The sequence below is a fragment of the Flavobacterium daemonense genome (assembly GCF_007341385.1).
GTDB lineage: Bacteria > Bacteroidota > Bacteroidia > Flavobacteriales > Flavobacteriaceae > Flavobacterium > Flavobacterium daemonense.
Genome location: NZ_VJYD01000014.1, coordinates 1 through 115,343 on the forward strand (window position 1 = coordinate 1; position 115,343 = coordinate 115,343).

The following is a 115,343-nucleotide window of genomic DNA, read 5'->3' on the forward strand; positions in this document are numbered from 1 at the left end:
GAGCGAAAGACGAGGCTCGAACTCGCGACAACCAGCTTGGAAGGCTGGAGCTCTACCAACTGAGCTACTTTCGCATTAACAGGGTGCAAATATAAATAATTTTAAACTTCTAAAAAAATAAAAATTAAAAAATATTTATTTTAGAGCGAAAGACGAGGCTCGAACTCGCGACAACCAGCTTGGAAGGCTGGAGCTCTACCAACTGAGCTACTTTCGCATTGGTGGTGCAAATATAAAAAGAAAGTTAAGTTCAAAACAAGCTTTTGGGCAAAAAAAATCAATAAAAATCAACAAAAATTTATAACCCATTTAAAATTAAAAAGTTATAAAATCAATTATTTTTCAAAAATTATGAATACCATTAAAGAAATCCCGTCAAAAGAAACTTATAGTGTTCGTCAGCCAGTACTAAGAGAAGGAAAACCTATAGAAAGCTGCATCTTTGAAGGAGATGATCTAGAAACAACACATCATTTTGGTTTATTTGAAAACGATAATTTAACAGGAATTATTTCATTATTTTCTCAAATCAATCCTATATTTGCCGAAAATAATCAGGCACAGATTCGCGGAATGGCAGTTTTGCAAAACCATCAGAAAAAAGGAATTGGCGAGGCTTTAGTAAAACATTGCGAAACTTTTTGCAATGAAAACAAAGTCGAATTGATTTGGTTTAATGCAAGAACAGCTGCTGTTGGATTTTATCAAAAGATGAATTATCAGGTTTTAGGAGAAGCTTTTGATATTAAAGATGTGGGCGAACATTATTTGATGTATAAAAAATTATAAAATGAAAAAACTTTACTTTTTTTTGGCAATATGCATATTTATCGGCTGTAAAAAAGACGAGCCGAAAATTGTTGTGCCTGTTGTCAAAAAAAAGACACCAGCAATAATTATTACAGACGCCAGATCGGTTGAAATTGACACTGCTATAATAGGAGCATATAAAAGCGAGACGCTTAAACAATTCTACAATTCATCAGAAAACAAAACGGTCTGGGGAAATCTAAAAAAAAGAACTTATGTATTGTCTCAATTGCAAAATGCAGACAAATTAGGCTTAGATCCTGAAGATTACAAAGCTTCTCAGCTTCAAAAATTCGAAAAAAGAATCGGTTCGCTTAGTGATACAGAACTGGTGACTTATGATATTTTACTGACTTATAATTTTGAAAAATATCTAGATCATCTTTTCAAAGGAAAACTAGACCCTAAGAAAATCTATACGGATTGGGATTTAGAAGAAAAGGTTTTAGATGTAAACAATGTTCTTATAAAAGCTTTCAACAAAAACAAATTAGACAGTATCGTTGACAATATTCAACCAAAATCTGAGATTTACAAAGAACTTTTAAAAGCACTTGAAATCATCAACGAATTTCCTGATGAAAATATCGAAAAGATAACAACGGATTCTTTGACAAAAAAAATAAGTTTAAACGAAAGCAATGTTGCATTAATCAACATCAAAAAAAGACTGCTGTTTTGGGGAGACATGACCGGAAAAGACAGCACAAAACTTTCTCAGACTTACGACAATAAAACATTTGAATCTGTCAAAAGATTTCAAGAAAGGCACGGCTTAGCTGCCGACGGCGTTATTGGACAAGGAACAATCAATGCGCTCAATTATTCGAAAGAAAAAAGAAAACAGCAAATTATTGCCAATCTAGAACGCTGGAGATGGTTTACAACTGATTTTGCCGAAAATTATTTCATTATAAACATTCCTGATTACAGTTTGAATGTTGTTGAAGGTCAAGATACAGTTTTATCCCGCAATGTTGTCGTTGGCACAAGCAAAAGAAAAACGCCAATTATAACATCAACATTAAGGACAGTTGTTTTTAACCCGACTTGGACCGTGCCGCCAACGATTTTAAAGGAAGATGTGGTTCCTGCGATGAAAAAAAACAGGAACTATTTAGCGAATAAAAACATTACAATTTATGATACCGCAGGACATGTCGTTGAACCAAATGCATGGAACGAGAACAAACCCAACAATTATCGATACGTACAAAGTCCTGGCTATACAAATTCGCTGGGCGTTATGAAGATTTTATTTCCGAATCATCATAGCGTATACCTACACGACACAAATCATAGAAATTATTTTGGAAGAAATAATCGATCTTTGAGTTCGGGCTGTGTTCGAGTTGAGAATCCGCTTGAAATTGCCGAACATATTTTAGCCGATTCTACTCGATTTTCTAAAGAAAAAATTGATACGATAATTGCTTCTAAAAAAACAATGAGCTTCAAAATCACAAAAAAATACGCTTTGTATCAATGGTATTGGACGGCTTGGAGCAAAAAAAATCAGCTCATTTTTAGAGCTGATATATATGATCTGGATTCGGATTTGTATGCTAAATTAAGAAATTAGCTTTTCTTCCATCGAAAAATCTCTTGATGGATGATAAATATACAAACACGATTTGCCTTTTATTGTTTCAATTATTTCGTCTCTTAATTCAAAAGGAATCGCAGGACAACCTTGGCTTCTGCCTAATCTTTTGTGATCTCTGATAAAAGATTCTGATACATAATCAGCTCCATGCATTACCACGCCTCTTTCACGAGCATTACTGTTGAAACCTCTTTCTAATCCGTCTAAACGTAATGAAGCGCCGTGTTTTCCTTGATAAATTTCGCCTGTAGCATAAAAACCTAAACTGCTTTTATACGACGAGTTACTATTTGAAAAAGAAGAAGCAAACTCTTCACCGGTATTTCTTCCGTGAGCCACTAATGATTGATACAAAATGGTATTTGTAGCCAAATCAATCACCCATAAACGTTTGCTGTTTGAAGACAAACTAAAATCAATAAGCGTTAAAATGTCTTTTTGAACAATTCCCTTTTCTTTAAGGATATAAAAACCCTTTAAAGCTTCAGAAAAAGTTTTAAGTTCTGGCAATTGAAAGTGATTTGAATTTAAAGAACTATAAACACTTTCAATCTTTGCATCAACGGTAAGTTTTTCAACTTTAGCAATGTTTTTTGTTGCCGCAATTTTAGTCTCGGGGGTGTTTTTTGAATCTTTACCAAAAGATAATAAGAAAAACACCAGCAGGGGAAAAGTTTTGTAAATCATTGAATTTCTTTAGGTTAAAAATAAAATTTGGGTAGGGCAAAAATAAAAAAAAATCATAGCGATTGAAACCCAACACACTGAATCAGTGCATTTTTGCTTAAACTTTAACACTATAATAGTAAAAAATTTGCATTTTCGAATAAAAACTGATTATTTTGTAAGAATTTTACTTATTCTAAAAATCTAAACGTTTTTTCCTATTTTCTTAAAGAAAATACAATTAAACATTATTTTTGCCCTTCAAAACTGTAACAATAGAACCAAATTGTAGTCTATTAATGCAGTAATATCATTTTGACCACCCATTTCTTTTAAAATTTCATGAAAAAATTAGTTTTCTTAAGTCTTATTTTATCCACTTTTTGGAGTTACAGCCAGAAGAAAGTCCTTCAGGCTCAATCTACTGTGGAATCCATTACCATTGATGGAAAACTAGATGAAGCGGCTTGGGAAAAGGCACCAATTGCGACTAATTTTATCATATTTGATCCTGATAACGGCAAACCAATTCCTGATGGAAAAAAGACAGAAATCAGGGTTCTTTATAATAATGACGCTATTTATATTGGCGCGATGATGTATGATGATGAACCAAACAAGATTTTAAAAGAAATATCACAGCGCGATAATTTTGGTACAGCTGATATTTTTGGTGTCTTTGTCAATGGTTTTAATGACGGACAGCAAAATTTTGAGTTTTTTGTTTCTGCAGCTGATGTTCAGGGAGATTGTATTATGACAGACGCCATTGGCGAAGATTACTCATGGGACGCTGTATGGATCAGCAAAGCAAGAATTACGGATAAAGGATGGGTTGTGGAAATAAAACTTCCGTATGCTGCACTTCGTTTTTCAGCAGAAAATAAACAAACTTGGGGAATTAACTTTTTTAGAGAAATTAAACGCGAACGCAAAAAATACACTTGGAACTTAATTGATACTAAAATTGGAACTTTTACGCAACAAAATGGCGAATTAGCAGGAATTGAAAACATCAAACCTCCTACTCGACTTTTCTTTTTGCCTTATGCTTCCTATTATTTAAATGCTGCCGACGGCCAAAAAACATATGGCCAAATAAAAGGCGGTATGGATATTAAGTACGGAATTAATGATGCTTTTACTCTGGATGCTATTTTGATTCCGGATTTTGGTCAGACAAAATATGACGATAGAATCCTGAATCTTAGTCCGTTTGAACAACAGTTTAACGAGAATCGTGCATTTTTTACTGAAGGAACTGATTTATTTAAAAAAGGAAACATCTTTTATTCAAGACGAATTGGAGGAAAGCCGTCAATTGATCCCGATTTAAATGATAATGAAAAAATCATTGAGAATGTTCAAAATGTTAGTCTTATAAATGCTCTAAAAGTTTCTGGGCGAACAAAAAACGGATTAGGGATTGGGGTTTTAAATGCCGTTACCGAAAAAACCTATGCAACAATAAAAGATACCATTTCAAACACAACAAGAACTGCAATTGTTGAACCTTTGACTAATTATAATGTTTTGGTTTTGGATCAGCGTTTTCGCAAAAATTCTTCCGTTACATTTATTAATACTAATGTTACCCGAAATGGTCATTACAGAGACGCGAACGTCACAGGACTTGCTTGGGATTTAAACACAAAAGCTAACACATACAGCCTATATGGAAACGCGAAATACAGCCATATCAATATGGAAGAAGATAAAAACGGTGTTTTTACAACCATTGGTTTTGCTGAAACAAGCGGAAAATATCGTTACAGCGTTGGTTCTGATTTTGTGACCAAAGGTTATGATCCAAATGATCTTGGAATCAACTTTTACACTAATTATTACAACTTTTATGGGAATGCCAATTATAGAATTCTAAACCCAACGAAGCTTTTCAACAGCTTTAGAATCAACTATAATATGTATGCCGAATTCAACAAACAATCAGGGCTAATTCAAGACAACAGCATTAATGCGAATGTAAACCTGACGACAGTAAAAAACAATTATTTCGGCATGGGATTTACTGTTTATCCTCTCGAATCTCATGATTATTACGAGCCTCGAGCAGATAACAGATATGTAATTATTCCGAGAAAATTCGAATCTTGGGCAAGTCTTTCTACCAATTACAATCATAAATTTGCATTAGACTTAAATCCGTCGATTTCAATTGCTGATGAACCTGGTAGAATGGCTTATGGCGTTGATGTTGGTCCGAGATATCGTTTTAATGACAAATTATTGTTGACCTATTATTTTAGTTTTTTCAGAAAAAACAACAACAAAGGTTATATTGACAATGTAGATGGCGACGATAATGAAAGTACGCCAGATAATATTGTTTTTGCTAATCGAAATGTAGTTACGTACTCAAACACACTTGGCGGAAAATATGCTTTAAACAGCACGATGACTTTTAATTTGTCAGTTAGACAATATTGGTCGTATGCTGAAAATTTAGATATTTTACAGTTGGAACAAGACGGTACATTAACTCCTTATCCAGAATATACCGATAACAAAAATTCAAGCTTTTATTCTTGGAACGCCGATTTATCGTATTCTTGGTGGTTTGCTCCCGGAAGTCAGGTTTCTGTATTATATCGTAATAACGCTGATAATTTTGAGCGCGTTATCGACAAGCAATTTAAAGACAACGTAACGGCTTTGCTGAATAACGATGCATTAAAACACGTTTTTTCGGTTAGTGTTAAATATTTTATTGACTATAATGCTGTCAAAAATAAGATCAGAAAGCGAGCTTAGCGTGAATTAATTTTAAAAAATAAGTACTTCTTCAATTAAATTATTATTTTTTAATACGCTTCATTTTATTAAATATAAATGTAGCGCGCACTTCTTGCAAAGTATAGAAATGACTTATCTTTGTAGAAAACAAAAAGTAATGAACAAGAAAGTTATCCTTATGATTTTAGATGGTTGGGGAAAATCTCCTGACCCTAAAGTATCTGCAATAGACAATGCAAATGTTCCTTTTATAAACAGTCTTTACAAAAATTACCCAAATGCGCAACTTAGAACTGACGGATTAAATGTTGGTTTGCCTGAAGGTCAAATGGGAAATAGCGAAGTTGGCCACATGAATCTTGGTGCCGGACGAATTGTATATCAGGATTTAGCTAAAATAAATTTGGCTGTAGCAAACAAAACACTTGCTAAAGAACAAGTTTTGATTGATGCTTTTACTTACGCAAAAGAAAACAATAAAAAAGTACACTTTTTAGGATTAGTTTCTGATGGAGGTGTTCACTCTCATACTTCTCACCTTCGCGGATTAATTGATGCTTCGCAAGAATACGGCTTAAATCAAGTTTACGTTCATGCTTTCACAGATGGACGTGACGTTGATCCAAAATCTGGTGCAAAATACATTCACGATTTAGAAGATTACATTAAAGATACTCCGGTAAAAATTGCTTCAATCATTGGGCGCTATTACGCAATGGATCGTGACAAACGTTGGGAACGTGTAAAACAAGCTTACGATTTAGTGGTAAACGGCGTTGGAACGCCATCAAAAAATGCTGTTGCAAGCATTCTTGCTAGTTATGAAAAAGACGTTACTGACGAATTTATCGAGCCTGTTGTTATTGTTGATGAAAGTGAAAAACCATTGGCAACTATAGTTGAAGACGATGTTGTAATTTTCTTCAATTTTAGAACAGATAGAGGTCGTGAACTTACTGAGGCACTTTCGCAGCAAGATTTCCACGAGCAAAATATGCACAAATTAAATTTGTATTATGTAACATTGACAAACTACGACGAAACGTATCAAAACGTAAAAGTGGTTTACAATAAAGATAATATCACTGAAACGCTTGGCGAGGTTTTAGAAAAAGCAGGAAAAAAACAAATCAGAATTGCTGAGACGGAGAAATATCCGCACGTAACTTTCTTCTTCTCAGGTGGAAGAGAAACTCCTTTTGAAGGTGAATCAAGAATTTTAAGAAATTCCCCAAAAGTAGCAACGTACGATTTACAGCCAGAAATGAGTGCTTACGAACTTGCTGATGCTCTTGTTCCTGAATTAAACAAAGGCGAAGTTGATTTCGTGTGTTTAAACTTTGCAAATGGCGACATGGTTGGCCACACCGGAATTATGGAAGCTGCAATTAAAGCTTGTGAAGCTGTTGACGCTTGCGCGAAAAAAGTAATTGACGCCGCTCTTGCAAATGATTATACTACAATCGTAATTGCCGATCACGGAAACTGCGAAACAATGATTAACCCTGATGGATCTCCAAATACAGCACACACAACAAACCCAGTGCCGATTATTTTAGTTGACAAAGAATTGAAAAATATCCAAAATGGAGTTTTAGGCGACATCGCTCCTACTATTTTAGAATTAATGGGAGTGCCTCAGCCAAATGCAATGACCTGTCATTCATTATTATAGAAATCATTTTATTTATAAAAAAAGAGGCTAATTTAAAATTAGACTCTTTTTTGTTTTTACGCTTTTTTTGTCATTTCGACTGAAAGGAGAAATCACACTAGAAATTCTGCAAAGTATGTCGCCAATCTTTGTCGAGTTCCTTGTGTGATTTCTCCTTTCAGTCGAAATGACAAATATTGTGGTTTACATTATAAAATAATGATACAATTGCTCAACTCCATAAATCACAAGCCCAATAATTCCTCCTACCAAAGTTCCGTTGATTCTGATATATTGAAGATCTTTACCTATTTCTAATTCTAATTTTTCAGAAACTTCTTTTCCGTCCCAACTTTTTACGGTTGACGAAATCAAGTCTCCTATTACTTTTTTATTGTTCAAAAGAACAGAAAGCATATCCGTTTTGATGAAATTGTTGATTTTGTCAATCATAATGGAATCCACTTTGATTCCGTTTCCGAATGTCTGAATCAGGCCTGAAATACTGTTTTTAATTGACGAATCATCGCCTTTTTCCAAATCATTTGAAATTGATAATTTTATCTCGTCCCAAATTCCGTTGATATAATCCTGCACTTCTTTTTTTCCTGCAAAACTCAAAATCATATCGTTGATTTTAACTCTCATTTCTTCTGAGTTTTTGACTTTTTCCAAGAAATCAAAAATATATTCGTCAATCTTTAATCGGACTGCGCTTTCTGGTTTCTTAGCTTCATTCAAAAAATCCTGCAATCCATTAAAAACACCTTCTGTAATGCTTTTATCGGCAAGACCAAAACTTAAAAATGGCGTAGAAGCTTTTACTTTTTGTCTGATTAAATCTTTGTTGTTGGTTAATTCACTGCTCATTACTTCGAGTAGATTGGTCAACATTTGATTTTTCAGATTTCCCTTTTGCAAAGGCTCTAAAGCAACAGCAACCCAGTTTCCAAAATTTATTCCTTCCAATTTTTCCTTAAATTGAACTTGAATAAACCTTTTAACATCTTCATCTTTTATTGTTCTTAAAACACCCGGAATAATATTTACAGAAACAACATTTGCAATTTTATTGGCATTTTCCTCATGTGAAAGCCAATCAGAAGCTTTTGTCGCAAAATTGAATTCATCCAATTTTACTTCTAATTTTTCCTTGTCCAGAAATTCCTCAGAAACAAAATTCCCAAGATTTTCTCCAATTTCATTTTTCTTGGTCGGAATAATTGCGGTATGCCAAATTGGGATCCCGAGTGGATGACGAAATAAAGCTACGACCGCAAACCAATCGGCAATTCCGCCCACCATCGCGGCTTCGCTGAAAGCCTGCAACATCGGAATTTTAAAATAAATTGCAATTATAAAAAGAAGCACCGCAAAACCTAAAAGCGACAAAGCTGTGGCTTTCATTTTCTTCAATGCTTTGATTTTGGCTATATCTTGATCAGTTGAAATTTCCATGATTTTGACATTTTACTACTAATTTATGGCTTTTTTCTGAGATATTAAATTAAAAAAGCTTGCCTCGAATTTTACGAATTTACACGAATTACAATTTGATGGAATTATTCACATAATTCAATTAGTATAAATTCGTGAATTCGCGGCGAAAAATTTTAATTAAAAATTGTACTTTTGCAAACTGAAAATCTGAAAAATATGATTATCCAAAAAACTAGGGAAGAAATTGAATTAATGCGCGAAAGTGCTTTGATCGTATCAAAAACATTAGGAATGATTGCTTCTGAAATTAAAGAAGGAGTTACTACATTATATCTTGACAAATTAGCTGAAGAATTTATCCGTGATCATGGTGCGGTTCCAAGCTTTTTAGGATTGTATGATTTTCCGAATTCGCTTTGTATGAGTCCAAATTCTCAGGTTGTTCACGGTATTCCGAATAACGTACCATTAAAAAGTGGTGATGTTATTTCTGTAGATTGTGGCGCTTTTAAAAATGGATATCACGGAGATCATGCTTACAGTTTTGAAATTGGGGAAGTTGCTCCAGAGGTTAAAAAACTTTTGCAAGTAACGAAGGAATCTCTTTATGTAGGAATCAGAGAATTTAAAGCAGGAAATCGTGTGGAAGATGTTGGAAATGCGATTCAAAAATATACTGAAGCTCACGGTTACGGAGTAGTTCGTGAATTAGTTGGACACGGAGTTGGACAAAAAATGCATGAAGAACCTGAAATGCCAAACTATGGAAAACGCGGACGCGGAAAACTTTTTGTGGAAGGAATGGTCGTTGCAATTGAACCTATGATCAATATGGGAACACGCAATATCAAACAACACAAAGACGGCTGGACAATTACCACTGCAGACGGAAAACCAAGTGCGCATTTTGAACATGACGTTGCTTTAATTGATGGAAAACCAGAATTATTGTCGACTTTTCAATACATCTATAAAGCTTTAGGAATTGAAAGCAACGAAGAAGATGAATTCAGAAAAGTGCCACTTATTTTATAACACTAATTTCACGAATTATCACGGATTAGTGTTGTGGTAAAAATTACACTAAAACGAAATAAAAAATAATGAGTGAATTGTATTTAAGAGAAGAATCCTATAAAGTTATTGGAATTTGTATGGAAGTCCATAAAATATTAGGAAAAGGACATAGTGAAAAGGTTTATGGCGATGCTTTAGAGTATGAATTTCAACGAAATGAGATTCCTTACAATCGAGAATTAAGATATAATATCGCTTATAAAGAGACTATATTACCGAGTTACTATTTTGCAGATTTTGTTGTTTTCGATGAAATCATTTTAGAGCTCAAAGCAATTGCAACATTAACAACAAGTGAAATCAAGCAGACATTAAATTATTTAGCTGCCTAAAAAAATAAACTTGGTTTATTAGTCAATTTTGGAGAAGACAGCCTTAAATACAAAAGAATAATACTTTAACCCAAATCAAAAGTTCGTGAAATTTCAGCACAATATTAATCCGTGTCAATTTGTGAAATTCGTGTTCAAATTTATTTAACTGTGAAAAAACTTTTTAAATTAGTACTTAATACCATTCCGCGTCCATTATTAATTCGTTTGAGTTATGTGGCACGACCAATATTAGCTTTGTCTTTAAGAGGAAGCAAATTTACTGATCCTATTGACGGAAAAAGTTTTCGCTCTTTTCTTCCTTATGGATATGGAAAACAACGTAATAATGTGCTTTCTCCAAGTACACTTTCGTTAGAAAGACACCGTTTGCTTTGGTTGTATTTAAACGATCAGACTGATTTTTTTACGGCGCCAAAAAAGGTACTTCATTTTGCTCCAGAACAAGCTTTTTACAAACTTTTCCGCAAGCAGAAAAACCTTGATTACACGACAACCGATTTGTTTTCGCCTTTGGCAGATGTAAAAGCTGATATCTGTAATTTGCCCTTTAAAGACAACGAATACGACGTAATTTTATGTAATCACGTTTTAGAACATATTCCAGACGACACAAAAGCAATGCAGGAATTATTCAGAGTTTTGAAACCGGGCGGAATGGCGATTTTACAAATTCCGCAGGATTTAAACCGCGATGTTACTTTTGCCGATGATTCTATTACAGATCAAAAAGAGCGTGCAAGAATATTTGGCCAATATGATCACGTTCGAATTTACGGACGCGATTATTTCGACAAATTAAGAAGCATCGGTTTTATTGTAATTGAAGAAGACTATACTAATAAAATTGCAACAGAATTGGTTGAAAAATATTGTTTGGCAAAAGGTGAAATTATTCCCCTTTGCTTTAAGCCGCAAAATTAATTTTTCTATCATATAAGTAATATAAGTTCATTTAAAAAGTTTTCAGAATAGCCCAATTTTGAAGACTTTTTAATTTTATAAGCCTAACCAAAATCATACAAACCAAACCTCAAATCTTGGAACCTACAAAACCATTTCAATTTTGTTTTGACATTAGTTTTGACAAAAATCTAAATACTTTTATTCCAACTGCTTATATTGTTGAGAATACTCCCGAAATCAAATATTTAGACAAAAAAGCAACGACCGGCGTACTGGAAAGTTTCGGTCTTGTTTTTGAAAATTTAGATTCGAACGATAAAAGAATTCTGACAGCTTGCGAATCTTTGAAACCTGAATTTATCTTTAAAAAGTTCAGTGCCAAAATCAAATCGGCAAAAACGATTATGGATCTGCAAAAAGATTCTAAGATTGAGTTTGCCATTCGTCAGCATTTAAAATTTCATTTGAGTTCTTTTTACAGCCTGATTGTACAAGAACAATTTCCGCTTTCAATTAACATTGGACCAGAAAAAGATTTTTATCGTTCGAGAGTTGATGTTAGTCCGCTTGACTTTGAACCTCAAATTCAGTTTGACAAACATGCTGAAGGAATCACTTATACCCTTTCATTAAAAGAAAACGAAACTACATTTTCGCCAATGAACAATAAGGTTGATATTCTTTTAGATGAACCAGGCTGGCTGATTATCGATAAAAAATTAGGCCAGCTAACAGCGCTCAATGCTAAAAAACTGATGCCTTTTTTAAAGAAAAAATCAATTGAAATCCCGTCAAAATTAGTTGATGATTATTTCAAAAGTTTTATTCCTGAAATTGCAAAGAAAATCGATATTGAAGCAAATGGTTTTGAAATCGAACTTCGTGATAAAATCATTTCGTGTACGATTCAACCTGTTCATGACTTTTTCAAAAACTGTTATTATCTCAATCTTTATTTTGATTATGACGGATATTCGTTTGATGCTTCTAAAACAAAAAAAACACATTCTTTTGTAGATTTTAGCGTAGCCAATGAGCCTAAAATAATTCAATTTAAGCGAAATGCGGACGAAAATTTATATGTAGATAAATTAAAGGAAATTGGTTTAACAAAAATCAAAAATGAATTATTTGGATTACATTCTGATGCAGAAACTATTGATCCATACATCAACATTCAATTGATTATTGACAATAAAGAAAAACTGCAAAATCTGGGTTTTGATATTCAAAATTTAAAACTCGAAAGCAAAGAAATCATTACAGAAAACCATATTGTTTCAGCATCAAAAGACACAAGTGGAGATTGGTTTGATATTAAAATCATTATTACAATTGGCAATTATAAAATCAATTTCAGCGAAATAATTCCGAATATAAAAAGTAAAGAAAGGCTCTTTCCATTACCTGACGGAAACTACTTTCTAATTCCTTTGGAATGGTTCAGCAAATATGGATCATTGGCAAAATTAACCAAAACAGAAAATGGGAATATGCTTTTGAGAAAAAGCAATTTTACCGCTCTCGATGCCATTCCAGAAATCAAAGACGATGTAACTTATAAAGCCGAATATATTGCTTCTGACTTACTGAAAGCGACTCTAAGACCGTATCAAATTGATGGCGTAAAATGGCTTTTAGGACATTTCAATTCCAACTTAGGAGCTTGTCTTGCTGACGATATGGGACTTGGAAAAACCTTGCAAACTTTAGCTGTTCTAGTTGCCGTTCAGGAACAATTGGGATTTACGACCAAAACCACCAATTTTGATTTGTTTGCCAATGAAACCACTATAGAACGAGAACCATTAAAAGCGTTGATAGTTTTGCCTTCTTCATTGGTTTTTAACTGGTTTAATGAATCTGGGGAATTCACGCCACACTTTTCAAAAATGCAATATGTGGGCAATGACAGAAAACAATTGGCGAGCAGATTAGCAACAACTGATTTGATTTTTACAAGTTACAGCATCGTTCATCGTGATATTTCAATTTTAGAAAAATATGATTTCCGTTATTTGATTTTGGACGAAAGCCAATACATCAAAAACAAAAATTCAAAGATTTTTAAAGCCATTAATAAAATTAGTACCGGTCATAAAATTGCCCTGAGCGGAACGCCAATCGAAAATTCACTTGACGATTTATGGTCGCAAATGCAATTTATTAATCCGGATATTTTAGGAACTTATAATTTTTTCGCAGAAAATTTTAAAATCCCGATTGAGAAAAAACAGAATGAAGAAGTTTTATCTGAATTAAAAAATCTGGTTCAGCCTTATATTTTGAGACGAACAAAAGAACAGGTTTTAAAAGATTTGCCAGAATTGACAGAACAGATCTACTATTGCGATATGGATCCTGAACAGGAAAAATTATACGAAAAAGAGAAATCGAAAGCGCGCAACTTTTTATTAAAAACAGACGGTTCTAGTCCAGAAAAAATCAATATTATCAATACTTTGATGAAATTGAGACAATTGAGCAATCACCCGAAAATGGTTGATGAGGAATCTGAAATTGATTCGGGAAAATATATTGCTGTCACCAATTATCTGGAAAATTTAGTCAAAGCGAAGCAAAAAGTGATTGTTTTCAGTTCATTCGTTACCAACTTGAATTTCTACACCGATTGGTGCAAAGAAAACAAAATACAATACTGCGAAATTACAGGCGAAACGCCTGCCAGCAAGAGAGAACAACAAGTAAAAGTATTTCAGGAAAAAGAAGAACCTTTGTTGTTTTTCATTTCACTTAAAGCGGGAGGTGTTGGACTGAATATCACAAAAGCTTCTTATGTTTTGTTCTTAGATCCGTGGTGGAATCCTTTTGCGGAAAAGCAAGGAGTTGGACGAGCGCATCGAATTGGACAATTGAACAAAGTAAACGTTATCCGATTTATTTCAAAAAATACGGTAGAAGAAAAAATCATAAAACTACAGGAAAATAAAAAACTATTATCTGATTCTCTTTTGGAAGAAAGTTTTATTAATGACGAAATAGAAACCAATTTGGAATACATTTTAGGTTCATAATAAATTATGATTGTCCGCTAAGCGGACTACTAAAAAAAGCACACAGATAACACGGATTAAACGGATTTTCATTGATTTAATTTAAAAATCCGTTTTTATCGGTTTAAATCTGTGTCATCTGCGTGCTATTTTCAAAATTATTACAAGTAACAGATCGTCATATACTAAATTATTTTAATCCAATAAAACAGTGTATTTTTCGTTGTATAAAATTGTTATATTTACAATCTTACAAAGTATCAAATGCCGAAATTTTTATATCTAAGCTTTATTTTTCTTTTTGTTTTCACTTCGGCGAAAGCCCAAGAAGTTCAAACCGAAATTGCTCCTCCATACAATATCAAAACAGTTTCATTTGTTCAAAATGACAACAATGTGGTTCCGATATTTGAATTAGGATCTGTATTTTCATTTCAATTTGATGATTTGTTTGGCAATGAAGCCAATTATTATTTTGAAATTGTTCATTGTGACTACAATTGGGTTGCGACCGATATTCCTAAAACAGAATACCTTCGTGGTTTTGACAATCAAAGAATTACAGATTATACCAATTCCTTTAATACACTTCAAGGTTACTCACATTACAAACTTACTTTTCCAAATCAATTTACCACGCAACTCCGAATTTCAGGAAATTACATGCTGAAAATCCTGAATGAAGATAAAGAGGTTATTTTTTCTCGAAAATTTGTTCTTTATGAAAACCATTCGACTGTTGCTTGTTTAGTAAAACGAAGCAGAAACCTCAGCAATATTGATTTTAAACAGAATCTGGAATTCACAGTACTCTCAAACGACATTGTTTTTCAGACACCGCTGCAAAACGTAAAAGTCCTATTGATGCAAAACGGCGACTTTAATACGTGCATCAAAAATGTTCCTCCGCAATATACTATTGGAAACCAAATGGTTTACAAATATGATAAAGAAACACAATTTTGGGGCGGCAACGAATTTTTGTATTTTGAAAACAAAGACATTCGGGCAGCCAGCAATAATGTTGCAAGAATTGGCAATAATAATGATGTTTACAGCTCTTATTTATATACCAATCATGCGAGAGCCAATCAAATTTATACTTTGTATGAAGATGTGAATGGTAATTTTGTAGTTAAAAACATCAATGGCTCCAACCAAGATATTGAGGCCGATTATGCTTGGGTTTATTTTAGTCTTTCGGCACCTGCTTTTCAGTTGAATAAAGATATTTATGTTGTTGGAATGTTTAATAATTATAGTCTTACACCAGAATATAAATTGGATTATAATGCCGAAAAAGGTTTGTTTGAAAAAGCCATCATGATCAAGCAAGGCTTTACTAATTATCAGTACCGAGTTGCTGATAAAAAAGGTGTAATTGATTATGAAAATACAGTGGATGGAAATTTCTATCAAACTGAAAATGAATATACCATCTTGGTTTATTATAAAGAAAGTTCTGACCGTTACACAAGAGTCATTGGAAAAGGAAACGGAAACTCAATAAACATCGTGAATTAAAACAATGTTAACGTTTTCACTTCAATCATTTTTTTTCGTAGATTTGCAACTATAACGCACACGTATATACTACTTTAGTATGGTTTCTCAGATTACACGAGGCATAAAAATATCGGTTTTAACTAGTTTTGAAGGTACCTACTTCAAGAACTACAAGATCCATTTTGCTTTTAGTTACGTAGTTACGATTGAAAACCACAGTAAAGATTCGGTTCAGTTAACTTCTCGCCACTGGGAAATTTTCGATTCGCTTAACGATTTAGATATTGTTGACGGCGAAGGTGTAATTGGTAAAAAACCAGTTTTAAAACCAGGCGAAAACCACACTTACAGCTCTGGCTGTTTATTATCATCTCCATATGGCGCTATGAAAGGTCATTTCAATATGATCAATTTTACTACAACAAAAACATTCAAAGTAATTGTTCCTACTTTTAGAATGTGCGCTCCTTTTGCTTTAAATTAAGACATCTTTTAGAGTAGTCTTTTTTATAGTTATCTAAATCATAAAATTGTCAATTTTTTAATTTATCCTTTGTACTTTTGTGCCACGTTAGATTATTCGTAACAAAACAAATTATCTAACTTTAAATTATCTAATAATCTAATTTTAAATAACATGCTTAAAGGATTCTTTCATGTACCAAAAGCGGTAAACGAGCCTGTAAAAAGCTACGCACCAAACTCACCAGAAAAAGCAGCTGTTCAAGCAGCTTACACTACAATGTGGAATGCTCAAATTGACGTTCCTTTATATATTGGAAGTGAAGAAATCAGAACAGAAAACACAAGAAACATTACAGCTCCACATGACCACAAACACGTTGTTGGAAAATATCATTTAGCTGAAAAACAACATATTGAAAAAGCAATTGCCAATGCACTTGAAGCAAGAAAAGCATGGGCAAACATGGCATGGGAACAGCGTGCTGCTATTTTCTTAAAAGCTGCCGAACTTATTGCTGGACCATACAGAGCGCGCATCAACGCAGCTACAATGATTGGTCAATCTAAAAATATTCACCAAGCAGAAATCGATTCTTCTTGCGAATTAATCGACTTTTTACGTTACAATGTTGAGTTTATGACTCAAATCTACAACGATCAGCCAAAATCAGATTCTTCTGTTTGGAACCGTGTAGAATACAGACCGCTTGAAGGTTTTGTTTACGCTATTACTCCATTCAACTTTACTGCAATCGCTGCAAACCTTCCTGCAAGTGCTGCAATGATGGGTAACGTTGTGGTTTGGAAACCAAGTGACAGCCAAGTATTTTCTGCAAAAATTATCATTGATGTTTTCAAAGAAGCTGGAGTTCCAGACGGCGTTATCAACGTAGTTTTTGGAGATGCTTTAATGATTACAGATACAGTTTTAGCAAGCAGAGATTTTGCTGGAATTCACTTTACAGGTTCAACTCATGTATTTAAAGATATCTGGGCTAAAATTGGTGCAAACATTCACAATTACAAAACATACCCAAGAATCGTTGGTGAAACAGGTGGTAAAGATTTTATCATTGCTCATCCAAGTGCTAATGTAAAACAAGTTACTACAGGAATCACACGTGGAGCATTTGAATTCCAAGGACAAAAATGTTCTGCAGCATCAAGAGCTTATATCCCTCAAAGTTTATGGCCAGCTGTAAAAGAACAATTAATTGCTGATGTAAAATCGATGAAAATGGGCTCTCCAGAAGATTTTGGAAACTTTATTACAGCAGTAATCCACGAAGGTTCTTTTGACAAATTAGCTAGTTATATCGACCAAGCTAAAAAAGATGCTGATGCTGAAATCATCGTTGGAGGGAACTACGATAAATCGGTTGGATATTTTATTGAGCCAACGGTTATTGTAACTACGAATCCAAAATACACTACAATGGAAACTGAGTTATTTGGACCAGTTATTACAATTTACGTTTACGAAGATGCGAAATGGGAAGAAACTTTAGAATTAGTTGATACTACTTCTGAATACGCTTTGACTGGAGCAGTTTTCAGCCAAGATCGTTATGCTATCGAAGTAGCTACAACTAAATTGCAAAATGCTGCTGGTAACTTCTACATCAATGACAAACCAACTGGAGCAGTTGTTGGAATGCAACCTTTTGGTGGAGCAAGAGCTTCTGGAACTAACGATAAAGCAGGTTCTGCATTGAACTTATTGCGTTGGGCTTCTCCAAGAACTATCAAAGAAACTTTTGTAACTCCAGAAGATTACAGATATCCTTTCTTAGGTTAATTTTTAGTTTCAAATTTCAGGTTTCAAGTTTGGAATCTGTCCATATAAAAAAGCCGAATCTTTATTGAAGATTCGGCTTTTGTTTTTTGATTTTTTCTCCGATTTACAGAAAAATTACTTCTCCAGAATGCAAATCATAATAAACACCAATTATTTTAATTTCACCTTTATCTGCCATTTCTTTCAAAATTGAGCTTTTGGCTTTAATGTTTTCAATAGTTAACAGTACATTATTACAAACAATACAATCTAAAAACATTTGTAATACTTTTCCTTCAATACTGTTTTTCAATAAGATAGACAAACAGAAAGCCTTATTTTATCATTTTTAAAACTTATTTCAGCAATGCAATAGGAGGCATCAATATATTTTTGCCCTGTAGTAAACATCACTGAAAAGAAATTTAAAAAACATAAAAAAAGAGTATGAAAAATTTAAATATACCAGCCGTTATTTTGAAATCAAAATGCATTGGCCACTACATCGACTTTAAATGGAGCCAAAAAAAAAGAAATTACTTTCTAGATTGTTTGGGAAACAACGAAGAGCTTGAAAATAAACTATCTCAAATTAATCACAAAGCCTCAGTGGCATTAACTGCCGCATTATTAGAATGGGTTCTATGTCGTTTTTCAGGATATGGAAAAGCTGCAAATGATATTGAAGAACGCATAGAATCTTTATGGTTCTCTTGTTCAAATTTTGAAAATACAAAACCACAAGATTTCGACCTTGATCTAGACTTTCCTTCTTCAGGAAGCATAAATGGCCCAATATGGATTGCTCTTATGACGGCTAGAATGGTTGATATGCACTATAGAAAAGGTACTTACTTCATTCAAAACGAGCTTTCGGGATTGGTTCTTTTAGTTCGACATATTACTCCAAAAAAGAAAGTTTTTGACAAATGGTTTGACAAAATCATTTTGGAGTTGAGCCAAAATTATCCTTCTGAATACAAATATGATGTAAACAGACCTGAAGAAGATTTTTATGATTCATCAAGCGAACCTGCAATATGCAGAGAATTTTTCTTTGATCCAAAATTTGAATACACTGCATCAGCATCAGAAAAAGCAATAAACAAATTCATTAAAAATTTGGATTACAACTCAAATCCATTTATTTACATTCCAGAAAAAGCATCTTAATTATAATTCATTTTGAAATGCAAAACCCGATAATAAAGCTTTAATTGGCAATTATTATCGGGTTACTTTTTTTTAAAACTTATGGTTTAAATTTCAAAGGGAGATGCACAACTTTCTTTGTTTCAAAAAACTCATCGTCAAAATGATCTGCTAAGTCATACAAAGTGGCATTCGGGAAATCTTTAAGTTCTTCGCTCAAATCACCACCTTTTAAATACAGAATTCCATTTTTTAATTTATGTTTGTGCTGCTTCTTTATTTTATCATGTATCCATGAAACAAAATCTGGCATATTTGTTACGGCACGACTCACAATAAAATCAAAATCTCCTTTGACCAATTCGGCACGTTTTTGCTCTGCTTTCACATTTTTTAATTCCAATGCCTCAGCAACACCTTGTACTACTTTTATTTTTTTGGCAATAACATCAATTAAATAAAAACGCGTTTCAGGAAAAAGAATCGCCAACGGAATTCCAGGAAAACCACCTCCAGTTCCAACATCTAAAACAGTTGTTCCAGGCTCAAACTTCATGATTTTGGCAATCCCCAGCGAATGCAAAATATGTTTTGTATATAAGGAATCAATGTCTTTACGCGAAATAACATTGATTTTTTCATTCCAATCGTGGTACAAAAAGTCTAATTTTTGAAATTGTTTGATTTGAAGTTCGGTCAAATCCGGAAAATATTTCAATATCTCATCCATTGCTCAAATTTTTTAACAAAAGTACTACTTTACGATTGAAATATTTAACTCAATTTTGCAAATTGAGAATTTATAATAATTACCTTTGAAAACTATTTAAAATAATTATGAATAACCCTGCGCCTACATTTGCAAGACAAGACAATCTGAAGTTTTTCAGAACGCTTAACTCTCGAGTAAACAATTACTTCAAAGAAAATAATATCCAAAAAACTGGAAATTGGAAACTGCATTTAAAAGCTGTTATTCTTTTCGCAGTCTTTTTGACTCCTTATTTTTTGATCCTTACTCTTGAGATGCCTTTTTGGGTAATGTTATTATTATCAATCGTTATGGGTATCGGAATGGCCGGCGTTGGTATGAATGTAATGCACGATGGGAACCACGGTTCTTATTCAAACAAAAGTTGGATAAACAAATTAATGGGCGGTACTATTTATGTTCTAGCAGGTAACGTTTACAACTGGCAGGTTCAACATAATGTACTGCATCATACTTATACAAATATTCCTGGGCACGACGAAGATTTAGATGCAGGAAGAATTATCCGTTTTACTAAACATGCTGAATGGCATAGTTTTCACCGTTTTCAGCATTATTACTCTGTTTTTCTTTACGGATTATTGACTTTTAATTGGGCCATTACAACCGATTTCAAGCAAATGCGTAATTACCTAAAAAGAAAATTATCTTACGGAGAACCAAAAAGTCCTAAAATTCTTTGGACAACTTTGATCATCACAAAAATCATTTACGCTTCAATCTGGATTGTTCTGCCAATTGTAATTGGAATCACTTGGTGGAAAGTACTTTTAGGCTTTTTTGTAATGCACTACACTACAGGATTAATCTTGAGTATTGTTTTTCAATTAGCACACGTTGTTGATCATACAACAAATCCAGAACCAAATGAATTAGGCGAAATGGACAACACTTGGGCAATTCATCAATTGTTTACAACGACAAATTTTGCGCCAAAAAATCCAATCGTAAATTGGTACACAGGAGGATTAAATCATCAGATCGAACATCATATTTTTCCAAATATAAGTCACATCCATTATGGCAAAATTGCTAAAATCGTAAAAGAAACAGCAAAGGAATGCAACTTGCCATATTATGAGTACAAAACAATGCGAAGTGCTATCGTAGCGCACTTCAAACATTTGCGTGAACTTGGAATGAAACCAGAATTATCTGTTTAAACTAAAAAAATCTATTAATAATTAACCTTCCTTAATAAGCGCATCAAATTAAGGACATCAAAATTTTTATAATGAATCATATTCTTTCGGACAGAATCAACAATCTTGCTACATCACAGACACTAGCAATGGCTGCTTTAGCACGCGAATTAAAAGCACAAGGAAAAGACATTATCAGTTTAAGTTTAGGCGAGCCAGATTTCAATACGCCAGACTTCATTAAAGAAGCAGTAATAAAAGCAGTAAACGAAAATTATAGCACTTATTCTCCAGTAGAAGGTTACCTTGAATTGAGAGAAGCAATCTGCAGAAAATTCAAAAGAGACAATGATTTAGAGTACAAACCAACTCAAATTGTAGTTTCTACAGGAGCAAAACAATCTTTATACAACATTGCGCAAGTAATGTTAAACGATGGTGACGAGGTAATTTTGCCAGCACCATACTGGGTTTCTTATTTCGAAATCGTAAAACTTTCTGGCGGCGTTCCTGTTGAAGTTCCAACTTCTGTTGAAACTGATTTCAAAATGACTCCAGAGCAATTAGAAGCCGCAATCACACCAAAAACAAAAATGATGTGGTTCTCTTCTCCATGCAATCCATCAGGATCTGTTTACAGCAGAGAAGAATTAACAGCACTTGCAAAAGTTCTAGAAAAACACCCAAATATCTACGTAGTTTCAGATGAAATTTATGAGCACATCAATTTCTCAGGAACTTTCTGCAGTATCGGTTCAATTCCGGGAATGTTAGAAAAAACAATTACTGTAAACGGAGTTGCAAAAGCATTTGCAATGACAGGATACAGAATTGGTTATATTGGAGCGCCAGAATTCATTGCAAAAGCGTGTACAAAAATCCAAGGACAAGTAACATCTGGAGCAAATTCTGTAGCGCAACGTGCTACAATTACAGCTGTAGATGCTGATCCAAGCGTATTAAACGAAATGGTGCAAGCTTTCCACGGACGTAGAGATTTAGTAGTTGGATTATTAAAAGAAATCCCAGGAATCAAAATCAACGTTCCAGAAGGAGCTTTCTACGTATTCCCAGACGTTTCTTCTTTCTTCGGAAAAACATTAAAAGGCCACGAAATCAAAGATGCAAACGATGTTTCAATGTATCTTTTAGCTGAGGCAAACGTTGCAACGGTAACTGGAGACGCATTCGGAAATCCAAATTGTATTCGTTTCTCTTATGCAACAAGCAACGACATTTTAACAGAAGCATTACGCAGAATCAAAGAAGCTTTGACTGCATAACAATATTCTAAGTTTTATTAAAACGGCTTAAGGTTCAAAAGTTTCATCACTTTTATACTTTAAGCTGTTTTTTTTATGAGATTGTTTTGGGCGTGTCCCTCCGGGTCGGGCTATCCGTTACAAGTCCTCGCACTTCCTTCGTCAGGCTCCGGGCTTTCCACTGCTATCCCTCACGCAAACGGTACACGGGATATATCATTTTCAAAAAAACTAAAACAACATTTATTTTGATTGCCTCCTGCTTTAGCTGGAGATTAAAATAAGATTCTATACTGGCTTTAGCCAAATTACGCATTTGGCTAAAGCCCAATCCTGATCCATTTAACATCGTCCAGCTAAAGCTGGAGGTAATTAAATAGGAATAAAACAAATCAACACTTTCAAAATTCCCATTCCACAATATTGTAAAACAGCAACTATAATCCTGTAAAACAGAACGTTTTATAAATCACCAACTTTGTAATGTATTAATTAAAAAACTATTAGTCATGACAAATACAGATGTAAACACAGAAGAAACCGTAAAAACACTAAACGGATTAATTTCAATTCTTGAAGACGGAAAACTAGGATATACAAACGCAGCCGAGCATGTAGAAAATCTAGCCATGAAAGCTGATTTTCTTGATTACGCCCGCGAACGTGCCCTTTTTATTGTAGAACTACAAGACGAAATCAACAAACTAGGAAAATCAACAGACACTTCAGGTGGCGGACCATTAGGAGCTCTACACCGCACTTGGATCGACATTAAATCATCATTTACAGGAGGCGACACGAAAGCCATTATTAACGCTTGTGTTACAGGTGAAGAAGCTGCAATTGAAAAATACAAAGCTGCACTCAATGAAAATCATCTTGAGCACAGTCAAGTTTACATTGTTTCAAAACAATTAAACAGTATTCAAAACACTTTATCACAAATTAAAATGAGAACACTTTAATTTCATTAAAGTTTTTTATTTTAGAAAAACTGCCCAGTTTAAATAATTGGGCAGTTTTTTTGTTTATTTTTAAGACCATTCTCAAAACTGAAACTACAAATATTTTTAATACTGTTAAGCTCAAACCAACCTCGACAATACATGAAACATATTTTTTTTAATTTAATAATTCTTCTTTTATTGACCAGCTGTGAAAAAAAAGAGCACAAAAACATTAATATTAAATTCTCATCTGAAGAAGCTTTTGATTCTGACTATTTAAAAAGAAACGAAAGTCAAACTGCAGAATTAATTACTCATAAAAAAACAGAAAAAGGTATTGAAATCATAGTTGAAAAATATGAAACGGGAGGCCTTATATATTACGGAGATTCAAAAATAATGAATGACACTTTATTTCTTTACTATTGGATAAATACAAATCCAATGGATATATCAGCAGTTTTAATCCCAAAAAGATTTAAATACGAAATTAAAAATGTATCGTACAAACAAATAAAATTTGAATACTTAGGAAATAAATTCAAAAACAACACAGAATAAACTATAAATTCATTCCATATTAAGTTAACAAATTCAAAAAAATCGCTTCATCACTAGCAAACTCGAATAATTTATTAGACCTTTGCACACTTTTTTTCGGGAATACCACAAAAGTCTAAAGTTTTAGAAATGAAGAAGAAAATCGAAATATTAGCTCCTGCTAGAGATTTAATTGGAGGAATCGCAGCCATAAATAGTGGTGCCGATGCAGTATATATTGGTGCGCCACAGTTTGGTGCACGTTCTAACGCCAACAACTCAATCGAAGATGTTGCTGAACTAGTTAAATACGCACACTTATTTAACGCACAGGTTTTTGTGGTTATGAATACCATTTTATACGACAACGAATTAGAAACGTGCCGCGCAATGATCTGGGAGTTATACGATATTGGTGTCGATGCCTTGATTATTCAGGATATGGCGATTATGGAAATGGACTTGCCTCCTATCGTACTTCACGCCAGCACACAAGCCAATAATCGTGATGCCGATAAAATTAAATTCCTTAAAGATGCTGGAATCAAACGTGTGGTTTTGGCACGTGAATTAAACCTGCATCAAATCAAAACAATATACGATCACGCCGATGTTGAATTAGAGTTTTTCGTAACCGGAGCTTTATGTGTTTCTTTCAGCGGAAACTGTTATATGAGTGTGGCAAACGGAGAACGAAGCGCGAACCGTGGTTCTTGCGCACAAAACTGTCGTTTACCTTATAACTTAATCGACGGAAACGGAGATACTTTAATCAGAAACAGTCACTTGCTTTCTATAAAAGATTTAGATGTTTCAGATCAAATTCCGAATTTGATCGAAGCCGGAATCGTTTCTTTTAAAATCGAAGGACGTTTAAAAGATGTCGCTTATGTTAAAAACAACGTATCTTATTTACGTCAAAAATTAGACAGCTATTTAGAAGGAAGCGATAAATACATCAAAGCTTCTTCTGGAAAATGTACTTATACTTTTGATTCTGCATTAAACAGAACTTTCAATCGTGGTTATACGGATTATTTCGTAAACGAAAGACACAGCTCTATTGGTTCTTGGGAAAGCCCAAAATCAAAAGGGCAATACATTGGAAAATTAATTAGAACTGTTGGAAATGCTTACGAAATCGAAAACGGCGAATTATTAAACAACGGTGACGGGCTTTGCTTCATCAACGAAAACAATGAAGCTGACGGAATTTACGTAAACAAAGCCGAGAACGGAAAAGTATATCCAAACGTTCTAAAAGAAATCAAAGACGGAACTTTCATCTATAGAAACAACGACGCTGCTTTCATTAAAATTGTTGAAAGAGAAGACAGTGCAATCCGTAAAATCGGAACTACTTTATTGCTTACAGAAAATGAAAATGGTTTTGAGTTAATCGCAACTGATGAAGATGGAAACGTAAGTACAGTTGTTTTAGAACACGCAAAAGAACAGACAAAAACAGGTGAATCAATTGAAGAAAACATCAAAGTTCAATTAGCTAAAACAGGTTTTACACCTTACAGCGCCGACGAAATCAACATTATGTTTTCTCAAAACTGGTTCCTTCCTATTTCAAAAATCAACGAAATGAGAAGAACCGTTTACGATCAATTGACTGAAATTCGTTTGGCAAATTATGTTCGTGAAGAGCACCAATTGGTAAAAACGTCACACCCGTATCCAGAAACCAAACTGGATTTTATGTACAACGTTTCGAACAAAACAGCTCGTAAATTCTACGAACGCCATGGTGTTACCGAAATCGAAAAAGCATTCGAATTACAATGGGATCCAGGAAAATCTCGTGTAATGACAACCAAATATTGCATCAAATACGAATTAAAAAAATGCCCAATACACCAAAAAGATATAGTTGGTGTAAAGGTAAAAGAGCCATTAGTATTAAAACAAGGCGAGCTTGAATATAAACTAAAATTCAACTGCAAACCTTGCGAAATGGAAATCTGGGAAAAAGATGCCGAATTTGAGATTGAAGAAGATCATTTTCATTAATACTATTTAACCGCAAAGAACGCGAAGAAATACGCAAGGTTCGCAAAGATTTTAAAACAATCTTTGCGAACCTTTTTTTTATATAAAAATACAACCTTGCGTTCTTCGCGTAATTCTTTGCGGGCTTTGCGGTTAAATATCCTGCTATTTCCTCAATCTTGTCATTTCGACGTAAGGAGAAATCTTCGTAAGCAACTCCGTTCCAATAAGCCAATCTTTGCAGAGCTTCTCGTGGAGATTTCTCCTTACGTCGAAATGACAAACTGTGTGGTTACTTAATGTAATAATTATTAAAATCCCGCGAATCTGCAAATCTCCGTGAGAAATTCAAAGCTTATTCTTTAACTTAAAAACAAAAATTTAGCGCTCTTTGCGTAAATCTTTGCGAACTTTGCGGTTAAAAAAAGCTTTTTCCCTACTTTTACTACTCAAACATTACAACACTCCAAAATGAAAATACTACTCCTAGGTTCGGGCGAATTAGGCAAAGAATTTGTCATTGCCGCACAACGAATCGGACAAACCATAATTGCAGTTGACAGTTACGAAAACGCACCAGCCATGCAAGTCGCACACGGTTTTGAAGTCATTAACATGCTCGACGGCGAAGCGCTTGACCGAATCGTAGCCAAGCACCAACCCGATTTTATAGTTCCCGAAATAGAAGCCATCCGTACTGAACGTTTTTACGATTACGAAAAACAAGGAATTACCGTTGTTCCTTCAGCGAAAGCGGCAAACTTCACCATGAATCGTAAAGCCATTCGTGATTTAGCAGCAAAAGAACTCGGATTAAGAACAGCCAAATATCAATATGCAACTTCAGCAGAAGAACTACAAAAAGCCGTTCAGGAAGTTGGACTTCCTTGTGTTGTAAAACCTTTAATGTCTTCGTCAGGAAAAGGACAATCAACTATAAAAACAGAAAGTGATATTGAAAAAGCGTGGCAATATGCCGTTGCTGGTTCGCGTGGTGATGTTATCGAAGTTATTGTAGAAGCTTTCGTCAATTTTGATTCTGAAATTACACTTTTGACGATTACTCAAAATAATAATCCAACTTTGTTTTGCGCTCCAATTGGCCACAGACAAGAAAGAGGCGATTATCAAGAAAGCTGGCAACCTGCTTTGGTTTCAGAAAAAGATTTATACGAAGCGCAAGATATGGCCGAAAAAATTACTGAAGCACTTGGAGGCGCAGGACTTTTTGGTGTTGAATTTTTCTTAACAAAAGAAGGCGTTTATTTCTCTGAACTTTCTCCGCGTCCGCATGATACCGGAATGGTAACTTTAGCAGGAACTCAGAATTTCAACGAATTCGAATTGCATTTACGAGCGATCTTAAGCCTTCCAATTTTTGAAATTACTTTAGAAAAAGCCGGAGCAAGCGCTGTAATTTTAGCATCTGAAGATTCGACAAATCCGACTTTTACTGGAATCGAAAAAGTTGCTGCTTTGCCAAAAACTGATTTTAGAATATTCGGAAAACCAACTTCAAGACCTTACCGAAGAATGGGCGTTGTTTTAACTCATGATTCACTTTCAACTCCGATCAACGAAGTAACCGAACGCTCCAAAGAAACGGCAAAATTAATAACTGTAAATTCGTAGAATTAAATTAAAAATTTTCTTTAACACATAGAAACATAGATTTTAATTCTAATAAAAAAGAGAAAAGAAAAAACAAGTTTTCACACATAGCTATGTGCATTGAAACAAGTGAAACGCCTTTATATACGAAGCAGAACTATGATTCTATGTGTTTACATACACACAACAAATTAACTATAAATTCATAACCATGAAAAATATACTTTTAGCGACTTTCCTTTTTATTGGAATCGCGGTACAAGCGCAAGACAAAAAGAAATTTGATAAACCAACAATTGTTGAAGCTTCTTGCGGAGAATGCCAATTTGGAATGAAAGGAAAAAGCTGTGATTTAGCCGTTCGCATTGACGGAAAATCATATTTTGTTGACGGAACAAAAATTGATCAGCATGGCGACGCACACGCAAAAGATGGATTTTGCAACACGGTTAGAAAAGCTTCTGTTACAGGTTCAATTGTAAAAGATCGTTTTGTGGCAACTTCATTTACTTTAATAGACGATAAAAAATAATGGCATTAATTCTAGAAAATATTGCCAAACACGTTTCTTTGACACAAGAGGAACAAGCTCTTTTTTTATCTAAACTTGAAACGAATACTTATAAAGCCAAAACAGTTTTACTGAATGCCGGTGAAGTTTGCAAGCATTCTTATTTTGTTAATTCAGGGATTTTAAGAAGCTTCAATATCAACGATAATATTGTCGAACACGTTTTATCCTTTGCCTGCGAAGGCTGGTGGATAAGCGACATGTACAGTTATTTTTCCGAAAAACCGGGACAGCTTTTTATCGAAGTTTTGGAAGAAGCCGAAGTGGTTTCTTTATCTAAAGAAAATCAAGAACAATTGTATCTTGAAATTCCAAAATTAGAACGTTTCTTCAGAATTTTGATCGAAAATTCATTAGTAGCGAATCAGCAAAGATTAATGGATAATTTGAGCTTACCCGCCGAAGAACGATTTGAAAAATTCACAAAAAAATACGGAACATTGGTGCACAAAGTTCCTCAAAAACAAATCGCTTCTTTCATTGGCGTAACACCAGAATTTTTCAGCAAAATGAAAGCTCGTCTTTTGAAGAAATAGTTTTTACCACAGATTTCACAGATTAAATTGATTTTTTTTTAGCCACGAATTACACGAATTTCCTCGAATTAAATTGAATAAAAAATTTGTGGAAATTCGTGTAATTCGTGGCAACATTTTTTAATCCTTTTAATCTGTGAAATCTGTGGCAAAAAAAATACGGCTCGTAATCGAACCGTATTTTCTTTTGAATTAAAATTGCTCAACCTCAGTAGAATGTTTCATTGCTGTTATTGAAGACCTTCCTATCATAACTGTATTTTGAACCGCATCAAAATAAGAAGTCCCCACAAATGCCTGATGTTTTACTGCTCTGAATCCGTTTTTCTGTAAAGCAAATTCTCGCTCCTGTAATTCAGAATATCCAGCCATTCCTCGTTCTTTATAAGCTTTAGACAATTCGAACATACTCGTATTCAAAGCATGGAATCCTGCCAAAGTAATGAACTGGAATTTATATCCCATTGCTGCCAAATCTTCTCTAAACGTTTCCATTTCTGCAACTGTTAATTTCGCAGCCCAATTGAAAGAAGGAGAACAATTGTAAGCCAGCATTTTATCTGGAAATTCTTTTTTCATTGCTTTTGCAAATTTTCTCGCATATTCTAAATCTGGATTACTGGTTTCCATCCAAATCAAATCGGCATAAGGCGCGTAGCTTAAACCTCTTGCAATTCCCTGATCGATTCCGTTTTTTACGTAAAAGAAACCTTCAGCAGTTTTTTCTCCAGTTAAGAACTTTCTATCTCTTGGATCGGCATCACTCGTTAATAAATTTGCAGCATCGGCATCAGTTCTGGCAACAATTAAAGTTGGAACACCCATAACATCTGAAGCCAAACGCGCTGCAATTAATTTATTGATCGCTTCTTGTGTCGGAACCAAAACTTTTCCGCCCAAGTGTCCGCACTTTTTAGCCGAACTCAATTGATCTTCAAAATGAACTCCAGATGCTCCGGCCTCAATCATTGATTTCATTAGTTCGAAAGCATTTAGATTTCCCCCGAAACCTGCTTCGGCATCAGCCACAATCGGAACCAAATAATCTTTTTTATCTTCAATTTCATTTACCGTCTGAATCTGGTCGGCACGCAACAAAGCGTTATTGATCTTTTTTACCACCATCGGAACGCTGTTTACAGGATAAAGTGATTGGTCTGGATACATTTCGCCAGCCAAATTCGCATCGGCAGCAACCTGCCATCCGCTTAAATAAATCGCTTCCAATCCCGCATCGACTTCCTGAATTGCCTGATTTCCGGTCAACGCTCCTAAACCAGCCACAAAATCCTGATTTTTTAACTTTCTCCATAATTTTTGCGCTCCCATTTTGGCAATAGAATGCTCAATTTGGTACGATCCCTGAAGTGAAACTACTTCACTCGCAGTATAAGGACGCTCAACCCCCTTCCATCTAGGGTTCGTGATCCAATCGTTAATCAATTCCTGAATTCTGTCTTCTGTTGTTTTCATAAATAGTTTAAGTTAAAGTGGTTAGTAAGTAATAGTGTTCAGTTCACAGTTAAAAGTGTTCAGTTAACTTGACTTATTTTTTTGACGCTTAGAAACATAGCTTTTCTTTGTGGTTAATGGCATTTCATTTGTTTAAACAAATCCCGACGCTTCGGGACTATGTGTGAAAATCTAGATTTTTTAAAAATTCTTTTTATCACATTTAAAATCTATGTTTCTATGTGTTTAAAAAACGCAACGTTATAAATATTTGTAACACGGAATCGTCAAGAAGTCAACAAACTCAGTATTTACAACTAATCTTTCCAACACTTTTTCAGCCAATGGAAATTGTTGTTTTTCGTGATTTTCTTCGCCTAATTGTTCCTTGATTTTTCTAAATTCATCTAAAGCCAATTTATGATAATAAGCCAAATCTAATTTTCGCCCATTATTCAAAATCACTTTATTCTGAAGCCATTGCCACAATTGCGATCTCGAAATTTCGGCCGTTGCAGCATCTTCCATCAAATTATGCAATGCCGCAGCGCCTTGCCCGTTTAGCCATGAAGCCAAATACAAAACCCCAACATTGATATTTTTTCGAACACCATTTTCAGTAATGATTCCAATTGGTGGTTCAATTAAATCAGCTTCTGTAATTTTTCGATGTTCTCTTCTAATATGAATTTGATTCGGAGTCGGCATTCCTTTATCAAAAATTTCTTTAGCCAATGAAACCAAATCAGGATGCGCCACCCAAGTTCCGTCATGACCGTTTCGAACTTCGCGTTCTTTATCGGTTTTCACTTTCGCGAAAGCCACTGCATTTGCTTCTTCATTATTTTTAATCGGAATTTGCGCGGCCATTCCGCCAATCGCATGAATTCCTCTTTTATGACATCTCTGAATTACTAGATTTGAATAAGCATTCATAAAAGGCGAAGTCATCGTTACTTGGTCACGGTCTGGAACAATGAATTTCGGATTCTTTCTGAACTTTTTGATATAGGAGAAAATATAATCCCAACGTCCGCAATTCAAGCCAACAATATGTTCTTTTAATTCGTAAATAATTTCGTCAAGCTGAAAACTTGCTGTTATCGTCTCAATCAAAACCGTTACTTTTATCGTTCCGCGTTTCAGTTTCAAATAATCTTCGGTAAAATCAATTACATTATTCCACCAGCGCGCTTCCAGATAATGTTCTAATTTTGGAATGTAGAAATACGGTCCAGAATTGTTTTCTAAAAGTCGTTTATGATTGTGAAAAACATATAGACCAAAATCTACCAATGAACCTGAAACTTCGTTACCATCAATTAAAACATGCTTTTCTGGCAAATGCAAACCTCTCGGACGTACAATCAGCGTTGCTATTTTTTCATTTAAATGATAGGATTTCTGTTTAACCAAATCAGTAAACGTAATCGTTTTGTTCACTGCATCAATCAAATTCACTTGTCCGTCCATCAGGTTTTGCCAAGTTGGTGACGTACTATCTTCAAAATCGGCCATAAAAGTTTTTGCTCCCGAATTCAAAGCGTTGATAATCATTTTGCGATCAACTGGTCCGGTAATCTCCACTCTTCTATCCAATAAATCTTTCGGAATTTCGCCTGCTGTCCAATTGCCTTCTCTAACACTTTTGGTTTCTGGAATAAAAACTGGCATGATTCCTTGATCAAAATTGACTTGTTTTTGCTCGCGCTGCAAAAGCAATAGTTTTCGCTGTGATTCGAATTTTCTATGCAATTCGGTTATAAAAACAATTGCTTCTTCTGTCCAGATCTTTGGATAACGAAGCTTCTTTTCGGCTAAAAATTCCATTGCCGTTTCGGTAATTTCATTTTGATTATTCATAGCTAATAGATTTTATACTACAATGTTACAAAAAGTTTTTTACAAAAACAGCGAACGTTCGCTAAAATTTAAAAATATTTTTTTGGCGATTATTTTTAAATCAGCTACATTTGATATTATGGATATCGAAAAAGACTATATAAAGCTGATATTTGGGCTGAAACTGAAACAAATTCGGGTTCAAAAAAACTTGTCTCTTTTTGGCTTGGCCAAATTGACAAATCTTTCAAAATCGTATTTAAACGAAATTGAAAAGGGAAAAAAATATCCAAAAACAGATAAAATTTTACTTTTATGCGAACATTTGGACGTTACTTACGACCAAATCGTATCCTTAAAGCTCGATAACAACCTCGCTCCGATTGGCGAAATCTTGAAATCTGGAATTCTAAAAGAGATTCCGTTGGAACTTTTCGGAATTCAGGAAGCCGATTTAATTGATATAATCGCCAATGCTCCCGCAAAAGTCAATGCGTTTATTAGTACGATTATCGAAATTGCACAGCATTACAATTTAAGCCGAGAAAGCTTCTTTTTAGCAGCTTTGCGTTCGTATCAGGAAGCGCACAGCAATTATTTTGAAGATTTAGAAGAGAAAGTAATTGCGTTTTCGAAGTCGTTCCAAATTAATCTGGATTCTAAAATAAGCATTGAAGAACTGGAAGCGATTTTAAAAGAAGAATACGAATACAACATAAAAGAAATTGTATTTACAGAACAAGAAGCACTAGGTGATTTGCGTTCGATTTATGTTCCGAAAAGCAAAACTTTATTACTTTCTACAGAACTTGACGCTCCGCAAAAAGCATTTATTCTAGCCAAAGAAATTGCTTATAATTACTTAAAAATATCAGACAGATTACTGACTTTCAGCTGGATTAAGTTTGAAAATTTTGATCAGGTTCTAAATAATTTTTATGCTTCTTATTTTGCCGGAGCTTTATTGTTGCCTCGAAAATTAGTTGTGGATAAAATCAATTCTTTTTTAGAAAATGAAAAACCAAATCCGGAAGAATTTGTTGCTTTGATTGAAAGTTTTGAAGTTTCTCCAGAATCTTTTTATCAGCGATTAACAAATTTATTGCCTAAGGATTTTCAACTGAAAAATTTATTCTTTTTGAGAATGTCCCACAAAATAGGCTCTGATGTTTATCAAATCAAAAAAGAATTACATATTACGAATCAGCAGGAACCGCACGCCAACGAAACCAACGAACATTATTGCAGAAGATGGGTTTCGGTAAAAACCATAGATGAGGCCATCAAACAAAATAAACCACATTTTTTTGATGCACAAATTTCGAGCTACGTTCATAGTGGCAATGAATACCTAGTTTTTTCGTCAGCCACAAAGGATCCTTTTTTGCATGATACCATTCGAAGTATTTCGGTTGGAATTCTAATTAATCCGACGATGAAAAAGAAATTCAAATTCATTGAAGGAAAACCTTTGGTCAAAAGAATTGTTGGTGTAACTTGCGAAACCTGCGATGTAAAAGATTGCCTGGAACGTGTTTCTCCTCCAATTGTTTTGGAAAAAAAGGAACGCCATGAAAACACAGATGCTGTTGTACAGCAATTTATAAGTCAATATAGCTAAATGTCATGAAATATTTTACTTTAATAACACTATTGCTTTCTATCCACTTAATCCAGAAAACCGATAAGCTTTCGGGACGTTATAATTATTTGGTAGAAGATGATAATGTATATGTCCAAAAAGATAAAATCACTTTTAATGATAGTGTTTTTGCTTTTGATAATAAGTATGTCCCAAAAGGAAAAGTTTCTTATGGCAATGTAATATTGCTCGAAAAATTCATCAATACTGATTTAGTTATTAGTATTCCTAAAGATCAAATCACAAAAGATACGATTCCGTTTTACATGCATGACAAGAAAAGTGCTGCAGCAAATTATCTTGATGAAGTAGTTGGGAAAGGGAAATTGATTAAGATTAAATAATTATTTCTATCTTTTTATCACGTGTTATTTGTCATTCCGAGAAACGAGGAATCTCCACGAGAAACTCAACAAAGATTGGCGATATGCTATGCGGAGTTACTTGCGGAGATCCTTCGTTCCTCAGGATGACAAACTGCGCGGTTAATTTGAAGCTAAAAAAACTTTATATAATTTCCAATCTTTGTAGAGCTTCTCGTGGAGATTTCTCCTTCGTCGAAATGACAAACCATGTGGTTACTTTGAGGTAAAACCTTGGAACCTCTGCAACTTTGTGCCTTTGTGCCTCCTTATAAAAATGAATCCTCTAGCATAGCCCCGATAGAAGTGGAAATCCTTTTGTGTCTCGTTTCTTTAACGAGACACAAAAGATTGTAACGGATAGCGGGACGTCACGTCTTTTGAAAACTAATTTTCTGCTTCCAAAAAAAACTTAGAATCTTAGAACCTCAGAACCTTTTCTTAATCTACATTAAGTGCTTTTCCTTCACATCGAGCGTATCTTTGTACTATCAAAATCAATAAAAGACAAAATCATGGAAAATATAGTATTGCACAAAGCAGAATCAAGAGGAAATGCAAACCACGGATGGCTAAACGCTTATCACAGTTTTAGTTTTGCGAGCTGGTACAATCCAGATAGAATTCAGTTTGGAGCGCTTCGTGTTTTGAACGATGATACGATTGCGGGCGGAATGGGTTTTGGAACACATCCTCACGATAATATGGAAATCATTACGATTCCGCTAGAAGGTGATTTAGCTCATAAAGACAGCATGGGAAATACTGAAATCATTAAAAACGGAGATATTCAGGTGATGAGTGCCGGAACTGGAGTTCAGCACAGCGAGTTCAACCCAAACGCAGATCAGCAGACTAAATTGTTGCAAATCTGGTTGTTTCCTAACAAAAGAAACGTTGCGCCACGTTACCAACAAATTACTTTAAATGTTGCCGACAGACATAATAAATTAGCTCAAATTTTATCTCCAAATGCTGATGATGATGGAGTTTGGATTCACCAAGACGCTTGGTTCAACATGGGGAATTTTGATGCTGGAACTGCAACTGAATATAAAATCAAAAAAGAAGGAAACGGAGTTTATGCTTTCGTTTTGAAAGGAAATGTTACCATCAACGGTCAGGAATTAAATACTCGCGACGCGGTTGGAATTTCAGGAACTGATACTTTAAACATTAAAGCAAACACAGATGCTGAATTTTTATTGATGGACATTCCGATGAATTACTAATTCAAAGATTACAATTAATATTTTTTTCAGAAACGATATTTAAGTTGATTTTCAACTTATTATCGTTTCTTTTTTTGTTCAAATTTTATTAAAACCCAAAAAGAAAACGTAATTTTATAAGTAAAACCGACTTATACCCCACTCAAAATTAACCAGTTAAAAATTTTCAGTCATGAATCCTGACAACCTTAAAAAAGAATATACGAACGGCGAAGTAACGATTGTTTGGCAATCCGGAAAATGTATTCATTCTGCCAATTGCGTAAAAAACAATCCGGACGTTTTTCGCCCAAAAGAAAAACCTTGGATTACTCCGGAACAATCTACAACTGAGAAAATAATTTCAACAGTTAATAAATGTCCTTCGGGCGCTTTGAGTTTTTATATGAATAAGAAAAGCTAAGCTTTACGCATTAGTTTTTTTGCCCACAGATTACACAGATTAAAGTGATTTTTATTCGCCACAAATTGCACAAATTTTCACAAATTTTGATTCAATTTATTTCGTGTTAATTCGTGCAATTCGTGGCAATATCTTTTTTTAATCGTTTTAATCTGTGTAATCTGCGGCAAAGAACATCCCATTTTTCATTTCTTAATCTAGGTTAAGTGCAATACGCTTACTACCACCGTAACTTTGTCCTATCAAAATGAAATTAATTATTTAAAATATTTAAAAAAATAAAATTATGGCAACTACAAAATGGTCAATTGACCCAACACATTCAGAAATTGGTTTTAAAGTTAAACACATGATGTTTACAAATGTTTCAGGGAAATTTGGAACTTATGAAGCTTCTGCAATCACAGAAGGAGATAGTTTTGATAATGCAGATTTCAGTTTTTCTGCTGATATCGCTTCAATCGACACTGCAAATGCAGATCGTGACGGACATTTAAGAAGCGGTGATTTCTTTGATGCTGAAAATCATCCAAAATTAACTTTCAAATCTTCTGCTTTCAAAAAAATCAATGATGGCGAGTATGAATTAACTGGAGATTTAGATATTAAAGGTGTTTCTAAAACTGTAAAATTCCCAGTTGAATTTAGCGGAATCATGACTGATCCTTGGGGAAATACAAAAGTAGGTTTAAGCATAGAAGGAAAAATTAATCGTAAAGATTGGGGTTTAAACTGGAACTCAGCTCTTGAAACTGGTGGTGTTTTAGTAGGTGAAGAAGTTCGTTTAAACATTGAATTACAATTTGTAAAACAAGCTTAATACTTTACAATTAGGTTTTAATTTGGTTAAGAAGCCTGTACTTTCTCGGAGTGCAGGCTTTTTTTATTTTTGCCACGAATTACACGAATTTTCACTAATTTTTTTTCTCAAAACTGGATTTTTTTTTTTTGCCACAGATTAAAAAGATTAAAAAGGATTTTTTCTGCTTTCTGAGAATAAATAATCTGTAAAAATCTTTTTAATCTGTGGCAAAAAATAATTCGTGGAAATTCGTGTAATTCGTGGCAAACTCAAAAAAAATCAGCGCGCAGTATTTCTAAATTCTGTTGGCGATAGTCCGGTTTGTTTTTTGAAGAATCGAGAGAAATACGAGTAATCTTCATAACCTACTTTAAAGGCAACTTCGTTTATGGCTAATTGTTTGTCGATCAACATTCTTTTTATCTCCAGAATTACACGATCTGTAATTACTTCCGTCGCTGTCTTTTGCAGAATTTCATTGCAGATTCTATTTAAATGTTTCAGCGTTATATTCAATTTTTCTGCGTAGAACGACGGCAGTTTTTCAGTTCTGAAATATTTTTCTAACAACGATTCAAACTTGTTGATTTTAATATTGTAGGAATGCGTTTGATGGGAATAGGTTTCACCGTATTTTCTCGAAATTTCAATATGAATACAATCTAATAAATTCAGCATTTTATCTAATTGCATTTTATTGCTCATATTGTTTTCCTGAATCAGCAAATTAAAATAAGGCAGGATTTTAGATATTTCATTTTCTTCAAAAACCAATTCTGGCCGGTTATGAATTGAATGATAAAAATTGTAATCGTTGATTTTTTTTTGTCCGAAATATAAATTGTACAATTCCTGTGAAAAGATAATTACGAAGCCTTCAACATCTTCAGACAAATTCCAATGATGCATTTGTCCTGGCTGAAGCACAAACAAACTTCCTCTTTTTATCTCAAATTGATCAAAATCAACTTCGTGTTTCCCAGAACCTTTAGTAAAAAACACCATTAAATAGGAATCATGTCGGTGCGCTTCCTCAACAAAACTGTGGCTTTTCAAGTGCTCCTTAAATGCATTCACGTAAAAATCGCGATGAATATCGTTACAGCTAAAATTTTGAACACTATAAACTGGATATCTTTTCATAAGCTTTTAAATGAGAATTGCACGCAGATGAAACAGATTTATACTAATTTACACTGGTTTTTTTATCTAATCCGTAAAACCTGCGTCATCTGTGTGCCATTTACAACAAGTTTTACACAAAGCCAAAAACAAAACAGAACAAAATGTCTTTATTGTGCTATAATTAGCGAAGATATAAAAAAGAGTTCTATAACAAGCTAGTTTATCTTTGTACAAACAAAAAACAACAAAGTCATGTCAAATGCACTAACTCATATTTTAAGCAACGAATGTCCTATTTGTCACAAAGGAAAAGTATTTACAGACAAGAATATTTTTCTGAATTTCAGCTTACCAAAAATGAATGAACACTGCAGTCATTGCAATTATAAATTTCAAAAAGAGCCTGGCTATTTCTTTGGAGCTATGTATGTAAACTACGGATTAACAGTTGCTCAGGGAATTGCAACGTATTGCATTGCGCAGTTTTTCTTCGAAAAAAACTTCGATTTAAGAATTCTTCCCATCATTGCTGTGGCAATTACTGTGCTTACGCCTTTTAATCTGAGATTTTCAAGGTTAGCGTGGATTTATATTTTTAAGGATTATACGAAATAAAAAAGTGTTATTTTTGCCTTTCAATTGAAACTAATTTTCAATTCCAAAAAAAAATAAAAAACAAATTAGACAAATGAAAGCATACGTATTTCCAGGTCAGGGCGCACAGTTTACAGGAATGGGCAAAGACTTATATGAAAACTCGGCTTTAGCCAAAGAATTATTCGAAAAAGCTAATGAAATTTTAGGTTTTAGAATCACAGATATTATGTTTGAAGGCACTGCCGAAGAACTAAAAGAAACTAAAGTTACACAACCAGCTGTATTTTTGCACTCTGTTATTTTAGCTAAAACTTTAGAAGATTTCAAACCAGAAATGGTTGCAGGGCACTCATTAGGAGAATTTTCAGCTTTGGTTGCTAACGGAACTTTATCTTTTGAGGACGGATTAAAATTAGTTTCTCAGCGTGCTCTTGCAATGCAAAAAGCTTGCGAAATTACACCATCAACTATGGCTGCGGTTTTAGGTTTAGCTGATAATGTTGTTGAAGAAGTTTGCGCTTCTATCGATGGAGTTGTGGTTGCTGCAAATTACAACTGTCCTGGACAATTAGTTATTTCTGGCGAAACTACTGCTGTTGAAAAAGCTTGTGAAGCAATGAAAGCGGCTGGCGCAAAACGTGCTTTAATATTACCTGTTGGTGGAGCTTTCCACTCTCCAATGATGGAACCAGCAAGAGAAGAATTAGCGGCTGCAATTGAAGCAACTACTTTCTCGACTCCTATTTGCCCAGTGTACCAAAATGTAACTGCAAATGCAGTTTCTGATGCAAATGAAATTAAAAAGAACTTAATCATTCAATTGACTGCTCCGGTAAAATGGACACAATCTGTGCAACAAATGATCGCTGACGGCGCTACTTTGTTTACTGAAGTTGGCCCAGGAAAAGTTTTGGCTGGCTTGATTAATAAAATTGATAAAGAAGCGGTTACTGCTAATGCGTAATTTGTGTTCAGTATTCAGTTTTTAGTGATCAGTTGAAAACCATACATATAAAAAGCTCTGAAAAATAAATTTTTCAGAGCTTTTTGTCATTTCGACGAAGGAGAAATCTTCGCAAGAAACTCTACATAGAAAATCCGCAACTTTGTCGAGCTACTAGCGAAGATTTCTCCTTCGTCGAAATGACATACTAAAATGAAAAATTAAAAAACACATATTTTTAAATTCATTTTATGAAACTTTCTTTTCCTTCTTCTTATAATTCACAATAAAAACGCCAAGAATAATAAGCACAGTAGCAATAATAAAATCGATTGTGATTACTTCATCTAAAAGCAACCAACCCAGAAAAACTGCAATTATAGTATTGATATAAGCCAAAATAGAAACCTGAACTGCAGTAACATGTTTCAAAGCATAACTATAAGAGAAAAAAGCAATTACAGATCCAAAAATCGATAAATACAAAGCTGCAAAAATACTTCTTGAACTCCATGAACTCAAATCTGGATTTGGCGAAAAAATAGAAGCTAAAACCAATTGAATGCAAGAGGCAGAAGTAAATTGATAAAACAAGTTAAGCACAATATTGTTTGATTTATTGGCGTGTGTTTTGGTATAAATTGTTCCAATAGCCCAAGCTAAAATTGCAAATCCCATGAACATCATTCCGGTTCTGTAATCAGCATCTAAAAATGATCCAAGTCCGTCTTTGAAAATAAAGACAACTCCTGAAAACCCAATTAATACTCCAATAAAACCTTTGAAGCTCATTTTTTGCAATCCAACTAAAATGCTTCCAAGAAATATTAATATTGGAGATAAAGCACTTATTACAGAAGCTAATCCGCTTGGAAGAGTCTTTTCAGCAATTGTTGTAAATCCATTTGCAATTACAATCATTAAAATCGAAGGAATGAGCTGTTGTTTGAAATTCTTCCAGCCAATCCACTTCAGTTCTTTTTTAAACAATAAAATCGTCATCATGATCAATCCTGCCAATCCTTGACGAATAGAGGTTACAAACCATGGCGGAATCGTTTCAACCGCAACACGAATACCTAAAAAGGTAGTTCCCCATACGATTCCAACAGCTGCAAGAGCAAAAATTAATTTATAATCTAAACTTTGTTTCATAAAAGTTAAATGCCATTAAAAAAAGATCCCAAATTATAGTATTATAATTTGGGATCTTAAAATTTATAATTTTAATCAAAGGAATTAGATATTCCTCACTTTCTGTTCCCATTTCCAGGCGCTTGCCATTGCTTCGTCTAAACTTAGTTCAGCCTTCCAGCCCAAGACATTATTTGCCTTATCGGTATTTGCATAAGCTTCTGTAATATCACCTTCACGACGTGGTTTAATTGCGTATGGCAGTTTTTTATCGCTTACTTTCTCAAAACTATGAATGACTTCAAGTACAGAACTTCCTTTTCCAGTTCCTAAATTGAATGTTTCTACTTTTGCTAAATTCTTTTTGTTCAATAAACGCTTTAAGGCAATAACGTGCGCTTTTGCTAAATCGACAACGTGAATATAATCACGAATTGCAGTTCCGTCTGGCGTTGGATAATCATTTCCAAAAACAGACAATTCCTGACGCAATCCTGCTCCAGTTTGTGTAATAAAAGGCACTAAATTTTGAGGAACTCCAAGTGGCAACTCTCCAATTTCAGTTGAAGAATGCGCGCCTACCGGATTAAAATAACGCAATAAAATCGCGCTGATATTAGTTACTTTAGTTGTATCTGTAATAATTTCTTCACCAATTTGCTTTGTGTTTCCGTAAGGAGACATTGCAGTTTGAACCGGAGCATCTTCTGTAATTGGCATTTTTTCGGCTTGACCGTAAACCGTACAAGACGAACTAAAAATAAAACTTGCCTCAGGTTTTTGCTGCAATTCCTGTAAAAGATAAACTAAACTGCTAATGTTATTTTCGTAATATAATAATGGCTGTTCAACACTTTCACCAACTGCTTTTGAAGCCGCAAAATGAATAACCCCAGTAACATCATCATGTTTTTTAAAGAAATCCCGAACGGCACTTTTCTCTCTTAAATCAATTTTTTCGAATAAAGGCGTTTTTCCTGTTATTGCTGTAATTCCTTTTAAAACATCTTCTGAAGAATTCGAAAGATTATCAATGATCACAACTTCGAAGCCTTCATTTTGCAATTCGACTACCGTGTGAGATCCAATAAATCCGAGTCCTCCCGTTACTAATACTTTCATTTTGTGGTTGTTTTTTTATGTAGTTAATTTATAAGCTTGTCTTGCGATAAGAATCCATTTGCTTTTTTGTTTTTGCCAAACAAGCATTATTCCTATTTTAATGTCTTTATCGACGCCACCATCTTTAGTATGAGCTGCAAGTACATGTCTGACAATCGCAACATCATTTTGAATTGTGATGGTTTGGTCTTGAAAATCTATTGTTACGAAATCAGATTTTCCGCTAACGATTCCCTCGATAAATTCTGCCTGATTTTGGAAATTTCCGTTTGAGTGTACGTAATTTAACTTATCCGAAGTCAATGCTTTCAATTTCGTTCCATCAGCATCAATCATCGCTTGGCGCAAAATCTCAACTTGGCTGTTTACCTCATTCTCTTCTTTAGAATTTGTTTTTTGGGCAAAAACCGAAAACTGCACCAAAATCATCAAAATTAAAAGACCGCTTCTTCTCATATTTATTTGTTTAGAAATTCTAAAACCGAATCAGTAATAAATTTAATTTGCTCGTCATCAAGTTCTGTGTGCATTGGCAACGCAATAACTTCTTGAACTAATTGATTTGTTACCGGAAACTGCTCTTCTTTGTAACGAGAATCAACATAAGCTTTTTGAGAGTGCAACGGAATTGGATAATAAATCGCACATGGAATTCCTTTATCCAACAAATGTTGCATTAAAGCATTTCTGTCTGCATCAATGATTCTCAATACATATTGATGAAAAACGTGATCATTTTCATTTGCATCAAAATCTGGCGTAATGATATGTGCATTTCCTGCAAAAGCTGCATTGTATTTTGTTGCCGCTAAACGACGTGCTTTGTTATATTCATCAAGCAAAGGCAGTTTTGCATTCAAAACTCCAGCCTGAATACTGTCTAAACGTGAATTCACTCCCACAACATCATGGTGGTAACGCTCATACATTCCGTGATTTACAATTCCGCGGATAATGTGTGCCAATTTATCATCATTTGTGAAAATTGCTCCACCATCGCCATAACATCCTAAATTTTTTGAAGGAAAAAATGAAGTTGCCGCAACGTGTCCAATAGTTCCAACTTTAGTTTTTGAACCAGATTTAGAAATATAATCAGCACCAATTGCTTGAGCATTATCTTCAATTACATATAAATTATGAGCTGCAGCAATTTCCATTATCGCGTCCATATTTGCAGCGCGGCCAAATAAATGTACTGGAACAATTGCTTTAGTTTTTGGCGTAATTGCTTTTTTAATTGCCTCGATATCAATGTTCATATTTGTCATATCAACATCAACCAAAACTGGAGTTAATTGCAATAAAGCGATAACCTCAACAGTAGCTGCAAAAGTAAAATCGGCAGTAATTACTTCATCGCCAGGTTTTAAATCCAATCCCATCATTGCAATCTGCAAAGCATCAGTTCCATTCGCGCACGGAATTACGTGTTTGGCTCCTAAATAATCTTCAAGATTCTTTTGAAACTGATGAACCAATGGTCCGTTTATATAAGTATTTGTATCTAAAACTTCCTGAATTGAAGCATCAACGGTAGATTTTATTTTTTCATATTGACTCTTTAAGTCAACCATTTGTATTTTTTTCATTTTGAATAACATTTAAAATAAAGATCCTGATTTGTAAACCAAATCTTTAAAAGGAGCAACAAAAATAGTTATTTAATACCTGCAAACCAATGAAAATAATCGAAAGAAATGTAATTTAGCCACAAAAATAAACAGATGCTTTTTTTATACAATTTAGTTATTTCTATTGCGGGGTTTTTTCTGAAAATAGTGGCGCTCTTTAGTCCGAAAATTAAGCTTTTTGTAGAAGGCCGAAAAAATGTATTTTCAATTTTAGAAGAAAAAATAAAACCTGAAGATCGCACAATCTGGTTTCACTCAGCCTCACTCGGCGAATATGAACAAGGTCTTCCGGTTATTGAAAAAATCAAAGGGAAGTATCCAACGCACAAAATCATTGTAACCTTTTTTTCACCATCTGGATACGAAGTGCGTAAAAATAATACAGTCGCAGATATCACTATTTACCTGCCTTTAGACAGCAAAAGCAATGCAAAAAAGTTTCTAAAATTAGCACATCCCGAATTAGCGTTTTTTATTAAATATGAATTTTGGCTGAACTATTTAAAAGAATTAGAAAAAAGCAAAACTCCAACCTATTTGATTTCTGGAATCTTTAGAGACAATCAAATGTTTTTTAAATGGTATGGCGGTTTTTACAGAAAAGCGCTAAAAGCTTTTACTTACTTTTTTGTTCAGAATGAAAGTTCAAAAGAAAAAATTGAAGCAATCGGATTTAAAAATGTTTCTGTTTCTGGAGATACACGTTTTGATCGTGTTGCTGCCATTTTAGAGAGAGACAATACCGTAGATTTTATTGAAAAATTCAAAAACAACACGCCAACAATAGTTATAGGAAGCTCATGGCCAAAAGACGAAGTTTTATTAGCCGAATACATTAATCAGGCACCAGAAACCGTTAAATTCATCATTGCGCCGCACAATATTAAAGAAGATCAAATTTCGAGTTTAAAATCTCAAATTTCAAAATCAACTGTATTATTTTCCGAAAAAGACAACGCAACAGATCTTTCAAATTACAATGTCTTTATTATTGATACCGTTGGATTGTTGACCAAAATATACAGTTACGGAACAATAGCGTATGTTGGCGGCGGTTTTGGAAATCCTGGAATTCATAACATTTTAGAACCAGCGACTTTCGGAATCCCAATCTTAATTGGCCCAAATTACGCTAATTTTGCCGAAGCAATTTCTCTAGTAGAATTAGGCGGATGCATTTCTATTACGAATGAAAATGAACTAAAAAGCTATTTTGACCGCTTGCTTGGAGACCAAAATTATTTTGAAGAAAAAAGCAAAATATGCAAAGACTTTATTCAAAATAATAAAGGAGCCACAAATTCTATTATGAAAATTGTTTCAGAAACTATTTAAGAAAGAACTTATACCTTATTTAAAGCTTGCATAAGATTATTACAATTCAAAAAAAGCACTTTTACGAATGAATTTCAACTAAAAGAATTGAAGAATATTTGCTAAAAAACAAAATAAACCGCAAGCAAGAGAAGAGAAAACATTGTTTTTCATGATGAATATGCAATGAAAAATAATTTCTACAATAAATACAATAATATAATATTTTTTTACTATTTTGGCATGTTTTTTGATAACTAAGATAATCGTGAGCGACGAAAATATTTTAAAAAAAAAGTGAAAAAATATTTTACATATTAAAAAATTTATATCTTTGCCACGAATTAATAATTAACCTTTTATAATAAAGTAAGATGAAAAAAGTATTTTTAAGTTTAGCTGTTGTTGCTGTATTAACTGTTGTATCTTGTAAAAAAGCTGACGCTGCTGCTGAAGCTGCTCCTGTAGATTCTGCTGCTGTTGCTGTTGATTCAGCTGCTGCTGTTGTTGATTCTGCTGCTGCAACTGTTGATTCTGCTGCTGCTAAAGTTGATTCTGCTGCTGCTAAAGTAGAAGAAGTAAAAAAATAATTAGAACCTAAGTTCTAAAAATTTTAAAACCATCATTGCGATGGTTTTTTTTATGCCCAACTTAAAAATTTAAGTTTAAAGCAAAAAAAGTGCTCACCATGGTGAGCACTTTTTTTTATATCATCATCAATCCAATTCCTCCTCCTCAACAACTTCATCTTCAAAAATTGAATCATTTGATGAGAAGTCCAAAATTTCCGACTTCACTGCATAAGTAATAATCTCCTTTATTCCTTTCTGCAAAAGCAATTCTGTACTGTATTTTCGGCTTGTAGCAAAATGAACCTCCCCAAGCATCAATTTAAAAAAATACTTCCCCCCAGAGCCTTTAAATTTCAAAAACTTTGCAAGCTCAATATTTGCTTTAAACTTCTCAATATCCTCTTCACACTCAAATCGCAATTCATAACTCAAACTCGTAAAAATAACCTTTCCCTTTCGAGAAGTAAACGTAAATTTATATTCATCATTAAATCGCCTGCTGATTACAAATGCACCCATTTAGAAATTTTAGATTTTAGATTATTAATTTCGGATTGTTGATTTTGGATTTTTGGATTTCAAACCCTTAAAACCTTAGCACCTTAGAACCTCAGCGCCTTTTTTTAAGTTTACACAATAAAAAAAGCCTCTTCAAAAGAAGAGGCTTTAGTACTCAGAGCGGGACTTGAACCCGCACGAACATTGCTGTTCACTGGATTTTAAGTCCAGCGTGTCTACCAATTTCACCATCCGAGCATTGTATGGTTTTTGAGCGAAAAACGGGGCTCGAACCCGCGACCTCGACCTTGGCAAGGTCGCGCTCTACCAACTGAGCTATTTTCGCATTTCAAATTCTGTTTAAGAACTCGCAACACTTGATTTGTTTCGTATTGCGAGTGCAAATTTAGGACATTTATTCAATTACACAAGCGTTTTCTGAAAAAATATTTTGCTTATTTTATAACTTTCTGATAACCTAAACTTTAAACTTGAAAATTTTTTATTTTATTTTTTGACCAACATTCGTTTAATCTCATTCAGCTTCATCAAAGCTTCAACCGGTGTTATAGCATTTATATCAAGCCCTAAAATCTCTTCTTTTATTTCTTCCAATAAAGGATCATCCAAATTAAAGAAACTCATTTGCATTTCATCGTTGGCGGCTTTTATTCCGTTTAAAGCATCACTCGAATGATTTTTTTCTAATTTCTTTAAAAGCTTTTGCGCTTTTGAAATCACAAGCTGAGGCATTCCGGCCATTTTAGCCACATGGATCCCGAAACTATGTGCGCTTCCCCCTTTAACCAATTTACGAACAAACAGAACAGTGTCTTTTAATTCTTTTACCACCACATTGAAATTCTGGATTCTAGGAAGCGATTCGGTCATTTCATTTAATTCATGATAATGCGTTGCAAACAAAGTCTTCGCTTTTGAAGGATGCTCATGTAAAAACTCGGCAATAGCCCAAGCAATCGAGATTCCATCATATGTACTGGTTCCTCTTCCAATTTCATCCAACAAAACCAAACTTCTGTCTGAAATATTATTCAAAATAGAAGCAGTTTCATTCATTTCGACCATAAACGTAGATTCTCCCATCGAGATATTATCAGAAGCACCTACTCTCGTAAAAATCTTATCTACAATTCCCATTCTAACGCTGTCAGCAGGAACAAAACTTCCCATTTGCGCTAATAACACAATTAAAGCGGTCTGTCTCAGAATCGCCGACTTACCCGACATATTCGGTCCGGTAATCATGATAATCTGCTGTGCTTCTCTATCCAAATAAACATCATTCGAAATATATGGCGTACCAACCGGCAATTGCTTTTCAATTACTGGGTGCCTTCCTTCTTTGATTTCTAATTCAAATGTGTCATCAATTTCTGGGCAAACATATTTGTTTTCGATAGCCAATTGCGTGAAAGAACACAAACAATCTAACTGCGCAACCAAATTAGCATTCATTTGGACTGGCTTAATATAAGTCGAAATCCAAGCTACTAATTGCTCAAAAAGATCCGTTTCGATTTTATAAATTCGTTCTTCTGCTCCTAAAATCTTCGTTTCATATTCTTTTAATTCTTCGGTAATATAACGTTCTGCATTTACTAAAGTTTGTTTACGAATCCATTCTTCAGGAACTTTGTCTTTATGCGTATTTCGAACTTCGATATAATATCCAAAAACATTATTGAAAGATATTTTCAAGGAAGAAATCCCAGTACGCTCTGACTCTCTTCTTTCAATTCCTTCTAAATATTCTTTTCCAGAAGTTGAAATTGCACGCAGCTCATCCAATTCTTCACTTATACCGCTTGCAATCGCATTTCCTTTTGCAATAGCAACCGGAGCATCCTGATTTAATGTTAATTTTATCTTTTCTCTTAACAAATCACAGGCATGAAGACTGTCTCCAATAATTTTTACTGCTTCTTGCGGACTTTGAAGCGCTAGTGTTTTGATTGGAATAATCGCATCTAGAGATTCTTTCAAATAAACAATTTCACGAGGCGAAACTTTTCCGGCAGCAATCTTAGAAATCAAACGCTCTAAATCAGAAATTTGCTTAATTTGATACTGAATATTGTGCAATACTTCAGGATTTGATTTCAAATATGAAACTACATCGTGGCGTCCTTTTATTTTATTGCTGTCTTTTAGCGGCAACGCCAACCATCGTTTCAATAATCGCCCGCCCATTGGCGAAAGCGTTCTGTCGATTACATCTAAAAGCGTAACAGCATTTGGATTATAGCTGTGATATAATTCTAAATTTCTGATTGTAAAACGATCCATCCAAACATAGGCATCCTCTGCAATACGCTGAATTGCCGTAATATGCTGTACACGATTATGCTGCGTTTCAGACAAGTAATACAAAATTGCTCCAGAAGCAATAATTCCCTCTTTTAATTCTTCAACTCCAAAACCTTTTAAAGAAACCGTCTGAAAATGTTTTGTAAGTGTTTCTAATGCATAATCTTCTTTGTAAATCCAATCTTCTAGATAAAAGTTATGAAAATCATCTCCAAAAGCAGTTTTAAAATCACCTTTATTTGCTTTTGGAACCAAAACCTCACTCGGGTTAAAATTCTGCAAAAGCTTATCGATATATTCGGCATTCCCTTGAGCCGTTAAAAACTCACCTGTCGAAACATCTAAAAAAGAAATTCCGATATTTTTATTAGCAAAATAAACTGATGCTAAAAAGTTGTTTGATTTAGATTGTAAAACCTCGTCATTTAAAGAAACTCCCGGAGTTACTAGTTCCGTAACACCACGCTTTACTATAGTTTTAGTCATTTTAGGATCTTCAAGCTGATCGCAAATTGCAACACGAAGCCCGGCTTTAACCAATTTTGGCAAATACGTATTAATAGAGTGATGTGGAAAACCAGCCAAAGCGGTCTCGGTATCTGAACCGGCACCTCTTTTAGTCAATGTTATTCCAAGAATTTTAGAAGCTCTGATGGCGTCTTCTCCAAATGTTTCATAAAAATCCCCTACTCTGAAAAGCAGACATGCATCAGGATATTTTCTCTTGATTTCGTTGTACTGTTTCATTAAAGGTGTTTCTTTCACCACTTTTTCTTTAGCTGCCAAATCGATATGTTTTAAATGAAAATTAAGACAGCGAATTTATAATTTTTTAGCGGCATATTGAAGTCTTCAAAAATTAAAATATTTTAAGAAATTTTTAAGTGGACATTTAAGAATTTTACATAGATTTGTTTCATCATTTAAAACAAAGACTATAAAAATGAAAAAAATAATTTTATTTGTTATGCTTGCTGTAGCTGGAGTTACAGCTGCTAACGCGCAATCTGCTAAAAAAGGAGCTGCTAAAGTTGCTAAAGTAGAAGGAGCAGGAATGCTTTTTGAAACAGAAACTATTGATTACGGAACAATTGCTCACAATGCTGATGGAAAACGTGAATTCGTTTTTGTTAACAACGGAACAAAACCATTAATCATTACAAACACGCAAGGTTCTTGCGGATGTACAGTTCCAACTACACCAAAAGAGCCAATCGCTCCAGGTGCTAAAGGAATTATTGGAGTAAAATATGCTACTGACAGAGTTGGTGCATTTACAAAAACTGTAACGGTAACTTCTAATGCTGAAGGACAACCAACAAAAGTACTTACTATTAAAGGTACAGTTTTACCAGATCCAGTAAAAAGCTAATCTGAAAATAAAACAAAATAAAATAATTGAAAAAGCTTCCTTATCTTTGGAAGCTTTTTTTATGACCTGAATACAACACAAATGAGAAAACTTGAAAATAGCGAATTAGACCGCAAATCGATTGAAGATTTTAAAAAATCAGACAAAACTCCTTTAATTTTAGTTTTGGATGATATTCGTAGTTTGCACAACATTGGTTCTGTTTTTAGAACCGCCGACGCTTTTTTGATCGAAAAAATCATTTTATGTGGTATTACTGCTACGCCACCAAACAAAGAAATTCATAAAACCGCTCTTGGCGCTACCGAAACTGTTGCGTGGGAACATCATGAAAATGTTTTGGAAGTTATTGAAAATCTAAAAAAAGAAAATGTTCTCACTCTTGCTATAGAACAAGTTGAAAGCGCTATTTTTCTACAGGATTTTAAAGTTGAGAAAAATCAGAAATATGCTTTAGTTTTTGGAAACGAAGTTTATGGCGTTGCTCAGGAAGCTGTAGCTATTTGCGACGGCTGTATCGAAATTCCGCAATTAGGAACCAAGCACTCGCTAAACATTGCTGTAAGTGCAGGAATTGTGGTTTGGGATTTGTTTCAGAAATTGAACTGGCCAACAAAATAATAAATACTATTTTTCTCTAAAAAATTGTGATTTTATAACAGCTTTAAGGCTTTAGTTGTTAGAAATTGAAAATTCTTTTTTTATTATTATAAAAGTGATATTTTTATAAAATGAAAAATGCCAATTTCCTTATAACTCTTATCTTTCTTTTTGTTTTATGTTTTAGTCAATCTCATGCAAATGAAAAGATTACACTTTTTAATTATTCATTTGTCGAAAAAGCAAATGACACTGTAAAATCAGTTAAAACAAAAAAAACAGTTGCAATTGCGCCACCAGTAATTAAAGCAACAGGAGATCAGTTATATTGCCCTCAAAACACTATAAACATTGTAACCGATTTCAGCATTACGCATGACCCAGCTGAAACAGGAACTAAGGGTGTTTATATTCAAATTTCGTCAGGTTATTCAAGCGGCTTGGATCAGCTTGCACTTTCAAATCCAGCGGCACATCTTAATTTAACTACAAGCTGGGATTCAACAGCAGGGAAATTAAGCATAACAAGTTCAACTGGAACCGATGTTTTATATTCTGATTTAGTTGATGCTGTAAAAGATGTAGTTTTCACAAATTCTTTTGCTTCTGCAAGCGGGACAAGAACCTTTTCAATAACGATTGGTAATGCCAATTATCTGCCTTCAACACAGCATTTTTACCTATTTGTTCCAAGTATCGGAATTACATGGACTTCGGCACGAGATGCTGCAGCAGCTAGTACTTATTATGGATTAAAAGGATATTTGGCCACCATTTTATCTGCAGATGAAGCAAAATTAATTGGTGAGCAAGCATCAGGAACAGGATGGATTGGCGGAAGCGACGCAGAAACCGAAGGTGTTTGGAAATGGGTTACAGGTCCTGAAACTGGTACTATTTTTTGGAATGGAGCAGCAAATGGCTCAACGCCTAATTATGCCTTTTGGAATACAGGTGAACCAAATCAGCAGGGAGATGAAGATTATGCACATATTACGCAGCCAGGAGTAGGAATTAGAGGTTCGTGGAATGATTTATCAAATACTGGATCTTTAATTCCGGGAGACAATTATCAACCAAAAGGCTATGTTGTTGAATATGGTGGATCAGCTGGAGAATCGCCATTAGAAATCGCCGCCAGTACTAAAATTACAATTCCAGAAGCAACGGTATTAACTCCAAATCCAATTTGTGATTCGGGAAGCTTTACCTTGACCGCAACAGCAACGAATGGAGCAACAATAAGCTGGTATACGCAGGCGAATGGAGGAACAGCAGTTGCCACAGGAAACTCATATGCTACACCAATAATAAGTACGACGACAACATATTACGTAGATACTGGTTGCAATGCCAACAGAAAATCGGTTACAGCAGTTGTCAATAAAACTCCAAATACGCCAACTGTCGCTTCTGCAAATGTTTCGCGATGCGGACCAGGAAGTGTAACACTGCAAGCTTCTAGTGATGTTGGACTTATTAATTGGTACACAACTTCATCTGGAGGAACTAGTGTTTTTACCGGAAATACTTTTGACACACCTGCAATCACATCTTCTACTGTTTATTATGCTGAAGCTTCAAACAATGGATGCTTAAACTCAACACGTACTCCTGTAAATATTAAAATATACACACCTCCTGTAGTTACAGATGAAACTGTTGTTTTATGTCAATTTAAAACAGCAACCCTAGATGCAGGAATAGCTGGAATGACTTATTTATGGTCAAACGGAGCCACATCTCAAACTATTGAAGTGAATACCGCAGGAACTTATACAGTCGATGTAACAAGTCCAGCACCAGAAAGTTGTACTAGCAGAAAGACAGTCATCGTTGAAGAGCATGAAATTCCGCAAATCGATCGAATTGATGTTGAAGGAACAAGAGCTATAATTTATCTTAAAAAAGAACAATCATACTTTGAATATTCTGTTGACGGTTCAAACTTCCAAGATTCAAATATTTTTTATGATGTCCCAGGTGGCTTGCAAACTGCTTATGTCAGAGAAAAAGGAGGCTGTGGAGGCACCGCCAAAAACTTCGTTGTATTGGTTTTTCCTACTTTTTTCACTCCAAACAACGACACTTATAATGATGTTTGGGAAGTAACTGGAATGGAAAATTATCCGCAAGCACAAGTCACCATTTTTGATCGCTACGGAAAATTAATAGCACAATTATCTGCTTCAAGAATGAGCTGGGACGGAACTTTTAATCAATCTCCACTGCCTGCTTCAGACTATTGGTATGCTTTAAAAATTGACAATAATCATCCTATTTTGAGAGGACATTTTTCACTAAAAAGATAAAAACTTATTCTAGCTGAAATCTCATTTTCAATGTTTTCCAAGGCAGTTTTCAATTAAAAAATGTATTTTTAAATATGAAAACTAAATTCTCTTGCATTTACACTTTGGCAATTGTATTACTGTGTTGTAATATATTCTTTGCGTTTAAAAGTGCGCCTTTACCTAAACGAGAATTTAAAAAGACAAAAAAACTCCTAACTGCTTCTTCAGTGATTACTGCTGTTGGCAATCAAGTTTACTGTCCGCAAAGCAGCATAAAAATTGTAACCGATGCAACAATTAATTCCACAGAAGAAATTACCGCCGTTTACATTCAGATTTCTTCTGGATATGTAAATGGCGAAGATGCCTTAACTTTTCCAAATACAAATCCTAATTTAACCTCAAGCTGGAATCCAGATTCAGGAACACTTACTATTTCGCGTACTAATAACAGCACAACAGTTTTTGAATTTATAGCAGCGATAAAAACAGTTGAATTTAGAAATAGTAATCCTGTTCCAACTGGAATCAGAAATTTCTCTATAAGTTTAGGACAGGCCAATTATCTGCCTTCTTCAAAACATTATTATCAGTTTGTTTCCAGTCCCGGAATTTCTTGGGGCCAAGCAAAAAGAGCTGCTGCGGCAAGCAATTATTTTGGTTTACAAGGTTACCTAGTAACTATTACAACTCTAGACGAAGCAATATTTGTTGGAGAACAACTTTCAGGTACCGGTTGGATTGGCGGCAGTGACGCCAGAAAAGAACCCTATTGGATATGGGAAACAGGTCCAGAAGAAGGAACTCAATTTTGGTACGGACGTCAAAGTGGCTCCACCACGACTTTTGCTTATTGGAACAATTTTAAGGAACCTGATAACGGCGGCGAAATTAGGCTGATTGGTGTTGAAGATTATGCCTACATCGCACCTCCCGGAGATGGACAAAAAGGAAGATGGAATGATACCTCGCTTTATGGAAGCAGTGATCCTACAAATGTAAATTATCCTAGAGGATATATTGTAGAATATGGAGGAATGCCTGGCGATGTTTATCCACAAATAAGTGCGAGCACTTCATTGACGATGCTGTCAATTACCGAAACAAAAGCTCCAGATATCTGCGGATCTGGAACAACTGTTTTGGAAGCTAAAAGTTCAGCGGGAACCATAAATTGGTATGCTGATGAAACGACAACTACTGCAATAGCAACTGGCTCCAATTACACAACTCCGATTTTAAATGCTAATAAAACATACTTCGTTGCTGCAGAATATCAGGGCTGTTCCACAAAACGAACTGCAGTAGAAGTACGAGTAAATATTGTCCCTGAAGTAACTTCGGTTTCAGCTCCCGATCCGGTTTGCGGTTCTGGAATCTTTTTTTTAGAAGCGACTGTTTCTGCGGGCGAGGCAAATTGGTATGATTCCAAAACAGGTGGTTCGGTTTTAGGAACTGGAGCTTTATTTGTTACGCCAAACATTTCTGCAAATACCATTTATTATGCCGAAGCCAATAATAATGAATGCCGTTCATTGGCACGAACTCCTGTAGAAATCAAAATCTATCCTCTTCCAGAAGTTCAAAATCAAGAAGTGGTTTTGTGTGCGCCAAATTCGGTTACACTTGATGCGGGAATCAATAATATGAGTTATTTATGGTCAACTGGAGAAACAACCCAGAAAATTACAGTTTCGCAATTAGGAACCTATTTTGTCGATGTTACTGCTCCAACTGCAGGAAACTGCTCCAACAGAAAAACAATAAAAGTAATAGAACTTCCTGCGCCTGAAATTCAAAAAATTGATGTAGATAATAGAACCGTAACTATTGTTTTAAATAATCCAGAAAGCTATTTTGAATATTCAATTGACGGAATAAATTTTCAGAATACTAATGTTTTTCATGATGCTCCTGGCGGATCGCAAACGGCATATGCTCGAGAAAAAAGTGGCTGTAAAACGGCTTCAAAAAGTTTTGTTGTGCTCCTTTTCCCTGCATTTTTCACTCCCAATAATGATTCTTATAATGACGTCTGGGAAGTAACCGGAATAGAAAATTATCCAGAAGCACAAATTACAATTTTTGACCGCTACGGAAAATTTATTGCACAATTAGACGCATCAAAAAAATATTGGGACGGCACCATCAATAAAGTACCTTTACCCGCATCTGATTATTGGTATGCTTTAAAAATCGACAATGAGCAGCCAGTTATAAGAGGGCATTTTACATTAAAAAGATAAAAATGGATATTGAAATAATTCGCGAAATCTGTCACAAATTAACGGGAACAACTGAAGATATAAAATGGGGTCATGATCTCGTATTTTCTGTTGGTTCAAAAATGTATTGTGTTGTTGGTCTTGACCAAAATCCAACTTCAGCTTCTTTTAAAGTTTTAGATGAAGAATTTGAAGAAATAAGCAACAAACCAGGATTTAAACCAGCTCCTTATGTCGCAAAATACAAATGGGTTTTGATCGATGATATTACACGAATGAAAAAATCGGAATGGGAAAAATACATTCAGCAGTCGTATAATCTTGTTCAGGAAAAATTATCAGCCAAACTGAGAAAACAACTCGGAATACTATAATTAGATTAATGTGTCAATTAGAGAATTAGGAAATGCTCTCGAAACCGCATAAAAAATTATCTAATTTTCTAATTGGCATATTCCATAATTGAGATATTACCCTATTTTTTTCTTGATTTCATTCAAAATAAAAAGATAATCTTCGTGTCTTTTTACAAAATCGCGATCTGAAACATCAATAACCAAAACATTCAAATCGGTTTGTGATTTTATGTAATCCAAATAACCATTATTGATTTTTTCCAGATAAGATGCTTCTATATTTTGTTCGTAACTACGGCCGCGCTTTTTGATATTTTGAAGAAGGCGTTCGGTATTTTGATACAAGTAAATGTACAAATCCGGTTTTGGCATTTCTTTATAAATAATATCAAATAAGTTTCGGTACAAGCGATATTCATCTTCTCCAAGTGTTATTTTAGAGAAAATTAAAGATTTAAAAATATGATAATCAGCGACAATAAAATCTTTAAACAAATCAAATTGTTTTAAATCATCTGATAATTGTTGATAGCGATCTGCCAAAAAAGACATTTCCAGCGGAAAAGCATATCGGTTTTGATCTTTATAAAACTTTGGCAAAAACGGATTATCTGCAAATCCTTCTAAAACAGTTTTGGCATTAAAATCTTCTGCAATTTTATGAACTAATGTGGTTTTTCCGGCTCCAATATTTCCTTCAAAAGCAATATAATTGAAGTTTTCAAGGGCAATTTCCTGCAACGGACTTTTTAATTTTTTGACAGCCGTGCAAACACTATCGTCCGGAGAAATTGCAATTAATTCGGGAATCGTTTTTTGAAGAACTGGATGTTTCCAATCTAATTTTAAATCTTGAAACGGCAACAACACAAATTTTCGGTTTTGCATGTGCGGATGCGGAATCTGAAGTTTTTCAGTTTCTATAATTTCATCATCAAAAGCAATTAAATCGACATCAATAATTCGTGATTGATAGCCTTCTTGATTGGATCGGATTCGTCCTAATTTTTTTTCGACTTTTAAAACCTGATTCAATATTTTTTGTGCCGATGAAGTGCTGTGCAGAAGAAGCGCACAATTATAAAATGCATCACTTTCAAATCCCCAAGCGGGAGTTTCATATAGTTTTGAAACCCTGATAACAGTTCCCACTTCCTGATGTATTAAAGCAATACAACTTTCAATATTTGCTAACCTGTTTCCTTGATTACTTCCTAAAGATAAAACGACTTGATGCTGTGACTTCATAATTAATGCAAAGTAACTAAAACTATTTTAGAATTGAATAGATTATTTGGCGAGTTTAAAAATGTAAAATCTACAAATATTTCATAAATCGTATAATAGAATTAAACCGTATTTAGATATATTTGTAACAAAGGATTCCTTGTTGCTACTTATTAAAAAAATATACATTATGAAGTTTTTAGGAAATGTAATTGCCACAGTGATTGGTATTTTTGTATTTATCATGTTATTCTTTTTCGGAGTAATCCTTATTGGAGCTATTTTTGGAGGAGATGATGCGGTTTCCGTAAAAAAAGATTCGGTTATCGAACTGAATTTAAAAGACATTAAAAATGACTATGCCGGAAAATATAAAGATCCTTGGGTAACTGTTTTTTCAGAACAAAAAGGAATTGGTTTGACAGATGTCATCAACGCAATTGAAGCGGCAAAAACAGACGATAAAATCAAAGGAATTTCGATTTTAAATGATGAATCCTCTTTAGGACTTGCTCAATATAAAGATTTAAGAAACGCTCTTGAAAGCTTTAAAAAATCAGGAAAATTTGTTTGGGCTTACGCCAATACTTATTCGCAAAAAGAATATTATTTAAATTCTGTTGCAAACACCGTTTACTTGAATCCGGCGGGCGATTTAGATTTTAAAGGTCTATCATCTGAAGTAATGTTTTTTAAAGATTTCCAAGACAAATCAGGTATTCATATGGAAGTAATTCGTCATGGAAAATACAAAAGTGCGGTCGAGCCATTTTTAGAAAATAAAATGAGCGATGCCAACAGGGAGCAAATTACTGCTTTATTAAATTCTCTTTGGGCAACTGTTTCTGCTGATATTTCAAAAAGCCGAAATATTCCGCTTCCTAGATTGAATGAAATAGCAAATGGCTTACTGGCAAGAACGCCAGAAATGGCAAAAGCCAATGGTTTAGTTGATATTATTGCTTATGAAGATGTGTATCACGATGCAATCAAAAAAGCATTAAAAGTAACTGGAGATGACGATTACAATAAAATTTCGATTGAAGATTATACACAAAATAATGTAACTACTGCGCTGACCAATACAGCAACAGATCAAATCGCGATTATTTACGCTCAAGGCGAAATTGAAAGCGGTGAAGGAGACGTAAATGTTATTGGCGAAGGTTCCATGCGACGCGCGTTGCAAGAAGCTCGTAAAGATGATGATGTAAAAGCAATTGTTTTAAGAATTGACAGCCCAGGTGGAAGTGCTTTGACTTCAGATTTGATTTGGAGAGAAATCGAAATAACTAAAAAAGTAAAACCAGTAGTGGTTTCAATGGGTAATTATGCAGCGTCTGGAGGTTATTATATTGCTTGCAACGCCAATAAAATTTTTGCTGAAAACAATACGATTACAGGTTCTATAGGCGTTTTTGGAGTATTGCCAAATTTTAGCCCATTAGCTAATAAATTAGGAATCAATACAGAACAAGTTAAAACACACGAAAACTCTGCAAATTATAGTCCGTTTGTTCCTGTTGACGAAAAGTTCAAAGCTTTTACTTTAGAAGGCGTTGAACATATTTACAACACTTTTGTAACACACGTTGCTCAAGGACGAAAAATGACATTTGCTCAAGTTGATTCCATTGCCCAAGGAAGAGTTTGGTCTGGAACTGAAGCTCTTAAAATTGGTTTAGTTGACAAAATTGGAGGTTTGAATGATGCTATTGCTGAAGCTGCTAAAATGGCTAAAGTAACAACTTATAGCACTCAGAATTATCCTGAATACGAAAAAACATTAGGAGATATTTTTTCAAAAATGCCTTTCGCTCAATCTAAAGAAGCTTTCATAAAAGAAGAAATTGGCGAAGAAAACTATTTGCTGATCGAACAGGTTAAAAAGCTTCAAAAACAAAAAGGAGTTCAAGCGATTATGCCTTTTGGAATCAACATTAAATAACAATCTGAAAATGAAAAAGCTATTTTTGTTTTTGACTGTTTTATTCGTTTCGGCTGTAAATGCTCAAAACACGAAACAGGATACTTTTAAAGAAACAAATGTTACTTTAAAAATCAATATTGATGCACTTTACGGCACGCTAACCGTTCCTGATGTTACGAAAAGATGTCCGGTAGCTTTAATTATTGCAGGTTCAGGACCAACAGACAGAAACGGAAATAATTCGATGATGAAAAACAATTCGCTGAAATTACTTGCAGAAGCGCTGGCAAAAAACGGAATTGCTTCATTGCGCTATGACAAAAGAGGAATTGGCGAAAGCAAAAAAGCGATGTCAGATGAATCTACTTTAGTTTTTGAAAATTATACCGAAGATGCCAAAAGCTGGATTAATTTTTTGAAACAAGACAAACGCTTTTCTCAATTAATCGTTATTGGTCACAGTGAAGGTTCATTAATTGGAATGGTTGCCGGCGCAAAAGCTAACAAATTTATTTCGATTGCAGGTGCGGGTGAATCGGCTGATAAACTTTTGAAAGAGCAGATTTCCTCGAAATCAAACAAACAAATTGAAGAAATGACTTTCCCAATTATTGACAGTTTGAAAAGCGGCAATAAAGTAAAAAAAGTTGATCCAATTTTAAATTCGCTTTTCAGGCCAAGCGTCCAGCCGTATTTGATTTCTTGGTTTAAATACGATCCGCAAAACGAAATAAAAAAATTAACGGTTCCTATTTTAATCCTTCAAGGCAATAAGGATTTACAAGTAAGCGTTTCAGATGCTGAAAATTTATCGAAAGCCAGCAAGAATTCGCAATTGGCAATTGTGGACAAAATGAATCATGTTCTAAAAATTATTGACGGCGATAACAAAGCAAATTTTGAAAGCTACAACAATGAAACGCTTCCTATTTCTGAGGAGTTGATAAACAAAATTGTTGCTTTCATCAAAAAATAATAACATTAAAAAGTAAATCCGTTTGAAAAATTTCAAACGGATTTTTTTTGTTTTAAAATTAATACAATTCTTACATTTTTAAGAAAACTTTATCGCCAAACTGTGGCAAAAAAAGTTATTTTTGCAATACCTGATTTTAAGTAAACCCTCAAATCTATAAATATGTTAAAGAAAATTTTAAAAGTAACCGCCATTGTTATTGTGGTTTTTGTGGCCGCATTATTTGCCATTCCCTACTTCTTTAAGGACCAAATCAAAGCAAAAATAGCAGACGCAATCAATGAAAGTGTTGATGCCAAAGTGAGTTTTGCTGACGCCGATTTAAGCTTATTCAGAAACTTTCCGAATGCTGCGGTTGGAATCGAAAAATTGGTCATTATCAACAAAGCACCATTTGAAGGCGATACTTTAGTTTCATTGGGACAATTGAACCTGAAAATGAGCATTAAAGAGCTTTTTAAAGGAAAAGACGAACCTTTAAGCATTGAAGGAATTACTTCTGAAAATGGTTTGATCAATATTATTTTCAACAAAGACGGCGTTGGAAACTTTGATATTGCTTTAAAAGACAAAAAAGAAGAAAAGAAAGACGACAACAGCAAACCACTGTCGTTAAAAATTCAAAATTATAAAATAGAAAATTTCACCTTCAGATATATTGACCAAGGATCTAAAATCAAAATGGTAATTGACAGCTTGAATCACGAAGGAACTGGAGATTTCACCAATTCAAAATTAGATTTAACTACAAAATCTACTGCAAAAGTATCCTTGGATATGGATAAAATCAATTACATGAAAAATGTAAAACTGACTTTAGACGCTGTTTTAGGAATTGATCTTGAAAAGAGCAAATATACTTTTAAAGAAAATAAAGCTTTAATCAACCAATTGCCTTTAGAGTTTGACGGATTCATTCAGATGGCGGACAAAGCTCAGATTTATGATTTAAAATTCAAAACGCCAACATCTTCGTTTACAAACTTCTTAGGTTTAATTCCTTCAGCTTATGCAGCAGGTTTAGAAGGTGTAAAAACAACTGGAGATTTTACCGTTTCCGGTTTTGCAAAAGGAGAATTGACAGATACAACGGTTCCAAAATTTAATATTGCTATTGCATCAAACAACGGTTCATTTCAATATCCGAACTTGCCTAAATCGGTTCAGAATATCGTAATCGATACAAAAATCATCAACGAAACAGGAATTCTAAATGATACCTACGTAAATTTAGACAAACTTACTTTCAGAATTGATCAAGATGTTTTTAGCGCTAAAGCGAATATTAAAAATATTACTGTCAATCCTATTATTGACGCGGCTTTAAAAGGAACGATCAATTTGGCTAATCTTTCAAAAGCCTATCCTATTAAAATGGACAAACCGCTTGCTGGTATTTTAAAAGCGGATGTTACTACGAATTTTGATATGGCTTCTGTTGAAAAAAGTCAGTATCAAAACATAAAAAATGCGGGTACAATGAGTTTGTCAGGATTTAAATATACTGATGAAAACAATAAATCGATGAACATCAGCATTGCGCAAGTTGAATTTAATCCGAGTAAAATTAACTTGAAACAATTTAATGCTACTACAGGAAAAAGTGATATTGCCATCAACGGAATTTTAGAAAACTTCTATGGTTTCATGTTCAAAAAACAGGAATTAAGAGGAAACTTCAATATGAGCTCAAATCAATTAGCGGTTGATGATTTTATGACGACCGGCGAACCTGCAAAAGAAGAAACAAAAACAGCAGCGAAACCAGCTGAGGCAATGAAAATTCCAGCTTTCTTAAATTGTACTTTAAATGCAAAAGCAACAACTGTTTTATACGACAATTTAAAACTAAAAGATGTTTCTGGAAAATTGATTATTAAAGATGAAAAAGCGATTTTAGAAAACTTCAAAACATCTATTTTTGGAGGAACAATCGGTTTGACGGGAGCTGTTTCGACTAAAGAAAAAGTTCCGACTTTTGATATGAATTTAGGTTTCAATCAAGTTGATATTGCGCAGACTTTTACGCAACTTGAAATGATGAAAAAAATTGCTCCAATTGCAGGAATCATCAATGGAAAATTAAATTCGACTATAAAATTAAATGGAAATTTGGATGCAAATGAATTGACGCCAGATCTAAAATCTATTTCTGGAGATTTGCTTGGCCAATTGCTTTCAAGTACTATTAATGCCAAAAACTCGACGTTATTAAATGCACTTGGTTCAAACATTAAATTTATTGATATGAACAAGGTGAATTTAAATGATATTAAAGCGGCTTTGACTTTTGAAAACGGAAAAGTGAACGTAAAACCATTTGACATTAAATACCAAGATATTAAAGTAACTGTTGGCGGAACTCACGGTTTTGATCAAACAATGAATTATAATTTAAAATTTGACGTTCCGGCTAAATATTTAGGTAGCGAAGCAAATGCTTTTATTGCTAAGATGTCTCCTGCCGATGCTGCAAAACTGGAAAACATTCCGATCAACGCTATGATTACGGGTAATTTTTCTAATCCAAAAATCAGCACGGATATGAAAGCAGCTGTTAGCAATTTGGCATCTCAAGTGGCAAGTCAGCAAAAAGAAAAATTAACACAGAAAGGTACTGCTGCTTTAACTGATTTAATCAACAAAAACACAAAAGCAAAAGATACAACGCAAGCGGCAAAAACCGAAAAAGAGCAAAAAACTCAAGAAGTAACTAAAAAAGCAAGCGACTTGCTGAATGGGTTGTTTAAGAAGAAAAACTAATGAAAATAATTCTTAGAAAAAAAGCTGTCCTTTTGGGATAGCTTTTTTTTTGTCATTTCGACCGAAGGGAGAAATCACACTAGAATCTCGACAAAGATTGGCGATAAGCCTTGAGGAATTTCTAGTGTGATTTCTCCCTTCGGTCGAAATGACATTACTTTGTAAATATTAGATATCTTATTTCTTTAAAATCGAATTTATGATTTGTATATAATCAGGAATTCCATTTGTGTTGGTATCAACACCAATACTGTTATTTCCGTATGGTTCGTATTTTTTCATATTTGCTCCTGAAAACAAACCAACGGTTGGTACTTTTGAAGCGCTAGCCAAATGCATAATACCGCTGTCCGCACCAATAAAAACAGCAGAATTTGCCATTACTGAACCTATTTCGCGTACATCTTTGCTGTAAAATGAAGGTGCTTGAAAATTTATTTGAGAAACATTTTCAACAGGCAAAATTTCAAAAACATTATATTCAGGTTCGTATTCCTTTTTCAAAGCGGCGTAAAATGCTTCCCACCATTCTACCTGATAACATTTTTCTCCGGTTGCAAAAGTAAATATGGCAATCGATTTTTTATTTTCATCGACAATTCCGTTCAAAATTGTTTTTCCCTTTGCAATTTCATCAGCAGATAATTTTAGATCAATAAGTGCAACTGGCTCTTTTTTATCTTCAACACCAAATTGGCTCAAAGCATATCTAAAATTATAAACGGGGTATTTTGCAATATGATCGTAATCATCAGGAACTTTTACATTTTCTGGAAGGTCTCCAAAAATTTTGAATTTTGCACTTGAAAACTTTACCGCCAAACGTCCCGATGACGAATTCTGATCGACATTGATTACAACATCATAGTTTTGTTTTTTAATCAATGTCCACACTTTCAAATATTTGATTAATTCGTTGAAAGGCTTTTTAGGCAAGCTTATTATTTTATCGATGCTTTTGTAGTTTTCAAAAACAATTGGAGCTAGTCCGCCTTTAACAAATAAATCAATTTTACAATTAGGAAATGTTTCTGTGACTTCCTGAATGAGTGGCGAAATTAAAAGCAAGTTTCCAAGTCTTTTATTGGGTCTGGAAATAAGCACTTTTTTGATTTCGTTTTTGTCAATTTGCCCGCTCTTCTGCATATCAGAACGGCCAATATTTTTGGTTAAACTACGCATTATATTGCGCCTGAATCCGTTAACCTTTTTTAAGTTACTCATTCATTTTTGTTTTTAGAATTAAAAAAGTTTTTACTTTATTTAATTTGAAAGTGGTATTAAACAAATCAAATATAAGTTAAATATTCCTTAAATATAAATTCTTTGAATAAGTAAATATTACAATATTGTAAATAAATTTAACAAAATTCACACCCTTTATCTTAAAAAACGCCGAAAATACAATGATTCTATCGCTTTTTTTTGAATTATATACGGGTGCTTAAAATGAATAGACGAAACGCTATTTATGCTAGACGTTTATGGTAACAACATAACCTTCGGAACCGCGAACGTTAAAAACAGTTCCGTTTTCGAACAAGAGATATTGTCCTTTGATTCCAACAAGTTTACCTTGAAATGAAGGTGTTTTATCTAAATTCAAACTGTTGATTTTTGCAGGATAACTTAAAACCGGATAATTTAATTCGTAAACATCGTTTTTCTGACTATAAAAATAGTCTTTGACCTCAGCAGGAATTAAGCTTTCAACTTTTGATTTTTCAAATATCAAATCACAAGATTCTGTTGTGCACTGAAGCATTTTTCTCCAGTTGGTTTTATCTGTATAATGATCTTTTAGTGCAACCTCGGTAATTCCGGCTAAATATCGGTTTGGAACCTCAACGATAGAAATTGCCTGAGTTGCGCCCTGGTCAATCCATCTTGTTGGAACTTGAGTTTTTCTTGTCACTCCTACTTTTACTTCCGTCGAAAAAGCCAAATAAACAATATGTGGTTGTAATTGCACTTGAGACTCGTATTCTAAATCGCGGTCTGCAATTCCTAAATGCGCCGTACTCAATTCTGGCCGCATAATCCAATCGCCAACTGCAGCGCTTGAATAAAAACAATCGTAACAAAAACCTTGTCGGTATATTTTTTTCTTTTTGCCACAATTCAAGCATTGAAAACCAGCAAAATTTATCTCAATCTCTTTATTCAATAATTGGTTCATACTTAAGAAACTATCTTCGAAAACCAAATAATATTGAATTGGATTTCCCATTTCTGTCTGCATTTTTGTTAGTACGCCTTGATAAGTCATTGTATTTTTGATTGAAGATTTCTTGATTTCGTTTTGCTTCTCTGAGTTTTAAATTTGTGCTAAAATTCAATTTAATTAGAATCTTTACGCAAAATAGAGTGGTTTTTTTTACAAAAAAATACTATTTTTGATAAGATGACAAAGTTAATGTTTGTCTGTTGATATTCAAATTTTAAATTTCTTGATTTTGCGGAAAAGGCAAGATCGAAAATCTAAAATAAGCAATCTAAAAAATCTAAAATTCACTCATGCCTGTATCTATCATCAACTCTTTCGCATCTTGGGTCCTTAAACAGAGGATACACCAAATAGAACTTTTTCTAAAATATCCGAGTGAAGTCCAAGAAGAACTGTTGCATAATTTATTGGCTGCATCAGAAAATACGATAGTGGGTAAAAAGTATGATTTCGAATCGATAAATTCATACAAGACGTTTACAGAAAGAGTTCCGATTTCAACGTACGAAGAGTTACAGCCCTTAATTGAACGCACGCGACAAGGCGAACAAAACGTTTTTTGGGAAACTCCTATAAAATGGTTTGCCAAATCGAGCGGTACTACCAATGCTAAAAGCAAATTTATTCCGGTAAGCAACGAAGCGCTAGAAGATTGCCATTATAAGGGAAGCAAGGATTTATTATGTCTTTACTTGAACAACAATGAAGATTCAGAATTGTTTTTAGGAAAAAGTCTTCGCTTAGGCGGAAGTTCTCAAATTTATGAAAACAACAATACTTTCTTTGGTGATTTATCGGCAATTTTAATTGAAAACATGCCAATTTGGGCAGAATTCAGCAGTACGCCGAGTAGCAAAACGTCGCTTATGAGTGAATGGGAAAGTAAAATTGCTGCAATTATAAATGAAACTAAAAACGAAAATGTGACTAGTTTTGCTGGTGTTCCGTCGTGGATGCTGGTTTTAATGAATAAGGTTTTAGAGAATACTGGCAATCAACATTTATTGGAACTTTGGCCAAATCTTGAAGTCTATTTTCACGGAGGCGTAAGTTTCTCTCCTTATAAAGAGCAATACAAGAAAATTTTGCCAAGTTCAGATTTTAAATACTACGAAATTTACAATGCTTCTGAAGGATTTTTTGCCATTCAGGATTTGAATTATTCCAGCGATTTATTGCTGATGCTGGATTATGGAATTTTCTACGAATTTATTCCGATGGATACTTTTGGAACTCCAAATCAAAAAGCAATTCGTTTGGCTGATGTTGAACTGAATAAAAACTACGCAATTGTTATTACGACAAATTCTGGTTTGTGGCGTTATTTGATTGGCGACACCGTTCGTTTTACCTCTTTAAATCCGTACAGAATTAGAGTTACAGGAAGAACAAAACATCATATTAATGTTTTTGGCGAAGAATTAATGGTCGAAAACACTGATCAGGCAATTGCAAAAGCGTGTCAGGTTACCCAAACCGAAGTAATCGATTATACTGTTGCCCCTATTTTTATGCATGACAAAGAAAAAGGCGCCCATGAATGGATGATCGAATTCAAGAAAAAACCGGCTGATGTTGGTCTTTTCCAAAAAGTATTGGACGAAACTCTACAAACTTTAAACTCTGATTACGAAGCGAAACGTTACAATAATATGACTTTAAATCCGCTAGTGATTAATGTCGCTCGCGAGAATTTATTTTATGATTGGTTGAAGGAAAGAGATAAACTTGGTGGTCAGCATAAGATTCCGAGACTTTCTAACCAGAGGGATTATTTGGAACAGTTGAAGGAGATGTAGGATTTTTGTTTGCCACGAATTTCACGAATTAGCACGAATTAAGTTTTAAACTTTTAGTTTGTCATTTCGACCGAAGGGAGAAATCGCACAAGAAATTCCATGTAGAATGTTGCCAATCTTTGTCGAGTTTCTTGTGTGATTTCTCTCCCGAAGCCTCGGGATCGAAATGACAAAAATGCGTTGTCATGAGCGAAGTCGAAGCCCTTTTCGTTGTGAAAGCCCTTCGACTTCGCTCAGGGTGACAATAGTTTTACATCATATCAATATATCGATCGTGATATCCTAAAAGATATAAAACGCCATCAAGACCTAAACTTGAAATTGACGTTGAAGCGCTTTCTTTTACTTTTGGTTTTGCATGGAAAGCGATTCCTAAGCCGGCTAAATTTAGCATTGGCAAATCGTTTGCACCGTCACCAACTGCAATGGTTTGGTTGATGTGAATCCCTTCTTTTTCTGCAATTGCTTTTAGGTATTCGGCTTTCTTTTGTCCATCTACGATATCGCCTAAATATTTACCCGTTAGTTTTCCATCTTTGATTTCTAGCTGATTAGCATGGACATAATCGATTCCGAGTTCTTTTTGAAGATAATCTCCGAAATAAGTGAAACCTCCAGAAAGAATTGCTGTTTTGTATCCGTAATATTTCAACGCTTTCATTAAACGGTGGGCACCTTGTGTAATTGGCAAATTGATGGCAACTTTTTGAAGTACCTCTTCGCTTAAACCTTCAAGCAAAGCCATACGTTTTTTGAAACTTTCATTGAAATCAATTTCGCCGTTCATAGCCGATTCTGTGATGGCTCTAACCTGCGGGCCTACTCCATTAAGTTCCGCTAACTCGTCGATAACTTCTGTTTGGATCAAAGTCGAATCCATATCGAAGCAAACCAAACGGCGGTTTCTTCTGTAGATATTATCTTCTTGGAATGAAATATCGACATTTAAAGTTCGTGAAATTTCCATAAAACTTGCCGTCATGACAATTTTATTTACAATTTCGCCCGTTACAGATAATTGAATACAAGAACGTGGATATTCTTCTTTTTCAACAATAGAAGTTCTGCCTGTTAATCGTATAATGGAATCAATATTCAGGTTTTGATCTGACATTATTTTTGTGACGGCTGCCAATTGAGAAGCTGCCAGTTTTTCGCCTAAAATATTGATAATGTAGCGTTGTTTTGATTGTGATTTTACCCATGTTTCGTAATCTTCTATAGAAATTGGAATAAATTTTACTTTAATTTCCAGTTCGTAAGCTTTGAACAACAAGTCTTTTAAAACGGGTGCCGAAGAAGAACCGGCAGCAATTTCGAACAAAATCCCCAAAGAAAGTGTATCGTGAATATCGGCTTGGCCAATATCTAAAATATTAGCATCATAAGCCGCCAATACGGCGGTCAAACCTGCCGTAACCCCTATTTTATCGTGTCCTGAAACTTTTAATAAAATAATTTCTTTATCCTCTATCGCCATTTTTTCTTTATTGATTTTGAAGCGACAAAAATCGGCAATCTCTCGTTGATAAAAAAGAATAATCTTTGTTTTTTTTGCAAACAAAAAGCGCATATTCATGCGCTTTTTTAAGTAATTTAACAAATATGTTCCGCTATTACAATAACTTAACTTTTGTATTCTTACGCTGGAGGATTTTCATCAAAGTTTACCATCCAGTTTACCCCGAATTTGTCTTTAAACATTCCGAAATAAGCACCCCAAAAAGTTTTGTTCATAGGCATTTCGACTTTTCCGCCAGCCGAAAGTCCGTTGAAAATTCTATCTGCTTCTTCAGTGCTTTCTGTGTTGATTGAAATAGAGAAATTATCTCCAAACCCTACATCTCCGAATTTTGGGTGTGTATCGCTTCCCATCAAAACTGTATTTCCAATTGGAAGTGAAACGTGCATAATTCTATTTGCGTCTGCTTCAGAAAGCGGCGCGCTGCCTTCTTCTGCAGGAGCATCTTTAAATTTTCCGATATATGGAAATTCTCCACCAAAAACTGATTTGTAAAACTGGAATGCTTCTTCGCAAGTTCCGTTAAACAGTAAATAAGGATTAATTGCTGCCATGATTTTATTTTATTAATTGTTAATTATAAATTTCTTGTATTTGTTTTAATTTTCTTCTGATAATTGTTTTACTACTTCGAGCCCTTTAGGAAAAACACCTTTGAAATAATCAACATATTTCTCAACTGAATCAGTATGAGCGATCAAATCTGTAAATTCATCATCTTGAATTAATCGATACGTTTCCATTGCACCGCTCCATTTTTTTATCTCTTCTGTAAGAGGCTGTTCCTTAAAATCTTTTATTTCACCTAAATGCTTAAAGGCCATATATTCGTTCGGAATTTTCGTTTCAATTACACTATACATTCCTTCTCCGTTTGGTGACATAAAATGCACTTTATCACCTTCATTCCAGTCGGTTATGGTATAAGATCCTTCACAAAAAACACTTGTCCATTTTCTATACGTTTCATCTTCCCATAAAACATCCCAAACCTTTTGCGCTGGGGCTTTAATTCTGATTTTAAATTCTAATGTTTCCATGATTACGACAATTTACTAAAATCCATGAACAAAACGTTCCAGCGGTGTCCATCTAAATCTGCAAATCCGCAGCCGTACATCCAGCCTTGGCTTTCTGCAGGTGGCGCAAAAACAGTTCCGCCGGCTTCTTTGACTTTTTCTGCCAATTCGTTTACTTCTTCTCTGCTTTCTGCATCGATCGAAATCAAAACTTCTGAACCAGAGTTGGTGTCAATAATAGCATTTTGAGAAAAACTAGAAAACAGCGATTCTTCAAAAAGCATTACAACAAAGTGTCCTTCACCCACAACCATGCACGTCGAACTTGGCGTATCATGCTGTTCATTAAACGAAAAACCAATTTTCCAGAAAAAATCTTTCGCTTTTGCTACATCCTTTACAGGAAGATTCAACCATATTTGTTTTGTCATTTTTAGTTTTTTTTTGTTTTTTGTTAGATAATTATTCTTTTTTTAAACCATATAAGTGATATAAGTTATTTAAGTTAATTGACTTTGAACCTCTGCGATTTTGCAACTTTGAACCTCAACAAAAAGCAATTAATTGTTTTCGGCGTAATTTTTAAAATTATCCAAAATTGCCTGCCATCCTCCACGTTGCATTTCTTCCGGATTTACTGTTTCTGGATCAAAACTTTCTATAATCTGAACGCCTTCAGGAACTTCTTTAAAGATAATTTCAGCTTTTCTTCCATCACCCATTGTATAGTTGATCGCTTCATTTTGTTTCACCAAAGTATATTCGCCCCAAAAATCAAAACTCATACTGCCATCTTTCGCCGCCATAGTGGTCGAAAATTTCCCGCCTTCTTTTAAATCATTTTCTGCTCGTGGTGCATGCCATTCTGGAGATGCAAAAGCCCATTTTGTAATGTGTTCAGGTTTGTTCCAAAATTCCCAAACTTTGTTTATTGTATTCTTGATTGTTGTTTGTACTGTGATCATTATTTATAAGATTATTTTTTATGAATTTACCTTTTCAACTTGAAATAAGGTTTAATTATTTTCGACGTACGCTTTAAAATTATCAATAACAGTTTGACACCATTCTTTCTGCATACTTTCTGAGTCTTCTTTTGTCGGTTCAAAAACTTCGATGATTTTTACTTTATTATCTGTTTTTTCAAAATGAACACTTCCTATTCTGTTATCATTAAGTTTGTATTCAATTAAGGAAAGACTTTCGATTTTTGTATAAATCCCGTCAAAATCGAAACTTGCATTTCCATCTTTTTGAGCCATTTTGTACTTAAATTTCCCCCCAACTCTCAAATCATTCTCGGCATTTTGCGTGTACCAATTATCTATAGCGGTATTCCAGTTTTGAATATGTTCTGGCAAAGTCCAAAATTCCCAGACTTTATCAATTGATGCTTCTATTGTATTTTGGACAGTAATCATATTTTAGATATTTAATTAAAAAATTATCCCATTTGCGGAATCTGAGCTTCATCCATATAAAATATCTCCCAATGATGTCCGTCTAAATCCAAAAAAGTTCTTTGATACATCCAACCATAATCTTTTGCCGGAACATAATCCACTCCACCTACTTTAATAGCTTTTTCTATCATTTCATCTACTTGTTTACGAGAGTCCAGAGAAATTGAAATAAGCACTTCGCTAGTGGTAGTCGCATCACAAATTTGCTTCTTGGTAAATGTTTGATAAAACTCTTCTACCAAAAGCATCACAAATATATTTTCGTCAATTACTATACAAGCTGCCTTATCATTTGTAAATTTTGGATTGGTCGAAAAACCTAAACCATTATAAAAAGACACCGCTTTATTTAAATCTTTTACAGGAAGATTTAAGAAGATTTTTGTTTTCATCTTGATAAAATTACGAATTAATTAAAACAAATTTAATTTTTTAAGATTACTTAAAAATGCTAATAAAAGTCATTTTTAGGGTCATTTGAGACATTTTACTTACTTTTGTAAGATTGCAAATCTTTCAAATACAACAAGTCATGAGCAAGAAAACAGGTTTAATCGTACCACACGACTATAAATTATTAAGTATAGCCGCGATTTTAGAAGTTTTTGAAACAGCCAACAAGCTTAGTCCACAATCTGAAAAACCTTTTGAAATCATGCTTTTTCAATTGGCAGGACAAATCACTAATGAACAAGTATTTGGATACAATGTTCAACCTATCGAAACTTCAAATATTGATCTGGATCTCATTTTGATTCCGGCTTTTACCACCGATAATATGAGCGAAATGATCGCAAAGAACAAAGATTTTATTCCGTGGTTAAAAAAACAGCATCAATCTGGAGCCGAATTAGCCAGTTTTTGCACGGGCGCCTTTTTGTTTGCCGCTTCGGGATTGCTGAACGAAAAACTCGCCACCACGCATGTCGATGCTTGCAGCGCTTTTACAAAAGCATTTCCGTTAGTGAAATTAAAACCCGAAGAAACCTTAACTGCCGATGGAAGCCTTTACACAAGCGGCGGTTCTACCTCATCATTTCATTTGTTGGTGTTGCTCGTTCAAAAATATTGCGGAAACGAAATTGCCGTTCAAATTGCAAAAATCTTCTCAATTGACTTAAACCGATATAAACAAAGCTATTTCAGCACGTTTAGACCCAATCATTTGCACAACGACGCTCTGGTTGCTATGTTGCAGCAAAAAATCGAAAGTCAGTATCATACAATTGAAAAACTGGAAGAAATTATCAAAGATATTCCAACAAGTGCCAGAAATATGACGCGCCGATTTAAGCAAGTAACCGGAATTCCGCCAATTGAATACCTGCAAAATATAAGAGTTGAAAGCTCCAAAAAATATTTGGAACAAACCCAACTTTCGATTTCAGAAATTATCGAAAAAACAGGCTACAACGACCCAAAAGCATTCCGAAAAGTATTTTATAAAATGGTTGGGATGAAGCCAGTTGAATATAGAGAGAAATTTAGGGTTCAGTAATTTTTCTCAGGAGCAGATCGATTCATTTTCAAAATTACCTTTAGTCCTGCTCTCCACTATATCTTTTGTTGTGAACCCCACAACAAAAGGATGCCGTTTCGATCAGGGCTATCAAGGACTTTTTATTTTCATAATTCCAAAAAACAAAAAAACCTGTTCAAATAAATAAACAGGTTTCTATAATTGAACTTTGTCAAAGTTTAAAACTTTGACAAAGTTATTTCGCATTTTTTACGAAGCAATTTCCATTCGCTTCAATAAGTTTTTACTCAAAGTATGTTCTGCATAATCTTTATCGATAGATAAAACTTTATCATCTGAACTTGGAAGTTCGTACATCGCATCTGTCAAGATTGCCTCGCAAAGCGAACGCAATCCACGTGCACCTAGTTTGTACTCTAACGCTTTATCTACAATAAAATCCAACGCTTCATCCGTAATACTGAATTCAACATCATCCATTAAAAATAATTTTTGATATTGTTTTACCAATGCATTTTTAGGCTGTGTTAAAATGGCACGCAATGTTTCTCTATCTAAAGGATCCATGTGTGTCAAAACCGGCAAACGACCAATGATTTCTGGAATCAATCCAAAATCTTTAATATCTTTTGGAATAATATATTGCAGTAAATTGTCTTTGTCGATATTATCAACATTTTTAGAAGTCGAATATCCAACAGCCTGACGATTCAAACGTTTCGAAATAATACGTTCAACTCCGTCAAAAGCACCACCAGCAATAAACAAGATATTTTGAGTATTTACCTCAACAAATTTTTGGTCTGGATGTTTACGTCCTCCTTTTGGCGGTACGTTTACAATTGTTCCTTCCAATAATTTCAATAGAGCTTGTTGAACACCTTCACCAGAAACATCACGCGTTATTGACGGATTATCGCTCTTACGGGCAATTTTATCAATTTCGTCAATAAATACGATTCCTCTTTCTGCTTTGGTTACATCATAATCTGCAGCTTGAAGCAAACGAGTTAAAATGCTTTCAACATCTTCTCCTACGTAACCAGCTTCTGTCAATACAGTTGCATCAACAATTGCCAACGGAACGTCTAACATTTTTGCAATTGTTTTTGCTACCAATGTTTTTCCTGTTCCAGTTTGACCTACCATAATGATGTTGCTTTTTTCAATCTCAACTTCATCGTCTAATTGCTGTTGCATTAAACGTTTGTAGTGATTGTAAACCGCAACCGACATTACTTTTTTTGTCTGGTCTTGCCCAATTACATATTGATCAAGAAAAGCTCTGATTTCTTTTGGTTTCTTTAAAATTAAATCACCAACCAATTTCGCGCTTCCGCTTGATTTTAATTCTTCTAATACAATTCCGTGCGCTTGTTCAATACATTTGTCACAAATGTGTGCATTGATACCAGCAATCAATAAATTAGTTTCTGGCTTTTTTCTTCCACAAAACGAACATTCTAATACTACTTTAGCCATTCTTTTTTCGTTATAAGCTGCAAAGTTACTAAGTTTTAGAGACTTTTTACTAAAACCTCAAAAACTTAGTAACTTCTTAACTCTTTTTGTTTTTGTTTCAAGTCTAAAAAAATGGTTTCAAGTTTCAGGTTTCAAGTTAACAATAGCAAACCTGAAACCTGAAACTTGAAACAAATAAAACTTTTTTAGCTTCTTCTCAAAACTTCATCAATCATTCCGTATTCTTTTGCTTCATCAGCTTTCATCCAGTAATCGCGCTCACTGTCTTTGTGAACTTTGTCGAAAGTCTGACCAGAATGGTGAGAAATGATGTTGTATAATTCATCTTTTAATTTCAGCATTTCACGTAAGTTGATTTCCATATCTGTTGCAACACCTTGTGCTCCTCCAGATGGCTGGTGAATCATTACGCGAGAATGTGGCAAAGCCGAACGTTTTCCTGCTGCTCCTGCACATAATAAAACTGCTCCCATAGAAGCCGCCATTCCTGTACAAATTGTAGCAACATCTGGCTTGATGTATTGCATAGTGTCATAAATTCCTAAACCTGCATAAACACTTCCTCCAGGAGAGTTTAAGTAAATCTGAATATCTTTTGTTGCATCAGCACTTTCTAAAAATAATAACTGAGCCTGAACGATATTAGCGATTTGATCGTCGATACCTGTTCCTAAAAAGATAATTCTGTCCATCATTAATCTTGAGAACACATCCAATTGAGAAATATTCAACTGACGCTCTTCGATAATATATGGAGTCATGTTTGTTGGGTTCATCGCTGCTACGATTTTGTCATAGTACATTGCGTTTACTCCTTGGTGCTTTGTAGCAAATTTTTTGAATTCTTTACCGTAGTTCATATTTTTAGTTTAAAGTTGAAAAGTCTAAAGTCAGAAATTGACCTAAACGAATTTAACAAAGTTCATACCTTTTTATAAAGGATGTCAATTTGTCTTCTTTTTTTAAGATGCTAAGATTCTAAGGCACTAAGATTCTAAGTTTTTTTTACAAAAAACTTTTACCAACGAAACCTGAAACAAAAAAAGAACGTCAACAGAAGAAAAACTTCCATTGACGTTCAAATATAATTATTTTTATCTTTCAGTTTCTGTAATAAAATCTTAATTTTTAAAAAGTATACTTCTTAACTTTCGACTATATGACTTTTGACTTTCAGACTTAAATTTATTCTCCGTAAGAAGCAGCAATAAATTCTTCGTAAGTAACTTCTTTAGTTGTTGGATTTGCTTTTTCTTTGAATAAATCTAACAATTTAGCCGCTACAACTTGCTCAGAAAGTCTTTTCACTTCTTCTTGGTTAGATAAAACTCTAGCCACGATTCCTTGAACTTCTTCTTCAGTTGGGTTTGTTTGTCCAAATTGAGCCATTTGTTGTCTGATAGCACCAGAAGTAAACTCTTTCAAATCTTCAAATGTAATTTGAATATTACTTTGAGCCATTGCTTTTCCTTCGATTAATTGGAAACGTAAACCTTTTTCAGATCTTGCGTATTCAACTTCAGCTTCTTCAGCAGTTAATTTTTTCTCTCCAACAGTTTGCAACCATTTTTTAAGGAACTCAGCTGGCAAATCAAATTTTGTGTTTTCGATCAAGAAATCTTGAACATCTAATAATAATTTTTGGTCAGCTTGCTGCGCGAATTGTGCTTCAGCATCTTCTTTAATTTTAGATTTTAAATCTTCTAAAGAAGCTACTTTACCTTCACCAAAAAGTTTGTCGAATAATTCTTGGTTTAATTCTGCCAATTCAGCACCGTTGATTGCTTCAATTGTAAAGTTTACTTCGATATCTAAACCGTGAACATCATCATGAGATACTTTTAAGTAATCCATTAATTGGTGATCATCTTCAAATAAACCTTTTGTGCTTACTGTTACAACATCTCCAACTTTTTTACCGATGAATTTATCTCCAGCTTTTTTGTTGAATGTAGATACAGAAATTGTAGTTGTATTGTTGATTCCTTTTTCTTCGTTTGTGAAAGTTCCAGTTAAATCTGAATCAGCTTCAACTTTATCTTGAGGAATTGCTTTACCGAATTGTTTTTGGATACGCTCAACTTGTCCGTCGATTAATTTATCATCAGCAGTAACGATATATTTTACGATATTGTTTTTAGCCTCAAGATCAATTTCGAAGTTTGGCACTAAACCAATTTCGTATTCGAAAGTCAATTCTTCAGCATCCCAGTTAAAATTTTCGTTTACTTTAGCAAGAGGAGTTCCTAAAAGATTTAATCTTTCAGATTGAATAAAACGCTCTAAAGCTAAATCAACTACTTTTTTGATCTCTTCTTGCTTAATAGCTTTTCCGTATTGTTTTTCAACAAGATCTTTAGGCACAGCGCCTTTTCTAAATCCTTTTACTTGCGCTAAAGGCATTTTTTCGTTAATTCTTTTTGCTACTTGACCTTTATAATCCATGTGAACAACGTTCATCACAATTGTCTCGTTTACAGCGTCTATTGCTACTCTTTTAATATCCATCTTCTTCTTTAATTTACATAATAAAATTGGGTTGCAAAATTATAAAATTTTTGCAACCCAACCAAGTTTTTAATCTATTGTATTTGAAGCAGTTTTAATCTGCTCATTTGTTTTTTATTTATCGTCTCCTAGTATTTTATAAGTAATAGACTGAAGAAGAGACAAAATAATACTGAAAATTAATGCTGTCCAGAACGAATCGACTTTAAAACCGCCTACAATATTTGTACAAAGCAAAATTATTATGGCATTTATAACAAGCAAAAATAAACCAAGCGTAATAAATGTTACCGGCAATGTCAAAATAACCAAAATAGGTTTTATAAAAATATTAAGCAATCCTAAAACTACCGCAACAATTATAGCCGTTCCAAAACTGGTAACAACTACACCAGGTAGAAATTTAGCAATTAGTAAAACCAAGGCCGCAGTAACTAAAAGTCTAAGTATTAATTTCATAGTTTTTCAGATTTAAAATTTATTTAAAAGTAATAAAATTTTTATCAAAAATAATTACTCTTTCAAAAATGCAGTTGTCAGCTCAAAAAACATTTTAGGATTTTCGGCATGAAGCCAATGTCCTGCATTCGGAATAGTTTCTAATTTTAAATTAGGGAAATGCTCTTTTATGGCATCAATATCTGAATCTAAAATGTATCCAGATTCCCCTCCTCTTATAAATAATGTTGGATTATTAAAGACTAAACCTTCTGCCAGAGGTTTTCCGATAGCGTCAAGATTATTATTGAAAACTTCTAAATTAAATCTAAAAGCCAATTGCCCTGGCTCCTTCCAATATAAATTTTTCAACAGAAACTGTCTTGTTCCAAAATCAGGAACATATTGCGCTACAATTGACTCAACATCAGCTCTACTTGGTTTTACCGAAAAATCAACCGCATTTAATCCGTCCAAAATATCTTGATGATGCTGTTTGTAAAATTTCGGACCAATATCAGCCACAATCAGTTTGTCTACAATTTCCGAATGTGTTGTTGCAAAAAGCATTGCTACTTTTCCGCCCATTGAATGTCCAAGAATGTCTATTCTTGTCAAATTATTTGCCTGGCAATATTCAAAAACATCCTGAACCATTGCTTCATAACTCCATTCATCAGAATGAAAGCTTCGTCCGTGATTTCTTAAATCTAAAATATGAACTTGAAATCCGGCTTCGACATATTGTCCGGCAAGTGTTTTCCAATTATCAGACATCCCAAGAAAACCGTGCATGATAACGAAAGGTTTCCCTTCGCCTTCTATTTTTGAGTACAACATAAATTATTTTTTATCCTGAAGATTTACTTCAATTTATTCAAATACATATTAACTACATTATCCAAACCAAGGTAAAGCGCTTCCGAAATCAATGCGTGTCCGATAGAAACTTCTAATAATCCAGGAATATTTTGTTTGAAAAACTGAATATTATCCAAACTCAAATCATGTCCAGCGTTAATTCCTAAACCTAATTCGTTAGCCAATTCTGCAGCTTTAGTGTAAGGCTCAATTCCGTTTTTATTTCCTAATTCGTACTGATGTGCAAAAGCTTCTGTGTACAATTCAATTCTGTCGGTTCCAGTTTTTTTGGCACCTTCGATAATTTCTAAAACTGGATCAACAAAAATCGAAGTTCTGATTCCGTTTCTTTGAAATTCCTGAATAACCTCCGTCAAATATGCTTGGTTTTTTATCGTATCCCAGCCTGCAGAAGATGTAATTGCGCCAATAGCATCTGGAACTAATGTCACCTGATCCGGCTTGCATTCTAAAACCAAATCAATAAAATTATGTTGCGGATTTCCTTCGATATTATATTCGGTAGTAACAATTGCTTTTAAATCACGTGCATCCTGATAACGAATGTGGCGCTCATCTGGACGCGGGTGAATGGTGATTCCTTGTGCGCCAAATTTTTGAATATCGGTCGCTACTTTTAATAAATCAGGTACATTTCCGCCTCGAGCATTTCTTAAGGTTGCAATTTTATTGATATTTACACTTAACTTTGTCATATAAATAGATAATTAATTCTAGTAACACTATATTTGTTACGACAAAAATACAAAGTAAAACGTAGCAGTTTTTGGTATTTTTTGATTATTTTGCAAGGAAATATCTTCAATTGATTTATGACAGAAATTACAAACTATATCACCAATGATTTCAGAGCGATTGACAGTCAGGAAACGATAGCATCTGTTCAGGACTTTTTTGCTGATGTTGACTTTTCGCATTTCCCTGTTCTGGAAGACGGAATTTTCATTGGAAGTATTGCTTCTGATGATATTGAAACTTTTGATACAGACAAAAAAGCAATTGATTACAAATATACTTTGGAGCGTTTTTTTGCTCGAAAATCAATGATCTGGCTTGATGTTCTAGAAGTTTTTGCAAAAAACCACACTAATACTATTCCGGTATTAGATGAAAACAATAGCTATATCGGTTATTATGAAATGGAAGACATCATGCGATTCTTTCAGGAAACTCCATTTTTAAAAGAACAAGGCGGTATTATTATCGTTCAAAAAGGGCTTTTGGATTATTCTATGGGGCAGGTAACTCAAATTGTAGAAAGCAATAACGGAAAAATTCTTGGCTGTTTTATATCTGAAACTGATTTAGAAAATGTACAAATTACCGTAAAAATTGGTGTTGGGCCAATGAATGAAATCATCCAGACTTTTAGACGTTACAATTACGAAATCATTTCTGAGCATCAAGAAGATGCATACATCAATAGTTTAAAAGAACGTTCTGATTATTTAGACAAATACCTTAATATTTAGCATTATTTGTTGAATCGGTTAATCGTTTAATCGTTTTGACAAAAAAAATTAACGATTAAACAATTAAACAAAAAATCGATTAAACAGCAGATGAAAATAGCCATTTACGGACAATATTATCAAAACAGCACCGAGCCTATTATAAAAGACATTTTCTTGTTTTTTACTTCAAACAATGTTGAAATCGTTATTGAAGAAAACTTTTTGCAGATGCTTTATGAAAAACAGCTCGTAAAAAAAGATTACAAAACATTTTCGTCAAATACAATCCTAGACAATAGTTTTGAAATGCTGATAAGTATTGGCGGTGATGGAACGGTTTTAAGATCTGCTGCTTTTGTTCGAAATTCAGGCGTGCCATTATTAGGAATAAATGCGGGAAGATTAGGTTTTTTGGCCAAAGTCCAAAAAGAAAATATTGATAGTTTATTGCAGTTTGTTATTGATCAAAATTACACAACATCGGAACGTACTTTATTAGGACTGACTTCTGAACCTAAAAACGAAGCATTTGAAGAACTAAATTTTGCAATGAACGAAGTTACTGTCAGCCGTAAAGACACTACTTCGATGATTACAGTTGAAACCTACCTGAACAACGAATATTTAAATTCATACTGGGCAGACGGCTTGATCATCTCTACGCCGACCGGCTCAACTGGTTATTCATTAAGTTGTGGCGGACCCATTTTAACGCCAGATGTAAAAAGCTTAGTAATTACCCCTATTGCGCCGCACAATTTAACAGCAAGGCCGCTTGTTATTCCAGATGATACCGAAATAACATTGCGAGTTTCAGGAAGAGAAGACCAATATTTGGTTTCTTTGGACTCGAGAATTTCTTCTGTCAAAAATGAATCGGTCCTTAAAATCAAAAAAACAGATTACAAAATCAAAATGGTAGAGATTCCGGGAGAAACTTTCCTCAAAACTTTAAGAAATAAATTGCTTTGGGGAGAAGACAAAAGAAATTAAGTCTTTTTCTGACGGCCAGCTATACGATAATGCTACTTTTTCTCGTTCTGCATGTATCGAATCCGCATTAAATGTCTCAAAATCATATTGTAAATTGAAAAAAAAGCACATTTAATCAAAGCAACGTTGATTCGTATTGATAATTATTATATTTGCACGCAATTTTGAATTAAATGAAGAAAATTTTTAATTTATTGTTATGTTTTTTCCCCTTTATTACACTAAATGCTCAAATCAATGAGATTGGTGTTTTTCTTGGTGGAAGCAACTTTGTTGGAGACGTAGGAAGTACTACTTATATCAATCCAGAAAAACTGGCTTTTGGTGTATTGTATAAATGGAATAAGAGCCCGAGACATGCTTATCGCTTCTCTTACACACAATCAAACGTTTCTGGAAATGATAAAGACTCTGATGAATCTGGAAGAAACAAAAGAGGCTACAGTTTTGAAAACAAAGTTAAAGAGTTTTCAGCTGGTATAGAATTTAATTTTTTCGATTTCAATTTGCATGATTATCATACAAAAGTTACACCTTATATATATACAGGTTTAAGTGCGTTTTTTTATGATGAGTTATACATTAGCGGAGGAGTTACAAGAAAGGACAGAGATGCAGGTTCTTTTGCCATTCCAATGACATTGGGAATAAAATCAAACGTAACGCCGCATTTTGTGATAGGTGCAGAAGTTGGCGCTCGCTATACTTTTACAGATAACATTGACGGAAGCAATCCGTCTAACAGCAATTTTTCGAATTTGCGGTTTGGAAATTTAAATAACAACGATTGGTATGTCTTCTCCGGAATTACTTTAACGTATACCTTTGGGAAAAAACCTTGCTATTGCGCAGAATAATACAATGAATTTACTAGACTCTATAGACCGCTCAAACTTACCCAAACATCTGGCCATTATTATGGACGGAAATGGTCGCTGGGCGAAACAACAAGGATTTTTACGTGCTTTTGGTCATGAAAATGGAACAAAATCAGTTAAAAAAACCATTACTACTTGTGCCAAATTAGGCATTGAATACTTAACCTTATACGCTTTTTCGACAGAAAATTGGAATCGTCCAAAATTAGAAGTCGAAGCATTAATGAAGATATTAATCAATTCCTTAAAAAAGGAACTTGTTACATTACAAGAAAATAATATCAGACTTAATGCAATTGGCAATCTTGATAAATTACCAAAAACAGCCCAAAAAGAACTTTTAGACGTTATCGATAAGACGAAAAACAACACGCGCCTTACGCTGACACTGGCTTTAAGCTACGGATCACGAGAAGAATTGGTAAATGCCGTGAGAATCATCAGCGATAAAGTTAAAAATAATATAATTTCATTAGACACTATTGACGATTCAATTATAAATGAGCATCTTTACACGCAAAATTTACCAGACGTAGATTTATTAATACGAACAAGTGGAGAACATAGAATAAGTAATTTTTTGCTATGGCAGATAGCCTATGCAGAATTGTATTTTACGAATGTCTTGTGGCCAGACTTTAAAGATCAAGATTTATATGAGGCTATCATTAGTTATCAAAAAAGAGAACGTAGATTTGGAAAAACCAGTGAACAAATTAAATAATTTTTTAGTGTTACAAAAAAGAGTACAAATAGTCCTTACCCTACTACTTTTGGGTAGTTTTTCACAAATTAAAGCACAAGATCGAGTTCCTTTTGATCAAGGAAAAAAATATATTCTTGCTAAAGTTTCTGTTGTTGGTAAAATAAGCTTCAATGAACAAACCGTAGTTACGTTTTCTGGCCTTCAAAAAGGACAGGAAATAACCGTTCCTGGTGAAGAAATTAGTAGTGCTATCAAAAAATTAGGCAAACTTGGCCTTTTTGACGAAATCGCTTTTTATATCAATAAAGTTGATAACGACAGTATTTATCTAGATTTGAACATTGTTGAGCTTCCTAAGTTAAATGAAGTCAAGATTGTGGGTGTCAAGAAAAGCAAGATCGAAGCACTTATCAAGGATAATAATTTGACAAAAAGCAAAATTGTCAATGAAAACTTGATTACAACTACAAAAAATTATATTGAAAATAAATATAAAAAAGAAGGCTACTATAATACAAAAGTTACTATTACAAATACACCTGACACAACTGCAGGAAATCAGGTAAATATGCTTGTCCGAATAGACAAGGGCGACAAGGTCAAGATCAGCAGTATTGACTTCATTGGCAATACAAAACTTACTGATACTCAATTGCGAGCAGCAATGAAAGACACGAAACAAAAAAATGTGTTCCGCGTTTTAAAAGCATCAAAATTTATTCCTGAAAAATATAAAACCGACTTAGAAAAAGTCATAGCTGCTTATAAAGAAAAAGGGTATCGCGATGCTCGTATTATTTACGATTCTGTCACCTACAATAAGCAAAAAAACATGCTTGCTATTAAAATTAATGTTGAAGAAGGAAACAAATATTACTTTGGAAATATTAAATTCTTAGGAAACACCGTTTATTCTGATCAGCTTTTACACCGTTATTTAGGAATCAAAAAAGGAGAAACTTATAATGGTGTTCTTCTTGAAAAACGTATCGCAGACAAAACAAAACCAGACGCAGAAGATATTACGAACTTATACCAAAACAATGGTTATTTGTTCTCTAATATTAATGCAGTAGAGGTAAAAACAGCAAACGATACAATTGATTTTGAAATTAGAGTAACTGAAGGTCCAATTGCTTATTTCAACAAAATATATGTTACAGGTAACGACAAAACAAATGACCATGTAATTTACCGTGAGTTAAGAACTAAACCTGGAAACAAATACAGTAAAGACGAATTGGTAAGAACAATTCGTGAGATTGGTCAATTAGGTTTCTTTGATCCAGAATCTATCAAACCTGAATTTAGAAATGTTGATGCCGGAGCGGGAACTGTTGACATCGAGTATCAGCTTGTTGAAAAAGGATCTAGCCAGGTTGAGCTTCAAGGAGGTTACGGCGGTGGAGGTTTCATTGGAACTTTAGGTCTCTCATTCAATAACTTCTCAGCACGAAATATATTTAATAAGGAGTCATACAAACCACTTCCAATGGGAGATGGTCAAAAAGTAGCACTTCGTTTGCAAGGAAGTACTTATTTCCAGACTTATAGTTTGTCATTCTCTGAGCCTTGGTTTGGAGGAAAGAAACCAGTACAATTTAATTCGGCGATCTCTTACAGCAAACAATTTAACAATAATTACGTTACAAGAACGGTTGACAAAAGCAAAAGTTTTAATATTTTTACAGTTCAAGTTGGTTTAGCAAAACGTTTAACCGTACCTGATGACTTCTTTGTATTATCACAATCTGTAAGTTATCAGCACTATGATTTGAACAATTATTATACTGGATTATTTACATTTGGTAATGGAGCATCTCGAAACCTTGCTTATACAATTGGACTTTCAAGAAGCAACAAAGGTGTAAACCCTATCTTCCCTACATATGGTTCGGAATTTAGTATTTCAGCAAAAGTAACGCCTCCATATTCATTATTTAATGGAATTAATTACTCTGATTTAGGAAACCAAAAAGAATACAAAGTACAATATACTGGAGCACCAACATCTGGAGCAGATGGCCAGCCATTAAACACAGGTGACTATGTAAAAGCAGCTACTAGTGTGAATGGTTCACCACCATATGTAAGTGTTGGATCTGATTATGCAAGTGCTGACACAGATGTAGCAAAAGTCGATCAAAAGAAATACAACTGGTTGGAATATTACAAAATTAAATTCAAAGCAGACTGGTATACAAAAATTTATGGTAAATTAGTTTTAAGAACTCTGACAGAATTTGGTTTCTTAGGAGCTTATGATCAAGCAAGAGGTGTAGTACCATTTGAGCGTTTCTATTTAGGTGGTGACGGTATGGCACAATACTCAATGGACGGTAGAGAAACTATTGGTTTAAGAGGTTATCCTAACGGATCGTTGACTCCTACCAATACTGCTGGTCAGCAAATTGGAGCAACAATTTACAACAAGTTCTCAATGGAGCTTCGTTATCCTATTACACTAAAATCATCAGCGTCAATTTATGCGTTGACATTCTTAGAAGCAGGTGCGTCTTATCCAACATTTAAGGATTACAATCCGTTTGATTTGAGCCGTTCTGCAGGTGTAGGTTTACGTGTATTCATGCCAGCATTTGGATTATTAGGAATTGATTTTGGTTACGGTTTCGACGCGCTTCCTGGATCTGTTACCAATAAAGCAAATGGTTGGGAAACCCATTTCATCATTGGACAACAATTTTAGTCAATTATTGGCGTTTGGTTAAAAATCACAAATAAAGTTATGTTATGATAAAACAGTTTTTATTTATATTTTTAGCCTTGATTGTAGCAAATACAAGTCAGGCACAGACAAGAACAACAAGAATTGGCTACATCGATATGGAGTACATACTTGAAAATGTTTCTGACTATAAAGAGGCTACAGCACAATTAGAGTTAAAAGCTCAAAAATGGAAACAAGAAATTGAAGCCAAAAAAATAGAAATAAATAAACTGAAAGAAAGTCTTAAAGCCGAAAAAGCGCTTCTAACAAAAGAGCTTATTGACGAAAGAGAAACTGAAATAAAATTTCTGGAAACTGAAATGATGGATTATCAGCAGAAACAATTTGGATCTGATGGAAATCTAATGCATCAAAAGGCCTCACTAGCCAAACCAATCCAGGATCAAGTTTTTACTGCTGTGCAGGATATTGCTGAAGCAAAAAACTATGATTTTATTTTTGATAAATCTTCCGACCTTACAATGCTTTTCAGCAATAAAAAGTATGATATCAGCGACCAGGTTATTCGAATTTTAAACAGAACTGACAAAAGAGAGCAATTGACTAAAAAACAATTGAAAGATCAGGAAATTAAAGAAAGTAAAGAAAATGCAATTGATGAAAACCCAGCAATGGCTGATCGACAAAAAGCATTAGATGAAAAGAAAGCTGCTAGAGAAAAACTGATCGAAGACAGAAGATTAGAACAGGAAGCTAAGAAAAAAGAATACGACGACAGACGTAAAGCCATACAAGCCGAAAGGGAAGCTAAAAAAAATGGCACGGTTTCTGAACCAGCGAAAACAACGGAAGCCGCGAAAACAATGGAAGCTGCAAAAACTGACGGGACAACGGCAAAACCTGCAGCAACTACTGAAACTGCACCTGCAACAACAGAGCCAGCAGTAGATAAAGCAGCAGAAAGACAAAAACTGTACGAACAACGTAAAAAAGAATTAGAAGAAAGAAGAAAGAAAATACTTGAGGAAAGAGAAGCGGCTAAAAAAGCAAAAGAAGCCGAAGCACAAAAATCAAATACGACCAATAATTAATTAATATTTTAAAAATGATGAAACAAATCAAAACTTTACTAATTGCTGCCGTTCTAATTTTAGGCGCAAGTAACACAATGAATGCACAGGCTAAGGTTGCCCATGTTGATGTTAGCGAGATTATGTCGAAAATGCCTGCTATGCTAGATGCTCAAAATCAACTACAAAAATTAAGTGGCACATACGACGCAGAATACAAAAAAATGGTTGACGAATACCAAACTAAAATCAAAAAGTACGAAACTGAATCAACTACAGCAACTGAGGCAGTTAATACAGAGCGTGCTAAAGAGGTTCAAGACATGCAAAAAAGAATTGTTGATTACAGAGACAATGCACAAAAAGAACTTCAGCAAAAAGATTCTGATATCATGAAACCAATTATGGAAAAAGTGAAAGCTTCTATCCAAAAAGTTGGAAAAGCTAAAGGTTACCAATACGTTTTAGATGGTTCTACACTTATCTTGGCTGATGGTCCAAACATCACTGCTGATGTGAAAAAAGATTTAGGATTCTAAGAAACTGATTTCTTATTATCAAAAAAATTGCTCGGTACTTTAAAAGTCCGAGCATTTTTTTTACAATAAATTAAAATTAAAAAAGAAAAGTTTTTACAGATTTCAATTAAATTGAAACGTCAATTTATTTCAAAAAATATTAAATTTGTATTTATGACGAATAACAATCCTATAGGCGTTTTTGATTCTGGAATTGGAGGAACTTCCATCTGGAAAGCCATTCATGATCTTCTTCCGAACGAAAAAACCATTTATTTAGCCGACAGCAAAAATGCTCCTTATGGTCAAAAAACCAAAGAAGAAATTGTTGCTCTGAGTAAAAAAAATGTTGATTTTTTAATTGAAAAGGGCTGTAAAATAATTGTTGTAGCATGCAATACTGCCACAACAAATGCCATTCGTGAACTTCGTGCCGATTATGATATTCCGTTTATAGGTATTGAGCCGGCTATTAAACCCGCTGCTAATAATTCGAAAACTCAAGTTATAGGTATTTTGGCTACCAAAGGAACGCTAAACAGCGAACTATTTAATAAAACGGCCGAAATGTTCCAAAACACCACTATAATAGAGCAAGTTGGCCATGGACTAGTACAGCTTATTGAAGATGGAAATCTCAATTCGCCAGAAATGACCAAGCTTTTAGAATCGTATTTACAACCAATGATTGATGCCAATATTGATTATTTGGTTTTAGGTTGCAGCCATTACCCCTATTTGATTCCTCAGATAAAAAAAATTCTGCCGGACCACATCCAGATTATTGATTCTGGTGAAGCAGTGGCCCGTCAGACACAAAATGTTTTGCGTGAAAAAGTTGGTTTATCTGATCTTGCTGGAAGCGAGCCTGAGTTTTATGTCAATTCAAATCCGGCGGTTTTAGAATCAATTTTAGAGTATAAATATCCGGTTGTACATAAAGATTTTTAAAAATTATTCAAACTTTCGCTTGACGAACCAAATTCCGTCTAAAGATAAATTCAAAGACAATTTGTGATAATTTTCTTTTATTAAATCATTGGCAATTCGTCCTTTTTGTCCGTACGAATAAGAAATATTCAGGGTTGTCAACGTGTTTTCTATTGGTAATGAAAGACCAATTGAAACTGAGGCATTGTTTACTCTTTTTCCGTCAACTTCGAGATATCCGTTATCAAAATTGGCTCCCATCGCATATTGAACATGATCCCAATATCTTCGAATATCTTTTTTGGCGCTGTAAGTAAAACCGAGAGCAAATCTATCCTGATTTACAAAATTTCCGTATAACTCAGATTGATTCGTATTATTCCAAAAACTTTTTTCATAATCAAAAGTCATATTCAGATTATTTTTGAAACGTTTGCTAAATCCTGCACCAATTTCTAGAGGCATATAATAATCATCTACATCAGAAGCTACATTCGATTGAATTGTCGTTGTTATTTCGTCTGCAATAACTTGTACATTTTGCACTTTTGATGCCTTGATTTGAGCAGGCAATTTAATTACGGGAGCAATTGTAAAGGTAGAATCTATTTTATACTGCGCTCCTAATGTTGCTCGGAAACCTTTATAGTCTGTTTTTTTTGCGACTGTTGTAAGCGTGTTTTGAATGAGGAAATTTCGCTCATCGGAAACATTTCCAAATAATACAGAACCTGTAAAACCAAGTGACAGCTTTTTCCCAAATCGATATCCGTATGAAAAATCAAAATTATTTAATCCGCCAGATCCAACGGCTGTCAAATAATAATATTCCTGACTGTTTTCCATAGGCAACGCAAGATTTGAAATTTTGAAAGCACCGCTCGAATAAGGACGAAGCGCCAAACTAAATCCCGAGTTTTTGGTCACTGGAAAAGCAAAAGCCATGTGAGAAAACTGAAAATTATTTCGTTTTTCAGAGCGTAAGCTGCTTTGATAGGTTGTAGCAATTGCTTTTCCGCCAATATCAAACATAAAATGATTCAGAGAAACAAAACCAAGCGACGCAGGATTTAAATTATTGATAAAAGTATCTGAAGGCAAAGCCATACCTGATGAACCAATTGCTGGAAGAATTCCAAAATCAGAATCGTAGACGCTTCCAACGCCATAAAGCGAATAGGGCGAACTTGAAATACTTTGGGAAAATGAAGTCAGCGACATTAAAATGAAGCAGCTTAAATAAATTATATTATTTTTCATTTAATAAGAGATGTAATAAATTTTCAATTGAATTTTATTATTCAAATGTTTTTGATCGCCCAAAACAATTCGGTTTACTGTTTTATAAATTCCAGGCAATGTCAAAATCAGAGAAGATTTCGAATCCGATTTTTTCAGCATTTCTCTTTGCAAAAAATTACCAACCGGAATAGAATATCCCACATCTTCATTGAACTCATCACTTTTTTTATTTAAAATGCCATAAACAGTTGTTCCGGCTGAATTCACTAAAGACGTGCTGATTCTATTAAGTTTATCAGCTACAAAAACAGACAAGGAATCGGCTAAAGGATATTTTGAAGAATAGGAATTATTGACCGGTTTTACAATGAGTTCTGCACTTACAATTGCCCCATTATCGGCAATATATTTCAGCTGTTTTATGTTAGGAAAATCAATACGACAGGCCAATCCTGTCCCTGATTGTATAAATCCTTGCTGATTTGTTGCCGAACTTGGCAATTTACTACTGGAAATGGGCAAATCCTGAATCAAAGTTCCTGTTTTATCAAGTGAAATCGAGTTAAATTGTTTTGTTACATCCGTAATTTTAAAATCTAACACATAAGGCGTCTCTTCAGTATCTGCCTGGTATTTGGAATAATACAACCTGACTTTGCTTGTTGAAACATGAAACCCAATAACGCTTGACGAATTTGAAGTAGAAGGCACCAAAACGAGTCCTTTCAAATATTCTGAAAAACTGTCAAAATCAGTAATTTCTCTTTTCTTGAGTTTCTGAAAAAGAGCTGAACCAAAAGCATCGCTCATTTTAATTACAAGAGAATCTTTTTCAATTGGTCTTGGCTTGTATGAAATAGATCCAATACTTTCATCACTATACGTGAAAGATGAATTATTATATAAGTTACTGTCGCCGGTATTTGGTTTTATTTTTTGTGTCAACCTATGAATATCAAAAGTCTGCACTTTTGTAGTATCGCCATAATAATAATTATCGTACTTTAAAATCATGGAAATGGAATCAAAAACAAAATTGACCGCTTCGGTATCTGAACCTCCAGTTATATTTAAAGTATATGAATCGCTTCCCAACTGAAAATAACTGTTTGATTTAACTTTCCCTAAAATGGGATCGTCATAATTTCCAATTAAAATTCGGCTTTTATTTGACGTCGTCAAAGAATCAAAATTTATTGTCGACATATCAACCGTTACGGTATCAATCAAAATTGCTTTATTGCTCACCGCTAGATAATCTGAACCAACAACAAATTCACCAGCATCAGTATCTGTGCCGCATGAAAGTATCGTCACTGCAAAAAAGAACATCAATATAAACTTGTGCATAATAGAATTTTTCAGCAAATATAAATTGGCACAATCTGCACTACACTATAACATATACAGCCACGGATTTTTAGACTACAGACAGCAAAAAATCATCTATAATAGTCTTGCATGACCAAAACTTTGCTTCAGCCTTGAAAAACGCAGTTTAGTCTATCAAAAAGAGCCATACATATATATTCTTTTTTTTAAAACCACTAGCCACCTACTTTTGAACCAATAAATAAGTAATGAGAATAAGGCTTTTAATATGTTCCGTTTTTACCATTTCATTTTATAGTATGAAGGCTCAAGAAACTTTTTTGGCAAGTGTGAATTTAAAAACTGAACCAACTGATAAAATTGATTTTAATGAAAGCAGCGTTTTGGTGTCATTCAACAAAAAAATAAATGCAAAAAACCAGCTGATAAATACAACGGGATATTCAAAATTGAATGTGAATTATGAATTGTATCCATTTTCAGGATATGAAGATTTAGATCATTTCAGTCAGTTTCAAAATAGAGTAGATTATCTATTTCAAGCTTCAGATAAGACAAAACTGAAATTTTCGGCAACGCCAATGTTCAGCTTTCAAGAGAATTTGGATCTTTCTGATTTTACACTTTTGGGAAGTTTTGAAATTATCCGTCAATTAAATGCAAATGCAAATATTACTATGGGCGCCGCGAGATCAACTGTTTTTGGAACGCCAAAATTTATTCCTCTTTTGGCGATAAATTATATTCTGAATGAAAAAATCAGAGTATCTGCAGGATTCCCAGATTCAAATATTTCATACTCAAATAATCTCCGGAACAAATTCAGTTTAACAAACAGTTTTAACGGAAGTTTTTATTATTTGGATAAAAAGTCGGACGAAAATTATAATGCTTCAAAAATGAGTTTATCGCAAATGACAACAGCTTTTGAATATGAACGAAATGTCGATACAAATTGGTTTTTGAATTTTAGAGTCGGTTATGATTTTAATAAAAAATACAAATTGACAGATTCACAAGATCATACGGCTTACAATTTTAATACCGGAAACGGTGGCATTTTTAGCATTGGCATCAAATACAAACAATAAATAAATTTAATACACTATGAATAATTTGAAAAAAGGAATATTATTCGCGACACTGTTTACAGCCCTTATTTTTGTTGGCTGCAGCAATGACAATACTGATGATGATTTGGTAGGAAACTGGATAAAAAAGTCGGCGTTTGATGGTCCGGCAAGATCAAGCGCCACTAGTTTTGTAATTGGTGATTACGCTTACATTGCAACCGGCTACACTGGCGATGTATATTTAAAAGATTTATGGGCTTATAATTCAAATGGCGATTATTGGGAGCAAAAAGCTGACTTTACTGGTGTAGGCAGAAGTTCTGCATCGAGTTTTGCTTTAAATGAAAAAGGCTATGTTGGTCTTGGTTATGATGGAACGAATAAACTAAAAGACTTTTTTCAATATGACCCAGTAAGCAACAGCTGGACCCAAAAAGCAGATTTTGCAGGAACCGGACGCTACGGCGCATTAGGATTTCAAGTTGGCGGAAAGGCTTATTTTGGAACCGGATACGACGGAAATTATTTAAAAGATTTCTACCAATACAATGATCAGACAAATGCCTGGACATTAGTAAATGGCTTTAGTGGCAACAAAAGAAGAAATGCAACTGTTTTTATAATTGGCGACAAAGCATATTTAGGAACCGGAATCAATAATGGTGTTTATCAGGAAGATTTTTGGGAATTTGATCCTGCAACCGATGTCTGGACTAGAAAACGCGATATCGACAAAGACACAAATGACGATTATACTTATAATGATGAATATGCTGTAACACGTTCTAATGCGTCAAGTTTTTCTATGAACGGTCTTGGATATGTAGTGGGAGGTGATGGAATTAAAACAGTTTGGGAATACAATCCATCTACAGATCTTTGGGTAGAACGAACTTCGATGGAAGGTGCAACACGAACAGATGCTGTTGGTTTTGCAATCAACAATCGTGGTTTTTATATGCTGGGAAGAATAGGCTCAACGTATTTTGATGATGCGTGGGAATTTAAACCTCTTGATGCTCAAAGCGATGACGATAATTAATACCAAAAAACAATTCTTCTGGAGTAAAATCCAGAAGAATTTATTGTTTATTCTGATTGTTTTACAATTTGTTGCCTGCTCAAAAACTGAAAAATTTAAAATCGATTCCTTTAAAACCAAAACCGGCTGGGGATATACCGTTTCAAGCAAAAATAAAATTCTGATAAAGCAATCTATCATTCCTGTAATAAGCGATACGAAAAGTTTTTCGACAGAAAATGAAGCTTTAAAAACAGCCGAATTGGTCGCAAGCAGATTAGAAAACGATATGCCTCCTACTTTAACGAAAAATGATTTAATTTTATTAAAAATAAAATTCTAAATGAAAATCGACGCCATTAAAAATACAAGTTCCAACAAAATTTTATTTCATTGTATTATATGGGTTTTCTTTATATTGACTTCATTAATTCAATTTTACGAAAGTCCGTTTAAAATCAATACTGATTTTTATGCTCAATGGACTACAGGAATTATTTTGTTTTATTTGAACTATTTTTACTTGGTTCCGGTTCTGCTTTTAGAAAAAAGATATTGGCTTTATTCTGTTTTTGTTCTTGTTCTTATTGTCTTTTTTATGGTCATAAGAACGCATTATTTTATCCCGGAATTCAGACATTTACGTCCCGAAAATATGCGTCCGCCAAGAATGATGCCCGATACTAAATTTTTAGCAAAAGGCGTTCATTTTAGAACCGAAATAAGACAACCCTTCTTTTTCAAAATTGCACCTTCATTTTTCTATATTTTAATATTGACAATAAGCGCAATTATCAGAACATTGACTGAATTTTACAACAATCAGCAAAATAAATTAATTGCCGAAACTCATAGAACAAATACTGAATTGATTTATTTGCGAAAACAGACCAATCCGCATTTTTTATTCAATTCCTTGAACAGTATTTATTCATTGGCACACAAGAAATCTGATTTGGTCCCTGATGCCATCGTCACATTATCTGAACTCATGCGCTACATGCTGTATGAAACCGATAATAAAACGGTGGCTTTAGAAAAAGAAATCAATTATATTCAGAATTACATTGAACTGCAAAAACTGCGACTCAACAACATTGAAGACATTATAATTAATGTACATGGTGACACAAAAAATAAATTTATAGAGCCTTTGCTTTTGATTTCATTTGTTGAAAATGCATTTAAATACGGAACCGATTATAAAGGCGCTGCACATGTTAAAATCAAAATTTTTATTCATGAAAATAGGCTTGATTTTTGGATAGAAAATACAATCGAAAATTATACAAAAGATCCAGAAAATTCAGGAATTGGCTTGGTTAATATTCAAAACCGACTGGATTTGCTGTATCCAAATGCCCATCAGTTGACAATCACGCAAGACAATCAATTTTATAGAGTGCATCTGAATTTAAATTTAGATGAAATCAAGACCGCTATAAATTAAATAACAGCACTTAAAACGTTAAGAGATAATTATAAAATAAGCGCTTATTTTATGAAAACTTTAAAACTTAATTATTTGATTTCAAAGTATTTTTGAACACCAAAACAAAATTTCAAAACCAAATTTCCAACAGATGAAATGTGTAATTATTGACGACGAACCTTTAGCAGTTGAATTATTAGAAGATTTTGTCAAAAAAGTAGATTCGCTTGAATTAGTAAATACTTTCAATAATGCAATTGATGCCGTTTCTTACATCAACCAAAATAATGTCGATTTGATTTTTTTGGATATCCAAATGCCGCATTTCTCTGGAATTGACTTTATAAATACTATTGAAAAAAAACCTTTGGTAATTTTTACGACAGCGTATTCTGATTATGCTGTTGAAGGATTTAATCTTGGCGCGGTTGATTATTTGGTAAAACCAATTCCGTTTCATCGCTTTTTAAAATCGGTTGTAAGAGCACAGCAAATTGTAAATCCCGCAACTGCAGTTCAAGCAATTTCTGAAAACACATCAGCGCCAGAACTAGAGCAGGATTTTATGTTTGTAAGAGCCGAATATGAAAATGTAAAAATGAATTTTTCGGATATATTGTTTATCGAAGGCCTGAAAGATTATGTAAAAATATATACTACAGACAATAAATTTACGCTAACCTTAATCAGTTTGATAAAATTGGAAAACTTGCTTTCCAGCAAAGGATTTTCACGAATTCACAGATCATATATCATCAATATAAAACATGTCAAATCGATTCAGAAAAATAAAGTTTTGATTAGCGACAAACGAATTCCTATCAGCGAAAGCTATAAAAATGCTTTTTTTGAAAAAATCAACCTATAATTAAAATCCAAAAAAAAAACAAATTCCAAATTCTAATGATTTTGACGTTTCATTAAAATTTGGAATTTTTTATTTGAATATTCTGCTTGAAATTATTCCTTCAACCAACTAGAATACATTACGTAGTTGTTTGAAATTCGTTCGATTTCACCAGCAAAATCAGATTGATTAATATCCTTCACTTTTTTGGCCGGTACGCCCGCGTAAATACTTCCAGATTCAACAACCGTATTTTGTGTTATAACGGCTCCGGCAGCAATAATTGAGTTGCTTTCAATTACGCAATTATCCATAACGATTGCTCCCATGCCTATTAAGACATTGTCATGAACTGTACAGCCATGCACAATCGCATTATGTCCTATTGAAACATTATTACCAATAATAGTAGGATGTTTTTGATACGTGCAATGAATAACGGCTCCATCCTGAATGTTTACTTTATTGCCAATTTTAATAAAATGAACATCACCGCGAATAACGGCGTTGAACCATACACTGCAAGAATCCCCAAATGTAACATCACCAATTATGGTCGCATTTTCAGCGACGTAACAATCCTCTGGAATCAAAGGCGATTTTCCTTTTACTGACTTGATTAACATAATAACTTAATTAATAGCAGGACAATTACAATCGTAACGTTCTTTTTTACAAAATAAATTGATCCCTAAAGTAATTTGATGATAAGCTCCTGTATCAAATTTTACATCACCCATAACTTGCGAGTAGGTATAAGCAAACATAAAATTGTTATAATTAATTCCAATTATTGGCGTAAAATATTGCAGTTTTTGAGATTGTATCCCGCTTCCTGTTGTGTATTGTGCACCATCAAAACTTCTTCTATAGGAAAGCGCTGCCCATATACTTCCAAAATCCACATTTCTGTAGACTTTCATATTCAAATCGATAGTTTTTTCTTTAGTCTTGTCAAAAGCTTGAAATAATACAGATGGTTCCCATGTGAAATTTCCATTTTTACCAAAAACATATCCAGCGCTAAGCAATAACTTTCTTAAATTATCACTTTCATAATCTGTGTAAAGTTCTCTTCTGGTTTCAAGAAGTCCTTGAATAGTAGCATGTGCATAAAAATCCAAAAAATTATAAGAAGCACCAATATCGACATTGAAATAAGAATCTTTTTGAATAGAACCGAAAACAATCGGGTCAAAACTTCCTCCAAATTTAGTTTCATCCAACTGACTCTGGATCACTCCGCCACTAATACCAAATGAAAGCTGATTCAAATCAAGTTCATCTCTAGAAAACATGATATGATGCGCATACGTAAGTTTTAGTCCTTTTTGAGAATGGTAGCCGTTTTTATCGTTAAAAACAATAATACCAGCTCCTGAGCGCTCCCCTATTCTTCCGTTAAAACTTAAAGTTCCAAGTGAAGGCGCATCATCTTGCCCAAACCATTGTTTTCTTGCAGTTAATCTCACTTTTGCACAATTCGCTGCACCAGCCATTGATGGATGAATCAAATAAAGGTTATCCGACAAATAATCTGAGTAAACAGGAATTCCTTCCTGCGAATAAGAATAAAATGACGTAACTAAAAAAATGAATAAAACCCTGATTCTAAATTCCATAAAGGCAAAATTGTTTAGAGAAATTTTTGACTCTCATAATTTAATACGATTTATTTGAAAAGAGTCTTAATTATTTTATTAAAAAATCAAATATAAGTATTAGTAGAAAATAACTTTACTAAATTTGCAAAAAATATATGACCATGACAAAAATCACTATAAAAGAAACTCAAAACCCTACTATTTTAAAGTTTGAATTTGAAGATTTCATTACTAAAAATCAAAATTTTGAATTCAAAAATATTGATGAGGCACAAGCTTCGCCACTTGCACAACAACTATTTTATCTTCCGTTTGTAAAAACAGTATATATTTCGGGAAATTTTATTGCAATTGAAAGATTCAGCATTGTTGATTGGGATGATGTAAAAGACGCAGTTGCAGAACAAATTGAAGCTTTTGTTGACAAAGGGGGTGTTATCGTGAATATTGACGAAAACAAGCCAAAAAAACAACCTATTACGGTTTATGGAGAAACAACTCCAAATCCGGCAGCTTTAAAATTTGTTGTTAGCAGAATGTTGACTCGTAATGCGGTTGAATACAAAAATATCGATCAAACGGCTTCTTCTCCTCTTGCACAGGAATTGTTTAAATTTCCTTATGTAAAAGAAGTTTTTATTGATGAAAATTATATTTCGGTAACAAAATATGAAATCAATAACTGGGACGAAATTACTTTAGAATTAAGAACTTTCATTAAACAGTTTATCGAAAACGGTGGAACTGTTCTAGATGAAACACTAATTGAAACTAAAGCGAAAAATGATGTTGCTAAAGATGAAGCATTTGACAAATTAGATGTTACTTCACAGCAAATCATCAACATTTTGGAAGAATATGTAAAACCAGCAGTTGCCGCTGACGGCGGAAATATTGCATTTGATTCTTATAACGAAGACAACAAAACTGTAAAAGTTATTCTGCAAGGTGCTTGCAGCGGTTGTCCATCATCGACTTTTACTTTAAAAAGTGGTATCGAGAACATGCTGAAAAGTATGTTAAATGATGAAGCAATTACAGTTGAAGCTTTGAATGCTTAATAGAAATAATTATTTTTCAAATAAAACGTCCGCACTAAGCGGACATTTTTATTTGAATTTATACCTGTCTTATTTTCAATAAATTATCAACACAAAACCACTAATATTCTGCAAAAAAGTTTAATATTGTATTCTTAACCAATCAATATAAAACTATGGGAGTATCCTCTTTTTTCAAGAATTTATTTGGCTCGACCAAAGAATCTGTAAACGAACTGGCAAATAACGCCGAAAGTACTTTTGAGCAAGCTAAAGAAGCTGCAGCTCCGTACATTGAAAAAGCAGAGACTTTTGCTGAAGAAACAATTGCGAAAGCAAAGGAAGCATCAGAACCAATTATTGAATCTGCAGCTGAATATGCACATCAAGCAAAAGAAGTTGTGAGTGAATATGTTGAAAAAGCTTCTGACAAAATCAGTGATGTTATTGAAACTGTAAAAGAGAAAACTGCACAAACAGCTGATGAAACAAAATCAATAGTTTCAGAAACGGTTGCTGATGTAAGCGAGCCAGCAATTGAAGATGATGATAAGGAATAAAACTGCATTCCTTTTCTTATAAAAATAAAAATTTTTATATTTGCAAAATATCACGCCTTCTCCTTTTGAGAAGGTTTTTTTATTCTTAAAATACAATTATGAGTCCAGAACAATTAAGCAGTTACGCCAATTCATTTGTACAAGTTTTAGTAGATTATGCACCAAAGTTAGTCTCTGCACTACTTGTTTTATTTATTGGTTTATATGCCATCAGATTAATAAACAGATCAATCAGAAGAATAATGGTGAAACGAAATTTAGATCCAACGCTGACTAAATTTCTCGCCGATATTTTATTATGGGCACTCCGAATTTTATTATTTGTAACCTTTATTTCAAATCTCGGAATTCCGACTACTTCATTTGTCACAATTTTAGGTGCGATGGGACTTGCGATTGGTTTATCGTTGCAAGGTTCTCTTTCTAATTTTGCAGGTGGTATGCTTATTATTGTTTTCAAACCCTTTAAAGTTGGGGATACAATCGAAGCGCAAGGCGTTGTTGCTACTGTCTTAGAAATTCAGATTTTTGTTACCAAAATGCTTACCGGAAACAATCAAACCGTTTTTGTCCCAAATGGTGCTTTATCAAACGGAACAATCATCAATTATTCGATGCAGGGAGAAAGAAGAGCAGATTTGACCTTTTCAGTATCATATGATTCAGACATTAAAAAAGCAAAAGAAGTTCTTCTTGATGTTTTAAATAAGAACCCAAAAGTTCTTAAAACTCCTGCACCAGAGGTTTTTGTAAAAAATTTATCAGCAAGTTCTGTTGATTTTGCGGTACGTCCTTGGGCAAAAAATGCTAACTATGGAGCTGTATTTTCTGAAACTTTAGAGAATTGCAAAACAGCTTTAGACCAAGCAGGAATTTCTGTTCAGCCGTTTACAATTCAAAAATAAATAGATTGTTATTTTTTAGATGGCAATGTCATCATAAAATCTTTTAAATAATAAGGCTCAAAATAAGCGACATCTACCGTGTCGCTTTTTTGATATTTATCATAACTGATTTTACTCATTTCACGTGCCGAAGGATATTTGATTTCTTCTAAAAAAACAAAATTTTCGTTTTTTAAAACTGGCTTGCATTTTTCGGCGCAATCACCAACAAAATAAAGCACTTCTTTATATTCAGCGAAAGATTCCTCAGAAATAATTTCTGCCTGAATAGCTCTTTCTCTTTTAAGATCAAAGGTAAAAATTTCACTATAGACTTCCATTCTTCGAGCATCAAGCATCGGGATAATTTTCCCTTCTGAAACAGAAACTCGCGAAGCTAACGTCTCTAATGTGTCAACAGCGATCAACGGAATATTCAAAGCATAACATAATCCTTTTGCTGCCGAAACACCTATACGCAAACCTGTATAAGAACCAGGCCCTTGACTTACGGCCACAGCTACTAAATCCTGAACCGAAATTCCAGATTCTGCAATTACTTCTTCAATAAAAACATGAAGTTTTTCGGCATGCGAATATCCTTCTTCAGCAATTTCCCTGCAAATAATAGTTTCCCCATTTTTTGCAATTGATACTGAACAATTTTTAGTTGCTGTTTCGATGTTAAGAATAAAAGACAATGTGTGTAATTTTATAATGTTATCAAAAATTTCTAATAAAATAGCTTGAAATCCCGCCAATTAAAAGCATGAAGACAAAAAACAAAAAATAGGCTACAATAAGATTGATAGTAATAAATCCCAAATAAAGAGCGATTTTTTTAATCGATGAAAAATACACGTATTCTTCATTATAGTATTCACTATGGTAAATTCTGTAGTGTATAACTATAAGAAACAAAACTGCTGCAACAAATCCTCCTCCTAATCCATAAAGCATTTCTGCAGAGAAACCACCATGCAACGCAATTATCATCGAATCAATTTTTATTTCTTAGGAACATCCGCTTTTTTAAGCTTCACTTTATCACCAGAATTCAAATCTTTAGAAACAGTTGTGTAAGGTCCTGTAATAACGACATCACCCGGTTTCAATCCAGACATTACTTCAATATTAGTATCATCCTGAATTCCTGTTTTAATAATTCGGATTTTAGCTTTATCTCCAACTTTTACAAAAACACATTCGAATTTTTTATCGCTTTTCGGCGCTACTTTTTTATCTTCATTCGGATCTTCAACTTTAAAATCCTTAACAGCAGCCGTGTCCGATTTCACTACTACAGAACTGATTGGCACTGCCAAAACATTGTTTTTTGTAGTCGTCATAATATCAACAGTAGCTGTCATTCCTGGTCGGAAAGGCGAATAAGCACTTGGTTTTCCTTCTAATAAATCTTGGTACGATTCTTTTAAAATTCGCACTTTAACCTTGAAATTAGTAACCTGATCTGAAGTCAAAGTTGTACTTGCAGAATTTGAAATACTGGTTACAATTCCTTTGAATTTCTTTTTCAAATAAGCATCAACTTCAACATTTGCTTCGTCACCAATTTTCACTTTTACGATGTCATTTTCGTTAACATCGACTTCAACTTCCATGTTGTTTAAATTGGCAACTCTTAAAAGCTCAGTTCCCGCCATTTGTTGTGTTCCTAAAACACGCTCACCTAATTCAACATTTAAAACTGAAATGGTTCCATCGGCTGGTGCATAAATCAAAGTACGTCCTAAGTTGTCTTTCGCCTCTGTAACAGATGCAGATGCACTCTGAACATTATAGTACGAACTTTGTTTTGTAGCTTTTGCAACCTCAAAAGTCGCAATAGATTTATCCCAGTCAGATTTTGATATTACTCCTTTTTCATACAAGGTCTTATTACGCTCATAACTAGCTTTTGCTTCCTTATAATTAGCTTCAGATTGTGTTAAACTAGCTTTTACCCCTGAAAGATTTGCAACAGATCTGTCTAGTCCAGATGTGTATAAATCAGGATTTATTTTCACTAATAAATCGCCCTTTTTTACCACTTGCCCTTCTTTCACGTTTAACGCAATGATTTCACCAGAAACCATCGACGCTAGTTTTACCTCAATTTCGGGCTGAATTTTTCCAGTAGCCGAAACGGTTTCAACAATCGTCGACGATACAACTTTTGAGATTTCTACTTCTTTTCCTTCATCCTTATTTCCTATTACTCCAGCTTTCGACAAACCTATTAAAGCAGCAATAATTACGATTGCGCCCCCAACTAAGAAATAAATTGTTTTTTTTGACATAATAAATTATTTTGCAGGAATTGGAACAATTGGAATTCCAAAATAGAATTCAAGAATTTTTATTTTAAATATATAATCGTATTTCGTTCTAATAACTTCAGACTGCGCATTAGTTAATAATGTTTGAGCTTGCGTAAAATCAAATGAATTCATCAATCCTACATCATACTTTTCTTTAGCATAATTGTAAGCCTGCTGTCTTGCTTCTAACGTTACCGTTGCTGCTTCGTACGTATTTAATGCGCCTTTTGCATTTGTAAAAGCGGTATAAACGTTACGTTGCAAATCTAAACTTTTTTGTTCTAAATCTATTTTAGATTTCTCTAAACTTACTTTATTTCGTTCAACATTATTTCTAACAGAGAATCCGTTGAAAACTGGAACATTTAATTGAAAACCAAAGTTATGTCCTTTATTATCACTAAACTGCTGGAATATCGGATCTGGACCTGTAGTATATGGCTGATTATTTGCATCCAATTTTACTTGATCGCTATAACTTGCTCTCGTATTAAAACCATAAAAACCAGTAAGAGTAGGCTGGAAAGCACCTTTAGCGATTGCAACATTTTTTTCTGCAATTTCAAGATTGGTTTGCGCCAGTTTCAACTCAGTTCTTGTTTCTTTTGCTTTGTTATAAATATCAGTTGGGCTTTGTGCCATGATATTATTTTCATCTTTTGCATTTGTATCATCAACAACATCAAAGTCAGCAAATTCTTTAAGCTGTAGAAGCTGAGCAAGACTCAATTTTGAGATCAATAAATTGTTCTCAGAAACTGCAATATTTTGTTTATCTGTTGCAATAGTAGCTTTCAAATCATATAAATCGCCACGTGGAATTGTTCCAGCATTTACCATTTCTTCTGAACGTTTTAAACGTTTTTCGTCAATAGCAAGTTGTTCTGTTTTGATTTTTAAATCTTCTTTATAACCTAAAATCTGAAGAAAAGCATTCGCCACATTCAACGAAATATCTTCCTGCATTTTCAATAATTGATATTGTGATGCAATAATAGCAAGTTTTGTTCGTCTGTATGTATTTTGGTTTTGCAGACCTCTGTAAATATCAACTCCAGCATTTAAACCCACAGATGAATATTGCGTAGTCTGATTACGCAAAACCCCTGTAGTTACATCCTGGTTCAAACCAATATTCCAAGAATGTGATGCATTTCCGTTTACTGATGGAAGATATCTTCCAAATGCATCCTTTTTATTTATTTCAGCATTTTGAACATCTAATTCCGATACTTTTATCGTAATATTATTATCCAATGCATATCGTACGCATTCCTCCAGTGTCCATTGTTTTGTCTGCGCTTGTCCTGATAATCCAAACCCGAAAAGCATGGCAAAAACTAGACTATTTATTTTATTTATTTTCATATATTTTGAATGAAGCACAGCAGGCAAGCCATGCAAATTTAACATTTTAAAAACCCAAAAACTCTTTAAATAATCAGATTATTTTTTACCCTTATCTCCTTCGTTGATCAAACCTTGGTTCCAGATTTTAATTTTATCAGAATCTTTAATTCCGCTTTTAACTTGAACATAAATTCCGTCGCTAACTCCTAATACTAAATCTCTTCTTTGAAATTTTTGAGGAGCTGTTTCAACTTCCACATAAGGTTTTTGAGTTTTTTTGTCAAACTGCACAAGCGATTCTTTAATAGCCAAAACTTTGTCTGCTTTTTCTAATATGATCGATGCATTGGCACTTAAACCAGCTCTAATAAAAGTATCTCCTTTATTTTCTAATTTGGCTTTAATTTCAAACTGAATAGCACCATTTTCTACAACACCTTTTGGAGCAATATCTGTTAAATAGGCATCGAATTTTTTATTTTCGATAGCTCCAACAGTAATTTCGATTGGCATTTTTTCTTTGATTTTACCTACTTCTGATTCGTCAATTTTTCCAATGAAAATCATTCTTCCAACATCGGCAACACTAGCAATTGTAGTTCCTTCATTAAAATTATTACTTTCAATAACTTGATTTCCAACTTTTACAGGCACCTGCAACACCATTCCGTTAACTGTTGAACGAATTAATGTATTTGCATAATTCCCTAAAGATGTTGTTGTTCCTGTTTTTACGATATCCAAGCTTTGCGTTGCAGCCAAATAATTTTGTTTCGCTTGTTTGTAAGCCAATTGCGCTGCATCAAAATCATTTGCAGAAATTACTTCTTTTTCAAAAAGTGTTTTTTGTCTCTTATAGATTTTTTCCTGATTGTCTAATGCGATTTTAGCTGTCTGCACTTGATTTTGTGTACTGCTTACATTCGATACATTGGCAACAACTCTAATTTTGGCAATCATATCGCCGGCTTTGATTTTTTCTCCAGCTTTAATATAAACTTCTTCAATAATTCCTGAGATGTTTGGTTTGATTAAGACCTCTTCATCAGGCTGAATGTTACCTGTTGCGATCGTGTTTTTTACTATCGTTTTAATCTCTGCCTTTTCAGTTTGATAAACTATTGGCGACTCTTGGTTTTTAGCGTACAAATAATAAAGTGCACCAAAGAAAACTATTGCAATAAAGATTAAAATGGTTACGGTTACTCCTTTTTTCATTTTGTTTTTGGTTTAATCGATTATATTTTGATTGATAATTTATTCTGTTCGTAAAGCGTCAACTGGCTTTACATTAATTGCGATTTGTGCAGGAATAAATCCGGCAAGCAAACCTGAACCCACTAATATTAATAAGGCAACAAATACAACTCCTAAATCTACACTTGGATTTGCAAACATAGTATTGCTGTCTGGCGGCATGGAGGCTAAAGCCATATTTAAGATGGCAATAATTCCGGTGGCGACGGCAATTCCAAACATTCCTGAAATAATAGTCAAAAAGATAGATTCTGATAAAATTTGTCCTCGAATAGCCGATGGAGTTGCTCCTAATGCTCTTCTAATTCCAATTTCCTTTGTACGTTCTTTAACTACAATAAGCATAATATTTGAAATTCCGATTACTCCAGAAATCAGAACTAGAGTTCCAACAAAATAAGCAATGATTTTCAAGATATTAAACAAACTCTGAACTTTATTGAACTGCTCATACAAATCAAAATTTCCAACCGCTCTGTCATCTGCAGGATTTATAGAATGCAGGGCTTTAATAATTTCCAGAATTTTTGGTTTTAAATCAGTGATTGACGTTTCGTCTTTTGCTGTAAGCGCCATCCATCCTACTTTATCTCCATAATTAAAAGCTTGCTGAAAAGTTGTAAACGGAATAAAAATATTTTTTTGCTCCTGTTCAGCATTTCCACCTTGTTGTTTAGATTTATAAACTCCAACAACCATAAAATTTATGCCGTTAATTTTAATGTAGGTCCCAATGTATTCTTCTTCTTTTCCATAAAGTTCGCTGATAACACCTTGACCAATTACGCAAACCTTTCTTCTTTCCTGAATATCCTGTTGGTTTACAAATCGCCCTTTTATGATATCCATTGGTTGTTGCTTAATCAGTTCAGGATAATCTCCATAAATAGTAAATGCAGAAGTTTTTGTTCCTCGCACGACATTATTTGTTCCATTAAAATCTCCTAACTGATTTCTTGGCGAAACATATAATAAATCTGGCAAAGCAGCTTTTAATGCGGTAACATCGCTATTTCTAAAATCATAACGACGCGTTTTTGGCAATCCTTTATAGGCTTTTGAAGTTGTCTGACTCCACATGAACATGGTATTTGTCGCAATTCCGTCAAAACCTTTTTTAATTCCATTTTCCAATCCATTTCCTGCTGCTAGCAGAATCACCAAAATGAAGATTCCCCAAAAAACCCCAAAAGCCGTCAAGATCGTCCTGAAAGGATTTGCAGTCAATGCCTGTAAAATTTCGTCCCAATTATCTTTCTTAAACATAATTATTCGTCTCTAAGTGCTACAATAGGTTTAATTTTGGCTGCTCTGTATGCCGGAAAAAAACCAGCCAATGCGCCCGCGAATACAAGTAATACAAGTGTTGTCAATGCGACACTGAAATCGACTTCAGGATTTCTGAAATATTCGCTCTGCACCATTGGACCAACAAATTCCAGTAATAATAAACTAGCCAGCAATCCGGTAAAACCTGCAATTGTAGTAATAAAAATTGACTCATGAAGTATCATGGTAATAATAGAAAATGGAGATGCTCCCAAGGCTTTTCTAATTCCAATTTCTTTTGTTCTTTCTTTCACTATAATCAACATGATATTACTTACACCAACTACTCCTGCAATGATTGTACAAATACCAACCCACCAAAAGAATAATCTTATATATAAGTTTAAATCATAAAATTGCTTCGCATCTTTTACTGAATTATAAGCACCAATTCCGCTATCATCATCTGGCGCGACCATATTTTTACTTTTAAGAAGCGTCTTTACATCTTGAGTAAATTTTTCTGATTCTGCCAAAGCTGCATCATAATCATTTGTTTTCTTTAGGTTAAAAGACATATAACTGATTTTATCTCCTCCACCAAAAGCTCTTTGCGCCGTAGTTCTAGGTAAATACGCTCTGGATTCTTCTCTTTCTCCTCCAGGATCTGTAAAAATCCCCACTACTTTAAAATTGACATTATTGATTGCGACTTCCTTACCTAAAGCATCTTTATCTTTAAACAAATCTGTTTTTACTTTCATCCCAATCACTGCAACTTTTTCATTGTTAGCCAAATCGTTGCTATTTATAAATCGGCCTTGAACAACTGTAAGGTTTTCTACTGAACCGTGATCAGGATCTACTCCTCTGAATTGATAACTTGCAGATTCTTTCCCATAACTAATCGTACCGCCCCAAAAATTATATGAAGCAGAACGCAAATCTAATTTATCATCAAATTTTTGAACCGATTGGTTATAATCACTGTTTCTAAGCTGAATTTGTCTTCCCGGATTTAATCCTTTGTATTCTTTTGTTGTCGTTCCAGACCAAACCTCGATAAGTCCGGCGGCATCGCGCTCAAACTGTTTTTCGATTCCATTCTGAAGCCCTTTTCCCGCTCCAAGCAAAATCACTAAAATAAAAATCCCCGAAGCTACAGAAACCCCAGTAAGAAAAGTTCTTAATCGGTTTTTAGAAATTGCTTCGAATATTTCCTGCCAACGCTCAATATTAAACATAAGATGAAGCTCTAACTTGTTCTACCATTTTATCATCGATAATTAATCCATCTTTCAGGACTACGTTTCTCTTGCACATCGCGGCAATATCTGGTTCGTGTGTAACGATCAAAATAGTTTTACCTTCATCGTTAATTCCTTGAATAAGTTCCATTACTTCATAAGAAGTTTTAGTATCCAAAGCTCCTGTAGGTTCATCGGCAAGCAATACTTTCGGATTTGAGGCTAATGCTCTTGCAATTGCAACACGTTGTTTTTGTCCACCAGAAAGCTCATTTGGCAAGTGATGTGAATGCGAACCTAAACCAACTTTCTCCAAATATTTCATTGCAATTTCGTAGCGTTCTTTTCTTTTTATGCCTTGATAATATAATGGCATGGCAACATTATCAAGTGCGCTTTTGTAATTGATCAAATTAAAAGACTGAAAAACAAATCCTAAAAACTTATTGCGATATTTTGAAGCAATAGTTTCGTTCAACTTTTTAATTGGTGTTTTATCTAAAGTGTAACTTCCAGAATCTGCCTCATCTAAAATTCCTAAAATATTAAGAAGCGTCGATTTTCCTGACCCTGAAGATCCCATGATAGCTACAAGCTCACCTTCTTCAATATTAAAATTTATGCCTTTTAACACATGCAGTTCTGAACTTCCCATTTTATAGGATTTATGCAAATCTTTTATTTCAATCATGGTATTGTTAATTTTTTAAACAATAATAATATTTTTTATAAGTAAATTATGATAACAAAACGTTAATAATTGTATTTTAATATTTAGATAAGACGGTATAATTTTGTAATTGTTACACATTTTTAAGATTATTTAATTGTTTTCTTAATTTTGTATCACTTTAAAAAATTGTACCAATGAGGTTCACTTCAATCTTCGCTTTATTTACAACGGCTGCCATACTTTTTAGTTGTTCGACATCACAAAAATTAGAGACATTAAAACCAGAGCCAGACGATGCTAGTCCACTAGTTTATGATGCAAATCCTTCATTTATCAACTTGCCGATAACGGTAAAATTGTCTGATATTGAAAACCAGACAAACTCAATTTTAAACGGATTGATTTACGAAGACAACAATATTGAAGATGACGATATTGAAATGAAAATCTGGAAACAAGCACCAATAAAAATTCAGAATGATCCTGCTGCATTAGACAAAAAGATCAAAACAGTTCTTCCTCTAAAAGCAACTATCAAATACCGAATTGGGACAAAAAAACTCGGCGTAGAACTTTATGATACGCGTGAATTTAATTTGAATGGAGTTATCACTTTGTCGAGTGATGTTGCGTTGACTAATTGGAAATTAAATACAAAAACCGAGTTTAAATCGTTAGACTGGAACGAAAGTCCAACGATGACGGTTTTTGGAAAAAACGTCCCGATTACCTATTTGGTAAACCCAGCAATTTCCATTTTTAAATCTAAAATTGAGAAGAAGATAGATGAAGCTATTGAAAAATCAATGGATTTTAAACCGAATATTTTATCGGCTTTAGAAAAAATCTGTACGCCGTTTCAAATGAGCGATACTTATGAAAGCTGGTTACGAATTGTTCCAATTGAAGTTTATTCGACAAATGCAAGACTAAAAAACGATTCCTTTTTATTAGATATGGGAATGAAATGCAATATGGAAACCATTGTTGGAAAACAGCCTGAATCAAAATTCAATGCTAATAAAATTGTTTTAAAACCTGTTACTAAAATCCCGAATCAAATTTCCGCCAATATTGCAGCCATTTCGACCTATACGGATGCTTCTAAAATCATGACTAAAAATTTTGCTGATCAAGAATTTGGCTCTGGAAGCAAAAAAATAACCGTAAAAAATGTTGCGATCTGGCACAAAGACGGGAAAATGGTCATTGCGCTTGATGTCCTAGGATCTATAAACGGAACTTTATATTTAAACGGGTTTCCGCAATATAATCCGCAGACAAAAGAGATTTATTTTGATAAACTCGATTATGTTTTAGACACCAAAAGCAAATTAATGAGAACTGCAAGTTGGCTTGGACAAGGCTATATTTTAAGAAAAATGGAATCGAGTTGTCGTTATTCAATACAACCAAATTTAGAAGAAGGCAAAAAGAGTATGGCTTCTTACTTAAAAAATTATTCCCCAATGCCAGGAGTTTTTGTAAATGGAAAAATGGAAGATATTCAGTTTGATAAAATTCAACTGACCAACCAAGCGATTATTGCATTTATAAAAATAAACGGAACCGTGAATGTTTCTGTTGATGGATTGAAATAAAAAAAAGCAGTCTAAATTTAGACTGCTTTTTTCTTTTTAGATTGATACATTCTGTAAATCAGAAAACCAATTATTCCTACCAGCAAATACGGAATCACCATTAAGTAAACAATTCCGTCATTTACCGCCTCCGCTTTTTTAACGTTTGAATCTCCAGCAAGTGCCGCACGACACATTGCACATTGAGCATTTGCTGAAATTCCAATTAAGAAGATGCAAATTCCAAAAAAAAAAGTTTGAAATTTTGATTTTAAATCTTGAACATTATTTTTTTTACTAATTCGCATAATACGGAGAAATCATTAAAAATACTACAACACCAGTCACAGCAACATATAGCCAGATTGGGAAAGTGATTTTAGCTATTTTTTTATGTCTGTCAAATTGCTGCCCAAGTGCTCTCACATATGAAATAAGAACAAGCGGAATAATCGCGATTGAAAGCAATATATGAGTTATTAAGATGACAAAATAAACCAATCGAAGTGAGCCAACTTTTGCACTTTCTACTGCATCAAGAATACCATCGTGATTTAAATCTCCAAATTTAGTAGAATCCGCCGTCATATGATAAGCCACATACATCACTAAAAAAGCAACTGACAAGGCAATAGCAAAAGTCATTAAACGTTCGTGCAATACACGTTTTCCGTTTTTAATAGCTATTACGGCTGCAACAAGCACAACGGCAGTTACACCGTTTATCGTTGCATAAACTGGAGGCAACATTGATAAAGGCTCAACATTATATCCAAAATCTTTTAGTTTTACACCAAATAAAATCGCTACTACAAGCGGTATTACAATTGATACTGCAACAATAAATTTATTATATTTTTTTTCGATTGAATTATCTTCCATTTTTATTCTGCTAATAATACTTTAATATCTTCCTGAATTTCTCTAACTCCTTTTTTATCTAATCCATCGTAGTATAAAATTGGATTTCCGAAGTCATCTTTTCTGCAACGAATTTTTCCGTCTTTATCAATTAAGGCAAACAAACCAGAATGTTCAAAACCACCGTTTACTTTGTCATTTTCGCCAGCATATAAATTGAATCCTTTATTAGACAAATCCATTATTGTTGCTCTATCTCCTGTTAGAAAGTTCCAATTTGACGATTTTACTCCCAATAATTTTGCGTGCTCTTTTAGAACCGCAGGAGTATCGTGTTTAGGATCTATTGTTATGGATACAATTCCGAAATTTGGATTTCCAAAAAAAGTTTTCTCAATTTCCAACATACTCAAATTCATTTTTGGACAAATTGAAGGACAAGTTGTGAAGAAAAACTCCAAAACATAAACTTTTCCTTTGTAAGTGTCATTTGAAACTTTAGCACCATCTTGGTTTGTCAATTCAAATTTAGGAGCTGGACCTATGGTCAATAGTTTTCCATCCTCTTTTGAATTTTTCAAACTAACATTATCCAGACGATTTCCTTTTACAACTTCACCATTTTGAATTCGGTCAACAATTTTTGGCACTGCATAAATTCCAAAAATCAAAACGATAAACGAAATTCCGATATATGATTTATTTTTAAACATGTAGATAAAAATTAAAGTTCTTTAGTAGCATTGTGATTCTTTTTAAGAGCGGCACGATATTCATATAAAATGATTTTGAAATCATCCAGCATTTCGTTGCTCAAATCAGATGGATGGAAAGTATCATAACCTTCTTTATAATCGTCTTTATCTTTCCTTCCTCGAAGATTTCTTTCTTTATCTACAATATAAACATTTGATGTTCCTAGATTCTCATCAAGTTTACCTTTTAGCTTCAGCTGATCATAATATGTTTTGATTTCATTTGGCGAAGCAAAAACAAAATGCCATCCAGAAACATCAGTAAAAGCACCCAACGACTCCACAAGTTTTTTAGCTTGTTCTTCTGTGCCTAAAGGACACACGACAACAAACTGCAAATCTTTGAAACCATTATAACGTTGGTAGATTTTTTCATTCAAATTAAAAAAATTACCTCTGTTTTTCACAATTTCAGATCCAGAAAAACCAAGAATGGTGATTTTATTATTTAAAGTTACTTTTTCTCCTTTTAAGGATTTCCAATTGCCAAGATCAGCAATTTTAGGAGTTATGGTAGGAAGTTTAGTAAAGCTGTTTACTCCAGATGCAAAAAACAAATAAGCTACAATAGGCAGAACAAAAAGTACAAAGAGAACTATATTTTTTTTCATTGTTTATGCGGACAAATATTGAGGTACAAAAATAAAAAAAGCTCCGTAAATCGGAGCTTCTTTTCGAATTAATATCATGTTAAAAATTCCATTTAATAGTAGAATCTTTAAAAACCCCATAAATATAATGTCCTTCTGTCAAAAGAATAAACAATAAATATAAAACTAGGAAAATAACTGGTGATACAACAGACCATCTAAGGCTGCTTTTTTCACCTTCCATGTGCATAAATGCCCATACAATATAATATGCTTTGAATACTGTAAGGATATAAAATATCCAATTCAATAAATTCAAACCTACGAAATGATTACCCTCTAAAACTGCAGGTTTGTAAATACCAAGAATAACCTCTACTGTAGTTACTACTGATAGTAATGCAAAAACAAACCAGATTCTTTTTGTATTTGATACGTGCTCGTGTGACATAATAATTAAAATCTAAAATTAAACTAAGTAGAAAACTGTAAATACAAATACCCAAACTAAATCGACAAAGTGCCAGTATAAACCAACTTTCTCTACCATTTCGTAGCTTCTTCTTTTCTCGTAAGTTCCTAACAATACATTAAAGAAGATAATGATATTGATGATAACTCCAGAAAATACGTGGAAACCGTGGAATCCAGTAATAAAGAAGAAGAAATCAGCAAATAATTTACTTCCGTATTCATTTCTAGTTAGGTTTGCTCCTTCTACTACATATTTTGCAGAACTCAAACGAGATTCAGACTCTGCTCTACTTAGAACTTTTTTGCTCTTTTTACCGTTTGTTTCAATGATTTGCTCTGTTCTGATCAACAACTCAGGATGTACTTTAAAACCTGCTTGAACTTCAGCAACAGTATAAGTTGGTTGCGTTTCAGCATCTTCCATGAACCATTTAGCTTTAGCTCTTGTAAGCGCTTCTCTTTGTTCTGGCAATTTTACAGCAAACTCTTCAAGAGCTACTCTTTTACCGTCTTTATCAACAAACTGCAATAAACTTCCACCTACTGTTTCAACTGCACCGTATTCTCCTTTAATGAAGTTTTTCCACTCCCAAGCTTGAGAACCAACGAAAATTAAACCTCCAATAATAGTCAAGAACATATAAATTGCAACCTTTGTCTTTTTCAAATGATGACCTGCATCAACAGCCAAAACCATTGTTACAGATGAGAAAATCAAAATAAAAGTCATTAAGGCTACATAATACATAGGAGCCGCAACACCATGTAAAAATGGGAAGTGAGTAAACACTTCGTCAGCCAAAGGCCATGTTTCAATAAATTTAAATCTAGAAAAACCATAAGCAGCAAGGAATCCAGAGAATGTTAAGGCATCTGATACGATAAAAAACCACATCATCATTTTACCATAGCTTGCTCCTAATGGCTGGATATCATCTCCGCCTCCCCAAGTTTTTTCGTTGTTATTTGCAGTAGTAACTGTCGCTTCCATAAAAGATATTCGTTAAAAAGTTCCCAAATTTACGTTTTTTTCTTATTTAAAGAAATATAAAAATAAAAATAATAAAACCCACAATAAGTCTAGAAAGTGCCAATACATTGCACCTAGTTCTATACCAAGAGTTTGAGTCGAATTGTATTTTTGTTTAAAATGATTATAAATTACGATTAAAAGCGAAATTAACCCGCCAAGCAAGTGCAATAGGTGCACAAAAGTAATCACATAAAGGAAAGTTGCAGTAATCGAACTGCCTTGACCGGTCATATAATAACCACTTTCCATAATCTGACCGAATCCTATAAACTGCAAAACAACAAATAAAATCCCCAAAGCTAATGTCGCTAGCAATAAAGTTGTCGTTAAGCTTCTGTTGTCTTTCTGAATTGCTTTTTTAGCCAGATAAAAAGTAACACTACAACCAATAATAACAGCTGTACTAAAATAGAATGCAGTTGGCAATTCAAAATTCTTCAACCAGTCAGCTCTTGACTTACTTACTACAAAAGCACTTGTAAGTCCAGCAAACATCATGGTCATACTTACCATTGCGAATAACAAAATCAGTTTAGCCGACTTTGATTTGCTTTCCTGTTCTTCACTTGTTCTCATTGTCATTTCCATAACTTATCTTAAAAATTTATCAACTATAAATACGATTTGTAGAAGCGAAATATACGAAACGCTTACCAACATTAGAGTTCTTGCAGCTTTTGCAGTACGCAATTGATATAATTTCACAGCATAAAACAACATCCACAATCCTAATAAAAACACTAAAACTACCGCAATTGGAGAGATAAACAGCTGTCCTGTATAGCCCAAAGCCGGCAATAAAGAAGCTATAATCAACCAAACTGTATATAAAATAACCTGCAAAGCTGTTCCTTTATCTTTTTTTCCTGTCGGAAGCATAAAGATTCCTGCTTTTTCGTAATCCTCATATAAAAACCAGCCGATTGCCCAAAAATGAGGAAACTGCCAGAAAAACTGAATCAAAAATAAAGTTCCTGCTTCAATCCCAAATTCCCCTGTCGCCGCAACCCAGCCCAACATAAACGGGATTGCACCAGGAAAAGCACCAACAAAAACAGATAGTGATGTTACCGTTTTTAATGGCGTATAAACACTTGTGTATAAAAATATTGAGATTGCAGCAAACATTGCTGACTTCGCATTGATTGTATAAAGCAAACTGATTCCAATGATGGTAAGCAAGCTTGCTACAAACAAAGCCATTTTTGGAGACATACGCCCTGAAGGAACTGGACGATTTTTTGTTCGATCCATTAATGCATCGATCTCTTTTTCAATTACCTGATTATATGCATTTGAAGCACCAACCATGCAGTAACCGCCAATTGACAAAACCAGCAAAACACTCCATTTAAAAGGGTGTTCGTTGTTTACACCTAACAAATATCCTGCAATGGAAGAAAACAAAACACTGATTGCCAAACCAGCCTTTGTAATCTCTTTGAAATCCAGAAATATTGATTTTAGTGAAATTGTATTTTTAGTAGCGTTCAAACCTCTCTTGTTTGTATATTTTTTTTGAGTGGTGCAAATGTACAAATTAGATTGTAGAATAAAGAACTATAAAATTAGATTTTTTTCAATAAAACCTTTATTAAATAAGGACTTGCATATCTTTAACACAATTATTTCGAAAAATCTTATAAAAATTCTAGTAATCAAAATACCAATTAAAAATATCTGAGCGCAATCCTATAGTAAACCAAGTTGTACTTTGTTTAAAAGTTGTGGCTGTTTCTTGAGTTGGATCAAAGTTTCTATAAATGAAATTTCCGAAAAACTTTAGGTTTGTCATTGGATTAATCAAATAACCACCCTGAATATCGGCAATAAAAATACTGGTTTTATTTCCTTGACCAACTGTTACTCCCTTATCATATGGACGCTTTTCATCGTAACTTCTATAAATATTGCCACCGTAATTATAACTATCTTCCGGAGTATTAAAATCTAAACCTCTTTTGCCAATTGTAAATTTAGCATCAGCAAAATAACGACCTTTATGGTAACGCCCAATTGCAAGCAATTCATCAAAATTCCCTCCCCATTGATGACCAATGCTCTGATTATTGTGTCCATAATTAGTAATAACGGCACTATGTGAATAAACGTAAGGACGAACACGGTTGTATTCTAGCTGCAAAAGCAAATCTTTTACTTCAAAAGCATTAAAATATTTAGCTCCTAATTGATAACCATATTTATTCTTCCAGCTTTTTTCTCCAGCGGTCATATCACCTACTGAAAATTCATCTAATAAAAACTGAGCATATAAATTAACCGAATTATTCCATTTATATTTGGCTGTCATTCCCAAAAGTGCATTTCCGCTTTTAGAAGAAGAAGCAAACTCAACAGCGCGGTAAAAAATTATTGGATTAACAAAATTTACATCAAACCCTCTATTATTGGTATCGGTCCAAACAACTGATTCAAAGAAACCAAGATTCAATCTATTCGAAACATTCCAGCTCAAATAATGATTTGCCATAAATTTCGAGGCATAGGTTTTATCAACAGTAACTTCAGGACGAACATCTTTCAGCCACATATAAGTGTTTGTATATTTAATTTTCCAGAAAGTGGTGTTGATTTTAAAATAAGGATAAGGACTAGCTCCATCGCTTTCTAGCAACGAACGATATCCATCTCCAATAAAATTCCTGCCATAACCCAGTTGAAAATCAAAAATCTTACTTGGCGTGTACGTAATATTTGCCTCAGCTAAAGGAAAATCATACGCATCGGTTTTAAACTGTTTTGCAATTCCAATTCCGGGAATGATTGCTGGATTTCCTCCTGATGGTTTCAGCGATTCGGCATAATCATTAAAATATCCAGCAAAACGGCCTTGGCTTTCAAAAATCGTTGTTGTAAAGTTTATTTGTTTCCCTAAACCTCCTCTAAAATTTAATGCGCGAGTATTTACATAGGTATAGGATGCATCAAGATCTGACGCTTTTCCCAATTGAAGATCTACAATTGGATTCAAAGCCAGCCAATAGTCTTCACCCTGAATCTGAACCAAGTTTTCATTCCACCATTTTCTTCCCAACCAAGTTGAAACATCTTTTTTAAGTGACTCGTTTACTGCTTTCAAATTATAATATTTTGAAACCTCAGCATATGTATATGGTTTTGAAGCCGTGTGATTGTTGCTCCCAACTTGATTCATTGCGCCATCAAACTGCGCATAATAACTGTGAGAAAAAGGAATGTTCAAATGACTCTCAAATTCTGGATTATTGTATTTTTTATAGACAATACTATCCAATTCTGTCATTGGTTTTTCAGCCGGCTTTAAAATTTGAGAAGCCGCCAAAGCTTCTGCCGCAAGCTGATCACTGCTTTTCAACGGAATGTCAATTGATATTGTATATTTTGAATATGTTGGTTTTCCGTTATATGTTGATGGTTTTATTTTCGGAAATTTACCAAAAACACGTTTTGCCTCTGCAATCAAATCTTCATTTGAGGTATTTACATAGATCACTTTAAATACACCCTCGGCATCAACTTCAAAAAGCACTTTTACATCTCCCTTATAATTTGATTGTTTTAAATTTTCAGGAACTGTAAAATTTTGGAAAACAAAATCCTGAACTTCTTTATAAAAACAGTTCTCTAATTTTTTATCGGCTAAATTTTGACAATTATCAAAAACAGGAAATTGTTCGCTTGTAAATCCCGATTGAACAGAAGAAGCATTATTATCTTGCGCAAAAGCAAATAAAGATGTTATAAAAAAAACAAAAGCTAAAACACTTTTATTGATTACGTTAATTTTGAGTTTCATTTAATATTGATTTGGGGTATTTCCTCCTTCAGCAATTGCTTTCGCAGCTGAAGTTCCGATGCGTTTAACACCTAAACGAATCATTTCTATTGCATCTTCATATGATCTGACACCTCCCGCTGCCTTAACAGGCAATGGCGAAGCATTTTCTAACATTATAATAATTACGGGAATTGTAGCGCCATTTGGCAAATCATTTTCTGTTTGAAAAAAACCAGTAGATGATTTTACAAAAACAGAAGCATAATCGTCTTCTTTAAAATTAGAAACCACAACATTTTTAATCAAGGCAGAAAGCTGAATAATTTCTTTATCGGTTAAAGCAGCTGTTTCAATAATCCATTTTACTGTCTTATTATGAGCTAAACCTATTTGTGTTCCAATCAAAATTTCATTTTTGACTAGGGCAATTTCTCCATTTTTGAAAGCTTGGTAGTTACAGACAAAGTCTAAATCGTCTGCACCATTTTCAATAGCTTCATTTGCTTCTTTGATTTTGGTTTCCAAATCTGATTTGCCTTCTGGAAAGTCAATAACAGTACCAACAAGAACAGGAGAATTAGCCTTCAAAATCATTTTTTTAGCCAAACTGACATATTCTGGCCGAATCATAATCAATTTAAAACCTTCCTTGATCGCTTCTTTAATAGCTTTTTTTACAACAACATCATTTTTCGCTTCCGAAAGCCCAGCTTGCGAAGCAGTTTTTAGATACGTTGAATCAAGGAATTGCTTAATGTTCATGATTTTATATTCTACCAGATCGGCACAAAAATACATTTTAAATTCAAAAAACAGTACTATTTACAAAGCTTCATTTTAGGATAATAAAAAACCCACCGAAGTGGGTAATTATATTCCTATTATTTTATCGATTTGCTTCCTTAAACCTATTGCCGAAAATACTCCGGCGGTTGCACCAATCGTATTTGCTAAAATATCTGTTACATCAGGAGTTCTTGTAGTTGTCAACACTCCCTGAAGGATTTCGATTGTAATTCCAAAAAACATGGAAAAAATAAACGAAATCAGATATGCTTTATAATCATTCGCATGCTGCCCTTTAAGTTCTTTTTTGAAAAATAGAATCCACGAAATTGTAAATCCGAAGTGAAAACAAAAATGAACAATTTTATCTATGCTTGGAAAATTTACTACCGGAATATTACTCGAATTTGTCAAACAAAAATAAGTAATGATACCTGAACAGATAATCGCCCAAATTAAAAGAAGTTGTTTAGGCACCGATAAGTTGTTTGTAAGCTGCGTCAGACAATAATGAATCGATTTCCGATTTATCAGCAATTTTAATTTTAATCATCCAACCTGCTCCATAAGGATCAGAATTTACAGTTTCTGGTGCACTTTCTAAACTATCATTGAAAGCAATAATTTCTCCTGTTAAAGGCAAAAATAAATCTGAAACCGTTTTTACAGCTTCAACTGTTCCAAAAACCTCATCTTTATCTAATGTCTGATCTAAAGTTTCTACCTCAACATACACGATATCTCCTAACTCTTTTTGTGCAAAATGAGTAATTCCTACAGTCGCAACATCTCCTTCGATGCTAACCCATTCGTGATCTTTTGTGTACTTTAAATTTGCTGGTATGCTCATAATAGTATGTTTGAAAATTGATAATTTAATAATTAAGTCACAAATGTAATAATCTTCTAATAAAATTTAGTTCAGAATTCTAAATTTAATTTCCGAAATTATATCTGAGCGTAAATCCCGATCTAATATTTGTAAGCGGGAAA

The 115,343-nt window shown here is 33.9% G+C and carries 110 protein-coding genes and 4 tRNA genes (1 of these 114 running past the window's edge); 56 read left to right on the plus strand and 58 right to left on the minus strand.

What is annotated here, in order from left to right; genetic code table 11:
* Position 1: 1 nt before the first annotated feature.
* Together FND99_RS16265 and FND99_RS16270 are read right to left on the minus strand one after the other, a co-directional pair.
* Positions 2-74, minus strand: a tRNA-Gly gene (locus FND99_RS16265).
* A 70-nt stretch (positions 75-144) separates the two neighbouring features.
* Positions 145-217: transfer RNA gene (locus FND99_RS16270), tRNA-Gly, on the minus strand.
* 134 nt (positions 218-351) lie between these two features.
* Between FND99_RS16270 and FND99_RS16275 the strand changes: the two genes are divergently transcribed.
* Together FND99_RS16275 and FND99_RS16280 are read left to right on the plus strand one after the other, a co-directional pair.
* Positions 352-789 carry a GNAT family N-acetyltransferase gene (locus tag FND99_RS16275; protein WP_144338996.1) on the plus strand — a complete coding sequence of 146 codons (438 nt, stop codon included), beginning with the start codon at positions 352-354 and terminating at the stop codon, positions 787-789.
* A gap of 1 nt (position 790) precedes the next feature.
* Positions 791-2,392, plus strand: coding sequence for a L,D-transpeptidase family protein (locus tag FND99_RS16280; protein WP_144338997.1), 1,602 nt, complete (start codon positions 791-793; stop codon positions 2,390-2,392).
* On the opposite strand, the gene FND99_RS16285 is transcribed toward FND99_RS16280, so the two are convergent.
* Entirely contained in the window at positions 2,381-3,103 is a 723-nt protein-coding gene (locus tag FND99_RS16285; protein WP_144338998.1) for a murein L,D-transpeptidase catalytic domain family protein, read from the minus strand. The two genes, FND99_RS16280 and FND99_RS16285, sit on opposite strands and share 12 nt — an antisense overlap.
* Positions 3,104-3,424: 321 nt before the next feature.
* On the opposite strand from FND99_RS16285, the gene FND99_RS16290 reads away from it, so the two are divergent.
* Positions 3,425-5,854: a DUF5916 domain-containing protein gene (locus tag FND99_RS16290; RefSeq protein ID WP_144338999.1), complete on the plus strand. Its 2,430-nt coding sequence runs from the start codon at positions 3,425-3,427 to the stop codon at positions 5,852-5,854.
* 139 nt (positions 5,855-5,993) lie between these two features.
* Positions 5,994-7,511, plus strand: coding sequence for a 2,3-bisphosphoglycerate-independent phosphoglycerate mutase (gpmI, locus tag FND99_RS16295; RefSeq protein WP_144339000.1), 1,518 nt, complete (start codon positions 5,994-5,996; stop codon positions 7,509-7,511).
* A 183-nt stretch (positions 7,512-7,694) separates the two neighbouring features.
* On the opposite strand, the gene FND99_RS16300 is transcribed toward gpmI, so the two are convergent.
* Positions 7,695-8,948 (minus strand): DUF445 domain-containing protein, encoded by a 1,254-nt coding sequence (locus FND99_RS16300; protein ID WP_144339001.1) that lies wholly within the window; start codon positions 8,946-8,948, stop codon positions 7,695-7,697.
* Between the two features lie 198 nt (positions 8,949-9,146).
* Between FND99_RS16300 and map the strand changes: the two genes are divergently transcribed.
* The 7 genes from map (at position 9,147) to pruA (ending at position 18,028) form a co-directional block, all read left to right on the plus strand.
* On the plus strand, positions 9,147-9,965 hold the full coding sequence (gene map / locus FND99_RS16305; protein ID WP_144339002.1) for a type I methionyl aminopeptidase: 819 nt from the start codon (positions 9,147-9,149) through the stop codon (positions 9,963-9,965).
* A 68-nt stretch (positions 9,966-10,033) separates the two neighbouring features.
* On the plus strand, positions 10,034-10,339 hold the full coding sequence (locus FND99_RS16310) for a GxxExxY protein (RefSeq protein ID WP_342777799.1): 306 nt from the start codon (positions 10,034-10,036) through the stop codon (positions 10,337-10,339).
* Between the two features lie 150 nt (positions 10,340-10,489).
* The gene (locus tag FND99_RS16315) at positions 10,490-11,263 is read left to right on the plus strand and encodes a class I SAM-dependent methyltransferase (protein WP_144339003.1); all 774 of its coding nucleotides are present in this window, start codon (positions 10,490-10,492) and stop codon (positions 11,261-11,263) included.
* A gap of 116 nt (positions 11,264-11,379) precedes the next feature.
* Complete coding sequence (locus tag FND99_RS16320) at positions 11,380-14,280, plus strand: DEAD/DEAH box helicase (RefSeq protein ID WP_144339004.1); 2,901 nt, start codon at positions 11,380-11,382, stop codon at positions 14,278-14,280.
* A 243-nt stretch (positions 14,281-14,523) separates the two neighbouring features.
* Positions 14,524-15,783 carry a type IX secretion system plug protein gene (locus FND99_RS16325; RefSeq protein ID WP_144339005.1) on the plus strand — a complete coding sequence of 420 codons (1,260 nt, stop codon included), beginning with the start codon at positions 14,524-14,526 and terminating at the stop codon, positions 15,781-15,783.
* A 79-nt stretch (positions 15,784-15,862) separates the two neighbouring features.
* Entirely contained in the window at positions 15,863-16,249 is a 387-nt protein-coding gene (apaG, locus tag FND99_RS16330; protein ID WP_012023834.1) for a Co2+/Mg2+ efflux protein ApaG, read from the plus strand.
* A gap of 153 nt (positions 16,250-16,402) precedes the next feature.
* The gene (gene pruA / locus FND99_RS16335) at positions 16,403-18,028 is read left to right on the plus strand and encodes an L-glutamate gamma-semialdehyde dehydrogenase (protein ID WP_144339006.1); all 1,626 of its coding nucleotides are present in this window, start codon (positions 16,403-16,405) and stop codon (positions 18,026-18,028) included.
* A 103-nt stretch (positions 18,029-18,131) separates the two neighbouring features.
* Here the strand turns inward: pruA and FND99_RS16340 are convergent, their stop codons facing one another.
* A complete protein-coding gene (locus tag FND99_RS16340) occupies positions 18,132-18,332 on the minus strand; it encodes a carbonic anhydrase (protein WP_246074234.1) in 201 nt (66 codons plus the stop codon).
* Between the two features lie 122 nt (positions 18,333-18,454).
* On the opposite strand from FND99_RS16340, the gene FND99_RS16345 reads away from it, so the two are divergent.
* Positions 18,455-19,180, plus strand: coding sequence for a hypothetical protein (locus tag FND99_RS16345; RefSeq protein ID WP_144339007.1), 726 nt, complete (start codon positions 18,455-18,457; stop codon positions 19,178-19,180).
* Between the two features lie 79 nt (positions 19,181-19,259).
* On the opposite strand, the gene rsmG is transcribed toward FND99_RS16345, so the two are convergent.
* Positions 19,260-19,889, minus strand: coding sequence for a 16S rRNA (guanine(527)-N(7))-methyltransferase RsmG (rsmG, locus tag FND99_RS16350; protein ID WP_144339008.1), 630 nt, complete (start codon positions 19,887-19,889; stop codon positions 19,260-19,262).
* Between the two features lie 107 nt (positions 19,890-19,996).
* On the opposite strand from rsmG, the gene FND99_RS16355 reads away from it, so the two are divergent.
* The 8 genes from FND99_RS16355 to FND99_RS16390 all read left to right on the plus strand — a co-directional run bounded on the left by FND99_RS16355 (position 19,997) and on the right by FND99_RS16390 (position 28,538).
* Complete coding sequence (locus FND99_RS16355; protein WP_144339009.1) at positions 19,997-21,094, plus strand: fatty acid desaturase family protein; 1,098 nt, start codon at positions 19,997-19,999, stop codon at positions 21,092-21,094.
* A 71-nt stretch (positions 21,095-21,165) separates the two neighbouring features.
* A complete protein-coding gene (locus FND99_RS16360) occupies positions 21,166-22,356 on the plus strand; it encodes a pyridoxal phosphate-dependent aminotransferase (RefSeq protein ID WP_144339010.1) in 1,191 nt (396 codons plus the stop codon).
* Positions 22,357-22,844: 488 nt separating this feature from the next.
* Positions 22,845-23,300, plus strand: a complete 456-nt coding sequence (locus FND99_RS16365) for a ferritin-like domain-containing protein (protein WP_144339011.1) — start codon at positions 22,845-22,847, stop codon at positions 23,298-23,300.
* A 141-nt stretch (positions 23,301-23,441) separates the two neighbouring features.
* Positions 23,442-23,843 (plus strand): hypothetical protein, encoded by a 402-nt coding sequence (locus FND99_RS16370; RefSeq protein WP_144339012.1) that lies wholly within the window; start codon positions 23,442-23,444, stop codon positions 23,841-23,843.
* 129 nt (positions 23,844-23,972) lie between these two features.
* Positions 23,973-25,841 (plus strand): peptidase U32 family protein, encoded by a 1,869-nt coding sequence (locus FND99_RS16375; RefSeq protein WP_144339013.1) that lies wholly within the window; start codon positions 23,973-23,975, stop codon positions 25,839-25,841.
* Positions 25,842-26,219: 378 nt separating this feature from the next.
* A complete protein-coding gene (gene purT, locus FND99_RS16380) occupies positions 26,220-27,452 on the plus strand; it encodes a formate-dependent phosphoribosylglycinamide formyltransferase (RefSeq protein ID WP_281282469.1) in 1,233 nt (410 codons plus the stop codon).
* A 190-nt stretch (positions 27,453-27,642) separates the two neighbouring features.
* Positions 27,643-27,963 carry a DUF6370 family protein gene (locus tag FND99_RS16385; RefSeq protein ID WP_144339015.1) on the plus strand — a complete coding sequence of 107 codons (321 nt, stop codon included), beginning with the start codon at positions 27,643-27,645 and terminating at the stop codon, positions 27,961-27,963.
* The gene (locus tag FND99_RS16390) at positions 27,963-28,538 is read left to right on the plus strand and encodes a Crp/Fnr family transcriptional regulator (RefSeq protein ID WP_144339016.1); all 576 of its coding nucleotides are present in this window, start codon (positions 27,963-27,965) and stop codon (positions 28,536-28,538) included. Before FND99_RS16385 ends, FND99_RS16390 begins: the two co-directional genes overlap by 1 nt.
* 192 nt (positions 28,539-28,730) lie before the next feature.
* On the opposite strand, the gene aceA is transcribed toward FND99_RS16390, so the two are convergent.
* Positions 28,731-30,011, minus strand: a complete 1,281-nt coding sequence (aceA, locus tag FND99_RS16395; protein ID WP_144339017.1) for an isocitrate lyase — start codon at positions 30,009-30,011, stop codon at positions 28,731-28,733.
* Positions 30,012-30,251: 240 nt separating this feature from the next.
* Complete coding sequence (aceB, locus tag FND99_RS16400) at positions 30,252-31,853, minus strand: malate synthase A (protein ID WP_144339018.1); 1,602 nt, start codon at positions 31,851-31,853, stop codon at positions 30,252-30,254.
* A gap of 118 nt (positions 31,854-31,971) precedes the next feature.
* On the opposite strand from aceB, the gene FND99_RS16405 reads away from it, so the two are divergent.
* From FND99_RS16405 to FND99_RS16425, 5 genes are all read left to right on the plus strand, one after another.
* Positions 31,972-33,453: a helix-turn-helix domain-containing protein gene (locus FND99_RS16405; RefSeq protein ID WP_144339103.1), complete on the plus strand. Its 1,482-nt coding sequence runs from the start codon at positions 31,972-31,974 to the stop codon at positions 33,451-33,453.
* Positions 33,454-33,458: 5 nt separating this feature from the next.
* Positions 33,459-33,818, plus strand: coding sequence for a hypothetical protein (locus FND99_RS16410; protein ID WP_144339019.1), 360 nt, complete (start codon positions 33,459-33,461; stop codon positions 33,816-33,818).
* A gap of 533 nt (positions 33,819-34,351) precedes the next feature.
* Positions 34,352-35,068, plus strand: a complete 717-nt coding sequence (locus FND99_RS16415; RefSeq protein WP_144339020.1) for a pirin family protein — start codon at positions 34,352-34,354, stop codon at positions 35,066-35,068.
* 172 nt (positions 35,069-35,240) lie between these two features.
* The gene (locus FND99_RS16420; protein ID WP_144339021.1) at positions 35,241-35,471 is read left to right on the plus strand and encodes a (4Fe-4S)-binding protein; all 231 of its coding nucleotides are present in this window, start codon (positions 35,241-35,243) and stop codon (positions 35,469-35,471) included.
* 286 nt (positions 35,472-35,757) lie between these two features.
* The gene (locus FND99_RS16425) at positions 35,758-36,291 is read left to right on the plus strand and encodes a YceI family protein (RefSeq protein ID WP_144339022.1); all 534 of its coding nucleotides are present in this window, start codon (positions 35,758-35,760) and stop codon (positions 36,289-36,291) included.
* A gap of 261 nt (positions 36,292-36,552) precedes the next feature.
* Here the strand turns inward: FND99_RS16425 and FND99_RS16430 are convergent, their stop codons facing one another.
* Complete coding sequence (locus FND99_RS16430; protein WP_144339023.1) at positions 36,553-37,416, minus strand: helix-turn-helix domain-containing protein; 864 nt, start codon at positions 37,414-37,416, stop codon at positions 36,553-36,555.
* Between the two features lie 234 nt (positions 37,417-37,650).
* Here FND99_RS16430 and FND99_RS16435 point away from each other — a divergent pair, with 234 nt between their 5' ends.
* Together FND99_RS16435 and fabD are read left to right on the plus strand one after the other, a co-directional pair.
* A complete protein-coding gene (locus FND99_RS16435; RefSeq protein WP_144339024.1) occupies positions 37,651-38,013 on the plus strand; it encodes a DUF983 domain-containing protein in 363 nt (120 codons plus the stop codon).
* 73 nt (positions 38,014-38,086) lie between these two features.
* Entirely contained in the window at positions 38,087-38,959 is an 873-nt protein-coding gene (fabD, locus tag FND99_RS16440; protein WP_144339025.1) for an ACP S-malonyltransferase, read from the plus strand.
* 228 nt (positions 38,960-39,187) lie between these two features.
* Here fabD and FND99_RS16445 read toward each other — a convergent pair whose 3' ends face one another.
* The 4 genes from FND99_RS16445 to FND99_RS16460 all read right to left on the minus strand — a co-directional run bounded on the left by FND99_RS16445 (position 39,188) and on the right by FND99_RS16460 (position 42,786).
* On the minus strand, positions 39,188-40,093 hold the full coding sequence (locus FND99_RS16445) for a DMT family transporter (RefSeq protein ID WP_144339026.1): 906 nt from the start codon (positions 40,091-40,093) through the stop codon (positions 39,188-39,190).
* A gap of 84 nt (positions 40,094-40,177) precedes the next feature.
* A complete protein-coding gene (gene galE / locus FND99_RS16450) occupies positions 40,178-41,194 on the minus strand; it encodes a UDP-glucose 4-epimerase GalE (RefSeq protein ID WP_144339027.1) in 1,017 nt (338 codons plus the stop codon).
* A gap of 15 nt (positions 41,195-41,209) precedes the next feature.
* Positions 41,210-41,650: a nuclear transport factor 2 family protein gene (locus FND99_RS16455; protein WP_144339028.1), complete on the minus strand. Its 441-nt coding sequence runs from the start codon at positions 41,648-41,650 to the stop codon at positions 41,210-41,212.
* 2 nt (positions 41,651-41,652) lie between these two features.
* Positions 41,653-42,786 carry a DegT/DnrJ/EryC1/StrS family aminotransferase gene (locus tag FND99_RS16460; RefSeq protein ID WP_144339029.1) on the minus strand — a complete coding sequence of 378 codons (1,134 nt, stop codon included), beginning with the start codon at positions 42,784-42,786 and terminating at the stop codon, positions 41,653-41,655.
* A gap of 135 nt (positions 42,787-42,921) precedes the next feature.
* Between FND99_RS16460 and FND99_RS16465 the strand changes: the two genes are divergently transcribed.
* Together FND99_RS16465 and FND99_RS16470 are read left to right on the plus strand one after the other, a co-directional pair.
* Complete coding sequence (locus FND99_RS16465) at positions 42,922-44,163, plus strand: 3-deoxy-D-manno-octulosonic acid transferase (protein WP_144339030.1); 1,242 nt, start codon at positions 42,922-42,924, stop codon at positions 44,161-44,163.
* Positions 44,164-44,516: 353 nt separating this feature from the next.
* Entirely contained in the window at positions 44,517-44,732 is a 216-nt protein-coding gene (locus FND99_RS16470; protein ID WP_133526350.1) for a PG1828 family lipoprotein, read from the plus strand.
* 126 nt (positions 44,733-44,858) lie between these two features.
* Here the strand turns inward: FND99_RS16470 and FND99_RS16475 are convergent, their stop codons facing one another.
* The 4 genes from FND99_RS16475 to mutS all read right to left on the minus strand — a co-directional run bounded on the left by FND99_RS16475 (position 44,859) and on the right by mutS (position 48,326).
* A complete protein-coding gene (locus FND99_RS16475) occupies positions 44,859-45,233 on the minus strand; it encodes a DUF1508 domain-containing protein (protein ID WP_144339031.1) in 375 nt (124 codons plus the stop codon).
* A 151-nt stretch (positions 45,234-45,384) separates the two neighbouring features.
* Positions 45,385-45,470, minus strand: a tRNA-Leu gene (locus FND99_RS16480).
* 15 nt (positions 45,471-45,485) lie between these two features.
* Positions 45,486-45,558, minus strand: a tRNA-Gly gene (locus tag FND99_RS16485).
* A gap of 161 nt (positions 45,559-45,719) precedes the next feature.
* A complete protein-coding gene (gene mutS / locus FND99_RS16490) occupies positions 45,720-48,326 on the minus strand; it encodes a DNA mismatch repair protein MutS (protein ID WP_162615566.1) in 2,607 nt (868 codons plus the stop codon).
* A 157-nt stretch (positions 48,327-48,483) separates the two neighbouring features.
* Here mutS and FND99_RS16495 point away from each other — a divergent pair, with 157 nt between their 5' ends.
* The 5 genes from FND99_RS16495 (at position 48,484) to FND99_RS16515 (ending at position 54,405) form a co-directional block, all read left to right on the plus strand.
* Entirely contained in the window at positions 48,484-48,912 is a 429-nt protein-coding gene (locus tag FND99_RS16495) for a DUF1573 domain-containing protein (protein WP_144339032.1), read from the plus strand.
* An 81-nt stretch (positions 48,913-48,993) separates the two neighbouring features.
* Positions 48,994-49,533 (plus strand): RNA methyltransferase, encoded by a 540-nt coding sequence (locus FND99_RS16500; RefSeq protein WP_144339033.1) that lies wholly within the window; start codon positions 48,994-48,996, stop codon positions 49,531-49,533.
* Positions 49,534-49,643: 110 nt separating this feature from the next.
* Positions 49,644-51,824 carry an Ig-like domain-containing protein gene (locus FND99_RS16505; RefSeq protein WP_144339034.1) on the plus strand — a complete coding sequence of 727 codons (2,181 nt, stop codon included), beginning with the start codon at positions 49,644-49,646 and terminating at the stop codon, positions 51,822-51,824.
* 74 nt (positions 51,825-51,898) lie between these two features.
* Positions 51,899-54,052: a T9SS type B sorting domain-containing protein gene (locus FND99_RS16510; RefSeq protein WP_144339035.1), complete on the plus strand. Its 2,154-nt coding sequence runs from the start codon at positions 51,899-51,901 to the stop codon at positions 54,050-54,052.
* A gap of 2 nt (positions 54,053-54,054) precedes the next feature.
* Positions 54,055-54,405, plus strand: coding sequence for an MmcQ/YjbR family DNA-binding protein (locus FND99_RS16515; RefSeq protein WP_144339036.1), 351 nt, complete (start codon positions 54,055-54,057; stop codon positions 54,403-54,405).
* 96 nt (positions 54,406-54,501) lie between these two features.
* Here FND99_RS16515 and folK read toward each other — a convergent pair whose 3' ends face one another.
* Entirely contained in the window at positions 54,502-55,635 is a 1,134-nt protein-coding gene (gene folK, locus FND99_RS16520) for a 2-amino-4-hydroxy-6-hydroxymethyldihydropteridine diphosphokinase (RefSeq protein WP_144339037.1), read from the minus strand.
* A 169-nt stretch (positions 55,636-55,804) separates the two neighbouring features.
* Between folK and sppA the strand changes: the two genes are divergently transcribed.
* The 3 genes from sppA (at position 55,805) to FND99_RS16535 (ending at position 61,283) form a co-directional block, all read left to right on the plus strand.
* Positions 55,805-57,562 (plus strand): signal peptide peptidase SppA, encoded by a 1,758-nt coding sequence (gene sppA, locus FND99_RS16525; RefSeq protein WP_144339038.1) that lies wholly within the window; start codon positions 55,805-55,807, stop codon positions 57,560-57,562.
* Between the two features lie 10 nt (positions 57,563-57,572).
* Complete coding sequence (locus FND99_RS16530; RefSeq protein ID WP_144339039.1) at positions 57,573-58,520, plus strand: alpha/beta hydrolase; 948 nt, start codon at positions 57,573-57,575, stop codon at positions 58,518-58,520.
* A 162-nt stretch (positions 58,521-58,682) separates the two neighbouring features.
* Complete coding sequence (locus FND99_RS16535; RefSeq protein WP_144339040.1) at positions 58,683-61,283, plus strand: AsmA-like C-terminal region-containing protein; 2,601 nt, start codon at positions 58,683-58,685, stop codon at positions 61,281-61,283.
* Positions 61,284-61,460: 177 nt separating this feature from the next.
* Here FND99_RS16535 and FND99_RS16540 read toward each other — a convergent pair whose 3' ends face one another.
* Positions 61,461-62,507, minus strand: a complete 1,047-nt coding sequence (locus FND99_RS16540; RefSeq protein WP_144339041.1) for a glycosyltransferase family 9 protein — start codon at positions 62,505-62,507, stop codon at positions 61,461-61,463.
* Between the two features lie 250 nt (positions 62,508-62,757).
* The gene (locus tag FND99_RS16545; RefSeq protein ID WP_144339042.1) at positions 62,758-63,552 is read right to left on the minus strand and encodes a DUF2797 domain-containing protein; all 795 of its coding nucleotides are present in this window, start codon (positions 63,550-63,552) and stop codon (positions 62,758-62,760) included.
* 248 nt (positions 63,553-63,800) lie between these two features.
* Here FND99_RS16545 and FND99_RS16550 point away from each other — a divergent pair, with 248 nt between their 5' ends.
* On the plus strand, positions 63,801-65,309 hold the full coding sequence (locus FND99_RS16550) for a GH3 auxin-responsive promoter family protein (protein WP_144339043.1): 1,509 nt from the start codon (positions 63,801-63,803) through the stop codon (positions 65,307-65,309).
* A 250-nt stretch (positions 65,310-65,559) separates the two neighbouring features.
* Here FND99_RS16550 and serB read toward each other — a convergent pair whose 3' ends face one another.
* The 7 genes from serB to FND99_RS16585 form a co-directional block, all read right to left on the minus strand.
* Complete coding sequence (serB, locus tag FND99_RS16555) at positions 65,560-66,789, minus strand: phosphoserine phosphatase SerB (protein WP_144339044.1); 1,230 nt, start codon at positions 66,787-66,789, stop codon at positions 65,560-65,562.
* Between the two features lie 161 nt (positions 66,790-66,950).
* On the minus strand, positions 66,951-67,385 hold the full coding sequence (locus FND99_RS16560) for a VOC family protein (RefSeq protein ID WP_144339045.1): 435 nt from the start codon (positions 67,383-67,385) through the stop codon (positions 66,951-66,953).
* Between the two features lie 45 nt (positions 67,386-67,430).
* The gene (locus tag FND99_RS16565; RefSeq protein ID WP_144339046.1) at positions 67,431-67,871 is read right to left on the minus strand and encodes an SRPBCC family protein; all 441 of its coding nucleotides are present in this window, start codon (positions 67,869-67,871) and stop codon (positions 67,431-67,433) included.
* A gap of 2 nt (positions 67,872-67,873) precedes the next feature.
* Entirely contained in the window at positions 67,874-68,281 is a 408-nt protein-coding gene (locus tag FND99_RS16570; RefSeq protein ID WP_144339047.1) for a VOC family protein, read from the minus strand.
* Between the two features lie 129 nt (positions 68,282-68,410).
* Entirely contained in the window at positions 68,411-68,815 is a 405-nt protein-coding gene (locus FND99_RS16575; RefSeq protein ID WP_144339048.1) for an SRPBCC family protein, read from the minus strand.
* 51 nt (positions 68,816-68,866) lie between these two features.
* Entirely contained in the window at positions 68,867-69,271 is a 405-nt protein-coding gene (locus tag FND99_RS16580) for an SRPBCC domain-containing protein (protein ID WP_144339049.1), read from the minus strand.
* Between the two features lie 23 nt (positions 69,272-69,294).
* Positions 69,295-69,705 (minus strand): VOC family protein, encoded by a 411-nt coding sequence (locus FND99_RS16585; RefSeq protein ID WP_144339050.1) that lies wholly within the window; start codon positions 69,703-69,705, stop codon positions 69,295-69,297.
* Between the two features lie 140 nt (positions 69,706-69,845).
* On the opposite strand from FND99_RS16585, the gene FND99_RS16590 reads away from it, so the two are divergent.
* On the plus strand, positions 69,846-70,811 hold the full coding sequence (locus tag FND99_RS16590) for a GlxA family transcriptional regulator (RefSeq protein ID WP_144339051.1): 966 nt from the start codon (positions 69,846-69,848) through the stop codon (positions 70,809-70,811).
* 231 nt (positions 70,812-71,042) lie between these two features.
* Here FND99_RS16590 and clpX read toward each other — a convergent pair whose 3' ends face one another.
* The 6 genes from clpX to FND99_RS16620 form a co-directional block, all read right to left on the minus strand.
* The gene (gene clpX / locus FND99_RS16595) at positions 71,043-72,275 is read right to left on the minus strand and encodes an ATP-dependent Clp protease ATP-binding subunit ClpX (protein WP_144339052.1); all 1,233 of its coding nucleotides are present in this window, start codon (positions 72,273-72,275) and stop codon (positions 71,043-71,045) included.
* Positions 72,276-72,460: 185 nt separating this feature from the next.
* The gene (gene clpP, locus FND99_RS16600) at positions 72,461-73,135 is read right to left on the minus strand and encodes an ATP-dependent Clp endopeptidase proteolytic subunit ClpP (protein WP_144339053.1); all 675 of its coding nucleotides are present in this window, start codon (positions 73,133-73,135) and stop codon (positions 72,461-72,463) included.
* Between the two features lie 325 nt (positions 73,136-73,460).
* Complete coding sequence (locus tag FND99_RS16605; RefSeq protein WP_144339054.1) at positions 73,461-74,783, minus strand: trigger factor; 1,323 nt, start codon at positions 74,781-74,783, stop codon at positions 73,461-73,463.
* 114 nt (positions 74,784-74,897) lie between these two features.
* A complete protein-coding gene (locus FND99_RS16610) occupies positions 74,898-75,242 on the minus strand; it encodes a phage holin family protein (protein WP_144339055.1) in 345 nt (114 codons plus the stop codon).
* A 54-nt stretch (positions 75,243-75,296) separates the two neighbouring features.
* Positions 75,297-76,061 carry an alpha/beta fold hydrolase gene (locus tag FND99_RS16615; protein WP_144339056.1) on the minus strand — a complete coding sequence of 255 codons (765 nt, stop codon included), beginning with the start codon at positions 76,059-76,061 and terminating at the stop codon, positions 75,297-75,299.
* A gap of 23 nt (positions 76,062-76,084) precedes the next feature.
* A complete protein-coding gene (locus FND99_RS16620; RefSeq protein ID WP_144339057.1) occupies positions 76,085-76,798 on the minus strand; it encodes a pyridoxine 5'-phosphate synthase in 714 nt (237 codons plus the stop codon).
* 117 nt (positions 76,799-76,915) lie between these two features.
* Between FND99_RS16620 and FND99_RS16625 the strand changes: the two genes are divergently transcribed.
* The 8 genes from FND99_RS16625 (at position 76,916) to murI (ending at position 85,362) form a co-directional block, all read left to right on the plus strand.
* Complete coding sequence (locus tag FND99_RS16625) at positions 76,916-77,575, plus strand: CBS domain-containing protein (RefSeq protein ID WP_144339058.1); 660 nt, start codon at positions 76,916-76,918, stop codon at positions 77,573-77,575.
* A 90-nt stretch (positions 77,576-77,665) separates the two neighbouring features.
* Positions 77,666-78,550, plus strand: a complete 885-nt coding sequence (locus FND99_RS16630) for an NAD kinase (RefSeq protein WP_144339059.1) — start codon at positions 77,666-77,668, stop codon at positions 78,548-78,550.
* Positions 78,551-78,723: 173 nt separating this feature from the next.
* Complete coding sequence (porG, locus tag FND99_RS16635; protein ID WP_144339060.1) at positions 78,724-79,407, plus strand: type IX secretion system protein PorG; 684 nt, start codon at positions 78,724-78,726, stop codon at positions 79,405-79,407.
* Positions 79,408-79,411: 4 nt separating this feature from the next.
* Positions 79,412-80,152 (plus strand): isoprenyl transferase, encoded by a 741-nt coding sequence (locus tag FND99_RS16640; protein WP_144339105.1) that lies wholly within the window; start codon positions 79,412-79,414, stop codon positions 80,150-80,152.
* Positions 80,085-82,841 carry a BamA/OMP85 family outer membrane protein gene (locus FND99_RS16645; protein WP_162615567.1) on the plus strand — a complete coding sequence of 919 codons (2,757 nt, stop codon included), beginning with the start codon at positions 80,085-80,087 and terminating at the stop codon, positions 82,839-82,841. Before FND99_RS16640 ends, FND99_RS16645 begins: the two co-directional genes overlap by 68 nt.
* Before the next feature lie 44 nt (positions 82,842-82,885).
* Positions 82,886-83,914, plus strand: coding sequence for an OmpH family outer membrane protein (locus FND99_RS16650; RefSeq protein ID WP_144339061.1), 1,029 nt, complete (start codon positions 82,886-82,888; stop codon positions 83,912-83,914).
* Positions 83,915-83,928: 14 nt separating this feature from the next.
* Complete coding sequence (locus FND99_RS16655; protein WP_211356640.1) at positions 83,929-84,432, plus strand: OmpH family outer membrane protein; 504 nt, start codon at positions 83,929-83,931, stop codon at positions 84,430-84,432.
* A 153-nt stretch (positions 84,433-84,585) separates the two neighbouring features.
* Positions 84,586-85,362, plus strand: a complete 777-nt coding sequence (gene murI, locus FND99_RS16660; RefSeq protein ID WP_144339062.1) for a glutamate racemase — start codon at positions 84,586-84,588, stop codon at positions 85,360-85,362.
* A 3-nt stretch (positions 85,363-85,365) separates the two neighbouring features.
* Here murI and FND99_RS16665 read toward each other — a convergent pair whose 3' ends face one another.
* Together FND99_RS16665 and FND99_RS16670 are read right to left on the minus strand one after the other, a co-directional pair.
* Complete coding sequence (locus tag FND99_RS16665) at positions 85,366-86,601, minus strand: PorV/PorQ family protein (RefSeq protein WP_144339063.1); 1,236 nt, start codon at positions 86,599-86,601, stop codon at positions 85,366-85,368.
* On the minus strand, positions 86,602-87,933 hold the full coding sequence (locus tag FND99_RS16670) for a DUF4270 family protein (protein WP_246074235.1): 1,332 nt from the start codon (positions 87,931-87,933) through the stop codon (positions 86,602-86,604).
* Between the two features lie 281 nt (positions 87,934-88,214).
* On the opposite strand from FND99_RS16670, the gene FND99_RS16675 reads away from it, so the two are divergent.
* The 5 genes from FND99_RS16675 to FND99_RS16695 all read left to right on the plus strand — a co-directional run bounded on the left by FND99_RS16675 (position 88,215) and on the right by FND99_RS16695 (position 92,309).
* Complete coding sequence (locus tag FND99_RS16675) at positions 88,215-89,006, plus strand: DUF6268 family outer membrane beta-barrel protein (protein ID WP_246074236.1); 792 nt, start codon at positions 88,215-88,217, stop codon at positions 89,004-89,006.
* 16 nt (positions 89,007-89,022) lie between these two features.
* On the plus strand, positions 89,023-90,030 hold the full coding sequence (locus FND99_RS16680) for a kelch repeat-containing protein (RefSeq protein ID WP_144339065.1): 1,008 nt from the start codon (positions 89,023-89,025) through the stop codon (positions 90,028-90,030).
* Positions 90,017-90,352 (plus strand): DUF4907 domain-containing protein, encoded by a 336-nt coding sequence (locus FND99_RS16685; RefSeq protein ID WP_144339066.1) that lies wholly within the window; start codon positions 90,017-90,019, stop codon positions 90,350-90,352. The genes FND99_RS16680 and FND99_RS16685 overlap by 14 nt, the downstream gene beginning before the upstream one ends.
* Positions 90,353-91,459: a sensor histidine kinase gene (locus FND99_RS16690; RefSeq protein WP_144339067.1), complete on the plus strand. Its 1,107-nt coding sequence runs from the start codon at positions 90,353-90,355 to the stop codon at positions 91,457-91,459.
* A 133-nt stretch (positions 91,460-91,592) separates the two neighbouring features.
* Complete coding sequence (locus FND99_RS16695; RefSeq protein ID WP_144339068.1) at positions 91,593-92,309, plus strand: LytR/AlgR family response regulator transcription factor; 717 nt, start codon at positions 91,593-91,595, stop codon at positions 92,307-92,309.
* Positions 92,310-92,401: 92 nt separating this feature from the next.
* Here the strand turns inward: FND99_RS16695 and FND99_RS16700 are convergent, their stop codons facing one another.
* The gene (locus FND99_RS16700; RefSeq protein ID WP_144339069.1) at positions 92,402-92,914 is read right to left on the minus strand and encodes a gamma carbonic anhydrase family protein; all 513 of its coding nucleotides are present in this window, start codon (positions 92,912-92,914) and stop codon (positions 92,402-92,404) included.
* A 6-nt stretch (positions 92,915-92,920) separates the two neighbouring features.
* On the minus strand, positions 92,921-93,910 hold the full coding sequence (locus FND99_RS16705) for a PorP/SprF family type IX secretion system membrane protein (RefSeq protein ID WP_144339070.1): 990 nt from the start codon (positions 93,908-93,910) through the stop codon (positions 92,921-92,923).
* 143 nt (positions 93,911-94,053) lie between these two features.
* On the opposite strand from FND99_RS16705, the gene FND99_RS16710 reads away from it, so the two are divergent.
* From FND99_RS16710 to FND99_RS16720, 3 genes are all read left to right on the plus strand, one after another.
* The gene (locus FND99_RS16710) at positions 94,054-94,953 is read left to right on the plus strand and encodes a NifU family protein (RefSeq protein WP_144339071.1); all 900 of its coding nucleotides are present in this window, start codon (positions 94,054-94,056) and stop codon (positions 94,951-94,953) included.
* Positions 94,954-95,108: 155 nt separating this feature from the next.
* Positions 95,109-95,492: a YtxH domain-containing protein gene (locus FND99_RS16715; RefSeq protein WP_144339072.1), complete on the plus strand. Its 384-nt coding sequence runs from the start codon at positions 95,109-95,111 to the stop codon at positions 95,490-95,492.
* A 98-nt stretch (positions 95,493-95,590) separates the two neighbouring features.
* The gene (locus FND99_RS16720) at positions 95,591-96,397 is read left to right on the plus strand and encodes a mechanosensitive ion channel family protein (RefSeq protein ID WP_144339073.1); all 807 of its coding nucleotides are present in this window, start codon (positions 95,591-95,593) and stop codon (positions 96,395-96,397) included.
* A gap of 8 nt (positions 96,398-96,405) precedes the next feature.
* Here FND99_RS16720 and tsaB read toward each other — a convergent pair whose 3' ends face one another.
* The 8 genes from tsaB to FND99_RS16760 all read right to left on the minus strand — a co-directional run bounded on the left by tsaB (position 96,406) and on the right by FND99_RS16760 (position 104,511).
* Positions 96,406-97,077, minus strand: coding sequence for a tRNA (adenosine(37)-N6)-threonylcarbamoyltransferase complex dimerization subunit type 1 TsaB (tsaB, locus tag FND99_RS16725; protein ID WP_144339074.1), 672 nt, complete (start codon positions 97,075-97,077; stop codon positions 96,406-96,408).
* Between the two features lie 22 nt (positions 97,078-97,099).
* Positions 97,100-97,372: a hypothetical protein gene (locus FND99_RS16730; RefSeq protein ID WP_144339075.1), complete on the minus strand. Its 273-nt coding sequence runs from the start codon at positions 97,370-97,372 to the stop codon at positions 97,100-97,102.
* 11 nt (positions 97,373-97,383) lie between these two features.
* The gene (locus FND99_RS16735) at positions 97,384-98,676 is read right to left on the minus strand and encodes an efflux RND transporter periplasmic adaptor subunit (RefSeq protein ID WP_144339076.1); all 1,293 of its coding nucleotides are present in this window, start codon (positions 98,674-98,676) and stop codon (positions 97,384-97,386) included.
* Positions 98,677-98,682: 6 nt separating this feature from the next.
* Positions 98,683-100,065 (minus strand): TolC family protein, encoded by a 1,383-nt coding sequence (locus FND99_RS16740; protein WP_144339077.1) that lies wholly within the window; start codon positions 100,063-100,065, stop codon positions 98,683-98,685.
* 78 nt (positions 100,066-100,143) lie between these two features.
* Positions 100,144-101,265, minus strand: coding sequence for an efflux RND transporter periplasmic adaptor subunit (locus FND99_RS16745; protein ID WP_144339078.1), 1,122 nt, complete (start codon positions 101,263-101,265; stop codon positions 100,144-100,146).
* Between the two features lie 39 nt (positions 101,266-101,304).
* The gene (locus FND99_RS16750; RefSeq protein ID WP_144339079.1) at positions 101,305-102,570 is read right to left on the minus strand and encodes an ABC transporter permease; all 1,266 of its coding nucleotides are present in this window, start codon (positions 102,568-102,570) and stop codon (positions 101,305-101,307) included.
* A gap of 2 nt (positions 102,571-102,572) precedes the next feature.
* Positions 102,573-103,817 (minus strand): ABC transporter permease, encoded by a 1,245-nt coding sequence (locus FND99_RS16755; protein ID WP_144339080.1) that lies wholly within the window; start codon positions 103,815-103,817, stop codon positions 102,573-102,575.
* Positions 103,810-104,511: an ABC transporter ATP-binding protein gene (locus FND99_RS16760; RefSeq protein WP_144339081.1), complete on the minus strand. Its 702-nt coding sequence runs from the start codon at positions 104,509-104,511 to the stop codon at positions 103,810-103,812. Before FND99_RS16760 ends, FND99_RS16755 begins: the two co-directional genes overlap by 8 nt.
* A 176-nt stretch (positions 104,512-104,687) precedes the next feature.
* On the opposite strand from FND99_RS16760, the gene FND99_RS16765 reads away from it, so the two are divergent.
* Positions 104,688-106,094: a DUF4403 family protein gene (locus tag FND99_RS16765; protein ID WP_144339082.1), complete on the plus strand. Its 1,407-nt coding sequence runs from the start codon at positions 104,688-104,690 to the stop codon at positions 106,092-106,094.
* Positions 106,095-106,111: 17 nt separating this feature from the next.
* Here FND99_RS16765 and FND99_RS16770 read toward each other — a convergent pair whose 3' ends face one another.
* The 13 genes from FND99_RS16770 to sov form a co-directional block, all read right to left on the minus strand.
* On the minus strand, positions 106,112-106,381 hold the full coding sequence (locus FND99_RS16770) for a hypothetical protein (protein WP_144339083.1): 270 nt from the start codon (positions 106,379-106,381) through the stop codon (positions 106,112-106,114).
* The gene (locus tag FND99_RS16775; protein ID WP_144339084.1) at positions 106,371-106,955 is read right to left on the minus strand and encodes a DUF420 domain-containing protein; all 585 of its coding nucleotides are present in this window, start codon (positions 106,953-106,955) and stop codon (positions 106,371-106,373) included. Before FND99_RS16775 ends, FND99_RS16770 begins: the two co-directional genes overlap by 11 nt.
* A gap of 2 nt (positions 106,956-106,957) precedes the next feature.
* Positions 106,958-107,647, minus strand: a complete 690-nt coding sequence (locus FND99_RS16780; protein ID WP_144339085.1) for an SCO family protein — start codon at positions 107,645-107,647, stop codon at positions 106,958-106,960.
* 11 nt (positions 107,648-107,658) lie between these two features.
* Positions 107,659-108,300: a hypothetical protein gene (locus FND99_RS16785; protein ID WP_144339086.1), complete on the minus strand. Its 642-nt coding sequence runs from the start codon at positions 108,298-108,300 to the stop codon at positions 107,659-107,661.
* Between the two features lie 79 nt (positions 108,301-108,379).
* A complete protein-coding gene (locus FND99_RS16790) occupies positions 108,380-108,730 on the minus strand; it encodes a cytochrome C oxidase subunit IV family protein (RefSeq protein ID WP_144339087.1) in 351 nt (116 codons plus the stop codon).
* An 18-nt stretch (positions 108,731-108,748) separates the two neighbouring features.
* Positions 108,749-109,744: a cytochrome c oxidase subunit 3 gene (locus FND99_RS16795; protein ID WP_144339088.1), complete on the minus strand. Its 996-nt coding sequence runs from the start codon at positions 109,742-109,744 to the stop codon at positions 108,749-108,751.
* A gap of 42 nt (positions 109,745-109,786) precedes the next feature.
* The gene (locus FND99_RS16800; protein WP_144339089.1) at positions 109,787-110,374 is read right to left on the minus strand and encodes a cytochrome c oxidase subunit 3; all 588 of its coding nucleotides are present in this window, start codon (positions 110,372-110,374) and stop codon (positions 109,787-109,789) included.
* A 3-nt stretch (positions 110,375-110,377) separates the two neighbouring features.
* The gene (cyoE, locus tag FND99_RS16805; RefSeq protein WP_144339090.1) at positions 110,378-111,280 is read right to left on the minus strand and encodes a heme o synthase; all 903 of its coding nucleotides are present in this window, start codon (positions 111,278-111,280) and stop codon (positions 110,378-110,380) included.
* A gap of 157 nt (positions 111,281-111,437) precedes the next feature.
* Entirely contained in the window at positions 111,438-113,582 is a 2,145-nt protein-coding gene (locus tag FND99_RS16810; RefSeq protein WP_144339091.1) for an energy transducer TonB, read from the minus strand.
* Positions 113,583-114,326 carry a deoxyribose-phosphate aldolase gene (gene deoC, locus FND99_RS16815; protein ID WP_144339092.1) on the minus strand — a complete coding sequence of 248 codons (744 nt, stop codon included), beginning with the start codon at positions 114,324-114,326 and terminating at the stop codon, positions 113,583-113,585. It lies immediately after the preceding gene.
* A gap of 108 nt (positions 114,327-114,434) precedes the next feature.
* Positions 114,435-114,827 (minus strand): VanZ family protein, encoded by a 393-nt coding sequence (locus FND99_RS16820; protein WP_144339093.1) that lies wholly within the window; start codon positions 114,825-114,827, stop codon positions 114,435-114,437.
* Positions 114,820-115,200 carry a glycine cleavage system protein GcvH gene (gene gcvH / locus FND99_RS16825; RefSeq protein ID WP_144339094.1) on the minus strand — a complete coding sequence of 127 codons (381 nt, stop codon included), beginning with the start codon at positions 115,198-115,200 and terminating at the stop codon, positions 114,820-114,822. The genes FND99_RS16820 and gcvH overlap by 8 nt, the downstream gene beginning before the upstream one ends.
* Before the next feature lie 85 nt (positions 115,201-115,285).
* Positions 115,286-115,343 carry the end of a T9SS outer membrane translocon Sov/SprA gene (gene sov, locus FND99_RS16830; protein ID WP_144339095.1) on the minus strand. The gene runs 7,160 nt beyond the window's last position, so only the last 58 of its 7,218 coding nucleotides appear in the window; its start codon lies off the right edge, out of view — the gene reads right to left on this strand; its stop codon occupies positions 115,286-115,288.

Bases quoted from the DNA above. Each gene is read 5' to 3' on its own strand.
- FND99_RS16275 (WP_144338996.1), top strand. From the start codon at position 352: ATGAATACCATTAAAGAAATCCCGTCAAAAGAAACTTATAGTGTTCGT.
- FND99_RS16280 (WP_144338997.1), top strand. From the start codon at position 791: ATGAAAAAACTTTACTTTTTTTTGGCAATATGCATATTTATCGGCTGT.
- FND99_RS16285 (WP_144338998.1), bottom strand. From the start codon at position 3,103: ATGATTTACAAAACTTTTCCCCTGCTGGTGTTTTTCTTATTATCTTTT.
- FND99_RS16290 (WP_144338999.1), top strand. From the start codon at position 3,425: ATGAAAAAATTAGTTTTCTTAAGTCTTATTTTATCCACTTTTTGGAGT.
- gpmI (WP_144339000.1), top strand. From the start codon at position 5,994: ATGAACAAGAAAGTTATCCTTATGATTTTAGATGGTTGGGGAAAATCT.
- FND99_RS16300 (WP_144339001.1), bottom strand. From the start codon at position 8,948: ATGGAAATTTCAACTGATCAAGATATAGCCAAAATCAAAGCATTGAAG.
- map (WP_144339002.1), top strand. From the start codon at position 9,147: ATGATTATCCAAAAAACTAGGGAAGAAATTGAATTAATGCGCGAAAGT.
- FND99_RS16310 (WP_342777799.1), top strand. From the start codon at position 10,034: ATGAGTGAATTGTATTTAAGAGAAGAATCCTATAAAGTTATTGGAATT.
- FND99_RS16325 (WP_144339005.1), top strand. From the start codon at position 14,524: ATGCCGAAATTTTTATATCTAAGCTTTATTTTTCTTTTTGTTTTCACT.
- apaG (WP_012023834.1), top strand. From the start codon at position 15,863: ATGGTTTCTCAGATTACACGAGGCATAAAAATATCGGTTTTAACTAGT.
- pruA (WP_144339006.1), top strand. From the start codon at position 16,403: ATGCTTAAAGGATTCTTTCATGTACCAAAAGCGGTAAACGAGCCTGTA.
- FND99_RS16345 (WP_144339007.1), top strand. From the start codon at position 18,455: ATGAAAAATTTAAATATACCAGCCGTTATTTTGAAATCAAAATGCATT.
- rsmG (WP_144339008.1), bottom strand. From the start codon at position 19,889: ATGGATGAGATATTGAAATATTTTCCGGATTTGACCGAACTTCAAATC.
- FND99_RS16355 (WP_144339009.1), top strand. From the start codon at position 19,997: ATGAATAACCCTGCGCCTACATTTGCAAGACAAGACAATCTGAAGTTT.
- FND99_RS16360 (WP_144339010.1), top strand. From the start codon at position 21,166: ATGAATCATATTCTTTCGGACAGAATCAACAATCTTGCTACATCACAG.
- FND99_RS16365 (WP_144339011.1), top strand. From the start codon at position 22,845: ATGACAAATACAGATGTAAACACAGAAGAAACCGTAAAAACACTAAAC.
- FND99_RS16370 (WP_144339012.1), top strand. From the start codon at position 23,442: ATGAAACATATTTTTTTTAATTTAATAATTCTTCTTTTATTGACCAGC.
- FND99_RS16375 (WP_144339013.1), top strand. From the start codon at position 23,973: ATGAAGAAGAAAATCGAAATATTAGCTCCTGCTAGAGATTTAATTGGA.
- FND99_RS16385 (WP_144339015.1), top strand. From the start codon at position 27,643: ATGAAAAATATACTTTTAGCGACTTTCCTTTTTATTGGAATCGCGGTA.
- FND99_RS16390 (WP_144339016.1), top strand. From the start codon at position 27,963: ATGGCATTAATTCTAGAAAATATTGCCAAACACGTTTCTTTGACACAA.
- aceA (WP_144339017.1), bottom strand. From the start codon at position 30,011: ATGAAAACAACAGAAGACAGAATTCAGGAATTGATTAACGATTGGATC.
- aceB (WP_144339018.1), bottom strand. From the start codon at position 31,853: ATGAATAATCAAAATGAAATTACCGAAACGGCAATGGAATTTTTAGCC.
- FND99_RS16405 (WP_144339103.1), top strand. From the start codon at position 31,972: ATGGATATCGAAAAAGACTATATAAAGCTGATATTTGGGCTGAAACTG.
- FND99_RS16410 (WP_144339019.1), top strand. From the start codon at position 33,459: ATGAAATATTTTACTTTAATAACACTATTGCTTTCTATCCACTTAATC.
- FND99_RS16415 (WP_144339020.1), top strand. From the start codon at position 34,352: ATGGAAAATATAGTATTGCACAAAGCAGAATCAAGAGGAAATGCAAAC.
- FND99_RS16420 (WP_144339021.1), top strand. From the start codon at position 35,241: ATGAATCCTGACAACCTTAAAAAAGAATATACGAACGGCGAAGTAACG.
- FND99_RS16425 (WP_144339022.1), top strand. From the start codon at position 35,758: ATGGCAACTACAAAATGGTCAATTGACCCAACACATTCAGAAATTGGT.
- FND99_RS16430 (WP_144339023.1), bottom strand. From the start codon at position 37,416: ATGAAAAGATATCCAGTTTATAGTGTTCAAAATTTTAGCTGTAACGAT.
- FND99_RS16435 (WP_144339024.1), top strand. From the start codon at position 37,651: ATGTCAAATGCACTAACTCATATTTTAAGCAACGAATGTCCTATTTGT.
- fabD (WP_144339025.1), top strand. From the start codon at position 38,087: ATGAAAGCATACGTATTTCCAGGTCAGGGCGCACAGTTTACAGGAATG.
- FND99_RS16445 (WP_144339026.1), bottom strand. From the start codon at position 40,093: ATGAAACAAAGTTTAGATTATAAATTAATTTTTGCTCTTGCAGCTGTT.
- galE (WP_144339027.1), bottom strand. From the start codon at position 41,194: ATGAAAGTATTAGTAACGGGAGGACTCGGATTTATTGGATCTCACACG.
- FND99_RS16455 (WP_144339028.1), bottom strand. From the start codon at position 41,650: ATGAGAAGAAGCGGTCTTTTAATTTTGATGATTTTGGTGCAGTTTTCG.
- FND99_RS16460 (WP_144339029.1), bottom strand. From the start codon at position 42,786: ATGAAAAAAATACAAATGGTTGACTTAAAGAGTCAATATGAAAAAATA.
- FND99_RS16465 (WP_144339030.1), top strand. From the start codon at position 42,922: ATGCTTTTTTTATACAATTTAGTTATTTCTATTGCGGGGTTTTTTCTG.
- FND99_RS16470 (WP_133526350.1), top strand. From the start codon at position 44,517: ATGAAAAAAGTATTTTTAAGTTTAGCTGTTGTTGCTGTATTAACTGTT.
- FND99_RS16475 (WP_144339031.1), bottom strand. From the start codon at position 45,233: ATGGGTGCATTTGTAATCAGCAGGCGATTTAATGATGAATATAAATTT.
- FND99_RS16495 (WP_144339032.1), top strand. From the start codon at position 48,484: ATGAAAAAAATAATTTTATTTGTTATGCTTGCTGTAGCTGGAGTTACA.
- FND99_RS16500 (WP_144339033.1), top strand. From the start codon at position 48,994: ATGAGAAAACTTGAAAATAGCGAATTAGACCGCAAATCGATTGAAGAT.
- FND99_RS16505 (WP_144339034.1), top strand. From the start codon at position 49,644: ATGAAAAATGCCAATTTCCTTATAACTCTTATCTTTCTTTTTGTTTTA.
- FND99_RS16510 (WP_144339035.1), top strand. From the start codon at position 51,899: ATGAAAACTAAATTCTCTTGCATTTACACTTTGGCAATTGTATTACTG.
- FND99_RS16515 (WP_144339036.1), top strand. From the start codon at position 54,055: ATGGATATTGAAATAATTCGCGAAATCTGTCACAAATTAACGGGAACA.
- folK (WP_144339037.1), bottom strand. From the start codon at position 55,635: ATGAAGTCACAGCATCAAGTCGTTTTATCTTTAGGAAGTAATCAAGGA.
- sppA (WP_144339038.1), top strand. From the start codon at position 55,805: ATGAAGTTTTTAGGAAATGTAATTGCCACAGTGATTGGTATTTTTGTA.
- FND99_RS16530 (WP_144339039.1), top strand. From the start codon at position 57,573: ATGAAAAAGCTATTTTTGTTTTTGACTGTTTTATTCGTTTCGGCTGTA.
- FND99_RS16535 (WP_144339040.1), top strand. From the start codon at position 58,683: ATGTTAAAGAAAATTTTAAAAGTAACCGCCATTGTTATTGTGGTTTTT.
- FND99_RS16540 (WP_144339041.1), bottom strand. From the start codon at position 62,507: ATGAGTAACTTAAAAAAGGTTAACGGATTCAGGCGCAATATAATGCGT.
- FND99_RS16545 (WP_144339042.1), bottom strand. From the start codon at position 63,552: ATGACTTATCAAGGCGTACTAACAAAAATGCAGACAGAAATGGGAAAT.
- FND99_RS16550 (WP_144339043.1), top strand. From the start codon at position 63,801: ATGCCTGTATCTATCATCAACTCTTTCGCATCTTGGGTCCTTAAACAG.
- serB (WP_144339044.1), bottom strand. From the start codon at position 66,789: ATGGCGATAGAGGATAAAGAAATTATTTTATTAAAAGTTTCAGGACAC.
- FND99_RS16560 (WP_144339045.1), bottom strand. From the start codon at position 67,385: ATGGCAGCAATTAATCCTTATTTACTGTTTAACGGAACTTGCGAAGAA.
- FND99_RS16565 (WP_144339046.1), bottom strand. From the start codon at position 67,871: ATGGAAACATTAGAATTTAAAATCAGAATTAAAGCCCCAGCGCAAAAG.
- FND99_RS16570 (WP_144339047.1), bottom strand. From the start codon at position 68,281: ATGACAAAACAAATATGGTTGAATCTTCCTGTAAAGGATGTAGCAAAA.
- FND99_RS16575 (WP_144339048.1), bottom strand. From the start codon at position 68,815: ATGATCACAGTACAAACAACAATCAAGAATACAATAAACAAAGTTTGG.
- FND99_RS16580 (WP_144339049.1), bottom strand. From the start codon at position 69,271: ATGATTACTGTCCAAAATACAATAGAAGCATCAATTGATAAAGTCTGG.
- FND99_RS16585 (WP_144339050.1), bottom strand. From the start codon at position 69,705: ATGAAAACAAAAATCTTCTTAAATCTTCCTGTAAAAGATTTAAATAAA.
- FND99_RS16590 (WP_144339051.1), top strand. From the start codon at position 69,846: ATGAGCAAGAAAACAGGTTTAATCGTACCACACGACTATAAATTATTA.
- clpX (WP_144339052.1), bottom strand. From the start codon at position 72,275: ATGGCTAAAGTAGTATTAGAATGTTCGTTTTGTGGAAGAAAAAAGCCA.
- clpP (WP_144339053.1), bottom strand. From the start codon at position 73,135: ATGAACTACGGTAAAGAATTCAAAAAATTTGCTACAAAGCACCAAGGA.
- FND99_RS16605 (WP_144339054.1), bottom strand. From the start codon at position 74,783: ATGGATATTAAAAGAGTAGCAATAGACGCTGTAAACGAGACAATTGTG.
- FND99_RS16610 (WP_144339055.1), bottom strand. From the start codon at position 75,242: ATGAAATTAATACTTAGACTTTTAGTTACTGCGGCCTTGGTTTTACTA.
- FND99_RS16615 (WP_144339056.1), bottom strand. From the start codon at position 76,061: ATGTTGTACTCAAAAATAGAAGGCGAAGGGAAACCTTTCGTTATCATG.
- FND99_RS16620 (WP_144339057.1), bottom strand. From the start codon at position 76,798: ATGACAAAGTTAAGTGTAAATATCAATAAAATTGCAACCTTAAGAAAT.
- FND99_RS16625 (WP_144339058.1), top strand. From the start codon at position 76,916: ATGACAGAAATTACAAACTATATCACCAATGATTTCAGAGCGATTGAC.
- FND99_RS16630 (WP_144339059.1), top strand. From the start codon at position 77,666: ATGAAAATAGCCATTTACGGACAATATTATCAAAACAGCACCGAGCCT.
- porG (WP_144339060.1), top strand. From the start codon at position 78,724: ATGAAGAAAATTTTTAATTTATTGTTATGTTTTTTCCCCTTTATTACA.
- FND99_RS16640 (WP_144339105.1), top strand. From the start codon at position 79,412: ATGAATTTACTAGACTCTATAGACCGCTCAAACTTACCCAAACATCTG.
- FND99_RS16645 (WP_162615567.1), top strand. From the start codon at position 80,085: ATGAGGCTATCATTAGTTATCAAAAAAGAGAACGTAGATTTGGAAAAA.
- FND99_RS16650 (WP_144339061.1), top strand. From the start codon at position 82,886: ATGATAAAACAGTTTTTATTTATATTTTTAGCCTTGATTGTAGCAAAT.
- FND99_RS16655 (WP_211356640.1), top strand. From the start codon at position 83,929: ATGATGAAACAAATCAAAACTTTACTAATTGCTGCCGTTCTAATTTTA.
- murI (WP_144339062.1), top strand. From the start codon at position 84,586: ATGACGAATAACAATCCTATAGGCGTTTTTGATTCTGGAATTGGAGGA.
- FND99_RS16665 (WP_144339063.1), bottom strand. From the start codon at position 86,601: ATGAAAAATAATATAATTTATTTAAGCTGCTTCATTTTAATGTCGCTG.
- FND99_RS16670 (WP_246074235.1), bottom strand. From the start codon at position 87,933: ATGCACAAGTTTATATTGATGTTCTTTTTTGCAGTGACGATACTTTCA.
- FND99_RS16675 (WP_246074236.1), top strand. From the start codon at position 88,215: ATGAAGGCTCAAGAAACTTTTTTGGCAAGTGTGAATTTAAAAACTGAA.
- FND99_RS16680 (WP_144339065.1), top strand. From the start codon at position 89,023: ATGAATAATTTGAAAAAAGGAATATTATTCGCGACACTGTTTACAGCC.
- FND99_RS16685 (WP_144339066.1), top strand. From the start codon at position 90,017: ATGACGATAATTAATACCAAAAAACAATTCTTCTGGAGTAAAATCCAG.
- FND99_RS16690 (WP_144339067.1), top strand. From the start codon at position 90,353: ATGAAAATCGACGCCATTAAAAATACAAGTTCCAACAAAATTTTATTT.
- FND99_RS16695 (WP_144339068.1), top strand. From the start codon at position 91,593: ATGAAATGTGTAATTATTGACGACGAACCTTTAGCAGTTGAATTATTA.
- FND99_RS16700 (WP_144339069.1), bottom strand. From the start codon at position 92,914: ATGTTAATCAAGTCAGTAAAAGGAAAATCGCCTTTGATTCCAGAGGAT.
- FND99_RS16705 (WP_144339070.1), bottom strand. From the start codon at position 93,910: ATGGAATTTAGAATCAGGGTTTTATTCATTTTTTTAGTTACGTCATTT.
- FND99_RS16710 (WP_144339071.1), top strand. From the start codon at position 94,054: ATGACAAAAATCACTATAAAAGAAACTCAAAACCCTACTATTTTAAAG.
- FND99_RS16715 (WP_144339072.1), top strand. From the start codon at position 95,109: ATGGGAGTATCCTCTTTTTTCAAGAATTTATTTGGCTCGACCAAAGAA.
- FND99_RS16720 (WP_144339073.1), top strand. From the start codon at position 95,591: ATGAGTCCAGAACAATTAAGCAGTTACGCCAATTCATTTGTACAAGTT.
- FND99_RS16730 (WP_144339075.1), bottom strand. From the start codon at position 97,372: ATGATAATTGCGTTGCATGGTGGTTTCTCTGCAGAAATGCTTTATGGA.
- FND99_RS16735 (WP_144339076.1), bottom strand. From the start codon at position 98,676: ATGTCAAAAAAAACAATTTATTTCTTAGTTGGGGGCGCAATCGTAATT.
- FND99_RS16740 (WP_144339077.1), bottom strand. From the start codon at position 100,065: ATGAAAATAAATAAAATAAATAGTCTAGTTTTTGCCATGCTTTTCGGG.
- FND99_RS16745 (WP_144339078.1), bottom strand. From the start codon at position 101,265: ATGAAAAAAGGAGTAACCGTAACCATTTTAATCTTTATTGCAATAGTT.
- FND99_RS16750 (WP_144339079.1), bottom strand. From the start codon at position 102,570: ATGTTTAAGAAAGATAATTGGGACGAAATTTTACAGGCATTGACTGCA.
- FND99_RS16755 (WP_144339080.1), bottom strand. From the start codon at position 103,817: ATGTTTAATATTGAGCGTTGGCAGGAAATATTCGAAGCAATTTCTAAA.
- FND99_RS16760 (WP_144339081.1), bottom strand. From the start codon at position 104,511: ATGATTGAAATAAAAGATTTGCATAAATCCTATAAAATGGGAAGTTCA.
- FND99_RS16765 (WP_144339082.1), top strand. From the start codon at position 104,688: ATGAGGTTCACTTCAATCTTCGCTTTATTTACAACGGCTGCCATACTT.
- FND99_RS16770 (WP_144339083.1), bottom strand. From the start codon at position 106,381: ATGCGAATTAGTAAAAAAAATAATGTTCAAGATTTAAAATCAAAATTT.
- FND99_RS16775 (WP_144339084.1), bottom strand. From the start codon at position 106,955: ATGGAAGATAATTCAATCGAAAAAAAATATAATAAATTTATTGTTGCA.
- FND99_RS16780 (WP_144339085.1), bottom strand. From the start codon at position 107,647: ATGTTTAAAAATAAATCATATATCGGAATTTCGTTTATCGTTTTGATT.
- FND99_RS16785 (WP_144339086.1), bottom strand. From the start codon at position 108,300: ATGAAAAAAAATATAGTTCTCTTTGTACTTTTTGTTCTGCCTATTGTA.
- FND99_RS16790 (WP_144339087.1), bottom strand. From the start codon at position 108,730: ATGTCACACGAGCACGTATCAAATACAAAAAGAATCTGGTTTGTTTTT.
- FND99_RS16795 (WP_144339088.1), bottom strand. From the start codon at position 109,744: ATGGAAGCGACAGTTACTACTGCAAATAACAACGAAAAAACTTGGGGA.
- FND99_RS16800 (WP_144339089.1), bottom strand. From the start codon at position 110,374: ATGGAAATGACAATGAGAACAAGTGAAGAACAGGAAAGCAAATCAAAG.
- FND99_RS16810 (WP_144339091.1), bottom strand. From the start codon at position 113,582: ATGAAACTCAAAATTAACGTAATCAATAAAAGTGTTTTAGCTTTTGTT.
- deoC (WP_144339092.1), bottom strand. From the start codon at position 114,326: ATGAACATTAAGCAATTCCTTGATTCAACGTATCTAAAAACTGCTTCG.
- gcvH (WP_144339094.1), bottom strand. From the start codon at position 115,200: ATGAGCATACCAGCAAATTTAAAGTACACAAAAGATCACGAATGGGTT.